The organism is Pseudomonadota bacterium (assembly GCA_008501635.1).
Taxonomy (GTDB): domain Bacteria; phylum Pseudomonadota; class Gammaproteobacteria; order QQUJ01; family QQUJ01; genus QQUJ01.
In genome coordinates, this window is record QQUJ01000022.1 from 1 (window position 1) to 115,343 (window position 115,343).

At 61.6% G+C, this 115,343-nt stretch carries 104 protein-coding genes, 3 tRNA genes and 1 pseudogene (1 of these 108 running past the window's edge); 49 read left to right on the forward strand and 59 right to left on the reverse strand.

All coding sequences use genetic code 11. The annotated features are described in order from the left end of the window. The 13 genes and pseudogenes from DWQ09_13880 to DWQ09_13940 all read right to left on the reverse strand — a co-directional run. A partial coding sequence (locus DWQ09_13880) for a transposase (GenBank protein ID KAA3627082.1) occupies window positions 1-338 on the reverse strand: 338 nt, incomplete at its 3' end. A gap of 81 nt (window positions 339-419) precedes the next feature. After that, window positions 420-3,584 (reverse strand): type I restriction endonuclease subunit R, encoded by a 3,165-nt coding sequence (locus DWQ09_13885; GenBank protein ID KAA3626961.1) that lies wholly within the window; start codon window positions 3,582-3,584, stop codon window positions 420-422. An 8-nt stretch (window positions 3,585-3,592) separates the two neighbouring features. Then, window positions 3,593-4,966, reverse strand: coding sequence for a restriction endonuclease subunit S (locus DWQ09_13890; GenBank protein ID KAA3626962.1), 1,374 nt, complete (start codon window positions 4,964-4,966; stop codon window positions 3,593-3,595). Window positions 4,967-4,988: 22 nt separating this feature from the next. Further along, a complete protein-coding gene (locus DWQ09_13895) occupies window positions 4,989-6,167 on the reverse strand; it encodes a Fic family protein (GenBank protein ID KAA3626963.1) in 1,179 nt (392 codons plus the stop codon). A gap of 117 nt (window positions 6,168-6,284) precedes the next feature. After that, window positions 6,285-8,249: an SAM-dependent DNA methyltransferase gene (locus tag DWQ09_13900; protein ID KAA3626964.1), complete on the reverse strand. Its 1,965-nt coding sequence runs from the start codon at window positions 8,247-8,249 to the stop codon at window positions 6,285-6,287. Between the two features lie 478 nt (window positions 8,250-8,727). After that, window positions 8,728-8,850: pseudogene (locus DWQ09_13905) on the reverse strand (restriction endonuclease subunit M). A 27-nt stretch (window positions 8,851-8,877) separates the two neighbouring features. After that, a complete protein-coding gene (locus DWQ09_13910; protein ID KAA3626965.1) occupies window positions 8,878-10,434 on the reverse strand; it encodes a cell filamentation protein Fic in 1,557 nt (518 codons plus the stop codon). Between the two features lie 177 nt (window positions 10,435-10,611). After that, window positions 10,612-11,355, reverse strand: coding sequence for a hypothetical protein (locus tag DWQ09_13915; protein ID KAA3626966.1), 744 nt, complete (start codon window positions 11,353-11,355; stop codon window positions 10,612-10,614). Between the two features lie 109 nt (window positions 11,356-11,464). Beyond that, window positions 11,465-11,662, reverse strand: a complete 198-nt coding sequence (locus DWQ09_13920) for an integrase (GenBank protein ID KAA3626967.1) — start codon at window positions 11,660-11,662, stop codon at window positions 11,465-11,467. A 353-nt stretch (window positions 11,663-12,015) separates the two neighbouring features. Beyond that, window positions 12,016-12,091 (reverse strand) — tRNA-Phe (locus DWQ09_13925). Window positions 12,092-12,185: 94 nt separating this feature from the next. Further along, a complete protein-coding gene (locus DWQ09_13930) occupies window positions 12,186-12,458 on the reverse strand; it encodes an oxidative damage protection protein (protein ID KAA3626968.1) in 273 nt (90 codons plus the stop codon). After that, window positions 12,415-13,524 (reverse strand): adenine DNA glycosylase, encoded by a 1,110-nt coding sequence (locus DWQ09_13935; GenBank protein ID KAA3626969.1) that lies wholly within the window; start codon window positions 13,522-13,524, stop codon window positions 12,415-12,417. Before DWQ09_13935 ends, DWQ09_13930 begins: the two co-directional genes overlap by 44 nt. Before the next feature lie 25 nt (window positions 13,525-13,549). Further along, a complete protein-coding gene (locus DWQ09_13940; protein ID KAA3626970.1) occupies window positions 13,550-15,685 on the reverse strand; it encodes an AsmA family protein in 2,136 nt (711 codons plus the stop codon). 288 nt (window positions 15,686-15,973) lie between these two features. On the opposite strand from DWQ09_13940, the gene DWQ09_13945 reads away from it, so the two are divergent. Both DWQ09_13945 and DWQ09_13950 read left to right on the forward strand, forming a co-directional pair. Further along, entirely contained in the window at window positions 15,974-16,633 is a 660-nt protein-coding gene (locus DWQ09_13945) for a DUF3047 domain-containing protein (protein KAA3626971.1), read from the forward strand. Further along, the gene (locus DWQ09_13950; GenBank protein ID KAA3626972.1) at window positions 16,605-17,246 is read left to right on the forward strand and encodes a host attachment protein; all 642 of its coding nucleotides are present in this window, start codon (window positions 16,605-16,607) and stop codon (window positions 17,244-17,246) included. Before DWQ09_13945 ends, DWQ09_13950 begins: the two co-directional genes overlap by 29 nt. Window positions 17,247-17,317: 71 nt before the next feature. Here the strand turns inward: DWQ09_13950 and DWQ09_13955 are convergent, their stop codons facing one another. From DWQ09_13955 to DWQ09_13965, 3 genes are all read right to left on the reverse strand, one after another. Then, a complete protein-coding gene (locus DWQ09_13955; GenBank protein KAA3626973.1) occupies window positions 17,318-18,097 on the reverse strand; it encodes a methyltransferase domain-containing protein in 780 nt (259 codons plus the stop codon). Then, window positions 18,094-18,453: a transcriptional regulator gene (locus tag DWQ09_13960; protein ID KAA3626974.1), complete on the reverse strand. Its 360-nt coding sequence runs from the start codon at window positions 18,451-18,453 to the stop codon at window positions 18,094-18,096. Before DWQ09_13960 ends, DWQ09_13955 begins: the two co-directional genes overlap by 4 nt. A gap of 75 nt (window positions 18,454-18,528) precedes the next feature. After that, window positions 18,529-18,602 (reverse strand) — tRNA-Gly (locus DWQ09_13965). A 326-nt stretch (window positions 18,603-18,928) separates the two neighbouring features. On the opposite strand from DWQ09_13965, the gene DWQ09_13970 reads away from it, so the two are divergent. The 9 genes from DWQ09_13970 to DWQ09_14010 all read left to right on the forward strand — a co-directional run bounded on the left by DWQ09_13970 (window position 18,929) and on the right by DWQ09_14010 (window position 32,446). Continuing rightward, on the forward strand, window positions 18,929-20,212 hold the full coding sequence (locus tag DWQ09_13970; protein KAA3626975.1) for a hypothetical protein: 1,284 nt from the start codon (window positions 18,929-18,931) through the stop codon (window positions 20,210-20,212). Window positions 20,213-20,360: 148 nt separating this feature from the next. After that, the gene (locus DWQ09_13975; GenBank protein KAA3626976.1) at window positions 20,361-20,642 is read left to right on the forward strand and encodes a hypothetical protein; all 282 of its coding nucleotides are present in this window, start codon (window positions 20,361-20,363) and stop codon (window positions 20,640-20,642) included. 72 nt (window positions 20,643-20,714) lie between these two features. Beyond that, on the forward strand, window positions 20,715-21,191 hold the full coding sequence (locus DWQ09_13980; protein ID KAA3626977.1) for a hypothetical protein: 477 nt from the start codon (window positions 20,715-20,717) through the stop codon (window positions 21,189-21,191). 29 nt (window positions 21,192-21,220) lie between these two features. Then, on the forward strand, window positions 21,221-22,150 hold the full coding sequence (locus tag DWQ09_13985) for a hypothetical protein (protein ID KAA3626978.1): 930 nt from the start codon (window positions 21,221-21,223) through the stop codon (window positions 22,148-22,150). Between the two features lie 136 nt (window positions 22,151-22,286). Continuing rightward, window positions 22,287-22,913 carry a hypothetical protein gene (locus tag DWQ09_13990; GenBank protein KAA3626979.1) on the forward strand — a complete coding sequence of 209 codons (627 nt, stop codon included), beginning with the start codon at window positions 22,287-22,289 and terminating at the stop codon, window positions 22,911-22,913. 117 nt (window positions 22,914-23,030) lie between these two features. After that, a complete protein-coding gene (locus tag DWQ09_13995) occupies window positions 23,031-29,132 on the forward strand; it encodes a hypothetical protein (protein ID KAA3626980.1) in 6,102 nt (2,033 codons plus the stop codon). Then, entirely contained in the window at window positions 29,132-31,078 is a 1,947-nt protein-coding gene (locus DWQ09_14000; protein ID KAA3626981.1) for a hypothetical protein, read from the forward strand. The genes DWQ09_13995 and DWQ09_14000 overlap by 1 nt, the downstream gene beginning before the upstream one ends. A gap of 58 nt (window positions 31,079-31,136) precedes the next feature. After that, window positions 31,137-31,706, forward strand: coding sequence for an RNA polymerase subunit sigma (locus tag DWQ09_14005; GenBank protein ID KAA3626982.1), 570 nt, complete (start codon window positions 31,137-31,139; stop codon window positions 31,704-31,706). A 2-nt stretch (window positions 31,707-31,708) separates the two neighbouring features. Further along, the gene (locus DWQ09_14010; protein KAA3626983.1) at window positions 31,709-32,446 is read left to right on the forward strand and encodes a DUF3379 family protein; all 738 of its coding nucleotides are present in this window, start codon (window positions 31,709-31,711) and stop codon (window positions 32,444-32,446) included. 148 nt (window positions 32,447-32,594) lie between these two features. Here the strand turns inward: DWQ09_14010 and DWQ09_14015 are convergent, their stop codons facing one another. From DWQ09_14015 to DWQ09_14030, 4 genes are all read right to left on the reverse strand, one after another. Beyond that, window positions 32,595-33,551, reverse strand: a complete 957-nt coding sequence (locus DWQ09_14015; protein ID KAA3626984.1) for an NAD(+) diphosphatase — start codon at window positions 33,549-33,551, stop codon at window positions 32,595-32,597. A gap of 61 nt (window positions 33,552-33,612) precedes the next feature. After that, on the reverse strand, window positions 33,613-34,047 hold the full coding sequence (locus DWQ09_14020; protein ID KAA3626985.1) for a nuclear transport factor 2 family protein: 435 nt from the start codon (window positions 34,045-34,047) through the stop codon (window positions 33,613-33,615). Between the two features lie 151 nt (window positions 34,048-34,198). Beyond that, window positions 34,199-35,446 (reverse strand): hypothetical protein, encoded by a 1,248-nt coding sequence (locus DWQ09_14025; GenBank protein KAA3626986.1) that lies wholly within the window; start codon window positions 35,444-35,446, stop codon window positions 34,199-34,201. A 156-nt stretch (window positions 35,447-35,602) separates the two neighbouring features. Beyond that, window positions 35,603-37,441, reverse strand: coding sequence for a long-chain fatty acid--CoA ligase (locus DWQ09_14030; protein KAA3626987.1), 1,839 nt, complete (start codon window positions 37,439-37,441; stop codon window positions 35,603-35,605). A 312-nt stretch (window positions 37,442-37,753) separates the two neighbouring features. On the opposite strand from DWQ09_14030, the gene DWQ09_14035 reads away from it, so the two are divergent. The 4 genes from DWQ09_14035 (at window position 37,754) to DWQ09_14050 (ending at window position 41,563) form a co-directional block, all read left to right on the forward strand. Beyond that, window positions 37,754-39,565 (forward strand): SulP family inorganic anion transporter, encoded by a 1,812-nt coding sequence (locus DWQ09_14035; protein KAA3626988.1) that lies wholly within the window; start codon window positions 37,754-37,756, stop codon window positions 39,563-39,565. Between the two features lie 87 nt (window positions 39,566-39,652). After that, window positions 39,653-39,853, forward strand: a complete 201-nt coding sequence (gene thiS / locus DWQ09_14040) for a sulfur carrier protein ThiS (GenBank protein KAA3626989.1) — start codon at window positions 39,653-39,655, stop codon at window positions 39,851-39,853. A gap of 64 nt (window positions 39,854-39,917) precedes the next feature. After that, complete coding sequence (locus DWQ09_14045) at window positions 39,918-40,712, forward strand: thiazole synthase (protein ID KAA3627083.1); 795 nt, start codon at window positions 39,918-39,920, stop codon at window positions 40,710-40,712. A 566-nt stretch (window positions 40,713-41,278) separates the two neighbouring features. After that, entirely contained in the window at window positions 41,279-41,563 is a 285-nt protein-coding gene (locus DWQ09_14050) for a hypothetical protein (GenBank protein ID KAA3626990.1), read from the forward strand. Window positions 41,564-42,259: 696 nt separating this feature from the next. On the opposite strand, the gene DWQ09_14055 is transcribed toward DWQ09_14050, so the two are convergent. After that, window positions 42,260-43,021: a hypothetical protein gene (locus DWQ09_14055; protein ID KAA3626991.1), complete on the reverse strand. Its 762-nt coding sequence runs from the start codon at window positions 43,019-43,021 to the stop codon at window positions 42,260-42,262. Between the two features lie 318 nt (window positions 43,022-43,339). Next, on the reverse strand, window positions 43,340-44,518 hold the full coding sequence (locus tag DWQ09_14060) for an acyl-CoA desaturase (GenBank protein ID KAA3626992.1): 1,179 nt from the start codon (window positions 44,516-44,518) through the stop codon (window positions 43,340-43,342). A gap of 196 nt (window positions 44,519-44,714) precedes the next feature. Here DWQ09_14060 and DWQ09_14065 point away from each other — a divergent pair, with 196 nt between their 5' ends. From DWQ09_14065 to DWQ09_14105, 9 genes are all read left to right on the forward strand, one after another. Continuing rightward, window positions 44,715-45,938, forward strand: a complete 1,224-nt coding sequence (locus DWQ09_14065; GenBank protein KAA3626993.1) for an HDOD domain-containing protein — start codon at window positions 44,715-44,717, stop codon at window positions 45,936-45,938. 208 nt (window positions 45,939-46,146) lie between these two features. After that, window positions 46,147-47,163, forward strand: a complete 1,017-nt coding sequence (locus DWQ09_14070) for an ABC transporter ATP-binding protein (GenBank protein ID KAA3626994.1) — start codon at window positions 46,147-46,149, stop codon at window positions 47,161-47,163. Then, on the forward strand, window positions 47,160-47,912 hold the full coding sequence (locus DWQ09_14075; protein KAA3626995.1) for an ABC transporter permease: 753 nt from the start codon (window positions 47,160-47,162) through the stop codon (window positions 47,910-47,912). The genes DWQ09_14070 and DWQ09_14075 overlap by 4 nt, the downstream gene beginning before the upstream one ends. 3 nt (window positions 47,913-47,915) lie before the next feature. Next, on the forward strand, window positions 47,916-49,283 hold the full coding sequence (locus DWQ09_14080; protein ID KAA3626996.1) for an ABC transporter: 1,368 nt from the start codon (window positions 47,916-47,918) through the stop codon (window positions 49,281-49,283). Between the two features lie 7 nt (window positions 49,284-49,290). Then, the gene (locus DWQ09_14085) at window positions 49,291-50,160 is read left to right on the forward strand and encodes a DUF4340 domain-containing protein (protein ID KAA3626997.1); all 870 of its coding nucleotides are present in this window, start codon (window positions 49,291-49,293) and stop codon (window positions 50,158-50,160) included. 30 nt (window positions 50,161-50,190) lie between these two features. Next, window positions 50,191-51,015, forward strand: a complete 825-nt coding sequence (locus DWQ09_14090) for a MipA/OmpV family protein (GenBank protein ID KAA3626998.1) — start codon at window positions 50,191-50,193, stop codon at window positions 51,013-51,015. A gap of 585 nt (window positions 51,016-51,600) precedes the next feature. Beyond that, complete coding sequence (locus tag DWQ09_14095) at window positions 51,601-52,416, forward strand: bifunctional DNA-formamidopyrimidine glycosylase/DNA-(apurinic or apyrimidinic site) lyase (GenBank protein ID KAA3626999.1); 816 nt, start codon at window positions 51,601-51,603, stop codon at window positions 52,414-52,416. A gap of 111 nt (window positions 52,417-52,527) precedes the next feature. After that, window positions 52,528-52,845, forward strand: coding sequence for a hypothetical protein (locus DWQ09_14100; protein KAA3627000.1), 318 nt, complete (start codon window positions 52,528-52,530; stop codon window positions 52,843-52,845). A gap of 222 nt (window positions 52,846-53,067) precedes the next feature. Beyond that, entirely contained in the window at window positions 53,068-53,841 is a 774-nt protein-coding gene (locus tag DWQ09_14105) for a DUF3365 domain-containing protein (GenBank protein ID KAA3627001.1), read from the forward strand. Between the two features lie 117 nt (window positions 53,842-53,958). On the opposite strand, the gene DWQ09_14110 is transcribed toward DWQ09_14105, so the two are convergent. Next, window positions 53,959-54,174, reverse strand: coding sequence for an acetyltransferase (locus tag DWQ09_14110; GenBank protein ID KAA3627002.1), 216 nt, complete (start codon window positions 54,172-54,174; stop codon window positions 53,959-53,961). A gap of 598 nt (window positions 54,175-54,772) precedes the next feature. On the opposite strand from DWQ09_14110, the gene DWQ09_14115 reads away from it, so the two are divergent. From DWQ09_14115 to DWQ09_14125, 3 genes are all read left to right on the forward strand, one after another. Next, window positions 54,773-56,527 carry an outer membrane protein assembly factor gene (locus DWQ09_14115; GenBank protein KAA3627003.1) on the forward strand — a complete coding sequence of 585 codons (1,755 nt, stop codon included), beginning with the start codon at window positions 54,773-54,775 and terminating at the stop codon, window positions 56,525-56,527. After that, entirely contained in the window at window positions 56,524-60,294 is a 3,771-nt protein-coding gene (locus tag DWQ09_14120) for a hypothetical protein (protein ID KAA3627004.1), read from the forward strand. Before DWQ09_14115 ends, DWQ09_14120 begins: the two co-directional genes overlap by 4 nt. Window positions 60,295-60,770: 476 nt before the next feature. Beyond that, entirely contained in the window at window positions 60,771-61,721 is a 951-nt protein-coding gene (locus DWQ09_14125) for a hypothetical protein (GenBank protein ID KAA3627005.1), read from the forward strand. A gap of 13 nt (window positions 61,722-61,734) precedes the next feature. Here the strand turns inward: DWQ09_14125 and DWQ09_14130 are convergent, their stop codons facing one another. Next, window positions 61,735-61,914 carry a hypothetical protein gene (locus tag DWQ09_14130; protein KAA3627006.1) on the reverse strand — a complete coding sequence of 60 codons (180 nt, stop codon included), beginning with the start codon at window positions 61,912-61,914 and terminating at the stop codon, window positions 61,735-61,737. 426 nt (window positions 61,915-62,340) lie between these two features. Next, a complete protein-coding gene (locus DWQ09_14135; GenBank protein KAA3627007.1) occupies window positions 62,341-62,625 on the reverse strand; it encodes a hypothetical protein in 285 nt (94 codons plus the stop codon). Window positions 62,626-62,822: 197 nt separating this feature from the next. Here DWQ09_14135 and DWQ09_14140 point away from each other — a divergent pair, with 197 nt between their 5' ends. Continuing rightward, a complete protein-coding gene (locus DWQ09_14140; protein ID KAA3627008.1) occupies window positions 62,823-63,473 on the forward strand; it encodes a hypothetical protein in 651 nt (216 codons plus the stop codon). Window positions 63,474-63,821: 348 nt separating this feature from the next. Beyond that, window positions 63,822-64,046 carry a hypothetical protein gene (locus DWQ09_14145; protein KAA3627009.1) on the forward strand — a complete coding sequence of 75 codons (225 nt, stop codon included), beginning with the start codon at window positions 63,822-63,824 and terminating at the stop codon, window positions 64,044-64,046. A gap of 16 nt (window positions 64,047-64,062) precedes the next feature. Here the strand turns inward: DWQ09_14145 and DWQ09_14150 are convergent, their stop codons facing one another. Further along, entirely contained in the window at window positions 64,063-64,302 is a 240-nt protein-coding gene (locus tag DWQ09_14150; protein ID KAA3627010.1) for a hypothetical protein, read from the reverse strand. Between the two features lie 3,914 nt (window positions 64,303-68,216). Between DWQ09_14150 and DWQ09_14155 the strand changes: the two genes are divergently transcribed. The 3 genes from DWQ09_14155 to DWQ09_14165 all read left to right on the forward strand — a co-directional run bounded on the left by DWQ09_14155 (window position 68,217) and on the right by DWQ09_14165 (window position 70,001). After that, window positions 68,217-68,423: a hypothetical protein gene (locus tag DWQ09_14155; protein KAA3627011.1), complete on the forward strand. Its 207-nt coding sequence runs from the start codon at window positions 68,217-68,219 to the stop codon at window positions 68,421-68,423. 454 nt (window positions 68,424-68,877) lie between these two features. Beyond that, window positions 68,878-69,657 (forward strand): hypothetical protein, encoded by a 780-nt coding sequence (locus DWQ09_14160; protein ID KAA3627012.1) that lies wholly within the window; start codon window positions 68,878-68,880, stop codon window positions 69,655-69,657. 62 nt (window positions 69,658-69,719) lie between these two features. Continuing rightward, the gene (locus DWQ09_14165; protein KAA3627013.1) at window positions 69,720-70,001 is read left to right on the forward strand and encodes a hypothetical protein; all 282 of its coding nucleotides are present in this window, start codon (window positions 69,720-69,722) and stop codon (window positions 69,999-70,001) included. Here the strand turns inward: DWQ09_14165 and DWQ09_14170 are convergent. Genes DWQ09_14170 through DWQ09_14180 form a run of 3 tightly spaced genes read right to left on the reverse strand, consistent with a single transcriptional unit; the run spans window position 69,927 to window position 73,476 of the window. Further along, complete coding sequence (locus DWQ09_14170; protein KAA3627014.1) at window positions 69,927-72,572, reverse strand: cation-translocating P-type ATPase; 2,646 nt, start codon at window positions 72,570-72,572, stop codon at window positions 69,927-69,929. The two genes, DWQ09_14165 and DWQ09_14170, sit on opposite strands and share 75 nt — an antisense overlap. After that, window positions 72,573-73,157, reverse strand: a complete 585-nt coding sequence (locus DWQ09_14175; GenBank protein ID KAA3627015.1) for a hypothetical protein — start codon at window positions 73,155-73,157, stop codon at window positions 72,573-72,575. A 46-nt stretch (window positions 73,158-73,203) separates the two neighbouring features. Beyond that, window positions 73,204-73,476: a hypothetical protein gene (locus DWQ09_14180; protein KAA3627016.1), complete on the reverse strand. Its 273-nt coding sequence runs from the start codon at window positions 73,474-73,476 to the stop codon at window positions 73,204-73,206. A 372-nt stretch (window positions 73,477-73,848) separates the two neighbouring features. Between DWQ09_14180 and DWQ09_14185 the strand changes: the two genes are divergently transcribed. Continuing rightward, entirely contained in the window at window positions 73,849-74,190 is a 342-nt protein-coding gene (locus tag DWQ09_14185; GenBank protein ID KAA3627017.1) for a hypothetical protein, read from the forward strand. Between the two features lie 110 nt (window positions 74,191-74,300). Here DWQ09_14185 and DWQ09_14190 read toward each other — a convergent pair whose 3' ends face one another. The 10 genes from DWQ09_14190 to DWQ09_14235 form a co-directional block, all read right to left on the reverse strand. Next, window positions 74,301-74,750, reverse strand: a complete 450-nt coding sequence (locus tag DWQ09_14190; protein ID KAA3627018.1) for a CBS domain-containing protein — start codon at window positions 74,748-74,750, stop codon at window positions 74,301-74,303. Window positions 74,751-74,832: 82 nt separating this feature from the next. Beyond that, window positions 74,833-75,348 carry an Hsp20/alpha crystallin family protein gene (locus DWQ09_14195; protein KAA3627019.1) on the reverse strand — a complete coding sequence of 172 codons (516 nt, stop codon included), beginning with the start codon at window positions 75,346-75,348 and terminating at the stop codon, window positions 74,833-74,835. Window positions 75,349-75,388: 40 nt separating this feature from the next. Then, window positions 75,389-75,643: a DUF2934 domain-containing protein gene (locus tag DWQ09_14200; GenBank protein ID KAA3627020.1), complete on the reverse strand. Its 255-nt coding sequence runs from the start codon at window positions 75,641-75,643 to the stop codon at window positions 75,389-75,391. A 22-nt stretch (window positions 75,644-75,665) separates the two neighbouring features. Beyond that, window positions 75,666-76,037 (reverse strand): PilZ domain-containing protein, encoded by a 372-nt coding sequence (locus DWQ09_14205; protein KAA3627021.1) that lies wholly within the window; start codon window positions 76,035-76,037, stop codon window positions 75,666-75,668. A 464-nt stretch (window positions 76,038-76,501) separates the two neighbouring features. Then, on the reverse strand, window positions 76,502-76,828 hold the full coding sequence (locus DWQ09_14210) for a hypothetical protein (protein ID KAA3627022.1): 327 nt from the start codon (window positions 76,826-76,828) through the stop codon (window positions 76,502-76,504). Between the two features lie 250 nt (window positions 76,829-77,078). Beyond that, window positions 77,079-77,459: a PilZ domain-containing protein gene (locus DWQ09_14215; protein ID KAA3627023.1), complete on the reverse strand. Its 381-nt coding sequence runs from the start codon at window positions 77,457-77,459 to the stop codon at window positions 77,079-77,081. A 108-nt stretch (window positions 77,460-77,567) separates the two neighbouring features. Then, window positions 77,568-78,077, reverse strand: coding sequence for a hypothetical protein (locus DWQ09_14220; GenBank protein KAA3627024.1), 510 nt, complete (start codon window positions 78,075-78,077; stop codon window positions 77,568-77,570). Window positions 78,078-78,286: 209 nt separating this feature from the next. Beyond that, window positions 78,287-78,910 (reverse strand): DNA-binding response regulator, encoded by a 624-nt coding sequence (locus DWQ09_14225; GenBank protein KAA3627025.1) that lies wholly within the window; start codon window positions 78,908-78,910, stop codon window positions 78,287-78,289. Beyond that, window positions 78,907-81,450 (reverse strand): PAS domain S-box protein, encoded by a 2,544-nt coding sequence (locus tag DWQ09_14230; GenBank protein ID KAA3627026.1) that lies wholly within the window; start codon window positions 81,448-81,450, stop codon window positions 78,907-78,909. The genes DWQ09_14225 and DWQ09_14230 overlap by 4 nt, the downstream gene beginning before the upstream one ends. Window positions 81,451-81,667: 217 nt before the next feature. After that, window positions 81,668-83,827 carry a PAS domain S-box protein gene (locus tag DWQ09_14235; protein KAA3627027.1) on the reverse strand — a complete coding sequence of 720 codons (2,160 nt, stop codon included), beginning with the start codon at window positions 83,825-83,827 and terminating at the stop codon, window positions 81,668-81,670. Window positions 83,828-83,883: 56 nt separating this feature from the next. On the opposite strand from DWQ09_14235, the gene DWQ09_14240 reads away from it, so the two are divergent. Further along, the gene (locus DWQ09_14240) at window positions 83,884-84,096 is read left to right on the forward strand and encodes a hypothetical protein (protein KAA3627028.1); all 213 of its coding nucleotides are present in this window, start codon (window positions 83,884-83,886) and stop codon (window positions 84,094-84,096) included. 101 nt (window positions 84,097-84,197) lie between these two features. On the opposite strand, the gene DWQ09_14245 is transcribed toward DWQ09_14240, so the two are convergent. From DWQ09_14245 to DWQ09_14265, 5 genes are all read right to left on the reverse strand, one after another. Next, window positions 84,198-84,908 (reverse strand): hypothetical protein, encoded by a 711-nt coding sequence (locus tag DWQ09_14245; GenBank protein ID KAA3627029.1) that lies wholly within the window; start codon window positions 84,906-84,908, stop codon window positions 84,198-84,200. Window positions 84,909-84,972: 64 nt separating this feature from the next. After that, on the reverse strand, window positions 84,973-85,455 hold the full coding sequence (locus DWQ09_14250; protein KAA3627030.1) for a hypothetical protein: 483 nt from the start codon (window positions 85,453-85,455) through the stop codon (window positions 84,973-84,975). 532 nt (window positions 85,456-85,987) lie between these two features. Continuing rightward, the gene (locus DWQ09_14255; protein ID KAA3627031.1) at window positions 85,988-86,581 is read right to left on the reverse strand and encodes a methyltransferase type 12; all 594 of its coding nucleotides are present in this window, start codon (window positions 86,579-86,581) and stop codon (window positions 85,988-85,990) included. 259 nt (window positions 86,582-86,840) lie between these two features. Further along, a complete protein-coding gene (locus DWQ09_14260; protein ID KAA3627032.1) occupies window positions 86,841-87,224 on the reverse strand; it encodes a RidA family protein in 384 nt (127 codons plus the stop codon). A 173-nt stretch (window positions 87,225-87,397) separates the two neighbouring features. Next, window positions 87,398-88,699 (reverse strand): D-amino acid dehydrogenase, encoded by a 1,302-nt coding sequence (locus DWQ09_14265; GenBank protein ID KAA3627033.1) that lies wholly within the window; start codon window positions 88,697-88,699, stop codon window positions 87,398-87,400. A gap of 133 nt (window positions 88,700-88,832) precedes the next feature. Here DWQ09_14265 and DWQ09_14270 point away from each other — a divergent pair, with 133 nt between their 5' ends. Both DWQ09_14270 and DWQ09_14275 read left to right on the forward strand, forming a co-directional pair. Continuing rightward, window positions 88,833-89,327, forward strand: coding sequence for a leucine-responsive transcriptional regulator Lrp (locus DWQ09_14270; protein ID KAA3627034.1), 495 nt, complete (start codon window positions 88,833-88,835; stop codon window positions 89,325-89,327). Window positions 89,328-89,449: 122 nt separating this feature from the next. Then, entirely contained in the window at window positions 89,450-90,376 is a 927-nt protein-coding gene (locus DWQ09_14275) for a hydrogen peroxide-inducible genes activator (protein ID KAA3627035.1), read from the forward strand. Between the two features lie 11 nt (window positions 90,377-90,387). Here DWQ09_14275 and DWQ09_14280 read toward each other — a convergent pair whose 3' ends face one another. The 8 genes from DWQ09_14280 to DWQ09_14315 all read right to left on the reverse strand — a co-directional run bounded on the left by DWQ09_14280 (window position 90,388) and on the right by DWQ09_14315 (window position 97,841). Next, window positions 90,388-91,182 carry a DUF2189 domain-containing protein gene (locus DWQ09_14280; protein KAA3627036.1) on the reverse strand — a complete coding sequence of 265 codons (795 nt, stop codon included), beginning with the start codon at window positions 91,180-91,182 and terminating at the stop codon, window positions 90,388-90,390. A gap of 105 nt (window positions 91,183-91,287) precedes the next feature. Then, a complete protein-coding gene (locus DWQ09_14285) occupies window positions 91,288-91,800 on the reverse strand; it encodes an OsmC family peroxiredoxin (GenBank protein ID KAA3627037.1) in 513 nt (170 codons plus the stop codon). A 96-nt stretch (window positions 91,801-91,896) separates the two neighbouring features. Then, window positions 91,897-93,576, reverse strand: a complete 1,680-nt coding sequence (ggt, locus tag DWQ09_14290; GenBank protein KAA3627038.1) for a gamma-glutamyltransferase — start codon at window positions 93,574-93,576, stop codon at window positions 91,897-91,899. Between the two features lie 88 nt (window positions 93,577-93,664). After that, on the reverse strand, window positions 93,665-93,913 hold the full coding sequence (locus DWQ09_14295; GenBank protein KAA3627039.1) for a ferredoxin: 249 nt from the start codon (window positions 93,911-93,913) through the stop codon (window positions 93,665-93,667). 51 nt (window positions 93,914-93,964) lie between these two features. After that, on the reverse strand, window positions 93,965-94,450 hold the full coding sequence (locus tag DWQ09_14300) for a pantetheine-phosphate adenylyltransferase (protein KAA3627040.1): 486 nt from the start codon (window positions 94,448-94,450) through the stop codon (window positions 93,965-93,967). A gap of 91 nt (window positions 94,451-94,541) precedes the next feature. Continuing rightward, window positions 94,542-95,096, reverse strand: a complete 555-nt coding sequence (gene rsmD / locus DWQ09_14305) for a 16S rRNA (guanine(966)-N(2))-methyltransferase RsmD (protein ID KAA3627041.1) — start codon at window positions 95,094-95,096, stop codon at window positions 94,542-94,544. A gap of 20 nt (window positions 95,097-95,116) precedes the next feature. Then, window positions 95,117-96,487 carry an insulinase family protein gene (locus tag DWQ09_14310; protein KAA3627042.1) on the reverse strand — a complete coding sequence of 457 codons (1,371 nt, stop codon included), beginning with the start codon at window positions 96,485-96,487 and terminating at the stop codon, window positions 95,117-95,119. Continuing rightward, entirely contained in the window at window positions 96,477-97,841 is a 1,365-nt protein-coding gene (locus DWQ09_14315; protein ID KAA3627043.1) for an insulinase family protein, read from the reverse strand. The genes DWQ09_14310 and DWQ09_14315 overlap by 11 nt, the downstream gene beginning before the upstream one ends. Before the next feature lie 111 nt (window positions 97,842-97,952). Between DWQ09_14315 and DWQ09_14320 the strand changes: the two genes are divergently transcribed. The 5 genes from DWQ09_14320 to DWQ09_14340 all read left to right on the forward strand — a co-directional run bounded on the left by DWQ09_14320 (window position 97,953) and on the right by DWQ09_14340 (window position 102,996). Continuing rightward, the gene (locus tag DWQ09_14320; GenBank protein ID KAA3627044.1) at window positions 97,953-98,969 is read left to right on the forward strand and encodes a signal recognition particle-docking protein FtsY; all 1,017 of its coding nucleotides are present in this window, start codon (window positions 97,953-97,955) and stop codon (window positions 98,967-98,969) included. Between the two features lie 12 nt (window positions 98,970-98,981). After that, complete coding sequence (gene ftsE, locus DWQ09_14325) at window positions 98,982-99,677, forward strand: cell division ATP-binding protein FtsE (protein KAA3627045.1); 696 nt, start codon at window positions 98,982-98,984, stop codon at window positions 99,675-99,677. Continuing rightward, complete coding sequence (locus DWQ09_14330) at window positions 99,670-100,686, forward strand: cell division protein FtsX (protein KAA3627046.1); 1,017 nt, start codon at window positions 99,670-99,672, stop codon at window positions 100,684-100,686. The genes ftsE and DWQ09_14330 overlap by 8 nt, the downstream gene beginning before the upstream one ends. Before the next feature lie 116 nt (window positions 100,687-100,802). Further along, window positions 100,803-101,660: an RNA polymerase sigma factor RpoH gene (rpoH, locus tag DWQ09_14335; GenBank protein KAA3627047.1), complete on the forward strand. Its 858-nt coding sequence runs from the start codon at window positions 100,803-100,805 to the stop codon at window positions 101,658-101,660. Window positions 101,661-101,760: 100 nt separating this feature from the next. Continuing rightward, window positions 101,761-102,996 (forward strand): multifunctional CCA addition/repair protein, encoded by a 1,236-nt coding sequence (locus tag DWQ09_14340; GenBank protein KAA3627084.1) that lies wholly within the window; start codon window positions 101,761-101,763, stop codon window positions 102,994-102,996. Here the strand turns inward: DWQ09_14340 and DWQ09_14345 are convergent. The 3 genes from DWQ09_14345 to DWQ09_14355 are packed head-to-tail and all read right to left on the reverse strand — an operon-like array spanning window position 102,950 to window position 105,290. Further along, the gene (locus DWQ09_14345; GenBank protein KAA3627048.1) at window positions 102,950-103,375 is read right to left on the reverse strand and encodes a VanZ family protein; all 426 of its coding nucleotides are present in this window, start codon (window positions 103,373-103,375) and stop codon (window positions 102,950-102,952) included. The two genes, DWQ09_14340 and DWQ09_14345, sit on opposite strands and share 47 nt — an antisense overlap. Continuing rightward, a complete protein-coding gene (locus DWQ09_14350) occupies window positions 103,372-104,166 on the reverse strand; it encodes an undecaprenyl-diphosphate phosphatase (GenBank protein ID KAA3627049.1) in 795 nt (264 codons plus the stop codon). The genes DWQ09_14345 and DWQ09_14350 overlap by 4 nt, the downstream gene beginning before the upstream one ends. A gap of 26 nt (window positions 104,167-104,192) precedes the next feature. After that, window positions 104,193-105,290, reverse strand: a complete 1,098-nt coding sequence (locus DWQ09_14355) for an SAM-dependent methyltransferase (GenBank protein ID KAA3627085.1) — start codon at window positions 105,288-105,290, stop codon at window positions 104,193-104,195. A 155-nt stretch (window positions 105,291-105,445) separates the two neighbouring features. Between DWQ09_14355 and DWQ09_14360 the strand changes: the two genes are divergently transcribed. Beyond that, window positions 105,446-106,201, forward strand: a complete 756-nt coding sequence (locus DWQ09_14360) for a pteridine reductase (GenBank protein ID KAA3627050.1) — start codon at window positions 105,446-105,448, stop codon at window positions 106,199-106,201. Window positions 106,202-106,296: 95 nt separating this feature from the next. On the opposite strand, the gene folK is transcribed toward DWQ09_14360, so the two are convergent. After that, window positions 106,297-106,818 (reverse strand): 2-amino-4-hydroxy-6-hydroxymethyldihydropteridine diphosphokinase, encoded by a 522-nt coding sequence (gene folK / locus DWQ09_14365; protein KAA3627051.1) that lies wholly within the window; start codon window positions 106,816-106,818, stop codon window positions 106,297-106,299. Next, window positions 106,818-107,171, reverse strand: coding sequence for a dihydroneopterin aldolase (gene folB, locus DWQ09_14370; protein ID KAA3627052.1), 354 nt, complete (start codon window positions 107,169-107,171; stop codon window positions 106,818-106,820). Before folB ends, folK begins: the two co-directional genes overlap by 1 nt. A 108-nt stretch (window positions 107,172-107,279) precedes the next feature. On the opposite strand from folB, the gene plsY reads away from it, so the two are divergent. Beyond that, window positions 107,280-107,903, forward strand: a complete 624-nt coding sequence (plsY, locus tag DWQ09_14375; protein ID KAA3627053.1) for a glycerol-3-phosphate 1-O-acyltransferase — start codon at window positions 107,280-107,282, stop codon at window positions 107,901-107,903. Here plsY and tsaD read toward each other — a convergent pair. After that, window positions 107,867-108,898 carry a tRNA (adenosine(37)-N6)-threonylcarbamoyltransferase complex transferase subunit TsaD gene (gene tsaD / locus DWQ09_14380; GenBank protein KAA3627054.1) on the reverse strand — a complete coding sequence of 344 codons (1,032 nt, stop codon included), beginning with the start codon at window positions 108,896-108,898 and terminating at the stop codon, window positions 107,867-107,869. The genes plsY and tsaD overlap by 37 nt on opposite strands. 114 nt (window positions 108,899-109,012) lie before the next feature. Between tsaD and DWQ09_14385 the strand changes: the two genes are divergently transcribed. The 5 genes from DWQ09_14385 (at window position 109,013) to DWQ09_14405 (ending at window position 113,723) form a co-directional block, all read left to right on the forward strand. After that, complete coding sequence (locus tag DWQ09_14385) at window positions 109,013-109,228, forward strand: 30S ribosomal protein S21 (protein ID KAA3627055.1); 216 nt, start codon at window positions 109,013-109,015, stop codon at window positions 109,226-109,228. Window positions 109,229-109,240: 12 nt separating this feature from the next. Next, on the forward strand, window positions 109,241-109,693 hold the full coding sequence (locus DWQ09_14390; GenBank protein KAA3627056.1) for a GatB/YqeY domain-containing protein: 453 nt from the start codon (window positions 109,241-109,243) through the stop codon (window positions 109,691-109,693). A gap of 107 nt (window positions 109,694-109,800) precedes the next feature. Further along, the gene (locus tag DWQ09_14395; GenBank protein ID KAA3627057.1) at window positions 109,801-111,624 is read left to right on the forward strand and encodes a DNA primase; all 1,824 of its coding nucleotides are present in this window, start codon (window positions 109,801-109,803) and stop codon (window positions 111,622-111,624) included. 109 nt (window positions 111,625-111,733) lie between these two features. Further along, window positions 111,734-113,608: an RNA polymerase sigma factor RpoD gene (locus tag DWQ09_14400; GenBank protein ID KAA3627058.1), complete on the forward strand. Its 1,875-nt coding sequence runs from the start codon at window positions 111,734-111,736 to the stop codon at window positions 113,606-113,608. Window positions 113,609-113,646: 38 nt separating this feature from the next. Further along, window positions 113,647-113,723: transfer RNA gene (locus DWQ09_14405), tRNA-Met, on the forward strand. A 96-nt stretch (window positions 113,724-113,819) separates the two neighbouring features. Here the strand turns inward: DWQ09_14405 and DWQ09_14410 are convergent. Beyond that, window positions 113,820-114,383: a hypothetical protein gene (locus DWQ09_14410; protein KAA3627059.1), complete on the reverse strand. Its 564-nt coding sequence runs from the start codon at window positions 114,381-114,383 to the stop codon at window positions 113,820-113,822. 176 nt (window positions 114,384-114,559) lie between these two features. On the opposite strand from DWQ09_14410, the gene DWQ09_14415 reads away from it, so the two are divergent. Next, a protein-coding gene (locus DWQ09_14415) for an efflux RND transporter periplasmic adaptor subunit (GenBank protein KAA3627060.1) crosses the window boundary here: on the forward strand, window positions 114,560-115,343 show its 5' portion. 344 nt of this gene lie beyond the right edge of the window; only the first 784 of its 1,128 coding nucleotides appear in the window; its start codon is at window positions 114,560-114,562; the stop codon falls past the right edge of the window.

Genomic DNA, 115,343 nt, shown 5'->3' on the forward strand with positions numbered 1-115,343 from the left:
TCCAGCAGATGACGAAAATTGAGAATCGTCGTCTCGTCGGGAACCGGCTCACGCCCAAGGTCAATGCCGGCGAAAAGACACATGGAGCGAGATTCATACAACGCTTCCTCGGCGCCTGGATCCGACAAGTTGAACCAGTGTTGGAGGAAGTAGATGCGCAACATCCGTTCCAGTTCAATGGGGGGGCGCCCGTTTCCCGCTTTGGGGTAGTGGGGTTCGATGAGCTCACAAAGCTGATCCCATGGAACCACAGCATCCATCTCCGAGAGAAACTTCTCTCGCCGGGTTGGTTTTCGAAATTGCTCAAATTCCCCCGCGGCAAATGTTTGCTGTTTCATCGTTTTCTACCGGTTCCAAATAATGCGTGTATTGTCGCAAACTTTGGGACTTAATCAGAGATGCCCTAAAAACGACATTTGCTAAATGATCGCGTCCAACGTACTTCTTTCCCGTAATATTACCTCCAACAACAAGCGGGCAAACTCTTTGGAAATAGTCGGATTCTGCAGCAACTGACTGGCGAGATCATTATGGTTGTGCAGGCTGTCCATCACTGCATCCTGCACGGCATCGGGATAGTCGCCGATCATGATCTGCTCGCGTGTGTTGTTATCCAGCTGTTGAACAACCTTGCCGTTCTCCAGCACCTTGTCCTTGATCGTGTTCATGTAGTTCAACCGATCCTTGTCGGTCAGTGCTTCGCCCGCGAAAAGCTCGTTGAGGCGTTCGATGATGCGCGACAGCGCCTCCTTCTGTGGATCGTGGGCCGTCCCCGATCCCAGGCCGTCTGCACCTTTTAGTCGATAATCTTCTTCGCCATCCTTCAAGTTCAGCTCATGTTCGGCGATCTTCTTCAATCGGTAGTGAGTGAGCTGCAGACTTGATATATCGATCTCTTCGTCCAGGCGCTCTTCACGCAGCAGGGGACGAAGGTGTCTGGCGTAGACTGACAGTTTCTCAAGATCGGGATCGTGGTAATCAATGATCTGGGACATGAACTCATAGAAGCGTACGAAAGTGCCCAGGTTCTTCTTGAATAGATCCAGCGCATCTTTATCTTCACCTAGTTGCTTAAGCTGCTTTCGTGCGTTAGCCAGTTGCACCTCGTCACCACGCTTTTCCGCCTCACGTTCTGCCCTGCGAACCTCCTTGAGATTAGCGACCATCGATTTGTATCGGTCTCGGTAGCGATCCACCGCGGGGCGGGTGTGGTAGCTGAGTTTGTCCTGGGTCTGCTTCGGGTCAAAGAACGCATCGGCGAATGCTCCTACCTCCTGCCAGGTGTAAATCCGCTCTGCATCGAGCTTGTCCTGAAGCTCGTAAACCAAGTTGGGGTCGGAGACGTTGGCCAATTCCGCAGTGCGATAGTACGGGCGGAAAGCATCCAAAATGTCATCCGGCAGGTTCACGAAATCGAGGACGAAGGGCTCGTCCTTGCCGGGATAGATGCGATTAAGCCGAGAGAGCGTCTGCACGCAGTCCACACCGTTCAGTTTCTTGTCCACGTACATGGCACAGAGCTTGGGCTGGTCGAAGCCGGTCTGGAACTTATTGGCAACGATCATCACCTGATACTCGTTGGTATCAAAGGCATCACGCAGGTCGCGGCCCTTGAGGCCGGGATTCATGTTGCGTTCGTTGAAGGCTTCCGGACCACTCTCCTTGTCCTCCACGTCGCCGGAGAACGCCACCAGGGCGTGCACATCATCGTAGCCTTTCCCGGCCACGTACTTGTCCAGGGCCAGCTTGTAACGCACGGCGGCCTTGCGGGAGTCGCTCACCACCATTGCCTTGGCCTGGTGATTCAGGAGGTGGCCGACATGCTTGCGGAAGTGCTCAATGATTACCGCTACCTTCTGCTCGATGTTGTAGGGATGCAGCTTCACCCAGCGGAAGATGCGGGTGGCGGCCTTGCCTTTGTCCACTTCATCGTCCGCGTCGCCCTGGGCCTGCTCCAGCTTGAAGGCCATGGAGTAAGTGGTAAACCGCTTCAGCACGTCGAGGATGAAACCTTCCTCGATGGCCTGTTGCATGGTGTAGACGTGGAAGGCGGCGGGCAGGTTGTCGTCCCCCGCTGGAAGCTCCGGATTAGACGGCCGGCCGAACAGTTCCAGGGTCTTGGCTTTTGGGGTGGCGGTGAAGGCCAGGTAGCTGATGTTGTCCGTATGGGCGCGGGCCGCCAGGGTGGCGTCCAGCACGTCCTCGCCGGTGATCTCGACCTCCTCGTCCAGATGCTCGGCCATCAGCACCTCGCGCACCTTGCGGGCGGTGGTGCCGCTCTGGGACGAGTGTGCCTCATCGGCGATCACGGCAAAACGGCGCTCCTTCAGGCTGGTCTGTTGCTGGATGGCCTCCAGCACGAAGGGGAAGGTCTGGATGGTGACGATGATGATGCGGGTGCTGTCCGCCAGGGCCTGGGCCAGTTGTGCGGATTTGCTGCCCTCGCCCTCCTCCCGCGAGATGCGACACACCACACCCTCGGCGTGCTCAAACTGGTAGATGGTCTCCTGCAACTGGTCGTCGAGCACGGTGCGGTCGGTGATGACGATCACCGAATCGAACACCCGCTCGTCCTGCGCGTTGTGCAGCGAAGCCAGCCGGTGCGCCGTCCAGGCGATGGAGTTGGACTTGCCGGAACCGGCGCTGTGCTGGATCAGATATTTATGCCCCGACCCCTCGGCACGCGCCGTGGCCACCAGCTGGGTCACCACATCCCATTGATGAAAGCGCGGGAAGATCATTGTCTCCTTGATGTACTTCCTGCCCTCGTAGGTCTCCTTTTCTTCCTTCTGCAGATGAATGAAGCGGCCGAGGATGTCCAGCCAGGCATCGCGGGTAAACACCTGTTTCCAGAGATAGTCGGTCGCATAGCCGTCCGGGTTGGGTGGGTTGCCGGCGCCACCCTCGTAGCCCTTGTTGAAGGGCAGGAAGAAGGTCTTGTCGCCTTCCAGCCGCGTGGTCATCCATACCTCTTCCAGGCCCACGGCGAAGTGCACCAGGGCGCGCTGCTTGAAGGTCAGCAGAGGTTCGGCTTTGCGCGTCTTGGGATCTTTGGGTGGGCGATCCTTGCGGTACTGCCGCTTGGCGTTTTCCACCGACTGCTTGAATTCGGATTTCAGTTCCAGCGTCGCCACCGGCACGCCATTGACGAACAGCACCAGGTCCAGGCGCGGGTTGTAACCCTCGCGGGCATGCGGCGAGTAGGAGGCCTCCTGCACCACCCGCAGGCGGTTGGCCGCGTAGCGCGCCAGCGTCTCGGGGTTGAGGCCGTGATCGGGCTTGAACTGGCAAAGCCGGATCTTGGCGCCGCGATCCTTGAATCCGTTGCGCAGCACATGCAGGGCGCCGTGCTTGTCCATCTGCTCGGCGGCCCGTTTGAGGATCATCTGATCCGTCTTGTCGTGATAGAACTTGGTGAGCTTCGCCACCGCCTCGGGCTGGGTCGCGTGGATGTAGGCCAGCAGGTCTTCGGGATACAAGGCCAGTTCGCGGTCGTAGTGCTCGGCCTTGCCTTCCAGCCAGGTATCCGCGGTCAATGAATCAACGATGGCCTGCTGAAAGACGAGTTCCTTGGCCTTGTCCACGCTTTCTCCTAGGCGCTGGCCGCTGCGGCGGTTTCTTCGGGTTCGGTGTTGGGCTTCTGCCAGCCGCGGACGTCGATCTTGCCGGTGACGGCGGAAGAAATTAGAGAAGCACGGTGTTCCCTAAGTAAGTCTATCTGCTGTTCACCTTTCTGAATTAATAGGCCAAATTTACCAAGCCGCTCCTCAATATGGTCACAAATCGCTGCTTGTTCCTTCAGAGGGGGAACAGGTAACGTTATTCTTGCCATATCCTCTGTGGGCAAAACACGTGTTCCATGTGCCGAGCTATCCATGAGTTCGAGAATGCGGCTCTTTATGCCTTTGAGTAGGTACAGTATGTATTTTCCGTCAACATGCTTCCCAGCAACCATTGCTTTCATATCCTGATTAACTGTCACTTCTACTTCTGTCAGTCCAACAGGTACGGAATGCAGAAGGATCATGCCACGAACGACAATCAATACCGCGCCGACTGGAATTTTCTTAGTTGATGATTCAATCACAGCGGCTTCAGTAATCTTGTCTTGGGCATTCGATATGAAATCGGACTTCATGTCCTTTGGTGACACCCATGGTATATCGCCACTCCAATATTCTTCTTTGTCTTTCGATGGTGTTCCACCGCCGAAGAATCTGACCAAATATCTTAGTTGCTTCACATTCCAATGCGCCGGCACCTCACCCAGCCACTCCACGCCGGAGTCCTTCATCGGCGCGTCGGGGTTGAGGCCCTTGGTGACGGCATGGGAGATCACCGCCTGCCGTTTTTCCTTGAGTAGCTCGATCAGCCGCTCTTGCTTTGCAATGAGCCGGTCGATTTTGGCGGTTTCGTGGTCGAGGAAGGCGGCGATTGACTGCTGCTCATCTAACGGTGGTGCTGCAATCTTGATGGACACAAGGTCAGAAGCGTTAATGGCAGGATAACTCACACCAACCGACCTAGAGACTACCTCATCAATGAAATAGCGGGCTCGCAGTGCGTAACCGGCGAAGCGCCTATATAACAGCGCAGGATTCGCCCGAATTACTGCAAACCCTGTTGAGGCGATCAGGTTTTTCGGGGGTTCAGAGACCCAGGCGATCGCCTCCAGATAGGTGCGCACTGTTGATACCAGTACATCTCCATCACGGACTATTCGCCTGGCCCGTGACGGGGCTACGCCAAAATTCATGGATGTAGTTTCACGGATGCCATCGGTCGCTGAAACGCTACTTATGTCGACGTACTCAATCGTAAAGTCAGGGTCCGTACCTTCCGGCAAAACCTCGTCGTTATAGCTAGAGAGTGTTTTTAGCGGCTTTGCAGACCAGTGACATGGTATCGCGCCGAGATTCAGCGCCCCCGAATCCTGATATTCCTGATAGGGCTGATACTTGCCCATCAGACAGTTTCCTTGGCCACAATCATCGCACCGGCTCCGGTGCCTCGGTTTCCTGATCGGAGAACAACTGGATATAGGGCGCATAGCGGAAGCGCCGATTGCGCGTCTGGCCGGTGATCTCCTCCAGCAGGCCCATATGCTCCAGGCGTTTGACGAGCTGATTGGCTGCCGCGAAGGTGGTACCGGTAACGCCCTCTACATCCTTGACGGAGACGATCGGCCGCTCGTACAGGGTCTCCAGCACGCGATGGCCGTTGCCGGCGGCATAGCCCAGCTTCTCGGTGATGGCGTTGCGATGCGCGTCGCGCATTTGCAGGATGCGGCGCGCCGTCTCTGTGGCCTGCTCGCTGACGGCAATGATGCCTTCGAGGAAGAAGAGCAGCCAATTCTCCCAGTCGCCGTGATCGCGAATCGCCTGCAGCCGGTCGTAATAGGTCTGCCGGTGGCGCTTGAAGTAATAGGACAAGTAGAGCACCGGCTTGTGCAGCACCTGACTGCTGCACAGCAGAAAGGCGATCAGCAATCGGCCGATACGACCGTTACCGTCCAGGAAGGGATGGATGGTTTCGAATTGCGCATGTGCCAGACCGATCTTCAGCAACACCGGAAGATGGTCTTCGGCATGCAGAAAACGTTCGAGGTCCGACAGGGCCTCGGGAACCGCATCCGGCGGTGGCGGAACGAATGAGGCGTCGTTGAGGCCGCTGCCCGCGGGGCCGATCCAGTTCTGGCTGGTGCGCAGCTCGCCAGGCGTCAGCCTGCCGCCCCGTACGCCACGCAGCAGGTGTTCATGGATTTCGCGGATCAGCCGGACTGAGACAGGCAGCTCTTCCAGGCGGCGCAGGCCATAGCGCATCGCTTCGATGTAGTTGAGCACCTCGCGCACGTCGCTCGGCCGATCACGATTGAAGATCTGCGCCTCGGCGGCAAGCACGTCCTGCAGCGAGCTTTGGGTGCCCTCGATCTGGCTGGACAGGACCGCCTCCTTGCGCACGTACATGAAGACGAACAGGTCTGGATTGGGCAGGGTCTGGACGGAGCCGTCGAGGCGGCCGAGCGCGACATCCGCCCGGGACAGGGCCGCCTGAATCGGACCCTCGATCTGCACGGGCGGGGATGGGGGCAGGGGCGCCGGGATAAAGGCGCGGTATCCGGTGGGTTGCCGGATATAGCGGCCGGCGCGGTTTTCCTGCCCGCTCATGCGATAGGCTCCCTTCCATACAAGGCAGACAAGCTACCCATATTATAGGAAGAGTTTAATATAGTGAACATTTCAACTCTTGTTATTGGCAGGCTTGTATAGCATGGGTGCCGGGCCCTAGGCATGGACTTCCTTGAGCAGATCCATGATTTCCCGGCTCACCTTGTCCAGGTCCGCATCGATCTCCTCCAGCGGACGCGGTGGCACGTATTTATAGAAATGCCGGTTGAAGGGGATCTCGTAGCCGACGATGCCCACCTGGCCGTCCTTGTCGTCCTTCTTGGCCTCGTCGATCCAGGCATTGGGGACGTGGGGCAGCACCTCGCGTTTGAAATACGCGTGGATATCCTCGCCCAGCGGGACGTTCTCATTGTCGCGCAGGTCGGGGTTGGGTTCGGCCTTACCTCTGGCCTTGCAGATCTCGGCCTGGTCGTCGTGCTCGCCCAGGTGCTTCTGCAGCAGCTTGAGGGCGGGCGCCGGTAAGGCTTCCCCGTTCATGTGCACCTTGAGCCACTTTTTGAAGGTGGTGCGTGACAGCACCTTGTCTTCCTCGAAGCGTGGCAGGGCGTCGAGGATGGCCTGCTGCAGGTTTCCATCCCGCCTGGCCCAGGCTTTGTCGGCCTGCAGGGCGGCGAGGCGCTCGGGGTCTTTGGGGTGGAAGGCGAGTTGCAGAGGGCGTTCGACGGTGATGCGGCGATAACCAAAGGCGGTGGTCGGGAAGAGCTTGCAGGTGCCGCTCTCTTCGAAGTTGCCGTACAGACGCACGATGGCGTCGATGTTGTCTTCGGTGAGGTATTTGCGCTTGGAACCGAGCGACTTGCGCATCTTGTCACCCAGATCGGTGGCGTTGATGAGCTGGACCTTGCCCTTGCGCTCGTCGGCCTTGCGGTTGGAGAGTATCCACACATAGGTGGCAATGCCGGTGTTGTAGAACATGTCCGTGGGCAGGGCGACGATGGCCTCCAGCAGGTCGTTCTCCAGAATGTAGCGCCGGATCTCGGATTCGCCGGAACCGGCACCGCCGGTGAAAAGGGGCGAGCCGTTGAGGATGATGCCGATGCGGGAGCCGCCTTCCTTCGGGTCGCGCATCTTGCTCATCAGGTGCATGAGGAACAGCAGCGAGCCGTCGGACACCCGCGGCAGGCCAGGGCCGAAGCGGCCGGCAAAGCCCTTGAGCTTGTGCTCGTCGGTGACCGTCTTCTGCACCTTCTTCCAGTCCACACCGAAGGGCGGGTTGGAGAGCATGAAGTCGAAGCGTTGGCCGGCGAGTTGGTCATCATCGAGGGTGTTGCCCTTTTTGATGTTCTGGATCTCGTGGCCCTTGATGAGCATGTCGCCCTTGCAGATGGCGTAGGACTCGGGGTTGAGTTCCTGGCCGAACACGGTGACGCGGGCCTGCTCGGAGATGGAATGGATGTACTCCTCACCCTCGGACAGGAAGCCGCCGGTGCCGGCGGTGGGATCGTAGACGGTGACGATCTTGCCGGGGCCGATGCTGCCCTGCTGATCGGTGAACAGCAGGGCGGTGGTCAGGTGGACAATGTCCCGCGGGGTGAAGTGCTCACCGGCGGTCTCGTTGGAGGATTCCGCGAAGCGCCGGATCAGCTCCTCGAACACCAGTCCCATGTGGTGGTTGTTCAGGGCCTTGGGGCTGAGGTCCATGCCGGCGAACTTCTGCATCACCATGTAGAGCAGGTTCGCCTCGTCCAGCTTTTCCAGGAAGTCGTGGAAACCGAAATGCTCGAAGATCTCCCGCGCATCCGGGCTGAAGCTGCGGATGTAGGTATCCAGGTTGTCGAGGACCTGGGTCTCGCCCAGGTTGGCCAGATCCATGGGGGAAGTATTGTAGTAGGGCAGCTGAGCGGCCTTCTTCAGGAAGGCATCGAGTGGCAGGTCCGAGTCCTTACGCTTCTCGTATTCCGCCAGCACCGCAGCCTTGGTAGGCGCCAGCACGCACTCCAGGCGACGCAGCAGCGTGAACGGCAGAATGATGCGGCCGTATTGGGACTGTTTGAAGTCGCCCCTAAGCAGGTCCGCGACGGACCAGATGAAAGCCGCAGTGCCAGAGAAACTCTCGACCATTACCCCCCCGATTTAATCGATTTATTGTTTATGAGCACAAGCTTAAATGTTTGAAAGAAAATATCCCCTCGGCACCAATACTACACAGTTTTCCATGCTCAGCGCTCCATGACACTAGTGACAAATGACTCGTCATTTGCATTGAAAAGCAACCGGATGCAACCAATTCATGGGGTTCGCATCAGTGCCATTCGTGCCATTCGGGTCAAAGCCCTTTTCGTTTGAGGGACAGACAAATTCGCCGGGAGCGAATTTCGGACCGCCACTGGCGGACCCCGAAAGGGTAATAAAGGGGACCGATTTATTTCTAGCAAATCGATCAAGACTGATCCTGTTGAACGCTGGTCCTCGTATACAGAGGAAGTAAAGCTTTGATTGCCTCTGGAAAAGGGGACGGAGGGAATAAAGTTTACCCAATTGAGTGAGTTGGTCACTTTTTATTCCCTCCGTCCCCTTTTTCCGTCCTTTTTCCTTATTGAAACACCAGGCCCATGACTGGCAGGAAATATTCATTACTCGCATAATTGGAGTTCGCGCGCAGGGTATCAGCCGCAGTCCACAGACGCTTTTCTATCGCCTCAATGTGTTCGAGCTGCGGCATAGTCCTTATGTTGTCCTTTCTCGTTACTTACCCTTTAGTTACCGTTTCGTCGAAACCGTCGAAGGCATCCTGAACAATGTTTTCCAATCCCTGAACTTCCTCGTCTGTCAGGGCGGAGAACTCCTTTTCGCGTTTCCTCTTCGAGAGTGCGCCATCATTCTGGCGTATAAACAGAATGAGGTTCTGCGCCAGTCGATCCGGCATCTCGATCATCTCCATGATTCTGGCCATGGCTTCATCGTGCCGACGGAGATAATCGATTTCTTTGGGTAGATCGTGCTCAACCGTACGCTGGACACAGGCGTAGAGAAATTCCGAAGCTTCTGTGCAATCAAAATATCGGTAAAGGTCGACGGTATCATTTAGCACTTCGACGTTTCGCTCGGCCGTGGGACGCCATTCAATGCAATCCATCAAGGGTGTTGAATGTGCCTGCAGCGTCCTGCGGTAATCATCAATCCGATCCAGCATGACAGAAGAAACGGGGAAGACCATACCAGGCGGCGTATACTTGCGTTCTGCCAGGACATGATGAATCAAACAACGGTGCACACGGCCGTTGCCGTCCTGGAATGGGTGAACGTAGATAAATCCAAAGGCAGTCGCCGCCGCCTGCAGGATGGGATCAAGCCCGTCATCCCGCATGCGGTTATTCGCGGCCAGCATACCTGCAGACAAGACTTCCAGATCCTGAGGACGGGCGCCTATAAATTCCGGCAATGGATCACCGAGGTGATCGCGCTCGCCGAGGAATACGCCATCAGGACGCAGTCCCGGAAAGATAAACCGTTTATCCTCGATCAGGACGCTGTGAAGACGAATGACCTCATCGAGCGTGAGTTCGTTTTTCCCGGCCTGCAGCACCGCCCGACCCCACCGTTCCAACCGGTTGCGAGGTGCACGCTCGCCTTCGATCTCGAAGCTCGCCCGACTGTCAGCCAGCAGCAGGAAACTGGCAGCTCGTGTGACAAGGTGCTGGCCGGTACGTCCGACGGTTTCCGCAGCACGTTCCGCCAGTCCCAGCGCGGCGAAAGCTTCAAGCTGCTCCGTTCGGCGTATGACGGGACACCAGTCACCGCTGCCGAGCAGGTTATCCCGAACCTTATGACGCCTGGAGAGTTTTGCCTTTCCCGTGAAATATGCTTTTGTATCCAGTGCATCGACGGCCGTGGCATTGGGCGCGTCATCCAAGTCCAGCGTCTGCCCGGTCAGCATTTCATAGAAGAACCAGGCGCGCCGCGTATGCGTGCCCGTTGGGGTGGAGCGGACGTAGTCTTCGAGGACGGCTTTGGGTACGGCCTCAAATGCACGCTTTAATATCAGCAGGTCGATATTTTCGTGGCGCAGTGCGAAGGTCAGTTGATCGGCCACATCGTCGCCGGGCTGGTAGCGCTTGTCGAAGACACGAAAACCACCTTCCTCTCGCTGACTGCCTCCGATATGTTTCTCCGAAACACAGCTTGGTTGCCGGACGGGCGCCTGGAGACCGAGTGCATGGACGAGCGCCGCCCAGCCGGCGAGTTGCGCCCCCTTGGGAACGATCTCGTCCTGGAAGCTGACTGGCGTTTCCAATTCAAGGCGCATGAGTCGAAAATCTATTGCTCTTATCGAAAATTATGTGAAATGTAGCAGTTGTATCGAAAAATAGATATCTCAATTATCGAAAAATATTCATTTCAATCGAAATACTTAATACATTTTGAATAAATATCGAAATTTGTATATTTTGACGCCGCGACCTGCCCTGGCTTTAAGCCTGGTTCAGATATCCACGACCAGATCCGGCCTGAAATCCGGGTTCAGGGCATCTGGTGCATAGCCGCGCGGGTTGCAAACCACCCGGCTTCCATAGATCTCGTAGTCATAGGACTCATGCATATGGCCGTGGACCCAGAGTGCTGGCCGGTCGCCGTCCATAAGATTCTCCAGGTTGCTGGCAAAGGCCGGGGTCAACAGGTCATTGGCATAGCGTGGATGCACCGACTGTGACGAGGGCGCATGGTGGGTGACAACCACCGTCCTGCCGTCGAAGGGCTCGGCAAGCATTACCGCCAACCAGTCCCGGCTTACCGTGTGCAGCCGGATGGCATCATCAGGCGTGAACTGCTGATCGCTGTTTCGAATGATCGAAAAATCGGTCATCCACTGCCGTGCGTGCTGCATGGCGAAGAACTTATCCGCCTCCCCGAACAGGGCAAAGTCCGTCCACAGGATGCTGCCCAGGAACCGCACACCATCAACTATGACCTGGTCATTGTCGAGCACATGGATGTGGTCCGGTGCTAGCGCCTTCAACTTATTAGTCAGGCTAATATCGTGATGGTAGAACTCATGGTTTCCCGGAACGTAGATCACCGGTCTGTCCGGGAATCTGGCTTCTGTCCAGTGCAGTCCTTCCATACCCACGCCGATATCGCCCGCCAGGACGACGACGTCGGCATCGGTTGGTGGCGGTGCGAAGCCTTCGAACTCGATGTGCAGGTCATTCAGAATATGAAGTCTCATGGGACAACCTTACACCGACAGATCCCGGGCGCACTTGGTTTTTTTGTGTCAATTAATTCGGGTTGAGTCTTCTCAATCGGCATGGTGCGGCTGGAATTCCAACAGAGACTCACCTGCCTAAGTAGGCGGTGGTCACAGCTTCTCGATCATGGCCGAGCTCTCGGCTGATGGTGAGCCGTGCCTGGCGGTCAGTCTCCCGTTGGTCCTGGGTTAGATCCTTGCTTGTTGATCCGCCGGCGGCCGGAGCCTTCCAGCCAGTCAGTTCCTCATAGCGGTCTTGGGCGCAGGCATGACGCAACCCATGCATGTGAGAGAGCCCGGATAACGTAAGACCAGACCAATAGGGTCAGACTCGATTGATCAAAGTACGGCGCGAACAATCTAACTGCCGACACCTCAATCAGCTGCTCGATTCCGGGCACTGAGGCAAGAAAAAGCCCACTGGTTCTAATCGAACTCAGCGGGCTTTTCATTCTGGTGCCCAGGGACAGACAAATTCGCCGGGAGCGAATTTCGGACCGCCGCAGGCGGGCCCCGAAGGGGTGAGCGCCAGGGAAGGCGCGAACAATCTAACTGCCGACACCCCAATCAGCCGTTCGATTCGGGCACCCACAAAAACAAAACCCACTGGTCCAGATGAACACAGTGGGCTTCTATTCTTGGTGCCCAGGGACAGAATCGAACTGCCGACACGGGGATTTTCAGTCCCCTGCTCTACCGACTGAGCTACCTGGGCGGATTTTGAAGTTGGGCGCCACCCGCTCTGGCGAGCGGAAAGCGCCGTATTAAACCGTTATACCCTGCCCCCGTCAAGGGAAGCACCGGCGCGATCACTGCCCCGGCTGGACGAATTCCGGCGGCGGCGTGGAACCCTCGCCGAAGAAGAACTTCTCCATCTCGGTCTGGAGAAACTCACGCGCTTTGGGGTCGATGCCCGACAGCCGGTATTCGTTGATCAGCATGGTCTGCTGACGCAACCATAACTGCCAGCCCTCTTTGGACACGTTCTCGTAGATTCGCTTGCCCAGCTCACCGGGGTAGGGGGGAAAATCGAGTCCCTCAGCCTCTCGTTCGAGCTTTACGCAGTTCACCATTCGCGCCATTCATCTCTCCTCGCGGTTGCACGGTAACCTGCTCCAGTAATCGCTGCACCGGCGCAGGGATGCCAAGCCTAACGGGTTTCGCGGGGTTAAACCAGACCTGAGCGGCACGGTCGGAAATGGAATCCGCACTTCCCACCAGATCCAGCACCAGGGGCGCAATGTCGAGGTGAAAATGGCTGAAAGTGTGGCGGAAACGCGGCAGCGTCATGGCGACCCGCGTCGCCAGGCCGAAGTGATCGCGGCACCAGTCCGTGACCTCTTCCCCCTCGGGACACTCGGGCAACGACCACAGCCCGCCCCAGACCCCGGTCGGCGGTCGCTTTTCCAATAACACCGCCCCCGCCGGATCACGGATCAGCAAAAACCGCGAGGCGCGCGCGGGGGAGCTGCGCCGCGGTTTTGCTCCCGGGTAATCCGCTTGACGTCCTGCCGCGAAGCCCTGACAACCCGCCATCAGCGGGCAGTCCCCGCAGGCGGGATGGGTGCGGGTGCACAGCGTGGCGCCGAGATCCATGATGGCCTGGGTGTAATCGGCGACGCGCGGCGCCGGGGTATGCCGTGCCGCGAGGTCCCAGAGCTGTTTGGCGACCGCCGTCTGCCCCGGCCACCCCGGCACGGCGTGATAGCGGGCCAGCACGCGCTTGGCGTTGCCATCGAGGATGGGGTGGGGCTGTCCGTGGGCCAGGGCCAGGATCGCCCCGGCCGTCGAGCGGCCGATGCCGGGCAGCTGGCAAAGCTCGTCGATGGCGGTGGGCAGTTCGCCCCCGTACCGGTCGACGGTCTGCTTTGCCGCCTGATGCAGATTGCGCGCCCGGGCGTAATACCCCAGCCCTGACCAGAGCCCCAGGATGTCGTCCAGCGGCGCAGCGGCCAGCGCACCCAGCGTGGGAAACGCCGCCATGAAGCGTTCGAAGTAGGGAATGACCGTGGCGACCTGGGTCTGCTGCAGCATGATCTCCGAGACCCATACCCGGTAGGCGCTGCGCTCGGTCTGCCACGGGAGATCCTTGCGGCCATGCCCGTCGTACCAGGCGAGGAGCCGGTGGGCGAAGTCGTCGTCGGTCATCGTCTGGTCACTGCGCTCCGTTCGCTCACCGTTTCAGCAGGTTCTTGAGCTTGTCTTCCAGCTTCTGCTTGGCCTCTTCCTTCTTTTCTTCCAGCTTTGCTTTCTGCTCCTGCTTGATCTGTTCCTCCTTGGCCTTGAGCTCCTGTTTCTTGGCATCGAGCTTGGCTTTGCTCTGCTCGCTCAGCACCTCATTGAGATCCACACGGAAACGCGGCTCGCTGAAAGTGCCGTGGATGCGCAGGGGGATGGTGAGCCCCTTCAGATCACTCAGCGCTTCGCCGCTCTGGCCCGCCAGTGTGCCGACCACGCCCACCTTCAATTGATAGTCCATGGTCTCCTTGGCGATGTCCGCGGTGCCGGCGCCCTGCACGCGCAGCAGCGGCGATCTGGCATCGAGATCGCGGTTGTCCACCACGCCGTTGTCGATCGTGAAACTGCCGCCCAGGGCGGAGAAATCGGTGGCGTTGGCTTCATCGCTCTTGGGCACCGGCTCGCCTTTCAGCTTGGCGCTCGCCTCGCGCAGCAGTTGCGCCACATTGATGCCTTTGACCATGCCGTCGGTAAACGTGAAAGCGGCTTTGCCGCTCAGGGTCTTGCGAATGGCATCGGGACCATTGCCCCGCGCCGTGAGCCTGGCCTCCAGGTTGGCGGTGCCGAGCAGTTTGTCGTCACCCATCAGATCCTTGAGCAGCGGGCCGACCTGCACCTTCTCCAGCTTTTCATTCAGCGCGTAGGCAGGTTCCGTGCCGGTGGCATCCAGTCCGATATCACCGCTGTAACTGCCGCCGTAGAGCCTGGCGCTCGCCGGGTGGATGCGAATCCTGCCGCCCTTGGCATTGACGGTGATCCTGACCTCCTCGGAGGTCAGGTTGGAGGCCGTCAGCTTGCCGATGCGGAAATTGCCCGCCACATTGAGCGCGCGCAGCAGCTCCATCGGCAGCTCGGCGGTTCCCACCGCGGCGCTGCCGGCCGTGGGTGGCGGGGTCTGGCTGGGCGGCGGCAGATAACGATCGAGGTTGATCGCATCCACCGTCAGATCAAAGCGCAGCGACTGTCTGGCGAAATCCTCCACCGCCAGTTTGCCGGTGAGCGCCGTGTCATCGAGCAGGATCTTGAGTTCGCTGAGTGCGGCGCTCTTGGTAGTGGCGCTGAACGCGGTGTCCACGGTCAACTTGCCCAGGACACCCTTGTCGGCGGTCTCGGGAACCGGCTGATCCAGCCGGGTCAACAGATTACGCGGACTGAACGGTTCCAGGCGCAGGCGCCCGCTGAATTGCGGCGCTGTGGTGATCGCGGTGCCCGCGATCTCGCCCAGCAGGTTCAGACCGAGAACCTCCAGCTCGAGTTTGCTCACCGTCATGCTGTCGGCGCCCAGATCGACCGCGATGTCGCTGGCGAGTTTCAGATCCAGTTCCGGCACGGGCAGTGCCGCGCCCTTAGCCTTCACGCCCAAACGCGTTCCAGCCAGGGTGATCTGTTGCAGGCTTGAGGCCAGCGTGATTTCCGATCGCAGGGTGATGGCGGCGCTGACAGGCGGCTGATTGGCTTGCAGGTTGAGGCTGAGTTCCATGTCGGTGGGTCGCCCCAGGGCGATGGGGCCGCTGCCGAGCGCCAGGTCGCGAATCTGGTAATGGGCGCCCGTCGTGGCGTCGCGGTAACTGAGTTGCGCATCGCTCACCTCCAGCCCGCCGATGGCGAGCGCGGCAAGCCCTGGCGCACTGGCCGCCGCGGCAGGTTTCTCGGCCGCTGCTGCCGATTCTCCTGCCAGATCCGCCCAATTGCTGCGCCCGCTCTTATCGACCTGCAGATCCAACCGCAGCCCCTGCAAGGTCAGCCTGTCCACCTCCAGCTCTTTGCGCAGCAGCGGCAACAGGCGCGCGCGCACCTGGGCGGCGGCCACTTCGGCGAAGGGCGCATCGCCAAATCCCGGCGCGTTGCCCAGCCTGATTCGACCCAGCTCCAAGCCCAGCCAGGGAAAGACCGACAGGCGCAGATCCCCCTCGATCGCCAGGCTGCGACCCGTATTCTCCTGCACCGCCGCTTCGATCTGACCGCGGTAATCGTTGGGGTCGACAAAGACCAGCAACGCCGCCAGGCCGACAGCCACGATCAGTACCAGGGCCAACAGCAGACCAATGATGAGTTTCAGGGCTTTTGCCACGGCGCGGTTCCTTTCCTTTGACTCACTGGGGTTTCAGCGCGATATGCACGGCGGCTCAGCAGCCTTGCAGATCTGTGTGCATCGTAGCAGGCGCGGTTTGCATGTCCTATCACTGAAGGGCTAACCCCCAATGGATAGCCCGTGAAAGCGGTAGAACATTTAGCGTTGCTACAACAACTTAGTCCGGGCTAGCGTCTCGTTCGCGGAGGAACCAGCCAAGACGATGCCAACCTTGCCCGGACGCACCACACAGCATCTGCTATACGTAAGCGTATGAGAGTTTCGCCTATGCGCCACCTTCCTGTTGTCTGGCGACGGTGGGTTGTGCCTTTGATTGTGCTCGCCTGGCTCAGCGCTCCAGCGCTCAGCAGCGTCATCCCTGTCGACGATTTTACCCGTGATCTCGCTGGCTGGAATCCCAAGGTGTTCGTCGGTCAGACCCACTACCGCAACGTGGAGTACCGCGGGCGCGCGGCGCTCCAGGCCGACAGCATGGGCAGCGCCTCGGGGCTGGTGCGCCCCATCGATATAGACCTGCGCAAGACTCCCTACCTCAACTGGTCGTGGGCTGTGCAGGAACGGCTGCAAGATGTCGATGAGCTGCGCAAGACGGGCGATGACTACCCGGCCCGGGTCTACGTCATCTATTCCGTCGGACCCTTCTTCTGGCAGACCCGCGCCATCAACTACGTCTGGTCCAGCAGTCAACCACCCGGCAGCGTCTGGCCCAATGCCTTCACCGCCAACTCGACCATGGTGGCCGTGCGCGGTCCCGGCGATACGCTGACCGAATGGCGCAGCGAAAAACGCAACGTGCTTGAGGATATCCGCCAACTGACGGGGGATTCGATATCCAACATAGAGGCGGTCGCGATCATGACCGATACCGACAACTCCGGGCAACAGGCCCGGGCCTGGTATGGAGGGCTATTTTTCTCAGCCGAGTAGCAAGTACGCGGAGCCCGGTAAACACGGGGCTCCATTGGCCAACAGGGTGGGTGATTCCGCAATCGCTTGCGAGGCGGATCAGCGGAGTTGCCGAAAACCACACTCCACGGGAGTCAACACCATGAGTGATTGTTTCGTAGTCGTCGCAGCAGGAAGTTGCGCTCGTTTCTTCACGTTGGAACCCGCCGACATCCCCGAAATAGAATCTGGCCCCAATCTCATCGAGCAACACCGACTGGAAAACAAGGAGTGGTCCGGCCACGGCAACGAAATCTGGAGAGAAAAAAAGAGCGGTCGAAACCGTGGCAGAGTCGGGGCCGGCGCTCGCGGCTATAACGATCACCGCGACCAACACCTCGAAGAAATCGAGCGGCGCTTCGCCCGCGACGTGGCCGAAGAGATGCAAAGGTTTACCAAGAAACATCACCCCAAGAAGATCATCCTGATTGCGCAGAAACACCTCCTCGGCAACCTGCGCAACACTATCTACACCAATGGCTCCGACGTGGAGGTGCACGAACTGGCCAAAGATTTCTGCAAGCTGGGATCCAACGAGGTGCACCAGCATCTGTCCAAAGTGAATCTGATACCGCCGCGCAAATCACCGGGCTGAACGGGGCCTCACGCACAAAAAAGGCGCGTCCTGACGACGCGCCTTTTTTCGGTGAGCGCAGCGGGTAGCGATTACGGTTTGATCGCTTCGATATCCGCCGATGCGATGTAATCCTCGATGCCGCGCTCACCCGCCATGTCGCGAATCACCGCCCGCGACGCCTCGCGCGGCTTTACCCGGATCGAGGAGAAGCCGACCTGCTGCAGCATCTGCTCCACATCGTTCACCAGCGCCGCCCCCGCCACGCAGCCGGTGTAGTGACTGACATCCGCACGGATCGCCTCGGGCAGCGGCTGCAGCGCGACGATATCCGAGATCGCCAGACGCCCGCCCGATTTCAGAACACGGTACGCCTCGCGAAACACCTGCTGCTTGTCGGTGGAGAGATTGATCACGCAATTGGAGAGAATGACATCCACCGTAGCGTCGGCCACGGGCAGATGCTCGATTTCACCCAGGCGGAACTCGACGTTGGAATAACCGCCCTTGAGTGCGTTGCTGCGCGCACGGCTCAACATCTCCGCCGTCATGTCGACGCCGATCACTCTACCGCTCTCGCCGACAGCGCGCGCCGCCAGAAAACAGTCGACACCGGCGCCGCTGCCCAGATCCAGAACCGTCTCGCCGCGCGACAGTGCCGCGATCGCCGTGGGGTTGCCGCAACCCAAACCCAGTTCCGCGCCTTCGGGTAGCGCCGCCAGTTCCTCGGCGCTGTAACCCAGTTTCCGGGAGTAGTCGTTGTCGCCCCCGCACGAAGCGGTGGTGGAACAGCAGCCACCCTCATTGCGGGCGATACCCGCATAGCGTTCTCGCACCTGGTTTCGAAGATTCACCGAATTTTCATTGTTCATGACCCGCTCTCCTTGCAGCCGACGCTGCCACAACATTGGTTGAAAAATTTCATCAGCATCTCCACCGCTTGTGGCGCGACACAACACTCCACCCGTTGCCCGCGACGGTTCATCTCCAGCAATCCCGCCCGATTGAGCTCCTTCAGATGATGCGACAGGGTGGAGGGCGCAATATCGACCATCTGCGCCAGATCGCCCACACAACGTCCCAGGGCCTCCGGGGACTCGACCGACCAGACCTTCCCGGGTGCGCAACAGGCCACGAGTTCCAGAAAGATCTTCAGGCGATGGGGATTGGAGAGCGCTTTGAGAATGCCGCTGATCTCGTCCAGCTCATTAGTACTATATTTCGACATATTTCGAATAATAGAACCATATTAGAAAAGGTCAAGCACAAAATATCGGGCGGATGACTACCGCCAGGGGAAGGGTGGAGCGGGTGATGGGAATCGAACCCACGTTAGCAGCTTGGGAAGCTGCAGTTCTACCATTGAACTACACCCGCATTGTGATGCACTACGACTCGACTGCCACCGTCGGCATGCGCCGCGCTCGCGTGGGGCGAGATTCTAAGCGCTGCCCTGCGCCGGTCGCAAGGCCACCAGCCCGCGACGCACCTCGATTCACCCCGGCTTCCGCCGCCGCCGAACACGATCCCCGCCCGAGGGACACAGGCGCACATGCCGGCCGCCGCCTGTCACTTGAACCTCCCCGCTTCTGACGGCGACCCAATCACCGACACGGGACCTGCAAAGAACATCCCGTGCGGGGATAGCCATCCCGCCAGCCCGCCCAGTGGGCTGCTTGAACCCGGCATCAGGAGATCGAGTAATGAAACGGAAGCTGATCAACACCCCCGCCCTGGCGGGCGCGGCACTGGTCGCACTGAGTTTGGGCACGCCCAACGTCCACGCCCAGGAGTTCCATGCCGCGCTCCGCGCATCACCCGCCGCGCACAACGGCCAATGCCCCGCGAAGATCACCTTCTCGGGTCGCATCAGGGCCGACCGCGCGGGACGCGTGCAGTACAGGTTCATCCGCAGCGATGGTGCCGTCGCACCGATTCAAACCCTCAACTTTGAGCGCCCCGGCAGTCAATCGATCAGCACCACCTGGACCCTGGGCGGGGATCGCCTGCCGGGCTACGACGGCTGGCAGGCCGTTGAGATCGTCTACCCCACCGCCATGGTCTCCGACCGTGCCGCCTTCAGCGTTCGCTGTGCGGATACTCCACGCACCACGGTCGGCAGCAAAGTGAAAGAGGTGGTCCGGATGACCGTGCCGCGCCGGAAACTCCCCGATCTGAAGGTCAAATTGAACGCTCCCCGCAGCGCCGAGCCTGGCGACACCATCGGTAATGCGATTACCGCCAGGGCTTTCAACGTGGGTGAGGCCGGCGCCGCCGGCACGGCCAGCGCCGGTTCCAACGGCTACATGATCGACGTCGTGCTCTCGAAAGACACGAACGTCGTCGACGGCTTCGCCGCCTACGCGCCCAACTACAGCGACGATGTGCTGCTACAGGGCGGACGTGTGAGCAACACGGTCGACCTCGCGCCAGGTGCCAGCCATGCCTACCCCAACCTGCAGGGCGGCAACGGCACCATTCCCGCGGACACATCGCCGGGCAGCTATTACGTGTGCGCCCGTATCGATCCGGGGAAAAAGACCGCCGAGTCGAACGAGAGCAACAACGTCGATTGCCAGCGCATCAAGATCGCAAAACAGGGCAAACCCGACCTGATGGTCCGCTCCTTTGGGCTGAAACGCTGGGGCAGCTGCGCGCCTAACAATGCCGTCATCACCTTTCAGGTGACGGTTGCCAATGTCGGTACGGTCGCGTCCCCCGCGGTGACCGATTACGCGCTGGTGCAAGTGATGGATCAGCACCGCAACTGGGGCAACGGGGTCATGTTGGGCGTCATCGCACCGGGCGCCACCCGGACAGTGGAAATTCCGGTCTATTATCTGCGGGAGGATCCAGCGCATATGACCGGTGCCGCCCCGCACCCGTTCATGGCGAAAGTCGATCCGGGCAACCGTGTTGACGAGAGCAACGAAGGGAACAATCAGTCGGCGACCATCAACGTCGGTGCGCCGGCAGGTTGTCGTTAAACGCCCACAAGGGATTGCGGGGTCCGCCCGCAATCCCAGCCGGGAGGGCATTGAGATGGAACACGTCACAGCAAGATCAGACGATCGACCGCTGCCACCGCGCAGTCCGGTTGCCACGCCACCCCCCCACGCCAATTGGGCACAGGTAATGATCGCCCTGGTTGCGCTCATCGGAGTCAATGCAACGCTGGCGGCACCGCCCTCCAAAACCCCTCCGCGCACGGTCCCGCAGCTGAACCAACCGCCTGCGATCCCCGAACGATCTGTTGCGCCACGAAGCCTGGCCATCGAGCGTGTCGATTTCATTGGCCGCGAGATCGATCAAGCGCGCAGCCTCGCGCTCAGCAATGTGAACTTCATCGGCGTCGAGACCGCGCCGCCGCGCAGTCTGGAAATCAGCAACATCGATTTTGTTGGAACACCTCGCTAGCAAGGGAGAAAAGAAATGTCCACTTCCCACGCCTTCCCGTTAATACTGGTTCTTGGATCAACAATCGCACTAATGGCCCAGAACGTTCTGGCGCATCCGCCCAGCGCGACGCGCGACCCCACGCTTTCGCACGTCCATATCTCGGGTCGCGTCGCCACCCCCGAGGGACTCCCCATCGCGGGGGCACAGCTGATCTGGGGTCATGGTGCGGTGCGCACGCCCGCCCCTGGTGGCCTGTTTCGGGAGGGTGCCTTTGGGACCCAGGAACTTGCACCTGCCTCCGATTCACCGTTTCGCGGAGTCTCGGATACCTGCTTTCATCGTGCACCGAGCTCGCGCTATATCCGCACCCGTGGTGATGGCACCTACGATCTGATTTTTACTTTCAAATCGGCATGCAACCACCATCTCGACACACTGCACGAGAATGACGTGTTCTTGTACGTCTACAAGGAGGGCTTCAGCTTCGAACGCGGTTCCGGGGGCTCGCGGCTGCGCATCGATCCTCCGCGCAAAGGTATTCCCGGCCCGTCGCTTCCCGGCCGCTAACGCGATGCCCCGTCTCAAGGAGAGACGCCATGAACCACTCCCTTCGTTTTGGCCTACTCAGATCGGTTTACTCTTTACTGTTTGGCGTCGCGCTGCTGCTTGCAGGCACGGCGTTGAGCTACCCCAAACCGGCGGTTGCCGACACCTGTTCCAAGCCCCTGTGCCGCTCCGGCGAGCGCTACCGCGCCGATAGCAATCCCCGGGCGACAACCGGTTGGTGCCACTCGAGTTCCGGCTTCCCGACATTTGCCAGGTCGCATCAGGAACGCAGCTGCGACACTGGCTGGACGTTGGATCGCACGCGGGGTGTGTGCGTCAAAGACAACTGCTGCCCAGAAAAACCCCTCTGTTCACGTGGTGAGCGTTACACGCGCAGCGGCACACGGGACGGCCGCACTTACGGCGCCTGCGAATCCCGATCCGGCACTTACATTTCCCATACGATTAACTACTGCGAATCCGGCTGGGAACTGAATACCCGCACCGGCATGTGCAAGAAACAAGGTTGCGCGGTCGCCATCACCGGCACCATCGTTGCCCCTGTTCCGGTTTTTGTGCCCCCCGTCAAAGGCGCCAAACCCGACCTGATCATCGAACGCTTCGCCCTCAAGGATTGGGGCAGCTGCAAACCGGGCAACGCGGTAATCCGCTTTGGAGTTACCGTAAAGAACATTGGCAGCGCCGCATCGCCCGCGATCGCCGGCAAGGCACTGGTCAAGGTGGAGGATACCCATTCCGCTTGGAGCAACGGAGTGACGGTGCCCGCCATCCCGCCCGGAGGCCGGCAGATCGTGGAGGTGCCGATTTACTATCTCAAATCGGATCCGCGCCACATGACCGATGCCGCACCCCACCCCTTCGTCGCCAATGCCGATCCTTTGCGATTGGTGGATGAACTGCGCGAAGACAACAATCGATCGAACATCATTAATGTCGGTGCGCCGAGGGCTTGCAAGTAACTGCAATATCGAGATTGTGGAACAGCCGCTGCGTAACGATCGATGGGGCCATTGAACCATGCGTGGGGAAATCGCGACTACTCGCTCGATCGCCAGCACAATAACTCGCGGGTGGAACCAAATACAGGAGTGCACCATGAAGAACGAACTCACCCTCAACCTCATTGGCAAACGCAACGGTTTCGAGCGCCGCGCGATAGCGGCAGTCATCCGTCTCTTCGCCATCGCCTTACTGACGGTGGCCGGCACCTTACCCGCCCATGCCTGGAAGTTCGAGTTCCTCTCGCCTCCTCAGGGCCTCACCCCTGTGCTTGCTCAGGGGGGCAAACTCGGCATGCAACTGATCGTGGACGAGCAGATACTCAAGATGATCAATCCAGACGGATCCAACAAAATCCTCTACGTCGACCTGGAGTGGATAGCCCCAGGTTCCAACCAACCGATGGCAATGTGCTTCCCAACGATTAACAAGCCATGCCTGCCCTCGTTCACACAAATGGTGGGCCCCTTTCCCGACAAAGCGTTCCGCTCGAATCGATTCTGGGCGGAGCGCTCGGCCTTCCCCACACCCGGCATCTGGGCACTCAGGGCGAAACTCAGGAACACTGACGTCGGCTACGCCGTACTGCATATCGATGTGCAGTCCTACCCCAAGGCACGTGATATACAGCCTGCAACCACCATCATGAAACCCGGGTTGGTCACACCACCGCCCGCGGGAAAGAGCAACGCCCGGGGAAGGCTCAACCTTCCGACCCGCTGAGCGAGGTCACTGCCAGCCTGGTTGATTGATTCCGCTATAGCGCTCGGGCGTAAAAAGCTTATAGTCTGTGGAACAATTGCACAGGGATGAATAACGAGAAAAGGCGAGGGAGCATAAATGTATTTACGTTCGCTGCGTAATCCCGTGAGCTCCGTCATCCGGCTGCTGATCGTCATATTCCTGCTGGGTGCTGGTGCTGCATACTCCCAGGGCCGCCTGGGCCTGCCCAGTGCCCCACGGGTCGATTCGATCATGCCCGATACGCTTAACCAGGGGCAGTCCGCCACGCTGCTGATACGCGGCCGCGGTCTGCACGCCGGGATGGGCGTCGATCTCGGTGAAGGGGTGACGGGCGGTACGCTGATCATGGTCAACGACACGACCGCCCGCGTGACGGTACGTGTCCATTCTGGCGCAGCACCAGGTCTCCGTACCCTGGCTTTGGTAATCGATGGCGTACCGCGCGCGCAGCGCGCGACGGTCACTATCGCCGGCGGCACAGCACACAGCGATTCCGCACCGGCGACACCCGCTGCGCCGGATGGGCCGATAGGCTTCGTCCAGGCCGCACCCGCCGGCTCCACCCCGGCCGCGCCTGATGGACCTCCGGGTTTTGTCCAGGCGGCACCCACTACCGCCGCGCCTGATTCTGCGACCTCTTCCGCCCTGCGTCTGCTGCGCATCACACCCAATCGCCTGCAGATCGGACAGAGTTACTCGCTCAACCTCGCCGGCCAGGGTTTCGCCCACGGCATGAGCGTCGACTTCGGCGACGGCATCGTGGTGCGTGGCGCCGTTCGGGTGACCAGTGCCAACACCGCCACCGCCCGGGTACAGGTCACCGGGGACGCCCTGCCGGGTTATCGCACCGTCACCGCCTCGATCACCGCGGCGGTTGGGACACCCGGCATCGTGGCGATTCCCGGCGGTACCGTGCAGGCCCAGGCGCCGCGTGCGCTGGAGATATTTGGCACCGCAGCCACGACCGCAACGCCGCCCCCCAGCGGCGGTTTCACGCCACCGGCAAAAGGTGGATTTGCACCGCCACCGCCCGGCGGCGGCTTCGCGCCACCCCCGGTCGTCCAGGCCACTCCCACACTACCGCCGGTTCCAAAGATTACCAAGATCACGCCGAGCAAAATGACGGCGGGAAAAAGCTACGCGGTAACGCTGGAAGGTCAGCACCTCAGCAACCAGCTGCTGCTTGATTTCGGCAACGGCATCCAAGTGCAGGGCCCACTGATCAGTGCAGGCAGCAACAAACTTCAGGCAACCGTGAAAGTGGACAAACAGGCCACGGCGGGCACCCGCAAGATAACTGCATCCGTAAAGAAAGGGAGCGCCGGTGTGCAGCAGCCGGCGCAGTTTGCCGTGCTCGCCGCAGCGACCAAGAAACCAAAACCGCAGCTGGTAAAACTCAAACTGCCCAAGCTCGATATCACCGATATCCTCAAGGGGCGCATCGACCTTCAGGCTCCCCAATGGCGCCAGCAGATCGGCTCGCAGGCGCCGATAAAGGACCCGATCACGGGTAAACCGCTCACCGAGCCAACCCCCATCTACAAGGCCGACGTGCCACTGCTGCACGACGAGGCCCTGTTCAGTTGGAAGGAGACCAATCCGGGCACCTCGGAGTGGTTCGAAATCCGCTTCTACGCCAAGGGCAAACTGGCCGCCAGACGACGCATCGAAGTCACGGAGCACAAGCTATTCGGCAAACCCATTCCGGTCCTGCCCACCTGGTTCCGGCCCGATGCCGCATTGCTCGCCGAACTGCTGAAACATGCGCCGCCAACCTCTACGGGACAGATGCAGCAAAGCGCGGGCGCGTTCCAACAAAATATCCCCGTGCAAGGCGTGAGCCCGGCTGGGGGCGCGATGCCCTCCGCGGCCGATCTGGTGAACACAGCCTTTACCAGCGCCACCCTGCATTGGGAGGTGGCGGGCTACCGCAGGTACCACGCCTCGGGCGTGGTGAAAACGGCGTTGGTGGACGAACCAATTCTGGTTGCCGCCGCCAAACAGGCGGCCCCTGCGACGCAGAGCGACGCGCAAACACCCAAACTGGGTCAAGGCTTCGTCGAAACCGAAGTGGCACTTTCGGAACGCTGGCCTCTGGCGACACCCAGTCCGCCCACCGGACTCGGCTGCGGCAGCGAACAGGGCTCGCTCAGCCTCACCAATCTGGACAAGGGCGCGAAGCAACAGGGCAGTTCCATTGTGGTGGAGGCCGGTGACGGTCACGTCGGTGACCGCTTCCGCCTCAAGGGCACCTTCAAGCTCAACAACAGTCCCTACGCCAGCCACCCCGAGACCCAGCAGACGAGCTTCAAAAATCCAGTCACCCAAAAGACTCAGGTCGTCGCCACCACCTGGCAGTTCGACAACCTCTTCGTCGATTGGGGCGACGGCACCGTAACTCCCCTGGCCATGACCCAGATCGGCAGCGCCGGCAGTTACGCGGCGGGCGATACGCTCTCGCTGGGCGAGGGCCACCAGCACAGCTATGCGGGCACCGGACCCTACACCATACGCGTCTATCAACTCTCGGCGAAGGACGTGCAGGGCGGCGGGCAAGTGGCTGCGGCACAGGCGATCGACAAGGATCTGAGCCTCTATGCCCAGGTCGCTGCGCTGACACCAGGGTCCCACACCGGCAAGGAGCAGATGAAGTGGTCCAAGGCGGTGGCGGATCGCGCCTTCATGACCTTCTGCCGCAACGTACGCATCGAACCGCGCACCGACCCGGCCAGCTACGGTCCGCTGCAGTTGGTGGAGATCGGCATCGACGGCTTCGCCGGGCAGCAGGAATCGGCCAAGGGCGCGACAAAAGTGGGCGCCCGGCAGAAACCCGCCGTGAACGCCGCCAAGCCGACGCTGTCCGCCGCACCCAGTGCGGGTAACATGCTGCAGGCGCAACCGAAACCTCAGCTCTCCTTCGGCGATCTACCCACCTTTTCCACCTGCAGCTCGGAACTGACGGCCGAGGCAGCGGTGCGCTACTCCGGACAGGGCAAGGCGCGGCTGCGCTGGCTGCTGGACGGCGTTGCCATCGGCGAGGACGAGCGGGTCTTCGGCCCCTCCCAGCCGCGCAGCCAGGAAGACCTCGCCAAGCTGGCGGGCAAGAAGAGCTGGTTTGATCTGACCCCCGTTGCGCCACCCAGGGTGGATGTGGAATCCGGACTCCCCTCGCCTCCCATAGGCCTGTCCACGCTGGGCAAACGCACGCTCCGGGTGGAGGCGGAGGTGATCCCCGAACCCAAGCGCAACAACCTCTATGACACGTTGACCGCCGCCTTTGGCGCCAACGGGCAACCGGCCAATGCCGGGCTGGCCAGAGCGCTCGCCGGCCAATTCAAAAACGCGCCGAAGATCGGTGTGCTGTCACCGCACAAGGTGCCACAACAAGGTGTCGGTGTGGTGAGCTATCTCAACGAACCGCTGCGGCAGTTGGCGCTGACGGCGGAGCCGATCCCAAAACCGATACAGGTAGCAGCGCTCTCGCTGCAGCCCGGTGTCGCCGCCACCCTGAGCGATGCCACCCTCCCGGCGGCGGGGAAACTGGGGCCAAAGAAAGAGCCACCCGGCTATGTGGTTTCGCAGCCGCTCGATTATCTGGTGGTCGGGGCGGACGCCAAGCAGGCCTGCACCTTCGAGTTCCCGGTGCCGGGCGGTTCGTTCACGGTGGCAGGACTGCAGGCGCCGGGGGGCCAACCCAAGGTCACCGAAAGCAACGGACGCTACTCCGGCTCAGGCATGCTACTGGTGAAACTGCCGAGCGGGGGCGATGCCGTCAAACAGTGGCCGGTGCCGATCACCTTCAAGGAGTGGAAACTGAAACCCGACGGCGTCACCGTCGAGACAGGTGAGTTCGCCATCACCAACACCGGTCTGACCGACCTGCCCCTGCCGGCGCTGAAGGCTTCGGTGGCGAAGCTCCAGGGCAAGGCGGGAGTCGGTGTCGATGCCTGGCTCAACGCGCGGCTCACCCACCCCGAACTGCTGGAGGCGCAAGCGGGCAAAGCGCCCGCCTGGCAGAACGTCAAGGGCACGCTCTCACCCGCGGGCGACTGGTACGCGGCGGCACTGCCGATGGCCGACACGCTGCTCTATCTCGGCGGCTACCGCATCGATCCCGACAAGGTCGCGCTGGATCTCAGCCTCACGGAGGGGAGCGGGACCGACAGCGCCTGCGCCAGTGGCGCGGGGGCGGCTTTCCTCGGCGTACACCTCGGTGAGCAGGCCACCCTGACCGCCTTCGACTTTGGCCTCAAGGGCACCCCCACCGCCAAGGTCAGCAACTGGGGCATCGATGCCAATGGCGTGTGCGGCACCGGTAATCTCGGTGCCTTCCAGACCGCGCTCGACAAAGGCAAGATCGCCTGGGACAACATCGCGGTGCAGGCCGGCGGCGGCAAGCTCAAGGCCACCTATAAAAATCTGCGTGTCACGGTGCCGTGGATCAACGCTGAACTGAAAGGCAGCGGCGATCCGGTCTTCAATGCCGGTCAGGGCGCGGGCACCGTCACTTTGGCGCTCACAGGCCAGGCGGCCCCGGTGACCAACGGTCCGATCACCCTGGAGGCGACCAACCTCGCCCTGACGCAAAAACCCGGCATCGGCTGGGCGGTGACCTCCGACACACGCTTCGATTTCGCCGGCGCCGACAAGACCTTCGCCAAGGATGTGTGGCTCACCGGGCTGCTGTTCGGTATGGACGGCAGGGCCTACCTTCCGAATGGTCCGCAGGGTGCAACGCTGACCAGCACCAGCGGCTTCATCGCCCAGGGACCGGTCACCCTCAAATCGGCCAAGGTGAGCGCACCCGCCAGCACCAGCGAACGGCTCCATTTCGATTTCGTGGCGGACCTGAAGCTCTCCAAGGCGCTGGAGGCGAAGGACATGCCGATCAGCTACCGCATCACGGAATCCAGCGCCGGCACCTACTCCGGCAGTGGCCCGGTGGTAGGCAAAGTGCCCATAACCTTCGCCTTCCCCAAGACCGACACCATCACCAAGGGCACCATCTTTCCCGAGTATATGGGCAGTGGTGCCAATACCTCCGCGGCCATCGATCCGCCCGCGCCGTTGAGTTGGGTCACCCCCGCCCACGCCGCCACCAAGCAGGTGATCTATCGCGGCACCACCAACATGGACTTTTTCAAGAGCGCGGCGCTGCCGGTGACGGGCGCCTTCGAGCTGGGCTACTTCGGCAGCAACGACTACTGGGCGGCGGTGCTGGTCTACAACATCCCGCCCCCGGGCATCACCATGGTGCCCAATCTGCTCAGTCTCTACGGGCTCGGCGGCGGGCTGGGCTACAACGTCGAACCCGGTTCGCTGAGCCACAACCTCGCCAACGTGATCCCCAAGGCCACCGGCAACAGCGTCTACGGCGCCAACGTCACCATGGGTTCGGCTTTCGACGCCGGCTTTGCCTATACGATGAAGGGCTACTTCAACGTCGATCCCAAGAACCCGGCCCTGAAGATGGACTTCGGCTTGTGGCTGCTGTCGAGCAATCACGGCGGCTCGGCACCCATCAACGGATCGTTGGGTTACGGCAGCGGTATCTTCCACGCCGAGATGGGCGGCGAGCAGAACTTCCTGGGCGGGTTCGGCCGCGTCAAGGCCAACCCCGGCGCCCTGCAGGCGCACTTCGAGGACAGCGGTGACTGGCACCTTTATGCCGGCACCGCGGCCAATCCGGTTCAGGGCGAGGTGGCCAAACTGATCAATGGCGGCGTGTGGTTGAATCTGGGCCGCGACGAAGGATTACGGGTCGGCGCCAAGGCCGACGCCCGTTTCCCGGACATCGACTGCAACAGCGGCACCTGCGCCAACGTCAGCGGCAAGGTGCAGGCCGACGTCACCATTACCCCCAAGCCCCAGGCCACCGCCAAGAACAAAGTCAACGTTGCGGCCAACGGCTGCCTCGGCGGCGGCTGCCTCTCGCTCAGCGTCGGCGCGGATATGACCGTTGCCGGTCCCTCACCCGAGTTGGGGTTCGGCTTCAGCCTCAACGGCTGCCCCATCGGCAAGCTCACAGTCAGTATGACGGTGCTTCCCGCTCCCAAACCGGGTATTTCCGGCAGCTTCTGCAGCTGGGGAGAGACCGGTGCAGCGATTGTGAAAGGTGCCGGGAACCTAATGAAGGGGATCGGCAGTGCCGCGGAAGGAGCCTGGAATGCCGTTAAATCCTGCTTTGGATTCTGTTGATGATGCGCGCTAAATGGCTGGTCTGTTTATTGGGGTTGATTATCGCCGGCGCGACGCAGGCGCAGACCTCCGCGTCGCAGGTCTACCTGGCCGCCGACGGCAAAGGCGGGCTGCAGATACTGTGGTGGGTGCCGCCCGAGCGCTGGCGCGACGGAGGCTTTCGCCTGGAAGACGACCGCGGGCGGGTACTCGTCGAGCGCCTCCATCCCGGGACCAATCGCAGCGCAACGCAACGGCTCACCCGGGAGGATCAAAACGAGATCGGGCGTCTGGCCCAGTCCGGCAACAAGCCGAACACCTCCATGGGCAGCGCGATCGCGCTCGGCATCCGCGCATTGGGCAACTGGGATTTTGCGCAGGCCCTGGGACTGGCGACCGAACTCAAGGGTCTCGAGCGCCGCGCGACGGGATTCTTCATACGCGGCCTCGATCACAACGGCAAACCCGACGGCAGCTACCTGGAGACCCATCCCATCGACCTGGCCAGGGCCACCCCGCTGCACACTCCGCCTGCGCAGCTGCGGGCTGAGAGCGATGCCCAAGGGGTGAGACTCTTCTGGCAGGGCCCCGAGCAGCATCTGTTGCCGGTACTCGCCTATCACATCGAACGCGAGAGCGAGGGCGACGCTGCCACACTGACCCCCCAGCCACTGATCCTTGGAACCGCCTGGCCCGCCGATCGATCGGCGTTTGCCGACACGGCACCCCCGGTCGAGACCGAGGTGCGTTACCAGGTGTACGCCATCGACGCGCTGGGACGGCGCAGTCAGGCGGCGAGCCTGAAGCTGTTCGTGCCGGATCACAGCGCACTCAATCCACCTGCCGGCATCACGGCCAGCGCCGCCAGGGAGGGGATCGAAATCCGCTGGCAGGCCAATGCCAGCCCCAACACCACCGGCTATGTCGTTGAACGCTCCCATCTTCTGGGCGGACCCTACGAGGTGCTGACACCCAGCGGCGTCCCCAGCGATCAGACCCGCTATCGCGATACGCCGCCCGCGCGGTCGGCCGCGCTCTACTATCGCGTCCGCGCCGTTAATCCGCGCGGCACCGTCGGCGAACCGGGGGCCGCCACATTGGCACGACAGCAGGCCGATGCACCGCCCGCCCCGAGCGGACTCAAGGCCGAGGCCGGCCACACCCGCGTGCGCCTCACCTGGGACCCGACGCCCGGCGCTTTCGGCTACCAGGTGGAACGCCGCGCGCAGGGCGGAGCCTGGCAGGCGCTGGGCAATCTGCTGATCCAGGAGCCACGGCTGGACGATCATCTCGGCCCCATGAATGGCCTGCGCCTGGAGTATCGGGTCAGCGCTGTCGCCTGGGGTGACGTGGTCGGTCCCGTCGGCAAACCGGTAGTGGTCGATACGCCCGACACCCAACCACCAGCAGCGCCCGCGATCACCGGCGCGGAAAGCGACGACGGCGCTGTGTTGCTGCACTTTCATCCCGCAGCACCCGCAGACCAGACCGCACAGATCCTGGTGCTGCGCGGCGGCCCCGACGATCCCGGCCTGGTGATCGGCGATCCGCTGCCCGGCGATGCCCGGGAATGGCGCGACACCTGGGTGCTGCCCGGCGAGACCTACTGGTACCGGCTGGTGGCCCTCGATACCGCCGGCAATCGCAGTGATCCGGGTGAGGCGGTGAGCCTGCGCGTCGGCGCGGCACTCGCCAAGGCACCGCCGCAACCCAAGGCCCGCTATGAGGCGCAACCCTTCGCGCGGGTGGTCATCGGTTTCACCGCCCCACCCGCCGATCACGAAGTGGTGCTGGAGGCCCGTTCCGCAGGCGCTGCCCGTTGGCGCCACGTAGCGGCAGCCGGCACCGGCAACGAGATGGTGGATGCCCACCCGCACCAGGGCAAAGCGGAGTACCGCCTCCGCTGGCGCAGCGCCCAGGGCACGCTCGGCCCGCCATCGCCCGTCGTGAGTGTGACTGTCCGCTGACTCACAGCACGGTCACCACCGCCAAGCTCCCGATTGGCCAAAGTGCCTGAGTTCTGTAATGATTTTGCCCACCCTCCGGTCTAATCGAGTGAAGGCAAAGATGACTCAGGCGGAAAAGGCGACCAAGGAACGCTACGAAAAGATGGTCCGCGAGCTGTCGGCAGACGTCTACCGCTACGCCTTCTGGCTCTGCAGGGACCGCAGCATGGCTGAAGAGCTGGCGCAGGAGACCTTCCTGCGTGCCTGGAAAGCCTTCGACAGCCTGCAGGAGCAAAGCTCCGCCAAGAGTTGGCTGTTTACCATCGTACGCCGCGAGAACGCCCGCCAGTACGAGCGCAAGCGATTGGACATGATCGACGACGTGGATTTCGGCGGCGTGGAAGGCGGCAGGGATTACGACACCAGCACCGAGGCGTTCGTGCTGCGCAGGGCCCTGGCGAAGTTGCCCGAGGATTACCGCGAACCCCTGATCCTGCAAGTGATCGGCGGGTTCACCAGCGAGGAGATCGCAGAACAGATGGGCTTGAAGCCCGGCGCGGTGATGACCCGGCTCTTCAGGGCACGACAGAAACTCCGGGCGATGTTGGAGGGAGACGAAGACACCAGCCCGGCCATGAGCGAGCAGTGACCATGAACAGCAACGATACTCGAAACGCCGAAGAGATCAGCGCCGCGGAACTGGCGCGGGAGATCGAACGCGATCCGCAGTTCGAAGCCTTTTTGCACGAAGCGGCCGACATCCCGGCACCGGAAGGTCTTGCCGACCGCATCATGGCGCGCCACGCCATCACGCTGCGCGACGAGGAAGAGGGCAGCAAAGTCGTGGCGATTGACAGCGTCCGCAAGGAACAAGCCCCGCAGACGCGCCCGCTGGTACCGCGTTGGATGGCCATGGCCGCCAGCGTTCTGCTGGTGGTGGGCCTGGTGGGTGTCAGCTACCTGGGCCGCGACCCTAGCACGGTGCTTGAACAGCGTATTGTCGTCGCCCTCAACGACACCCTGCCGATGTACGACGAGATGGTGGTCAACAACGAAATCGACCCCAATATCCAGCAGAATCTGCACGCCCTGATGCAGACCGTGGGCCTGAAGAAGGTTGGCGAGATGGGGCAGATCAATTACTGCGAAGCCAAGACCATCAACGGCTCGACTGCCGCTATTCTGGTGTTCCCGGGCAAGATGGGCGCGGTGACGGTGATCTATCTCATGGACAAGAAGGTCAAGGATCGTCGCAGCATCGACAGCCCGTCCATGGAAGGCATGATCTGGCCCGAATCCAAAGGCACTGTCGCCATCATCGGCCACAAGGGCGAGCCCATGATCAGCGATGTCGAACAGCGGGTGCGCAGCTCGATGCAGTGGTTTTGACGGCGTGTCTTGTGGATGGGCGGCTTCTGTCTAGACCGTCGTTGAAAACCGGCCTTGCTGTTCGCGGTTAAAACCGCTCCTACCATCCCTGCCGTTCGCCTGTAGGAGCGACTTCAGTCGCGGTCAACGTCAAGGCCGCAACCCGCACCTACTCCACCTCTGCCGCCCACGACTCGATGAGATAACGCGCAATGGAATCGGCGCGTGGGATGCTCTGCTTCGACTGCCCGTCCCACCACTCCCCGAACGCCCTGACCTCATCGACACTGAACCAGCGCGCTTCCTCCAGTTCATCTCCATCCACGCAAATCTCGGTGGTCACGGCGCGGGCGCGAAAACCCAGCATGATGGAAGCGGGAAAGGGCCAGGGTTGCGAACCCTGATAATGCACCTCGCTCACCTCGATACCCACCTCCTCAAGCACCTCGCGGGCCACCGCCTCCTCCAGACTTTCGCCGGGCTCGACGAAACCGGCCAGGGTCGAGTACATGCCCGCCGGCAGGCGGTTGTGCCGGCCCAACAGACAGCGTGGTTGCGTGCCGTCACCGGGACGATGTTCGACGAGCATGATCACCGCCGGATCGACGCGCGGAAAACTGCGCGTGGCGCAATCGGGATTGATGCAGCTGCGCGAATAGCCACCGTTACAGCTCTCGGTGGGACCGCCGCAGCGCGCGCAGAAACCATAGTGACGATGCCAGTAGAGCAGGCCCCGCGCGTAGGCCAGCAGCGCCGCGTGATCCGGCGCCAGCAGTGGACCGATCCTGCGCAGATCGATGAACTCACACTCGCCCGGCAAACCAGCCAGCTGCGCTTCGTCGTGCGGGGTGAGGTCGGCGGCAAATACCGGGCGCTCGCCTTCCAACCCCAGCAGTACCAACTCGGACGCCGCGCCGATCAGCCAGTCCGCCTCGTCGCGCGCTATCACGACCGGCTCGGTGGCAGCGGGCGGTTGCGCCGCGCGGATCAGAATGCGGTTGCGCCACAAAGGCAGGAACCGGGCTTCGGCATGATTGACGATGCTGCGCACCCAGTGTGGATCGGTGCGCAGCATCGCCGCCCGATCGAGCGGCATGCCGGTGTAGTGGATTGGGGTGTTGGCCATTGCTCTCTAGTCGTGCGCAGTGATACCGCCAGGGAGAAAACAACGGCGCACGCTGTTTACTCTATGTTCTAGAACCTTCAACGATGCTGTGCCACCACAGGCGCGTAGTCTTGCAAAGACCACTGTCGTCGAACTCCGCCACCAGTATTCCGTCGAGTATCAATCGCGGCAGGGGATCTCCCGGTTTACGCGCCAGCAGAGTGGTGCCCGTGGATTGCGCCCAGATCTGAAACAGCTCCTCGGAAGCCACCTGATAGGTCACGTGCCAATGGGCGATTCCACCCTTCGTGGTCGTGGCCAGAATTTCGTAATCGAGATGGATATCTTCCTGCAATTTGACGCGCTGCCAGTATTCGGCAATGGCGGCGTGCCCGCTCTGCGCGGCAAACGGCGTGTTGTGATAGACGCCATCGGCGGCAAACAACGCGCACAGCTGATGCTCGTCTCGCTGTTCCCACGCTGCCTTGTAGCCCGCCATGAACTGTTCGATATTCAATGCCTCTTCCTTTCACTCGGGGAACCGCAACTGGTACAACGCCAACCGGCGCCTGACCCGATTCTAAGGTACCTGAGGCAGAGAAGGAAAAGCCGCGTCCACGCCCCTGCGGTTCGCTGAGCGGCTCCGGAGCTATCCCGGGACCCGTGCATCAGCGGATCAACTGAGGAGCCGGCAACCGGGTGTTGCGCTGCTGCCTGGGTAGCGGCTTGTTGATTTGCACCGGAGCCAGCGAGAAGACCTCAATGCGGTTGCGCTCCGCATGCCGCGCACTCAGTTCCAAGCCGCGCGGCAGAGCGGGCATGTTGAAGACAAGCTCGTACTCGCCGATCTCGGCCGGCCGCGTGCGGGCCAGCAGCGGGGTGCGCGGTCCGCGCACCTTGACCGATCCCTGCAGCACGGCGATGGCGGTCCCGCGCTTGACGATGCGCCATTCCACCACCAGCGGCTGTGCACGGATTTGTCGCAACAACTCGGCATCGCTCACCACAAAGGTACCGCCAAAGAGGATGTCGCTGCCCAATTTGACGGGCGAGCGGGCAGGGGCGAAGTCGAAGGTCAGCTCTGTGCGTGCAACAGGTAGTCGAGGCTGCAGGTAATCGCCACCCACGCGCGCCTGGCCCGCGGTTCCGCAATCCCGGCGGAACTGTGCGTCGGGTCCGCGCGCCATGGTACGCAAGGATCGTCCGTCGGCAGCGTGGGTCATCAGGTCGACGCGATAGTGATAACCGGGAGAAAAACGGGCGCGGATGTTGGTGGGCAATTGGATGTCGATGCGGTTGTCGCTCCAACTGCGCACCACCTCGGTGTTCAGCACCAGGCCGTTATCGCGGGCACCCGGCGTATCCGGTCGCGTCACGATGGCCACCAGAAAGGCATTGCGTATGCGGGTGAAGTTACTGCCGCGGATGCTGAGCGGCTCCGTGGGGCAGATGTCGGCACGCGCATAGCCGCTGATAGTGGGGCGCGGCAACGCCACTTCCAGAGTGACACCGCCCAGCCAGTTGTCCGTGCTCAAGACTCCGGTACCGGAAGGTGCGGCGGTACGCACCGGGCGCAGGTGTATCCAATAGGTGCCGGCTGCGGTGATCTCGGCCGGTAGACGAAAGTCGATGCGCGTATCGGTCCAGCGCGTGATCTGCATCGGACCCAGTGTTCCGAGTACCACACCGAGGCGTTCGTAGCTGCCCCACTCGAGCCGGAACCGCCTCGGGTCGCTGCCGAAACCCCGGCCCACCAGGTACGCCGGTTGCCCCAGTATCGCCGGCTTTGGACCATAGTCGGTGAGTTGGGTCAGCGGTGCAGCTCCATACTCCCCACGTTGAGCGTGCGCTGCGCCTGTCCACACTGCAAAGAGGCCCACCAGCCCCAGAGTTCCGATGAGTTTGGAGATTTTCATTGTCCGGCTTCCTCTGTTGCTGCCATTGATGTCCCCTTAGTGAGTCGGACTCCGATCCTGGTCAGTTCAAAGGGTGGGCCATTGGTCCCGATATTTCATCATCAGTGAGAAAACGCCCGCACCAGGCGGGCGCTGCGGGCAGGAACGGATTTGCACTCAGGCCGCGTGCGCTTTGGCCGGACCCTTGGAGTAGATGGCTTCGATCTGGGGTGCGTAATGCTCGAAGATCGCCTTGCGTTTGGTCTTCAGTGTCGGGGTGAGCAGGCCGCTCTCCACGGTCCACGGCTCCAAAGTGAGTATGGCGCGCCGCACCTTGGCGTAACCGGGAAAATCCTTCAGACAATCGCCGATACGGTTGAGGACCAGGCGGTTGAGATCGGAATCCTGCAGCAGCCCCTCTTCGTTGGGATCGCGCCCTGCGGCGGTAACCAGCGCATCCCACCCCTCGCGGTTGAGCACGCAGATTGCGGTGAGATAGGGGCGTGCATCGCCCATCACCAGCACTTGTTCGAACAACGAGTCGAGACAGATGCTCGCCTCCAGATCACCGGGTGGCACGTTCTCGCCGTTGGAGAGCACCAGGATGTCCTTGATGCGGCCGGTGATGTAGACGAAGCCGTCCTTGAGGGTGGCCTGATCACCGGTGTGCAGCCAGCCGTCGGCGCCGATGACGGCCGCCGTTGCACCCTCCTGGTGCCAGTAGCCGAGCATGCAGCCTGGTGTTTTCACCTGCAGCTCGTTTTGATTGCCGATGCGTACCTCGATGCCCGGCAGGGGCAGACCGACGCTGGCCGGATCGTTCTTCTCACAGGTGTTGACGCTGATCACCGGACTGGTTTCGGTCAAGCCGTAGCCCTGCAGGATGTTGACGCCAAGCCCGATGAAGAGCCGCGCCACCGGCAGCGGCAGCGCCGCACCACCGCTCACGGTCAGCCGCAGCCGTCCACCGAGCTTGCTGGTGATCTTCTCGGCCACCAGTTGCCGCAGCAGCGGCCAGAGCAGCAAGGCGGGCGTCCAGCTCGCGCGCCCCTGCTCGACCTGGAAGCGCCGCCAACCCACCTTCACCGCCAGGTGGAAGAGTTTGCGCGCGATGGGCGGCTTCTTGCTCATCTGCTGCTCGATCTTGCCGTAGACGCGCTCGAAGATGCGCGGCACCGCAATCATCACGGTCGGCTTCACCGTGGCCAGGTCATCCGCCAGCTCCAGGATCGAGCGCGAGTAGGCCACCGTGGAGCCCGTCATGATCGGCAGGTAATAACCGGCAGTACGCTCCAAGGTGTGAGAGAGCGGCAGGAACGAAAGAAAAGTATCCTCTTTGTAGACATCGATGATGGTCAGCGCGGCCGCGGCCACCGAGAACATGTTGTTGTGGCTCAGCATCACGCCTTTGGGCTTGCCGGTAGTACCCGAGGTATAGACGATAGAGGCCAGCGCATGGGGATCACCCTTGTAGTCGGCCAGATCGCCAGCGCCGGGGGGCAGCCAGTCGGAGCTCCAGCGCTCCTTGTCGTGCAGTTTGGGACCCGCCTTGTCGCCTTCGCCGCGAATCACGATGCAACCGAGCTGCGCATTCCCCTTGTCGAGTGCCGGCGCCAGTTTGCGCCAGATACCGGCATCCTGAACCGCCAGCAACCGCGCTCCGGCGTCGCCCACGATATAGGCGACGCTGTCAGGGCGGTCATCGAGGTAGAGCGGCACCACCGCCAGCCCCAGGCCCAGCGCCGCCTGGTCGATGGCCACCCAGTCGACACAGTTGCGCATCAGTACCGCGATGCGATCGCCCTCCTTGAGGCCTTCATTGCGCAGCGCCTGCTGCCAGCGCGCCGCCTCGGCGGCCACCTGCTGCCAGGAGAATGCTTCCCACTCCTTGCGGGTGCGGTCGTATTGTCGATAGGCGATGGAATCCGGCGTGCGGCGCACCCGTTCACGAAACAGCTCGTAAAGGGTGCCGACCTGGGAGGGAGTAATAACGTCTTTTGTCCAGTGATCAGTCATGGCTGCGCCCACCTCGTCACGGGATCGGGATACCTTGGTTTTTTACCCGAATTGACCCTCATTCTAGTGCGATATTTCGCGAAATCGCAACGACCTCCAGGGGCCCGCGTCCAATCTATCCCATTTGGTATCGACCCGTGGCAGGCCGCGCTGTGATAGGATTACGGCCCTCTCGTACCGATGAACCGATATCCACGACGTCTGTTGTGCACCGCCCCAAGGCCGCCTGTTCGGCAGCTGCGAGCCGTGCCTGCCGCCTCCCCTGACCTGGTCTCGGCTCGAACCACACACTTCCCCGGATCCGTGCGCTAGATGTTCACCGCCGGACGCCAGATCAGCTGCCCGCTGTGGCTCTATCGGCTGTTGCCGATGCTGCGCTGGTGGCCGATGGTCACTCCCGACTCGGCGCGGCGCGATCTGACCGCGGGCCTCACCGGCGCCATCGTCGTACTGCCCCAGGGCGTCGCCTTCGCCACCATCGCCGGCATGCCGCCAGAGTACGGTCTCTACGCCGGCATGATTCCCGCCATCATCGCGGCGCTGTGGGGGTCATCGTGGCACCTGGTCTCGGGACCGACGACGGCGGCCTCCATCGTGCTCTTATCCTCGCTGTCGGTGCATGCCCAGCCGGGGACGGCGGAGTACGTGCAGCTCGCGCTGATGCTTACCTTCATGGTCGGTGTCATCGAGCTGGCGCTGGGACTTGCACGCATGGGGGCGCTGGTCAATTTCATCTCCCACTCCGTGGTGGTGGGCTTCACGGCGGGCGCCGCGCTGCTGATCGCCGCCAAGCAGATCAAGAACTTCACGGGCGACCCGCAGGCACAGGGCGAGCATGTCTACGACATCCTCTACCACTTCGGCCAGCATATCGATGAGATCAACATCTACGTCACGGCCGTGGGGTTGGTGACGCTGACCGCCGGTATCCTGTTCAAAAAATTCCTGCCGCGCTTTCCCTACATGATTGCCGCGCTGCTGATCGGCAGCCTCACCGCGGTAGTGCTGAATCTGTTCTTTGGCGGCCAGGCCGCCACACAGATCCAGACGGTAGGCGCGCTGCCCCGCTCGCTACCGCCGCTCTCGTCACCCGATTTCGACTTATCCGACATCAAAAAACTGGCGCCCACGGCACTGGCGGTAACGTTGTTCGCACTCACCGAGGCGGTCTCCATCGGGCGTTCGCTGGCGATGCGCAGCAATCAATCGCTGGATGGCAATCAGGAGTTCATCGGTCAGGGGCTGTCGAACATCTTCGGCAGCTTCTTCTCCGGCTACGTCGCCACCGGTTCGTTCAACCGCAGCGGCGTCAACTACCAGGCAGGTGCGCAGACGCCGCTCGCCGCGGTGTTCGCCGGTCTGCTGCTGATTGTGATCGTGCTGCTGGTAGCACCGCTGGTGGCCTATCTGCCCAATGCCGCCATGGCGGGTATTCTCTTTCTGGTGGCCTGGGGCTTGATCGATTTTCAGGCCATCAAACACATCCTCAAAGCCAGTCGTGAGGAGACGGTGATACTCGTCTCCACCTTCCTCGCGGTCATATTTCTGGAGCTGGAGTTCGCCATCTATCTGGGTGTTCTCATGTCCTTGGTGCTCTATCTCAACCGCACCTCCAAACCCAGGATCGTGGCCCGCACGCCCAACGCCAACGACCGCAAGCGCGCCTTCGTCACCGACAGCTCGCTGGCCGAGTGCCCCCAGCTGAAGATCATCCGCATCGACGGTTCTCTTTTCTTCGGCTCGGTCAGCCATGTCCAGGAGTGCCTGCGCCAGATCGAACGGGCCAGCGCCGACCAGAGGCACCTGCTGATCATCGCCACCGGCATCAATTTCATCGACCTGTCGGGGGCCGACCTGCTGGCACGCGAAGCCCGGCGCCGCAAGACACGCAAGGGCAGTCTCATCCTCAGCAATGTCAAACCCCAGGTGTACGAAGTGCTGCAGAAGAGCGGCGCCCTCGCCGAGATCGGCCCCGACAAGGTGTTCCTCAGCAAGGCCGATGCCCTGGCCACCGCTACCGCGGGTGTCGACTGGAGTGCGTGCCACCAATGCGACAAACGCATCTTCCTGGAGTGCGAGGCCAACGCGCAGGCGGGCGCGACCTCACAACCCACGACGACCTGACCGGGCCGCCCCGGCTGGGCATTGTGGTGTACAATCCCTTCCCTTCAAGTACCGTATAACCGTTAGGCGTTACCCCCGTATCCACCGATGAAGATCACCCTGAACGGCGAACCCCGCGAGGTAGCCGACCAGTCGACCGCGCAACAACTCATCGAGCTCCTCGGGCTTGCCGACAAGCGCCTGGCCATGGAGATCAATCGCGAGATCGTGCCGCGCAGCAGCTACGCGACGCATGCCCTCCAGGAGGGCGACACGATCGAAATCGTGCGTGCGATCGGCGGCGGGTGAGCCGCAACCGCTGGTCCCGCGAACGAACTCCTGCAACGCATTCAACCGAAGAGACACCGCAACCATGAGCCACACTGCAGAGGACAAACCCCTCGTCATCGCCGGCAAGACCTACACCTCCCGGCTGCTGGTCGGCTCCGGCAAGTACAAGGATCTCGAGGAGACCCGCCGCGCCACCGAAGCCAGCGGCGCCGAGATCATCACCGTCGCCATCCGCCGCACCAACATCGGTCAGGATCCCAACGAACCCAACCTGCTCGACGTGGTGCCGCCGAGCAAGTACACCATCCTGCCCAACACCGCCGGCTGCTACACCGCCGAGGATGCGGTACGCACCTGCCGCCTGGCGCGCGAACTGCTCAACGGCCACAAGCTGGTGAAACTCGAGGTGCTGGGCGACCAGAAGACGCTGTTTCCCGACATCACCGCCACCCTGGAAGCGGCCGAGATCCTGGTCAAAGAGGATTTCGACGTCATGGTCTACACCAGCGACGACCCGCTCATCGCCAAGCGTCTCGAAGAGATCGGCTGTTGCGCGGTGATGCCGCTCGCCGCCCCCATCGGCTCGGGGCTCGGTATCCGCAATCCCTACAACATCCTCACCATCGTTGAAAACGCCAATGTACCGATCCTGGTGGACGCCGGTGTCGGCACCGCATCGGATGCGGCGATTGCCATGGAGTTGGGATGCGATGGGGTGTTGATGAATACGGCGATTGCCGGGGCGAAAAATCCGGTGTTGATGGCGTCGGCGATGAAGAAGGCGATCGAGGCGGGGCGCGAGGCGTTTCTTGCCGGGCGGATTCCACGTAAGCGGTTTGCGAGTGCGTCTTCGCCGATTGATGGGACTTTCTTTTGATTGGTTGTGTGGCTGTGCCACAGTGAATTAAATCGGGGAGTCCGCCCCCGAAGTCGGACTACTTTTCTTTGCTTGTCCAAAGAAAAGTAGCCAAAAGAAATGACACCCAACGGCCGCGCCACTCTGCGAGTGGTTCCCTGCGTTGCTCGATCTGTGAGGGGTTTCATCGACAGCACTTCCTGTGCTGACGATGAAAGCTCGCCATCCCTGGCTCGCCCCTGACGGGCCTGATCCTCACAGCCCTCCGCTACTCGGCGCTGCCGACGGGGGGTAATTCAACACCAACATGCGGCGCAATGAGATTGCGCCCTACGCGGGCTGGCGGAGAGAATCCCGCGCAAGCGATTTGCGAGTACGTCTTCGCCAATTGATGGGACTTTCTTTTAGGTTTTTGTGTGGCTGCGCCACACAAAACAACTAAACAGCCTGCAACGAATACCTTTCAAAAAACCAACTCAGAGAGGAACATACTCCAATATTGGCAGGGACTGCTCTCTGACCCGGTTTTTCCATTAGAAGATACAGGTGGTGCCACTAAAGCAATGATCAGGAGGTCCAAGACAGGATTGGTTTTCGCCGGGCTGTATGTCATCGCCGCAACGGCGATGTTCTTTGTTGCTTTGACCTGCAGCAGCGACTGGATGTGTGATCTGATTGCGCTGCCTGCATTCGTTCCGGCGGGATACCTTTACTGGCTCCCGTTTTCCGGCCAATTCAACTACATACCGGATCCCGTGCGGCGTTGGGAGTTCATCATCCCGGCACTGATCACCAATGCAGCGCTGTACTATCTTGCCGGCTCTGCCGCGGAACTCCTTTTCAAACGTCTTTTCAATCGTTCCGCCAAATAATGGTCGCCGGCACCACACCTTCACTGGTTGGGTGAGAAGTTCAAACCCATCGGCAGCCCGCGTAGGGCGCACTTTCTTTCGTCCCTTTCTTTGGGCGAGCAAAGAAAGGGACCTGCGCTGCGGGCGCGGAACCCCGCTCTAAATAAACTGTGGCGCAGCCACACAAAACGACTAAACCACCTGCAGCGAATACCTTGCAAAAAACCAAGTCAGCTCGTAGGGCGCAATAACCGAAGGGCATTGCGCCGCAGGTTGGTGTAGAAGTTATTCCCCGTCGGCAGCGCCGAGTAGCGCAGGGCTGTGAGGTCAAGGCCCGCAGGGGCGAGCCAGGAAAGGCGAAGCTTTCATCGCCAGCACAGGAAGTGCTGTCGATGAAACCCCTCCCAGACCGAGCAACGCAGGGAACCGATCAAAGATCGGCGCGGCCGTTGGGTGTCCTTTCTTTTCGTAACTTTTCTTTGGACAAGCAAAGAAAAGTTACCCGGCCGCGGGGACGGACTCCCCGCATTCAGTCACTGTGGCGCAGCCACACAAAAACCCATCAAATCGCCTGCAGTCCGCATAGGGCGCAATAACTGAAGGGCATTGCACCGCGCATGTCGGTGTTGAAGTCACCCCCTTCGGCAGCGCCAAGTAGCGCAGGGCTGTGAGGTTAAGGCCCAAAGGGGCAAGCCGGGAAGAGCGAGTCTCACCACCTCACCCCCACTCCCTCGGCTCCTGCCGATAAAACAGCGCCAGCTGCCCGTAGACCGCCGGATAGGCGGCGCGGAGAACCCTCGGTATCTCGAAAAACACCTCACTGGCCACGGCGAAAAACTCCTCCGGCGCCGTGGCGGCATAGGGATCGAGTGTGGTGGGTTGCTGCGCCTCGACCCGCTCCACAAGATCTGCGTACGCCACGCTGAAAGCATCATGCCACACGGTATTGTTCATCCCCCGGTGCAACGGCGGATGACCGTTGGCGTCCCCGTTGAGCATGTCGAGCTTGTGGGCGATCTCGTGGATCACCAGGTTGTAGCCGTTGCCCTGACCGCTGGCGGCGACATCCGGCCACGACAACACGATGGGGCCCTGCTGCCACGATTCACCCTCCAGGGCACGGTGCTCACGGTGCATCACCCCTGCCTCGTCGATCCATTCGTGATCCTGCAGAAACACTTCGGGATAGAGCACGATCTCGTGCCAGTTGTCGTACCAGTCGAGATCCAGGCCAAGAACGGGCAGGGCGGCGAGCGCGGTGACGACGACACGCTGATGCCGGTCGGGCTCCAGGCCGTCGGCGCCGTGTACGGGTTTGCCGTGGAGCAGTAGCGTGGCGGTGTCACGCAGGCGTTCCTGACCGGCGCGCGGCAACCTCCGCAGCACCGGCAATGCGGCGAGCGCACCTGCCCACGCAGAGCCAGGGATGGGATGGCGGGCGAGAACCCGGCGGCGGCGCCAGGCGCGGAAGCTCCACATACGGCAAGATTCGCGGCGGAAGAAGAGCCGTCATTATCCGGTTTCAGCAGGCGAAAATGTAGGGCCGGCGCAGCCCGCGTAGGGCGTAATAACCGAAGGGCATTGCGCCGCATGGCGGTGTTAGGTTATCCCCCGTCAGCAGCGCCGAGTAGCGCAGCTTGGCTTGGATCAGGCCCGCAGGGAACCACTCGCAGAGTGGCGCGGCCGTTGGGTGCCCTTTCTTTTCGCCTCTTTTCTTTGGGCATGCAAAGAAAAGAGGTCCGGCTGCGGGGACGGACTCCCCGCACCTAATCACCATGGCGCAGCCACACAAAATAACTAAACCGCCTGCAACGAATACCCCTTCAACGACCGCGAAAACCGCTCCAACGCTTCGATCCCCGAGCGCTCCGCATTCGCACACCACTCCTGCAACGCCTTGAGCAGCGACTCGCCCTCGCCCGCTTCACGCTGCCAGATGCCGGCCAGCTTGACGCGGAACTCATGCACCACCCTTAAACGTTCGCTGAGCGACAGTGCCTGCTCCAGCTCCGCGGGCGGCTGATCGTTAAGACGCGCGCTGCTGGTTGTCAACCACTGCCGCGCCTGGCGTACCATTTTTCGCGCGGCACCCACCTGGCGTTTGAGTTCTTCGCGAAACACGGGGCGAATCACGCGCCGTGTGTAGTCGTGCATCACCCGAAAGCGGGTGCGCAGCAATGCGCTGGCGGCGGCGAGATCGAGGCGCTCCTTGCCGGCGATCACCACCGCGCGCGGTTCCACGTGACGCACGGTGGCAAGCCGCAGCGCGGCCAGGGCGCGGATGTATAACCAGCCGAGATCGAACTCCCAGGGGCGATGCGCGAGGCGCGCGGAAGTGGCGTAGGCATGATGGTTGTTGTGCAGCTCCTCGCCGCCGATCAGGAAACCCCAGGGGACGATGTTGCGCGAGGCGTCTTCGCAGTCGTGATTGCGGTAGCCGGACCAGTGCCCGATGCCGTTGATCACGCCGGCGGCGGTGACGGGTATCCAGGCCATCTGCACCGCCCACACCGTCAATCCCAGCACACCGAACAGCGCCAGATCGATCAACAGCATCAGCACGATGCCCAGCCAACCAAAGCGGCTGTAGAGATTGCGTTCGATCCAATCAGCGGGCGTGCCGCGCCCATAACGCTCCAGCGTCTCCTGGCAAAGGGTCTCCTTGCGGTAGAGCTCGGTGCCCTGCCAGAACACCTTGCGGATGCCGTAGATCTGCGGACTGTGCGGGTCTTCGGGACCATCGACCTTGGCGTGGTGTTTGCGGTGGATCGCCACCCATTCGCGGGTGATCATGCCGGTAGTGAGCCAGAGCCAGAAGCGGAAAAAATGGCTCACCGCAGGATGCAGATCGAGGGCGCGGTGCGACTGGTGACGGTGCAGAAAAATAGTGACGCTGGCGATGGTGACGTGGGTCAGGCCGAACGCGGCCGCCGCCACACCCAACCAGGAGAGGTTCAACAGACCTTCGTGTAGCATGAGGTTTCCTATGGGAGTCGCGCCGGGCTTGGCGCGCGAATCACCAGCATAAATGATGACAATTATCAATTCCAGGCATATCCGCAGCCTCCTGCGGAGCCCTGATGGGCCAGTGAGCGGCGTCTCCTTCCCTCCTGGCGCCGAGTCTGGTACTCATCGTCTCTGACCCACTGCGAGTCCGGAATTCGAGCCGACCATGAGCGACATCCTCATCGCCCGCCAGCCCATCTACGACCGCGATCTGCAGGTCGTGGGCTACGAAGTGCTCTACCGCAGCAAACGCGAGGACATCGCCGACATCATCGACGGCGACTCCGCAACTCTCCGTGTACTGGCCAACACCTTCCTCGAGATCGGCCTGGAGGATCTGCTCGGCAATCGCCCCGCCTTCATCAACTGCAGCCGCAACTTTCTGATCGACGAGAATCCACTGCACCTGCCGGTGGGCAAGGCGGTGCTGGAGGTGACGGAGAACATCGCACCTGATCCCGAGGTGCTGCAAGGCATCCGCAACCTCGCTTCGCGCGGCTATCAGATCGCCCTCGATGACTTCTGTCTGGAGCCGCAGAACCGCCCACTCCTCGAGGTCACCAACTACGTCAAGTTCGACGTGATAGGCGCCCACCGCGCCCGCATCCTGGAGGATGCGAAAGAGCTGCGGCAACTCGGCATCAAACTCATCGCCGAGAAAGTGGAATCCCAGGAGGATTTCGACCTTTGCAAAGAGATCGGCTTCGATCTGTTTCAGGGCTACTTTCTCTGCAAACCGCGCGTGATCCGCCGCGAGCATGCCCCCGCCAACGAACTGGCGGTGATGAAGCTGATGGCCGAACTGCAAAATCCCGACGCCGATGCGCGCGATATCGAACGCATCATCGCCACCGATGTCACCCTCAGTTACCGCCTGCTGCGCTACGTCAACTCCGCCTTTTTCGGACTGCGCAAAAAGATCGACTCCATCCAGCGCGCCATCGTGCTGCTCGGTTTTCGCAACATCCGCACCTGGGCCACGGTGATCGCCCTCTCCGGCATCGAAGGCAAACCGGGCGAACTGCTGCATATCTCACTGATGCGCGCGCGCTTTTGCGAACTGATCGCGGCGCAGACCGATAAAAAGCTGCAGGACGCCGCCTTTACCGTGGGGCTGTTCTCGGTCCTCGACGCACTGCTCGATCTGCCGATGCGCGAGGCCCTCGATCCTCTGCCGCTGGCCCCCGCCGTCGAGTCTGCTCTGATCGATCAAAGCGGACCGCTCGGCCAGATCCTGCAGTGCGTGCAGGCCTACCAGCGCGGCCACTGGGCAGGGGTCGACAACTTCCCCAGCCTCTCCGCGGCCCTCGGACAAGCCTACCTGTCGGCGCTGGCCTGGAGCGATCAGGCCGCCGCAGCGCTGAGCGCGCCCGCTTCCGAAACCGCATGAGCCAGGACGTTGCGATGGCGGAAACGCGCCCTATAATGCGCACCCAACGGCCACGCAACGACTCGTTGGCCAACCTACGCAAACGATTACTCGCCTGAATCACAATGGAACGCGATGCGCAGGAAGCCCGGGTGGTAGAGATCGTGCGAGCGAGACAATCCCGCTTCGAGGCCGTATTGGCGGCCGCTTGAGGCGCATAGTGAGCACTATGAAACGAAAACAAGCGCCCGAACGGACTGAAGCAGAGCAGGCGCAGCCGCGCGAGATTCCGCCACCCAGACTCCTCGTGCAACTCGATGGGCTGACCCGCGACTATGGCGGTCATCGCGCGGTGGACGATCTGAATCTGGTGATCGACAAGGGCGAGGTGCTGGGCCTGCTCGGCCCCAACGGCGCCGGCAAATCCACCACCCTGCAGATGATCAGCGGCAACCTCGCCCCCAGCGCGGGGCGGATCACCATCAACGGTGTCGATCTGCTGGAACAACCCAGGGCCGCCAAGGCGCACATCGGCTACCTGCCGGAAAACCCGCCCCTCTACCGCGAACTGACCGTCGACGAGTACCTCACCTACTGCGCCCGCCTGCATCGTATTCCGCGCGCCGAACTCGGTAGCGCGCTGGCGACCGCCAAGCGCCGCTGCGGACTGGAGGCGATGGCGGGCCGGCTGATCGGCAATCTCTCCAAGGGCTACCAGCAGCGCGTGGGGATCGCCCAGGCGATCATCCACACCCCGCCGGTGGTGATTCTCGATGAACCGACGGTGGGGCTCGACCCGATTCAGATTCGCGAGATTCGCGCCCTGATCCGCGAGCTGGGCGAGAGCCACAGCGTAATCCTCTCGACCCACATCCTGCCCGAGGTGCTGCAGGTGTGCAGCCGGGTGGAGATCATCCACCAGGGGCGACTGGTCTTTTCCGACACCATCGCCGGGCTTGAGGCCCGCACCACCGCCAGCACCACGCTGCTGGCGCTGCGCCACCCACCCGCGGCGCAGGAGCTGACGACCCTACCCGACATCATCAAGGCCGAAGCGCTGGGCGCGGGTCGTTTCCGCCTCCACCACACCGCGGAGGGCTTCGCCGCCGACGAGTTCATCGAACACGCCGTCGCCGCCGGCTGGGGCATCACGGAACTCACCCCCGAGCGCGTCAGCCTGGAGCAGATTTTCATCGAACTGACCGCGGGTGATTCGCCGGCCGATGACGCGGAGGCGGCGGCATGATCGCCACCATCGCCGGGCGCGAATTCAGGAGCCTGTTCCTCTCTCCACTGGCCTGGGCCATCCTCGGTGTGGTGCAGCTGATCCTCGGCTACCTCTTTCTCAGTCAGATCGAAACCTACCTGCTGATCCAGCCGCGTCTGGGCGGCATGGAAGGCGCGCCGGGCGTGACCGATCTGATCGTAGCGCCGGTGCTGGGCAACGCCGCCGTCGTGCTGCTGCTGGTGATCCCGCTGGTGACCATGCGCCTGGTGGCCGAGGAGCGGCGCAACCGCACCCTGAGCCTGCTCTTCACCGCGCCGGTGACCATGACCGACATCATCCTCGGAAAATACCTCGGCATCCTGCTGTTCCTGCTGGTGATGGTGGGGCTGATCGCCCTGATGCCGCTGGCGCTGCTGCTGGGCGGCAGCCTCGATGCGGGCAAGGTCGCGGCCGGGCTGTTGGGGCTGACCCTGCTGCTGGCCGGTTTCGCCGCCATCGGGCTGTTCATGTCGACGCTCACCGAACAGCCGGTGGTCGCCGCCATCAGCACCTTCGGCGCGCTGCTCGGCCTGTGGATCGTCGACTGGGCTGGGCGCAGCGGCGAGGCGGCCGACGCGCTGCTGCAGTACCTCTCGATACTGCGCCACTACGAGCCACTGCTGCGCGGCCTGGTGCGCAGCGAGGATCTCGCCTATTTCGCGCTGCTCATCACCGCGTTTTTGATCCTCAGCATCCGCCGCCTGGATGCCGACCGGGTGCAGGAGTAAGCGATGCAGACCGGTCGGAGCACGCGCCTGAAACTGCGCCTGGAGAGTTATCTCTTCATCGCTCTGCTGCTGGCGGCCGTGGGACTGCTGGGCTGGCTCAGCACCCGCCACGGTTTCGAGAGCGACTGGACCGCCAGCGGCCGCAACTCACTTTCAGACGCCAGCCGCCAGCTGCTTACCAGCCTCGACCAGCCGCTGCGCATCACCGCCTTTGCCCGCCCCGACGAGATGCTGCGCGGGCGTATCGAGGATTTGATCAATCGCTACCGGCGTGTCAAATCCGATCTGCAGTTGGAGATGGTCAACCCTGACACCGCCCCGCAGCGGGTGCGCGAGCTTGACGTCACGGTCGACGGCACGCTGCTGGTGGAATACCAGGGCCGCAGCGAAAAGGTGCTCGATCTCAACGAGCAGGCACTGACCAACGCGCTGCAGCGCCTGGCCCGCAGCGGTGAGCGCTGGGTGGTCTTTCTGCAAGGGCATGGCGAGCGCCGCCCCGACGGCAACGCCAACCATGATCTTGGACACTTCGCCCGCGAACTGGAACGCAAAGGCATCACGGTCCAGAGCCTCAACCTGGGCACTACGCCGGCGATTCCCCTCAACACGACGGTGCTGGTGATCGCCGGGCCACAGACCGACCTGCTGCCCGGCGAGGTGACGTTGATGCGCGGGTACCTGGAGAACGGCGGCAACCTGCTGTGGCTCGCCGATCCCGAACCGCTGCACGGGCTCGAACCCCTGGCCCAGCAGTTGGGTATCGGCTTCGTTCCTGGCGTGATCGTCGATGCCACCGCACGCCTGTTCGGCATCCAGAGTCCCGACATCGCCCTGGTGCCCCAGTACCCGGACCACGGCATCACCCGCGATTTCCAGCTGATGACACTGTTCCCGCGTGCCGCGGCCCTGTCGGTGGACGCTCCTGAAGGATGGGAGGCCGCGGCATTTCTCAATACCGCCCCCAGCACCTGGGCCGAGACCGGCGCGCTGGAGGGCGAGATCCGCCGCGACGCGGGCGAGCAGGCCGGTCCGCTCACCGTGGGCATCGCCCTCAACCGCGCGGTGGACAACACTGATCCGGCGACTGCGGATGCCGCCCGCGAGCAGCGCGTGGTGGTGATCGGCGATGGCGACTTCCTGGCCAACGCGTACCTGGGCAATGCGGGGAATCTGGATCTGGGCATGGCGATACTCAACTGGTTGAATCACGATGACGCCCTCATCGCCATCCCCGCCAAGACGTCGCCCGACGTCGATTTTGCGCTGGGCAGGGTGGCCTCGGCAGCCATCGGTTTTGGCTTTCTTCTGCTGCTGCCGCTGCTGCTCATCGGCAGTGGCGTCGTCATCTGGCTGCGGCGGCGGCGCCGCTAGGCAGGCGATGATGCGCAGGCAGGCGCTGCTCAACCTCCTCATGCTGTTGCTGGTGGGTGCGCTCACCGCGCTGGTGCTGTGGGGACCGGAGCCGGAAGCGCCCGTCGCAACCCCGTTGCTCACCGACCTCCAGGCGGACAGGGTACGGCGCATCGAGATCACCTTTGCCGAGCGCAGCCCGGTGGTTCTCCTGCGCGACGGGGAGCGCTGGTTCATCGATAACGCGCAGCGCTGGCCGGCCGACGCCGAGCGCGTCCAGCGCATCCTGGCGCTGACCGACGCGGTCAGCCACGCACGCTACCCTGTCGCCGAACTCGACACCGCCGAGGTGGGCCTGGCACCACCGCGGATCACCCTGCGGCTCGGTGATGCCGTGTTCGAGTTCGGTGGTCAGGAGCCGCTGAACCGTTACCGCTACCTGCGCCACGGCGATGCGGTGCATCTGGTGACCGACACGGTGATCCACCAGCTCAGTGATCGACCGGAGGATCTCGTCAGCCACCGCCTGCTGCCCGATGACGCCAAGGTGGTGGGCCTGACGCTGCCCGGTCTCTCCCTGCAGCAGGGCGATGGCGGCGCCTGGCGCAGCATCCCGACACAGCCCGGGCGTTCGCAGGACAGCTTCAACCGCTTCATCGAGGGTTGGCGCTACGCGCGTGCGCTGCACGTCACCCCCGCCTCCGGTGACCGGGGTGAATCGGGTGATGAGGTCATCGTCGAACTGGGCGAACCGGCGCAGACGGTGCGCTTCGCTCTAATCAACAACGACGATGACCTGGTGCTGGAACGACGCGACCTCGGCCTGCGCTACAACCTCGCTGCCGGCGCCCGCGAGCGCCTGCTGAAACTGCCGGCTGGCGGCGAGCCCACACAGTGATCTCGCTCCGTTGTCTGATAACTTAAGGGCATGCACCGCTTCCTCCTCCTCGTCTGCCTGCTCCCGGCTCTGACCCAAGCCGAACACCTGCCGCGCTGGGAGTTGGGCGCCGGCATCGCCGGGCTGCACCTGCCCGACTACCGCGGCTCCAACGAGAGCCGCGACTATCTCGCTCCTTTTCCCTACCTCGTCTACCGCGGTGAGCGTGTGCGCGTCAGCGAAGAGGGTATCCGCGGCCTGCTGTTCGAATCCGACAAAGTGGCGTTGGATCTGAGCCTGTCGGCGTCTATACCGGTGGACAGTGAAGATAATTCAGCGCGTCAGGGGATGCCCGACCTCGATCCCGCGTTCGAGATCGGACCCAATCTCAAGGTGCGTTTCGCGGAGAATTCCGAGTTGCGCAGTCACTGGGAACTCAACCTGCCACTGCGTGCTGTGGCAGCCACCGATTTCTCGCACGGCACGATGATCGGTTGGATCTTCAATCCTCATCTCGACTATGTGCGCCATTTTCCCATGGCGGGCGGGCGGCTGCGGCTGGTGGTCTCCTGGGGCCCGTTGTGGGCCAGTGAGAAATACCATGACTATTACTATGAGGTTGACGCCGCTTACGCCACGCCACAGCGGCCCGCTTTCGATGCCCGCGGCGGATACAGCGGCAACCGGCTGCTGATCACTGTCGGCAAGCGGCTCAACAGCAGCATGGTGCTGGGCGGATTTCTGCGCTATGACGATCTCCACGGCGCGGCATTCGAGGATAGCCCCTTGGTCAAACGCAACGAGTCGCTGATGGGCGGCATCGCGCTGACCTGGATCTTCGCGCGCTCGGCGGAAACCGTGGCGCATGAGAAGTAGGAAAACTTGTGCGGCTGCACCACGATCTTTTGAATGCGGGGATTCCGTCCCCGCGGCCAGGTAACTTTCTTGTGACGACAAGAAAGTTACCAAAGAAACGTTCCCAACGACCGCGCCGATCTTTGATCGGTTCCCTGCGTTGCTCGGTCTGTGAGGGGTTTCATCGACAGCACCTCCTGTGCTGACGATGAAAGCTTCGCCTTCCCTGGCTCACCCCTGCGGGCCTTAGCCCCACAGCCCTGCGCTACTCGGCACTGCCGACGGGAAGATATCCACCCCTCTCCCCTTCAGCGCAGCCGAGCACCGCAGCGAACCGCGGAATAGAGCGGGCGCTGCTGTTCGCAAAAGCGCACAGGGTGCCCGCTGAAAACGGGTTTCGATGCGGAGTGCCATTTCTTTTCGCCTTTTTTCTTTGGGCATGCAAAGACCAATTTGACAGGATCTAATTGGGAGAACCAGGGATGGTTCGAGTCAAAAGGGGTCCGGCTGCGGGGACGGAATCCCCGCACTAAATCAATCCGGCATAGCCGCACACCCTCGCTTCATGCAAGATAACCCCGCCACCCAAATCGAAACTCCACCACCGTGCCTGAACTACCCGAAGTCGAAACCACCCGTCGCGGCATCGAACCGCATCTTCTCGGGCGCACCGTGACCGCGGTTGTCGTGCATCAACCGCGACTGCGCCGGCGGGTACCGGCACGGCTGGGGAAAGAGCTGACGGGTCAACGCATCGACACGGTGGCAAGGCGCGGCAAATACCTGCTGATCGGAACCGAGGCCGGTACGCTGATTCTGCATCTCGGCATGTCGGGCAGTTTGCGCATCGTCGCCGGTGATGCACCGCTGCGTCCTCACGACCACCTGGAGTTCGCAGTCGACAACGGGCGCTGTCTGCGTTTGCACGATCCACGTCGTTTTGGCCTGGCGTTGTGGACCACCCGCGATCCCCTGCAGCATGTGCTGCTCAGCAAACTCGGTCCCGAGCCTCTGAGCGACGAGTTCTCCGGCGCGCATCTCTACGCGCATTCGCGCAACCGCCGCATCGCGGTCAAACCCTTCATCATGGACAGTCACATCGTCGTCGGCGTGGGAAACATCTACGCCAGTGAAGCGCTGTTTCGCGCCGGAATCGATCCCCGACGCGCGGCGGGACGCATCGCGCGTGCGCGGTATCAGCGTCTGGCCGCTGCGATTACGAGCACCCTCGACGACGCCTTGCGCCAGGGGGGAACGACGTTGCGTGACTATCTCAACAGCGATGGAGAACCCGGCTATTTTCGCCTGCATCTCAACGTCTATGAACGCGCAGCCCAGCCGTGCCGGGTGTGCCGGACACCCATCCGCCAACTGCGCCAGGGGCAGCGCTCAAGCTACTACTGCCCCAACTGCCAGCACTAGGTGCTGTTAGCAGGCCTTGATGCATTACGATTCGACTGGGCGTATGGTGAAGGCCCACGAGGAGCGAACCGATACGGCACCGGCGGTCTGAGTTGCCAAGATCACACAACCATGAACCGTCTACCCTCAACGACCTTCGACGCATGGCAAGCCTACAACGCCATGGCGACCACCAAGCAGCGTCATCTCGACTACCTGCAGAGGCTGGGAGCGCGCTACAGCAAATACGGCGAACCCACTGACGAAGAGTCTTCACTGCTCGCGCGATTGCTCGAAGAACACGATGCGCAGGTCAAAGCCTTTCTCGGCGCAATGAACGCACTGCGCGCGCGCGACGCGCAAGCTCACCACGAGCTGGTTTCCTATATCACCACGCTCAACGAACTTCTCACACCTGAAGAGAGTCCGAACAATCCGCAAGCGCACTGAGTCATCGACGTACAGCATTGTACTGCTCGCAACTGAGCGGCGATCCTGCGTGCCCAACTCCTCAAGACCGACCATGCAAATGCCACAGCTTGATACAACTTGTAACCGCGACTGAAGCAGTCGAGTTGCTAGTGTAGCCCCTGATCCCGGATCGATCGCTGCCAAGACAGCGCACACCAATAAAAGGACCCGGGTGTTTGTTCATCTCAGAGGAGGGGCGTTATGAATCCAATAATCAGGTACATCGGCATTGCCGCGATAGGCGTTGCAAGTTTCGGCGCAAGCATTGCCGCAGAAGTAGGCATTCCCGCCAAAGGGGGGCATCCCGAATATCTGTTCATCGACAAAGTACCGCGGGAACAAGGGCCGGCAACGGCGGCATTGATCGCCACGGCCCTGGCCAAAGGACGCATGATCATCTTCAGCCAGATGCCGAAACTCACCGATCCCAAGCTGGGAGAGAAAGGTTTTACCGCCGATTATTTTGGCAAGTCGTGGGTGGCCGCCCTGGAGCCGGAGCTGATCACTCTCACGTCCGAGCAGCAGCCGATCTTCGATAAGCTGGTCTGGGCGGGTCGCCAGAGCATCGACAACAATCAGGATCGGCTGAACATGAAAGGCGTGGGCTGGAAGCACTACCTGCCGGCCAAGTGGGCTCGCGAGGCGGGCTTGATGCTGAACTCGCGCACCGGCGTGGTGACACGCCAGCCCTCCATCAACTACCGCCACCCGAGCAATGCGCCCGATGCACGCGAGCGTGAGATCCTTACCCGCTTCACGCGCACGGACTACGACGGCAAGCCCTTTGGCGAGTACACCACCATGGGCAAGCAGTCCGTCTACCGCTACTACGATCCGGTGCGCCTGCTCGAACCCTGCCTTGCCTGCCACGGCACGCCCAAGGGTGAGCTGGACAAGCTGGGTTACGAAAAGGACGGGTTGGCGGCCGGCGATGTATTCGGCATGATCAGCGTGACGGTCGCGGTCGACAACTGAGCATAGTTAAGGTCCGCAGCGTAAAGTCCCAACGGTTGACCACTGGGTGGGGCCGCACGGTCCCGCCCATCTTCCCTGCACGCCGTAGTGTCGTGCAGGGGTGAGCACTTCCACGCGTCACCGGGTGCGATTGCGATAGCCCGCATCGAGCCAACAACGGGGCATCGACTCATCGGACGGAAACACCAGTACCGCTTTGTCGAACTCCTCGGCTTCCTGCAACTCCTCGCCGGCATGGAGGCGTCCGGGCAACGAGTCGCGGCAGGGATCGAACAGCATACTCAGACCGAGGACCTCAACCAGATTTCCACTGCGGGTGTCCTTCAGATACATGGGAATACTCCCCTCGTACCCTCTCAATTAAACCTATAGCACCTGCGCGCGCCACTAACCGGATTTCATTCGGAGCAGGACCACCCGGCATTGTGAGGATTCCGGGTTCACTATGCCTCCTGCGCTTCGGGTATCGACGGACTCGCACCCCCCTCACCGCTGGTGCTCCGCGCTACCTCAATCAGTACATAGAAAATCCCCCACTGGCAGGGCGCCGATTGGCGGTGGCTCAGCCGTCCCACACCTGGCGCAACGAATACGGCAGCGACCGTGCAGCTCACCACACGCACTCCCCGATAACCGGGTAGCTATCCTGGCGAAATGCGCTACATCCTCGAGATCGAGGGGCCGGAGGGTTTGCCCTATCGATGACAAGAGCATGGATCGGCTTCCCCAGTCTGAGCGCGCTCGGCGGGTACCCGCCGGGTTTTCGATAGCCCGCGACGTCCCGATGGATCAAAATACCGCACTCCCTGTCCAAGCTCCGGCGGTAAACTTCCGGGACCACGGTACCGACACCAAACGCCGGCGTGTAAACCAAGCCACATAGAGATCCCGACTGGATTTTCCCCCACCAGGCCTGCGAAACTGCTTGCACATGTTTTTCACAACCTCATGCAGCAACTTTTCATTCGCCAGATCACTCGTAGCAGGTACCACCCTGCTCACCACATCGGTTTTTGGCGCGACGCTGGAAATCGCTATCGAAGGATTGGATGGGCCGCTGCTCGACAACGCGCGCGCCTACCTAAGCATCGAACAGAACCGTGATCTACCGGATCTGACAGAGCTGCGGGTACGTTTGCTCCACGAGCGTGCCGCCGACGAAATTGCCCAGGCACTGCGCCCTTTTGGCCACTATCGTGCCAGCGTAACCTCTGAACTTGCCACTACCCCCGAGGGTTGGCGGGCAAGTTATCGCGTCGATCCAGGGCCGCCACTTCCGATTACCGAAGCGGATGTCCGCGTTTTAGGTCCGGGCGCCGACGATCCCGCTTTCACCGAAGAACTCAAGCAACTGCGTCTGGGTATCGGCAAACCACTGGTACACGCCGACTACGAGAGGACCAAGCAGCGTTTGCAGCGGTTGGCCGCCGAACGCGGCTACTTCGATGCGCGCTTCAGCGTTCACGAAATCACTATCGACCTGGAACGTTATCAGGCCGCGATCCGGCTGCACCTCGACGCGGGTGTGCGTTACCGCTTTGGCGCAACGCGCTTCGATCAGCAGGCGCTCGACGATCAGTTGCTGCAGAAGTATGTGCCCTACCGGCAGGGCGACCCCTTCGAAGGCAGCGACCTGCTCGATCTGCAAAGTGCGCTCCTTGACAGCGACTACTTCAAAGACGTACGCATCGTTCCCCGATCCGAACAGGCCGTCGAACAAAGCATTCCCGTCGATGTGGAACTCACGCCGGTCTCTCCACACCGCTACACCTTCGGTCTCGGCTACGGCACCGACACCGGTGCGCGCATTTCGGCCGGTTGGGAGTGGCGACGCATCAATCCCGAGGGACACCGCTTCAAGAGCGAGCTGGCGGTCTCGGAGATTCGCAACAGCCTGAGTGCCAACTACAGCATCCCGATCAAGAACCCGCGCACCGACCGGCTGGTCTTTACCGCTGAACACTCGGAGGAAGAGACCGACACCAGCTTCAGCCGCCTCACCACCCTGGGCGCCGCCATCGAACGCGCCAAGACCGCCTGGCGTCAAACCTGGTCCGTGAAGCTGCAGCGCGAGATTTCGGAGGTTGCCGGCGTACGCCAGGCCACCGATCTGATCCTGCCGGGCGTGGTGTGGCAGCGCGTCTGGGCCACCGACCGTCTCGATGTGCGCAATGGCCACCGGCTGCTGATCGACCTGCACGGCGGCAGCGAAGCGCTGGGCTCGGACATCTCGTTTCTGCAAACGCGCATCGCCGGCAAGCATATCTTCAGCCCCTGGGAAGCGGGGCGGCTCATCGGCCGCTGGGATCTGGGCCACACAGCGGGCGCCGACATTGGCGAACTCCCCGCCTCGCAGCGCTTTTTCGCCGGAGGCGACCAGAGCGTACGCGGCTACCGATACCAGTCGCTGGGCCCCACCGATGCCGGGGGCAACGTCATCGGCGGTATCAGCCTCGCGGTCGCCAGCATCGAGTACGAGCACCGGTTCAAGGGACGCTGGAGCGGCGCGCTCTTCTACGACATCGGTTATGCCTTCGATGATCCGGGCGAGCCGGTCTCCCGCGGCGCCGGCTTTGGTCTGCGCTGGCGTACCGCCATCGGCCTGCTGCGCGTGGATCTCGCCCAGGCGCTGGATCGCGACGGCAATCCCTGGCGCCTGCACCTGGTGATTGGACCCGACCTGTGAAACGCGCGCTGCTCAACATCCTGGCAGCGCTGCTGCTGGTTCTCACCAGCGCGACCGGGGGCGCGTTCTATCTGATCAACAGCCGTGACGGACTCGAGCACACGCTGCGGTTGGGTGCCACCCTGCTGCCGGGCACGTTGACGGTCGGCGGTGTGGAAGGTCGGCTGCGTGGTCCGCTGATCCTGGAGGCGCTGGAGTACCGCGATGCCCACCGGCAGATACGTCTCGACCGTCTGGAGCTGACATGGCAGCCGGAGGCCCTGCTCGCCCGCACCGTATACATCAATGCGCTGACCCTGCGCGGTTTGAGCATCGTGCAAACAGCCGACGCGCCAGCCGGCGAACCGATCAAACTCGATCTGCCCTTCGGGGTGATAGTCGAACAGCTGAAGGCCGAGCATCTGAGCTACCAGTCCGGTGACCGGCCTCCACAGCAGATCGAGCGCATCACGCTCAACGCGCGGCTCGATCAAACCAGATTCAACATTGCGGCTTTCGAGTTGTTAGCGCCGCAAGGCGAGCTGCGCGCCAGCGGTACACTGCAAGCCCGCGGCCGCTACCGGGTCGACCTCGACACGGCGTGGCGCTTGGCACTGCCCGGCCAACCCGAACTGCGCGGTGGCGGCAAGCTGCAGGGCACCCTGCGCCGCCTGACCTCCGTCCAATCCCTGCACGAACCGCTGGCGCTCACCGTGGAGGCGACGGTGGAAAACCTAGTGGGCAAAAACCCGGGCTGGTCGCTGCGTGCCTCCGCGCCCAGCCTCGATCTGCGACCGTGGATCGATGCACCCATCGATCCACTGCGGGACGTGGCGCTGCAACTGCAAGGCAGCACGAGTGCATTTCAGGGCGAGGCCAGCCTGGCCTACACCCTGCCCGAACTGGGCGCCGTACAACTGCGCACCGAACTCGCCGGCTCAGCACGCGAACTGGTATTGCGCAACCTGCAACTGACACCCGCCAGCAATACGCTGCGTGCACACCTCAACGCGCGCATTGATCTCACCACCGTACCACCCACCGCTGCGGTGACCGGTAACTGGGAGAACCTGCAGTGGCCACTGCAAGGCGTGCAACAGATTGCCAGTCCCAAGGGCACTTTTGAACTGACCGGTCATGCGCAAGACTATCGCGTCCAGGTGCAGGCACCACTGCAACTGCCCAACGCCGCATTGGGCGAGTGGCGGATCAGCGGGCATGGCGACCGCACCGAGTTGCGCCTGGAGCGTATCGCCGGCCGCGTGGCCAACGGCACGATCGAGGGCAGTGGCCGGCTGGCGTGGCAGAACACGCTTCGCTGGGAGGCCAACGTGACCGCCGCAGAACTCGATCCCGCGGTCTATGCTGCCGAGTGGCCGGGACAATTAGGCGCCACGGTGAAAGCGAGCGGCGCCGTGGACAACGGCAAGCCCACCGCGGCGATCGAGCTCACCACACTCAGCGGAACACTGCGCGGCTATCCCGCCCAGGCTACCGCGCAAGTGGAGATCACAGCGGAGGGCGTGCGGGTGCGCAAAGCGCAGCTGCAATCGGGCACGGCGCGCATAGCGCTCGACGGTCGCATCGCCGAGCAATTAGACCTTGCCTTTCAACTCGACGCCGCTGCCCTGCAGGAACTGCTGCCGGTCAGTGGCGGTCGGGTCAAGGCCAGTGGACGGCTGCGCGGCACGCCGGGTGCACCGCGTCTCGATGCCACACTGCAGCTTGCCGACCTGGCACTGGAGGCCACCACGCTGCGCAGCGCACAAGGCGAGATCAACGCCGATCTCGCCCCCGGTGGTGCGATCAAGGCACGCCTGGTGGCAGAGACCCTCGCGCTCGGCCATCAGACCCTCGACCAGATCACCCTCACGGCCGCCGGTCGCACCGAAAACCACGAACTGCAGCTCGCCGCCCAAGGCGCCCAGAGGGAGTTCGCAGCCACTTTGCGCGGCGGCTATCGCGATCAGCGCTGGCGTGGCGCACTGAGCCGGGGCAGCTGGCAGCAGACAACGCTCGGCGCCTGGGTGCTGACTCAACCAGCGGTGCTGGAGATCGGTGCCGCGGCCGCGCAACTCGCCGCCCACTGCTGGCGCCAGCAGATGACATCCGCCGCCACACCCCCGGGCTCAATGTGCCTGGGAGGCGACTGGGCGCGCGATGGTGCCTGGCAGATCAAAGGCAGCGCGGAACACCTGCCGCTATCCCTCCTGAATCCGCTGCTGCCGGATGGGGCATCGGTCACTGGGCCTCTCAGCGGTAAATTCCAGTTGCAACAGGCCGTGCAGGGCGCGGTCAACGGCAGTGCACAATTGAATCTCGATCCTGGATCGCTGCACCCAGGCCGTGGCGCGGCCGACGCCCAGACGCTCACGCATCAAGGTGGCGAGATCGAGCTCACCCTGGCCGCCGACCGGCTGGCGGGCCGGCTCGCGCTGAGCTTGGCAGCGGAGGGCACGCTGAGCGGGCGCGTGGCGCTGCAGCCCTTCGATCTGGGCCAGCCCACGGCAACGCAGACCGGGCTGAGCGGCGAACTGCAGCTGCGCCTCCCCGACCTCAATCTCTTTACGGCGCTGTTACCGCGCCTCGCCATCGGCCCCGGTTCGGTGGAAACCAAACTGGTGTTGAGCGGACGCATCGGCGCGCCCCAACTGCGCGGGAGCGCGTCGCTTCAGGCCGAGCAGATTGAAGTGGGCAGCGCCGGTATCACGCTCAAGGATCTGCACATCAGCGGGGAATCCGCTGACGGACGCCGTTGGAAGCTCGCAGGCAGCACTACCTCCGGCGGCGGTCAGCTTACGGTGGAGGGTGCCGCCGACCTCGATCCGGCACGCGGTTGGCCCCTCCGCCTGAAAATCCATGGTGAGCGCTTCGAGGCCGTCGATCTCAGCGACTACTGGGCCCTGGTCTCGCCCAATCTCACGCTGACGCTGGAGCAGCAGCGGCTTACCGTGGAGGGCGATCTGCGGGTACCCGAAGCGCAGATCCGCCCGCGTCGCGGCGGCAACGAGGCGGTGGCGGTATCGCGCGATGCGGTGATCATCGGGGCGGAGATCCCGGAATCGCGCTCGCCCCTGCAGGCGCTCTACGCCCGCATCAATCTCATCCTCGGCGACAAGGTGGAGTTCACCGGCTTCGGGTTGAGCAGCCGCATCACCGGGCAACTCGCGATCGAAGATGCCCCTGACAGCGTGGTCAAGGGTAACGGCGAGCTGCGCGTCGTGCAGGGTAAGTACAAGAGCTACGGGCAGAACCTGGAGGTGGAGGGCGGGCGGCTCACCTTCGCCGGTGGCCCCATCGACAATCCCGGCATCGACGCCCGCGCGGTGCGCCGCAGCGGCGACGTGACCGCAGGAATTCTGCTGCGCGGCACATTGCGCAACCCGCAGGTGACGCTTTTCTCCACCCCGTCCCTGCCGCAGGCCGACATCCTTTCCTATCTGGTGCTCGGGGTTCCGATCAACCAGGCCGATCAGCAATCGGGCGGCAGTTCACTACTCGCCACCGCAGCGGCGCTGGGTTATGTCGCCGACAGTCCGGTGGTGCGGCAGATTCGCCGTGGGCTGGGTATCGAAGAGCTGCGCATCGAATCCGACACTACACGCGAAAGTGTGGCGGTGGTGCTGGGGAGCTATCTCTCCCCGCGCCTCTATGTCAGTTACTCGGTAGGATTGACCGAAAGTGACTCGGCATTTCGCATCCGTTACAAGGTCGGCAGGAACTGGACGCTGGAGACCGAATCCGGCACCCAGAGCGGTGCGGATCTGCGCTACGTGATCGAGAAGTAGCGATCGTTTTTGAACAGCTGCTAAAAGACGAACTACCTGTTCACCACAAAGTACACAAAGTTCACGAAGTTGGGAAAATTCGGTTAGTGTCATTCGACAGTACATCACAGTGCAGCGGTAATTGGACACCAACCAGTCCAATCCGTTTTTTACTTTGTGTACGTCGTGTACTTTGCGGTGAAAAGCCGTCTCTTTTGCTGTCGCGGATTCAACTTGTAAGTGCCACTCTTTAACGTCATCGATTCAGAAAAATAATTCCGTCCCCACTATTCTGAAAAGACGAATTGCCTGTTCACCACAAAGTACACAAAGTTCATGAAGTTGGGGAAATCCGGTTAGTGTCATTCGACAGCACATCACAGTGCAGCCGTCACTGGACACCAACCAGTCCAATCCGTTTTTTTACTTTGTGTACTTCGTGTACTTTGTGGTGAAAAGCTGTCTCTTTTACTGTTGTTTGTTTACGGAAAACCCGAGTGACTGACAAACAGAGCTGGATGATCGTTGGGGCACTCCTGTTCGCTTTGGCGCTCACGGCGCGAGCAGATCACGCCTCGCAGAAAAAAACCGCCGGACCGAGCGACCGACCGCAGCTCACCCTGTTTCGCGATTTCCAGCGCAACGGTCAGCCCTGCCCCTTCTGCCCCGAGATGGCCACTATTCCTGCCGGTCAGTTCTTCATGGGCTCACTACCCGGCGAGGGACACAACGACGAGCAAGGTCCAGAGGGACGCCCGATCGCGGTCTACATCCCGCCTGGCCTGGCCTTCTCGGTGGGCGAAATCACCCGCGCAGAGTTTGCCGCCTACCAGTCCGCGCAGCCACGAAAATCAGGTTCAGAGCGCTGCAGCGGCTTGGTCAATGGCGAGTTCAATCTCCACGCCGGGGACGGTTGGCACAGTCCGGGTTTCGACCAGGGAGAGACACACCCGGTCGTTTGCGTAAGCTGGGAAACCGCCAGGGATTACACCGTCTGGCTCTCCACAATCACCGGCCAACACTATCGGTTGCCGAGCGAAGCGGAGTGGGAATACGCCGCGCTGGCGCACTCCTCCTATCGTTACTGGTGGGGCGATGCGATGCTGCCCGATCGCGTCAACTGCCGGCACGAGTGGTGCGACACCCGCTACCCCGCCACCGCCCCGTCGCGCTCGTTCCGCTCCAATCCCTTCGGATTGCACGACATGCTCGGCAACGTCTGGGAGTGGACCGCAGACTGCTACCTCGCACAGGCCTACCAGTCGCACACCGCCTATCCCGCACCGGTCTCGGGCGTCCAAGAGTGCAAACGCGTGATCCGCGGCGGCTCGTGGGCGGAGAACTACTGGAGCCTGCGCGGCACCAATCGCGAAGGGTGGAAACCCGACACGCCGCTCAACGACATCGGGTTTCGGGTGGTGCGTGTCGGGCAAAAATTACCGCTATAGTCAATTCGCACGGCTATCGGTGATATTTGTAGACCGTCCACCCATAAGCCGCGAGCAGCAACGACGAAAGCAGCACCGAAACGTAGGTGATCAACAACAGAATCACATAGGCAGCATCATTCGCTGATGTTTCATGCTCTTCCAGCCCTACCATTATTCTGAAAACCACATGCTCGAGATTGAGCGCGATCAACGGCAGGGACAGGGGACCAGGACAGATTCATTTTCTGCCAAGGGTATGCCGGCAACACGATACGCCCCCTCCTTGGCATCGGTTGACTCCTTGTCAATTGTTAGAGCTTGGCCAATTAACGTCATCGATTCAGGAAAATAATTCTGCCCCATTATTCTGCGCGCACTTTTAAACAGCGGCTAAAAGACGAACTGCCCATTTACCACGAAGTACACTAAGTTCACGAAGTTGTGAAAAATCCGGTTAGTGTCGTTCGACAGCACATCACTGTGCAGCGGTAATTGGACACCAACCAGTCCATTCCGCTTTTTACTTTGTGTACTTCGTGTACTTTGTGGTGAAAAGTTGTCTCTTCAACTGTCGTGGATTCAACTTGCAAGTGCAACCCTCTAACGTCATCGATTCAGGAAAATAATTCCGTCCCCATTATTCGGAAAAGACGAACTGCCCATTTACCACGAAGTACACTGAGTTCACGAAGTTGTGAAAAATCCGCTTAGTGTCATTCGACAGCACATCACAGTGCAGCGGTAATCGGACACCAACCAGCCCAATCCGTTTTTTTACTTTGTGTACTTCGTGTACTTTGTGGTGAAAAGCCGTCTCTTTTTCGGATAGAGGGCAAGCTGCGGTAGCATCGTAGCTTTCTCGTGCGGAGTCGAGGGCGGACCCATAATGCCGTATCCACAACAAAAGCCAAGACAGCCACATTTCATCCTCTCCGGTTTAGTGAGAACCGATTGTATTTGCGTTAGTTTCTTTGGAGCGAATTATGGCTGTCCGTGTATAGGTATTTGAGATGCTGCTTGTCATGAAACCAAATAAAGCATTTAATCCAATCCACATAAGTTTGCTCGGCGCGAATGGTATAGTGCTTGAATGGAACAGTACACCCGGATGAATCGACGATGAAGTTGATCGACACACTCCAAGACGAACACGAGCGGATCGATCAGGTGCTCGGAGCCTTTCGTGCGTACGTCGGCGGACTCGTCGACGGGACTGCGGACCCGAGTGACGGCAGACGGTTCGTCGCATTCTTCACCGAGTTTGCCGGCCATTTCCATCACGATCGCGAAGAGCGAGTGCTCTTCGATGCGCTCATGACGGAGGCGGAACTACCGGGCGACCGCGGACCAGTATCCGCCCTCACGCACGAGCACGCCCAGATGGAGGAGTGGCTGAGCGAGATGGCTCCGTTTCTCGAACAGAGGCCGCAGTCCGAGGACGATCGTGTTCGGCTTCGGACCCTCGCAACACGCTACTCGCACACGCTCTGGCGTCATATCGACGCGGAGAACTCCGTCCTGTACCCGGAGGGCGCGGAGCGGCTTCGCCGGTGCGGCATTCGCGAGTTGTCGGATCGGCCGATGAACGAGGCAGAGGCGGCCGCGCTTGAGGATACCGCGGCCCTGCTGGTCCGTTATCCGCCGGTAGAGGACGATGCGCTCACGCGCGGTGACGGTTGTTCCATGTGCCGAGCCTACGGTGAGACCTGCGACGGACTCGAGGCCGAGTGGTGGACCGAGATTGAGTGGGAAGAGTTTTACATCAGGTGACACAAGCGACTGAAACTTCTGGTACACCATGAAGGCCAAGCCCATCTTCGACACTTCAAGGAAGACGCAGGCACCTCAAACCGCCGCGATGGTGCCCTTAGTCTCGGTGCGCAGCCAATAGTCCTCGCCCTGCACCTCACCCGGCGACGGACAAAATTACCGGGTCGAGGCTGGCGACGGCTGGCGCGAGAACGGGCCGACGGATCCGGGCTACTATGCCAACGTCAACGGCGAGGACCGTCTGCTCGTGCCCGAGCGATCGGAGTAAACTAACGATCCGATTGAAGCAATCCGCTTCATTATTCGAAGTGGGATGGCCAAGGCACGGGAACGAACATTGAGAAGCGCATGCGAAAGCTCCTCGTTACCGAATTCAACAGCCTCGATGGCCCCATGCAAGCTCCTCACAATCAACAGTACTTCCGCGAGAACCTCAAGCTTGGCCCAGAGGGAGAGACCGGCCCGGCCAATGACCTGCGTCGCAGGTACCACGGAGCGCATCGGTGGCAACATTATGGGCAAGCGAATGTTCTAAGCCAGCAAGCACGGCCGGCCAGAGAAGGCTCCGTTTGACACACCGGTATACGATCTAGTCCATGAGAAACGCGAACCCCGGGTGCACCCGGGTGGAACGACCTTTTATTTCATCAATGACGGGCCGGGGCGTGCCCTTGAGTTGACTCAGGAGTCGCGCGCAGGAAGAATCAACGCCCTTTTGCTCAGATCCATCGGTAATTCGCCAGCCATTGCCCGCCGCCTCGCCATCTTCGCGCAGGATATCACCCACACCGTCAGCATCTGCCAGTGTAAGCTCTACATTCAGCCCCACGCTTGCCCTTAAGGCCGAACCGATCCCCCACCGCACAGTTTATACGTAGTCAATGGGCATTGAAGCCGAGTCTTCAACAGGAGACCGGGACAAATTAATTTTCTGCCCAGGGAATACCGGTAGCACGATACGCCCCCTCCCTGGTAACGGTTGACTCCTTGTCAGTTGTTAGGTCTTGGCCAATCAACATCATCGATTCAGGGAAACAATTCTGCCCCATTATTCTGCGCGCACTTTTAAACAGCGGCTAAAAGACGAACTGCCTGTTCACCACGAAGCACACAAAGGTCACGAAGCTGGGAAAATCCGGTTAGTGTCGTTCGACGGCACATCACTGTGCAGCGGTAATTGGACACCAACCAGTCCATTCCGCTTTTTACTTTGTGTACTTCGTGTACTTTGTGGTGAAAAGTTGTCTCTTCAACTGTCGTGGATTCTACTTGCAAGTGCAACCCTCTAACGTCTTCGATTCAGGAAAATAATTCCGTCCCTATTATTCGGAAAAGACGAACTGCCCATTTACCACGAAGTACACTAAGTTCACGAAGTTGTGAAAAATCCGGTTGGTGTCATTCGACAGCACATCACAGTGCAGCGGTAATCGGACACCAACCAGCCCAATCCGTTTTTTTACTTTGTGTACTTCGTGTACTTTGTGGTGAAAAGTTGTCTCTTCAACTGTCGTGGATTCAACTTGCAAGTGCAACCCTCTAACGTCATCGATTCAGGAAAATAATTCCGTCCCCATTATTCGGAAAAGACGAACTGCCCATTTACCACGAAGTACACTAAGTTCACGAAGTTGTGAAAAATCCGCTTAGTGTCATTCGACAGCACATCACAGTGCAGCGGTAATCGGACACCAACCAGCCCAATCCGTTTTTTTACTTTGTGTACTTCGTGTACTTTGTGGTGACAAACCGTCTCTTCCACTGTCGTGGATTCAACTTGTAAGTGCAACTCTCTAACGTCATCGATTCAGAAAAATAATTCCGTCCCCATATTTTCAGAGCTTTGTTGATAAATAATCTTTATGATTACAAAAATAATTGAACCGATGGATTGTTTCGCTCGACTCACAAAAACATAAACACATGGGGAGATGGTAATGGCTGCATCTGATCTGATTCGACTGAAAAGCAGTAAAACCATAAATAGGCGGCGCTTGTTAAGTCCGCCAACACCCGTTACCGGATTGGTTCGTTTTTTTCCCGAAATCAAGACGAGTGTTTTGCCATGCTTAGCGCTGGTTTGTGCAGCTCTTTCGCCGACATCTTCACTTGCGTGGACAAGTAGTGGGCATGCACAAGATCTGTCATTCGACGGGGTTGCGCCCGATTCCTTAACTGTAATCAGTCAAAATCACGAATACACGGAGCTGTTAAATGGCGGTGCAGTACGAATCATGGCTAATTTTGGCGTTGCAGCGAATGGGGATGGCGTTCCTCTTGATCACGTTTCTCTTAATTTCAGAGTAATGTCGAGTTCCCGCGATAGAGCCGCTCTTGAGTACCCCCTCGAATGGTCAAAGCGGTATAGCGGATTGAATCAGGACCGAGATCGCGACTCAGCAGCTATAAATATTCCGAGAGATGTCATAGCGCAATTCGCCATCAGAGAATGTAATAAAGAAAAAGAGAGGATGCTGAGCGATGGTAATCGTGCCGTTGATATTTTTGCGAGAGACCGTAGATTGCCACTTATCATTTCTTTGACGGGTGAATGGGGCCACCGGCAGTTCCGGGGCGACAGCGTAGAGGGGCATTCATTTCCTCCAGTAGAAGCATTACGAGCTATGGAGATTGTCTGCGCTGCTGATACTGATTTCTATGTGAAACGGGCAACCCTTCAGACCAGCCCGGTTACGCGTGCTGACGGAACCTGTGAAATTGCAGCGCAGGTGGGGATCAGTACGACTCGCCCAAATGAGCGGCTATCTTACAGGCTGGAGAATCACCTGGGACGCAAGAGTACGGTCTATCGTGTCGTAACTGATCGCAATGGGGATGCAATAGGAAACCACAAGTTCAAGGTGGAGAACAAGGCGGGGCTTGAGACCGGGCGTTTACATGTTGTTGGATTCGAGCCCAAATATTTTATTTCCAATGTTGTACATTACTCAATAAATTGCCCTATTGGACATGGCTTGAAATCCAAAGACGTTGGCGTTACGCCTCCACGAGATATTCCAGGAATTGAAAAGCCGAAGACGGTTGGCACTACACCGTCGTCGGATGTTCCACAAAGCGAAAAGTCGAATGTTCCTGGCATCAAACCCCCCCCGGGAATTCCACTAAATCATCTGCTCAAAAAATAGTACCGGGGCAAACCGGGCGCCTATAGTAAGGCTTCATGATTTATTTTATGAAGGGTGTTACAGGTGGCTGACTTCATTGGTTGGATGCGGTTCATCCAGGGAACCTCTGATCAAGTCGTGTTCAGTGATTCTGTTGCCCAGAAGCGACGATTTCGGTGTTGGAAAGCTGGACAATAGCGGGTTATTAGCTGCACTTTCTGCCTTGAGCTCACCGCCTCTGAACAACACTCGCATCTAAACAGACTTAATCGGAGGTTCCCTAATAAGCAATCCCATGCCGCACCTTGCTGATTTGCCGTAACGTGCCGGGCAAAACATATCGCGGTAGCTGCGTGCGATCCAGACGATCCCTGCAGCGACACGAGACGGCCCAAGGTCAGTTGGGAGGCTGCAAAAAAACGATGGCCCCGTGTGAACCTTTTAGATGCGGGTAGCGACTTAAGAATAACACTTTGCCTGCGTTGGTTCGATCAGGCGGCATTCACGGAGAGACGTAGCAACATGCAAATTTTCAAGCTTACGGCAACGGCTGCAGCAGTGTTGGTACTGTGTTCCTATAGCCTTTCTAGTTGGGGTGCAGACAGTGCCACCGCCATCAGCTCCAAAAAAAGAGCTAATAGTGTAGCGCTGCAGCCGCAGGTGAGTAGTGATCAGCCGAACAAGCAACTGACCGGGCAATCGATACCCCCAAGCAAAGCACCAACTGGCACCCATCCCGCAATTAGCGAGGGCCTGCAAACGCTACCCCCGGTGCCAGCAGCGCCAATCAAGCAACCGCCAGCCTCAGTTCGGACGCTTCCAGAGATCCAGCAAGGCGCGCCGTCGCAAGGAATTAGGACTCGCCCTTCCGCAGTACCGCCCAAAGGCGCACCGACCAATTCGGCTCGCAACCCCGGTTCACAAGCGCCAGGAAATCCTCGCATTGCTACGCCAGGAGGCTTTCAGTCGCCGATTTCTGTCGGTACGTCACCCACCTCCCCAAACCCAGGTCGTGATCAGAATAACAATGCCTCCGGCCGATCAGACATGCGTCCCGGAGCGACGGATGTACCGGCAGCTCCTGCGTCACAGCAAAATGGCGGCACTGACAACACTGCAAGGGGGGGCGGATTTGCTCAACCTTCCCGAGCCCATGATGGTACGCACACATACACCTTGAGCAACGGCCAACAAGTTCCTGCCACTTCACCCGATGGATCACCGGCTACGATTCACCGAGACGGTAGCGTGAGTTATAACGACGGTACTTCTGTTTCAGCGAATGGCGATGGTGAAACGGTCACAACGACACCGGACGGTAGTCAACATACCAGTACACCGCGGACGGTCGGGACAGGATTTGCCACACCTGCGACTACGGTTGAAGGGGAAAGCGTTTATGTCCTTTCGAATGGTGAGCATGTTGCTGCGGGTGACGGTGTGCGTGTTAACCGCGATGGCAGCCTAACCGGTAGCGATGGTACGCATATCTTTGTGGATCCGACAACCAATGAAACGGTCGTGCTAAATCCAGACGGCACTGAAAGATCAAGAGAGAGACGGCCATCAGAGCGTCAGAGTACGGAATCAGGTGGCAGTCAATCCGGTAGCACTGAAAATGATGACAACGACGATGATGATGAAGATAACGAAGATGGTAAAGGCGATGATGGGGACGCTGGTGATGATGGTGAAAATAGCGAAGATGGGGAAAGCGAAGATGATGCAGATGATGAAGGTAGTAGCGACGCAGCAAAATCGGGTGTTGGACTATCCGATGCAGGTAGCCAACCTGAAAGCAAGACAGCTGCAGATGACTTTGTAGCAAAAAAGAAAGGCGAAAAAAGGGAGCCTGAAGATACAACACCGCAAACTTGTGACGAAAATGGTTCTGCACCACCCCGGACTGCAGGCGAACCTCAGCCTGGCGAGAATGGAAATTGTGTACCGGCGGGGCTATTGTCTCCAGAAGCGGACGAGGAAGAAGAGCAACCGGACGATAATGGATTTTCCACACCAAGTATTGACGATCTTCGTCGATCAAGTAATAGAGGCGGAGTGAATATCGACGCGACTGGAGTGGAAGATAATATGCGAGGAGAGGGACCATCCTTTGAGGAGAAGCTTGAAGATATTGGCAATACCGTAAACCCCGGGAGATAGCGACGAATTATTTAGGGGGCCTCGGATTGAGTTGTGCTCAGAGGTTCCCCAACTGCCCAAACGGTCGAGCATTCGCAGAGACATTGTCCTGTATGCTCGGTGAGGAGTGACGATAAATGAACGGACAACAGTCGAAAAAACAGGTACTGATCACCGCATGTTTTGGCGCCGTGCTCTATCTCTACGGGGTGGGCGATCTCGCCGCAGCGGGGCGCGGATCGACGGCGATTCCGCCCTCTCTGCAACAGGCCGACCGATTGCAGCGGCAACTTTCGGACCACAAAACATTAACCGCCACCCAGATCAATCGCGTAAACATGGCGCTTACAAGTGACCAACAACAGGAACTCAACCAAATCGGCAAACTGTTGGCGAAAGACCCCAATTCCAGGCTTGCCCAGAAGAGATGGCAATCATTGATTCACAGCATGGCGACAGCAAAGCCAGCGCTTGATGTCAATGCGTTAGTGCAGTGGGTGATGCAGGAAAGCTACCTACAAGCCTCCTCCAGTCTGCGATCGCATGCCGACAAAGTGAAATTCTTCAACGAACAAAAAGATCGAATCAGGGATGAAATCAATCGAGCTCGGGCGCACACGACCGGGCATTCAAGGAGAGGCGGCAACTCCCTGTCAAGTGCTTTCGCGCCAGATGACCGCTTGTATAAAAACAGGCTGATTCCCGCACGAAGACCGATCGTGGAGAAGTCAATCCTGACGACCTACATTAGCGGGTTGGAAGCGAAGCTGGTCTCCACATCGAACGACGGGCAACTCGCCAACGTGGAGCTACAGAACGCGCTACAGAAGCAGCAGCAATTATTGCAAACACTGTCCCACATCTCGAAGAGATTGCACGACACAGCGATGGCCATAATCCGCAAGATTGGTGGATAGCTTGCATCGAGGCTCGCAAAGATAAATCAAAGGGAACAAATTTATTTTCTACCGCCGGGGTAATGCGATGCTGCCCGGGCGCGTCAACTGCCGGCACGAGTGGTGCGACATCCGCCACCGCGCCGTCGCGCTCGTTCCGCTCCAATCCCTTCGGACTGCACGACATGCTCGGCAATGTCTGGGAACGAGCCGCACACTGCTATGCAGCCGCTGTCCGTCAGTGCGATCACTTGAACACGCTCCGCAGAGGGTGGCGCCGGGCGGATCCGTCAGCCCGTCGCGGCGTACAGCCAACCCCGTTTGAACAGCCATTTTTCCAGTTCCACGGCCACCAGCACCAATGAAGCCAAGCCAAAGCAGACCATCAGTTCGAGTGCCGACAGCGGCTGGGTCTTGAAGATGACGTTCAGCGCCGGGACGTAGATCACCGCCAGCTGCAGCCCCACCGTCAGCAGCACCGCGCCGAGCAGCGCCGGATTGCTGAACAGACCGACGGTGAGCAGCGAGTCGCGCTCGGAGCGAATGGCAAGCACGTGGAACAGCTGCGCGAGGGTAAGTACGGTAAACACCACCGTCTGCCAGTGACCCGCATCGCCACGGTAGGCCCAGGACTGTCCGATCAGCGACAGCGCGCCGATCAGCAGACCCACCCAGACCATGTGCTGCCACATGCCGTGGGCGAAGATGCTCTCATCGGGCGGGCGTGGCGGACGGCGCATCAGGTTGCGCTCGGCGGGTTCCATGGAGAGCGCGAGGCCGGGCAGACCGTCAGTCACCAGATTGATCCACAGAATGTGGATCGGCAGCAGCGGGATGGGCAGCCCGAGAAACGGCGCCAGCAGCAGCGTCCAGATCTCGCCGGAGTTGCTGGTCATGGTGTATTTGATGAACTTGCGGATGTTGTCGAAGATGCGTCGCCCGTCGCGCACGGCGGCGACGATGGTGGCAAAGTTATCATCGAGCAGCACCATGTCCGCCGCCTCGCGCGCCACATCGGTTCCCGTCTGCCCCATGGCGACGCCGATCCCGGCGCGCTTCAAGGCCGGCGCATCGTTGACCCCGTCACCGGTCATGGCGACGAACTGCCCCTGCGACTGCAGCGCGGTGACGATGCGGATCTTCTGCTCCGGCGTGACCCGTGCATAGACTCTGATGTCGCGCACCTGCGCCGCGAAGGCCGGGTCGGACAGTTCACCCAGTTCCGGGCCGGTCAGCACCTGATCGCCCTCCTCGGCGATACCGAGCCGTACCGCGATCGCCCACGCCGTTCCCGGATGATCACCGGTGATCATCACCGGGGTGATCCCCGCCGATTTACAGTCCGCCACCGCCGCGGGCGCCTCGTCGCGCGGCAGGTCGATGAGTGCCACGAGACCCAGCAGGATCAGCTCCGACTCCAAAGCCGCCGCGTTGATCTCAACGGGCAGAGCGGGTAGTTCACGATAGGCGATGGCCAGGACGCGATAACCCTCACTGGCGAGCGCTTCAGCTTCGCTCAGATACAGCGCCCGATCCAGGGGCTGTGCACCGTCGTTGGTGAGCAGCGCCTGGCAGCAGGGCAGTACGGCTTCCGGAGCCCCTTTGACGAAGACGACGAAATGATCCCCTTCCGGATGGACGGTGGTCATGCACTTGCGCTCGGCGTCGAAGGGCAGTTCCCCCGCGCGCGGCAGATCCGCCGTCAGTGCCGCCTTATCGAACCCCGCCTCGCGCGCGGCGAGGTACAGCGCCACCTCGGTGGGATCGCCCAGCGGCGCGGCTTGCGCGTCGTCGGCGCTCACATCGTTGTTCAGCGCCAGCGCCTGACCCAGCCGCCGGGCCAGCGCATCGTCCCGCCCCCCCAGGGCCGCGACCGGATGCCTTGCGCCGTGCAGGAACAGCGTCTCCAGGGTCATGCGGTTCTGCGTCAGAGTGCCGGTCTTGTCGCTACAGATGTAGGTCACCGATCCCAGGGTCTCCACCGCCGGCAGGCGCCGCACCAGGGCGTTGCGCCGGCCGAGTTTGCGCGCGCCGAGCGCCAGGGAGACGGTCACCACCGCCGGGAGCGCTTCGGGGATGGCGGCGACAGCCAGACTGATGGCGGTGAGGAACATGAGCAGCATGGGCTGACCCTGCAACAGCCCGACGCTGAAGATGAGGGCGCAGATCGCCAGTATCGCCAGTGAGAGGTGACGACCGAAGCGGGTCAGGCGCTTTTGCAAAGGCGTCCTGGCCGGACGTTCTGCGCGCAACAGCTCGGCGATGCGTCCCAACTCGGTGGCCATGCCGGTGGCCACCACCACGCCGGCCCCACGGCCGCGGGTCACCTGGGTGCCTTTGTAGGCCATGTTGATGCGGTCGCCAAGGGGCAGATCGGGTTCGCTCAGGACCGCGCTGCCCTTTTCCACGGTCTGCGATTCGCCGGTCAGTGCCGACTCGTCGGTCTGCAGCTCGACCGCCTCGATCAGACGCAGGTCGGCGGGCACCACGCTGCCCGCCTCCAGCAGCACCCGATCGCCGGGGACCAACTCCATCGCCGGGCAGGTGATCGTCGCGCCATCCCGGACCACCTGGGCCTCGGGCGCGGCCATCAACCGCAGCGCGGCCACCGCACGCTCGGCGCGGTACTCCTGCACCGCACCGATGATCGCGTTGAGAATCACGATGACGATGATGGCAATGGTGTCCTGGATTTCGCCGATGAAACCCGAGATCACGGCCGCCGCCACCAGTACCAGGATCATGAAATCGGTGAACTGACCGAACAGAATGCCCAGCAGCGTGCGCGGCGCGGCCTCGGCGATGGCGTTGGGCCCGTGGGCTGCCAACCGTTCCACCGCCTCTGCCTGGCTGAGGCCGCTGCGGCTATCACTGCCCAGTTCAGCGACCGCGGCTGCAGGGGTCTGCAGGTGCCAGCGCGTAGCCGTCTCCGCCATTCAATCACCCACCAGCCAGATGATCGCTACCGTGACCACCGCGATCAGCACTGCCTTGATCCCGCTCCACAACCACGACGAATCACTGACGCGTCCAAGGAAGACACCAAGGCCGAACATTGCGATGAAAGCCAGTCCGATTGCAGCCACGACAGGATCCGGCCACGGCCGAATATCGGCCAGAGCCAGCCAGAACGGCACGGTGATGGCAAGCGAAATCAGGAATGGCGCCGCGCCGTTCACCAGCGCCACCAGCAGCGGGACGATGCGCGCCGCTCTGCCGTGCGCCGAGGATGTCAGATCCCTGACCATGGCCTCCTCCAACTCCCGCAGCCAGAGCTGACGCTCGGCGGATTCGCTGATGTAGGCGCTGGTGAGACCGCTCATCCCGAGGGCGATGGCCGCGCCGAGGCAGGCGCTCAGCGCCACGGAGGCTTCGACGCCGCCACCGACATAGAATCCCATGTTGAGGCCAAGCATGGTGAGCGCCCCGTCAAAGCCGTTGACCACGAAGTAGCGGCGCACGATGCCGTGCGAGCGGGTGATATGCAGCAGGAACAGGAGTTGTTGGATGGGATTCGCCATGCATCGGATCCGCGCCGCGCGGTCACGCGACGGTCATGGTCAAGCGCTATTGAGCGGCACCCGGTGCGCTCGCCACCTCCACCTCGTCGATACTGTGCAGCGAGGCCCCCATGCGCCCGATGACCTCCTGAAGGCTGTCGAAATCGATGTTTCCCGCCTCCACCACCACCTTCAGGGTTTGGGTTTTCTCATCCATCTCCTGCACGGTGAGTTTGACGCGGTAGTCCGGTCCGATCTCGGCGATGTGCCGGCAGAACTCCAACGCATTGGGATGGTGAGGCTTCAACACATCCAGCACCACACGATTGACATGAATCATTAACCAGCTCCCCTCGCTAGAAATATCCGCGAGCCCTATCGTCGGTGTTGCACCCGGCTGCGGAATCGAACCCTTCCGCGCCGCCGCCCGACGATAGCGCCCGTGTTGTCACGCCCTTCTCAAAGCGCTTGCGTATCACCGTACACTAACATCTATCTGCGTCGGGATCGTCTAACACACGTTGGAAACCACCCGGGAAATACCTCACATGGGCATACCCTGCGAACCGCTCTGTTGGAATCGGTGCCACGGACTGTGTTGGCGACTTGCCGAACGAATTCGATCCAGCGGCTACGATCCCGACATCATTGTCGCCATCGGGCGCGGCGGCTGGGTGCCAGGCCGCATCCCCTCGCCGATGCGCCTGGCCTGATGGATCTGACCAGTTTCAGGATCGAGCACTACCACGGCCCGCATAAGCAGTCCGCAGCGGTGGTCAAATATCCGCTGGCGGCGGACCTCGGGGGCCGACGGGTGTTGCTGGTGGATGATGTCAGCGACAGCGGCGCCACCTTCGAAGTCGCGCTCGACCACCTGCGCACCCCTGGCACGGTCACAGCCATCCGCACTGCCGCCGTCCATCACAAGATCCAGTCGCGTTTCACGCCCGATTTCCACGTCGCCGGAATCCTGAAATGGCGTTGGCTGACTTATCCGTGGGCGCTACTGGAGGACCTGACGACTTTCGTGGGCGAAATGCGGCCGGTTCCGTAGGAAGGTGCGGCGATCGCCCGACGCTTGGACGAAGAACACGGCATCCGGCTGACCGATCGTCTGCTCCGCGATCTCTTTGCTGCGCTCGAAACTCCGTCTGCCGGTCTTCCTCAGGGCCGCCGCTCACGCTCGCGCCGCTGTTCCAGCCGGATCAGCGCGGCAAGCCCGGAGATCTGCTCGGCCACGAGTTCGATCATATCGTCCACGCTGAGGATACCTTGCAGCGCGCCCGCCACGTCGACCACCGGAATCCGGCGCACGCCTTTGGTGTGCATGCGCGGGATCGCCTCGAGCAGCTCTTCATCTTCACGCACCGTCAGCAGATCGAGGCTCATGATGTCGCCTACCGTGAGCCGATCCGGATCGACCGACGCGGCCATCACCCCCACCACCAGATCGCGGTCGGTCACTATCCCCACGGGTACGCGATCACCCTGCCGCTCCTCAACCACCACGATGTCGCCGACATGGGCGTCGCGCATCAACCGCGCAGCATCGCGCACGGATTCGCCCTTCTCCATGACCACGACATCTCGATTACACAGCTCTCCCGCGCTCATAGATCACCACACCTTTTGCATCGCTATGAAAAAAAAAAGCCGGCGGGCGCCGGCTGAATCTTGCTGACGGAACGTTGGCACCCTACTCGACTTTGACCGTATGCCGTCTGGTCGTCTCAAGCTTGGGCAGATGCAACTCCAGCAATCCGTCCACAAGGGAGGCCTTTACCTTGGTTCCATCGATCGAGGCAGGCAGTGGCACGGTGCGCGAAAAAGAACCTTGCACCCGCTCGCAACGGTAATAATCCTCTTTCTCTTCCTTCGATTCGTGGTTCACCTTGCCCCTGATGGTCACCGATCCGTCCGTCACGGATACCTCCAGGTCCTTCTTTTCAACGCCGGGCAACTCCGCACGCAGCACGATCTCCTTGTCCCGATCGATGAGATCCACGCAGGGGGCACGCTCACCGAAGGGCAATGCCACATCGCGCCGCAGCGGCGCGTGCCAACGAAAGGGATGCGCGAGACCCGAAGGTAGCCACGATTCCATCGCGCGCTCCATGTCGTTGAACAAACTCCATAGGTGCAGGGGTGCCGCCGGCTGCAATTCGCCTTCCCCCCCGGTGGCGGCTAAATTTTTCTTGGCTCCCTTTACCATTTGTGTCGCCTCCTGAATTGACGTGGCCCTGTTAAGGGGTTCAGTCGCTACTCGACAAAAACTGTGTGTCGATCGCGCTTTCAGCGGCCAGCCAGTCGGCCTCCTCGAGACCCGGCGCAAATCCCCGCGTCTCGGCCCGGTAGTAGGCCGCTTCGGCTATCATCGAGCGCCGGGTTTCGGAGTCGATCGGCACCACCGGATCACGCGATCGCGAAGTGCGGCTGCGAACGGTTTTCCCGGTCGCCTTTTTCTTGGTCTGCCTCGAAGTGACTTTCGTGGGTGTCGCCTGCGTCATGGCTGCTGACTCCTGCTTGTCGTTATAGATCGATACAGACAGCGAACCCCGCTGTCCACGGAAATCCCCGCGGGTGCAATGATTCCGCTGCACCCACGCGCGCCCGGGGGTGATAGCGCCACCACTCCACCGCCTCGTTGCCCGCCAACATCAGTCCCGCGCCCGCCGCATCGCGATGCACGACCAGCGCCGGAAGCTCGTGCAAACGCTCCTCGCCGCGGCGAGTCGGTTTCACTACGACGGCAACGTAGGCGTGAGTCCTTAGCACGCGGGGCGTCTCGACGTACAATCCACCTTCGCTCATGTTGCGCATCACTGCGGGTATCCACTGTCCACTGACCCGCAGCAATACGGGTAGGCGGGTGTCGGTTCTAACGCTGCATCGATGATCCATCGGTTTCCCTCTCTCATATCAACGTTATGGTCTGGTTATCGAGATCGTGAGGTGCCACCAGCCCTCGGCCTGATCCGCCGAAATTTCACCGGAAGAGAGCGGAAGAGTCCGTCGCTGCGAGCCTGTCCGTGGTCATCTTCACGGGGCTTGCGCGATCCGGGTAACAGGGTGGGCACCCTCCTCCAACAGCGTGCGCCCCTTGTTGCCCGGCCCAGGCGAGCGCTTTCCGAGCAACGCCGTTGCGATCGGTTCGAAACGGTGGTGTGCGGGTAAAGCACGGGAACGATCAACGCTAACAAACATGCTAGGAGGGGTGTGGATGGCGGTAAATACGTGCGAGCACGTATGACGCTGTCGTCGATACCCGCGACCCGGGCGGTCACCCTCTACAGACGGTGCACTCCGAGTCGGTCAGCGGCCTCGAAAACGAATCGGAGTCGATTCCGTCCTCAAGGCAGAACAACTCACCCCAGAGTAGTAAATTCGAGCGTGGGTTTCGCCTGGCACAACGCGGCCACTATGTGCCCAGCCCCTTCGGGGAGCATCACCCCGATACCCTGGTCATCGCGGTGAACCACCAGCGCGGCCGTCTGGTAGAGGCATTTTTCGGGGTTATCACCGGCCATCAGGCTGACCAGCGCGCAGGATGCAACCTGAAGGGGGTGCGCCGTTTCCACATACAGACCCCGGTGGCTGATATTGCGAATGGCGCCCTGTGTTTCGCCGCCCCCGAACTGCCCGAAGACCACCGGCGCTTGCAGTAAGTCACGTTTTCCCCAGCGCGCATCCATCACACCCGTCTCCTCGACTCGATGAAAGAACCGTTTGGTTGCCGCGTTGAGCTCAGCGGTAAACCGCCATCCCGTGCTTTCCAATCAGCTTGCCGCATGCCCGACGGCACCGGAATGACCCAGAGGCGACCCAACCACGCCTCCTGACGCAACCTTCACGTCTGCCTGCCGCGCAACGCGCCGCGGCGGGCACCCATCTCGTCGACGATGATACCGAGTCCCAGCGTGTCGCCGGCCAGGGCACTCACGGCTAACTCTCGGAGCCGAACCACCGTGTTTGCGCTTTAGCGTCGGTGGCAGCCACGGCGTGCCGCGGTGCAACTGCGGAGTGGGGCATCAGCGCCTTTATGGCCGGCAGGGTTGATCTATCCACGACCGACAACATCAGCCCCATGCCCTGGTGACTGTTGTGAATCACCGAACAGGGAAACTCCTGGATCCAGTGTTTCCCCTCGTCACCCAACACGATCCGCACCACAACATCGGTGTAGGGCAAAGAGTTGCGTCGGGTCTCGACGTACATGCCGCCGACGCTGATATCCCGCATCTGACCGGATAGCCAGCCACCTGCGCCGCTCTTCACGAGCACCGGCGCATCGGTTTTCCAGCGCTCACACCATCTCTGTTCCATCGTAGGCTCCTTTTCGCCCGTACCGCATCTCTGCCGGATCGAGTGGCGAAGACTATCGCGCCGATCGGCAATCTTCGCCGCAGAATCGACAGGCTCCCATGGCGCGCCTCAGGCGCTTATCGTGCCGGCCAGCGGCTGCATCCCGAGGCCTTCGATGGCCTCCTCCAGCACCTCCGCACGTTTTCCGTCGCTTTCACTGAAGCGGCGATAAAGCTGATGCAACTGGGGAACGCGTTCAAGCGCGGCACAACGGTTGTGAAAACGGCCGGCGCAGCGCTCGAACCGCACGGCCCTGCCCATCAGCGCAGTCGCATCGTTCGGGCTGAGGACGAAGAAGTGGTCGATTGCGGGATAGCGGGCGCGCCGCCGGCAGGGACCACTGACGATACGCAGGGCACCAAACATCGCCTGGGCCAACGACCCGAGCTCCCGGCGCTGCTGCTCACGCTCCAGCACCAACATGTCCAGCAAATGGCTGATTCCGAGATCGAAGGGCCGGAGCCGGTTGGCTGATTCCCGGTAAAAGCGGGCCAGACGCAGTTCGGCGCCGATCGCCAGCCCCACCGTTTTCTGGGGTAGGTACAGCGCTGGCCCATCGCTGTTTGTGCTGCCGTCCATATTCATCTCTCCCTGGATACAGCGGGCGGGCGCCGCAGCGCAAAGTACTACCGTGGGGAGGATGCGGATGCGCGCTGTCGCACTGTTGACGGCGAACGCCCCTCCCTCGGGCTATGGAGAGAGCATAAGGGCGCGGATAGGGTGCGATAAATACGTGTCATAACCTATGCCACTGGGCGCTGCGGGCCGGGAAGTGGCAGTGCGTACGCTCAGGCCTCCGCTCCGCACAGGCCGAAGCGCACCGCCAGGGCCGTCAGTTCCTGCGGGCTGTTGACCGCCATCTTCTCCATCACCCGCGCCCGCTGGATATCGACCGTGCGGTGACTGGTGCCGAGGATGCGCCCGATCTCCTTGTTCGACTTGCCCGCGACGACCAGCGCCATCACCTCCCGCTCGCGCGGGGTGAGGTGCGCCAGGCGCTCCAGCACCCGGCGGCGCTCCACCTGCCCGGCGTGCAACCGCTCGGCCCTTGCCAGCGCCTCGTGGATGCGTTGCAGCAACTGCTCCTTGCGGAAGGGTTTTTCCAGAAAATCCAGCGCACCGCTGCGCATCGCGGAGACCGAGGTCGGTACATCGGCGTGGCCGGAGATGAAGATGATGGGCAACGCGACACCGCGTTCGGCGAGCCGCTTCTGCAGCTCCAGGCCGCTCATCCCCGGCATGCGCACATCGAGCAACAGGCAGGCGGGGCGATCGTCCTGATAGGCATCCAGAAACGCTTCCGCGCTGGCGTAGTCCTCCACCGCCCAACCGGCCACTTCGAGAATCAGGCTGAGCGACTCGCGCACGGCGCGATCATCGTCGACGATAAAGACCACCGACGTTTCGCTCATGGGCCGATCGGCACCGCTTCGTTGGGCGTCAGCGGCAGCACGACGCTCAATCTCGCACCTTCCTCACCGCCGGACCTGGCGCGCAGCCGGCCACCGTGGGCTTCGACGACGGACCGGCAGACGGCCAGGTTGATCCCGGCGCCCCGGTGACGGCCGGACCCCCAGAGATCGAACAGCTCCGCATCCGCGACCGCCAAGAGACCCGGGCCGGTGTCCTGCACCGTCACCTCGGCCCACCCCTGATGGTGCGCCGTGTCGACCGTGACCTCCCGCCGCGGACTGGCGCTGCGTTGCATCGCCTCGAGGCTGTTGTACAACAGCGCGCTCAGCACCTGCTCGATCTGGTGCCGGTCTACCGTGACGCGGATCGCCGGCCTCGCCTCCGGGTAGTGGATACGCGTCCCGCTGCGCTCGGCCGCGGGGCTTACCTGCGCGATGGCGTACGTGATCATCGTGTCCAGGACCTCCGTCGTCCGCTCCCCTGCCCCCGCGCCAACCGCATCGCGCAGGCGGCGTGCAACCGCACTGGCACGCTGCGCCTCGTCGCAAGCCTGTTGCAGCACCTTCGGGAGCCGCTCGGAGGCGACGCCCTCCGCGGCGCTTGTCATCAACCGGGCGGCCTCGCAATAGTTGGTGAGGGCTGTCAGGGGCTGATTGAGTTCGTGGGCGAGGCTGGTGGCGATCTCCGCAACCAGCGCGTGCTGCTCGGCCAGCGCCTGGTCGGCCCGCCCGCGCAGTTCCGCCTCCTGCGCCTCGCGCCGGGCGGTGACATCGACGAAGGTCCCGAGAATCCGGCGCGCCGACCCGTCGGCTTCGCGCTCGAGCACTGAGTCGTGGGACAGCAGCCAGATCCAACGCCCGTCCGATCGGCGCAAGCGATATTCGATCTCCCGGGCATCGGCATCGCCGGTATTGGCGAGGGCCTCGCGGTGTCGAACAATGCGCGCGACGTCGTCGGGATGAAACAGGGCTAGGAACCGCTCGGCGGTCAGACTGTTGAGATCCTGCAGCGTGTAACCGGTCAGCGTGGTGTATTGGCTGTTGATGAACTCGAACCGATGGGCCTTCAGGTCATAGAGGCACAGGCCGTTCAAGGATCCCTCCAGCACCTTGTCCTTGAAGGCCTCGCTGGCGCGCAGCTCGGCGGCGGCAGTCTCGGCATCGCGCCGCGCCGAATCGAGCCGTTGGTAAAGGTCGATGTTGCCCAGCCCGACCGCGGCGGCCTCCGCCACGGCCTGAGCCAACGCCAGCTCCTCGCTGCTGGCCCGATGTCTGGCCGACCAGTAGCTGCCGATAGCGCCGCGCGGCTCGCCGTGGCCGATCGGCACCATGGCGAGGCTGCGCACGAAGGTCGCACGGTAGTGCTCATGGGGTAGGCGCGGGTCGGCATAGACATCCTCGATGACGACCGGAGGCTCGTGGGGCATGCCCCACCCGGCGCTGTACGACTCAAGCGGGACGCGTTGCCCCTTCCACAGCGGACCGACGGCGTCCTCGTCGACGTAGTTGCACTCGGCGCCTTGGCGCAGGACGAAGGTCACGCCGTCGGCGCCGGTCAGCTCGCGGGTGGCACGGCATACGATCGTGGTCAGTTCGCGCAGGCTGCGCACGGCGCCGATCCGCTCGACGACCCTTGCCAGCTGCCGCAGCCGGTCGATGGCGCGGCGCTTGCCATCGACCGCTATCCCCAGCAGCAGGGTCGTCATACCCACCGTGGTCGCGAAGGTCCACAGCAACAGCTGGCGCTCCGTTGTTCTGAACAAGGCGAACGGCCCATGGCCGTTGGCGGTGGCGATCCCGGCGATCAGCACGGTGAGCGCGACGGCGAGCGCACTCCACCGCAAGGGCAGCCGCAAGGCGATCCATACCAGCAGCGGAACCGGCGCGAAGCCTAGCGGCAAGCCCATGTCCTCGCCCAGGGTCAGCAGCCCGAAACCGATCGCGGTGGCGAGCGCCAGCAACACCAGGGAGGCGATTGTCTCGCCGGCAGGATGCGGCAGCCGCCAGGCGCTACCGTCGCCCACCCAGAGCAGCACCAGGGGGGCCATCAGCAACACGCCGCTGGCATTGCCGAGCCAGCCGAACAATCCGACGGAGAGGGCATCCAGTGAATCCGCTCCCGCGAACAGAACCCCGAAGGCGACAATGCCCGCACCCACCAGTCCGGCGACGACGCCACCATGAAAGGTGAGGGCGAGCGCGTGGTTCACGTGCCGCAGCTGTGCGTTGAAGCGCGCGCTGCGGCTTAACAGCCACGCACCTGCGAGCGCCATGAGGGTGCCACTCAGAATCGCCGCAACGATCTCTCCTCCCGAATGCCCGGCTTCCCAGGTCACCAGCGCGCTGCCCAGCGCAACGCCTGGCCACAGACCGATACCGAAACGCAACAACACCGCGAGCGCCACGCCCGCGGGTGGCCAGATTGCTCCTGCTGCATGCCCGGGTTCGAGGGCGTCGATAGCCAGCCCGACTTGTCCGGCCAGGAAGTAACCGAGGCCGAGCGCGGCAATGCCGAATGGATAGCTCAACGCTTTGGGCATGGCGTCAAGAGCACGGTGGCGTACGGTGATGTGACTTTATTCGGTCTGACCGGCATAGGTTTCACCCATGGTGACAGCTGAAGGTACGATCGAAACCCGAAGCGGCGCAATTCGCATAAGTACCTATACAGCTGCGATCCGTAAATGGTTACACCGCTCACCCCAGCAGGTTGCTTCGAGCCCGACACGAGCTCGCTTTCACCGATCGGCCCGATCGTTACCGAATCGGCGCCCTGTTGCCGTTCAACGGCAAATCGAAACTCAGGGTCGTGCCCTCGCCCGGCACCGACGCCACCGTCAGACGCCCGCCGTGGGCCTCGATGATGGAACGGCTGATGGCGAGCCCCATGCCTATACCGTGCTCTTTGGTGCTAAAGAAGGGCTCGAAGATCTGCGGTAATGATTCCGCGGCAATCCCCGGACCAGTGTCCACGAACTCCGCCCGTACCTTGCCCCCCGGCTGGCGCAGGGTGCGTATGGTCAAGATCCGCCGGGCCGGGGGGTTTTCCCGCATCGCCTCCAGCGCGTTGTGCACGATGTTGAGAATGACCTGTTCGATCTGCACGTCATCAACGGCCACGGGGGGCAGCTCAGCGCTCAATTCGTAGCACAGGCGCAAGCCGGCCCGATCGATGTCGCTGGTGAGGAACTGCAGCACCTCCTCGATCAGGAAATTGATACTGGTACGTTTGCGCTGGGGCGGCTCCCGGCGCACAAAGCTGCGGATGCGGCGAATGATCTCCCCGGCGCGGTTGGCCTGACCGGCGATATCCCGCAAGGCCCCGCGCAGGGTTGGCGCATCGGCAGCACCGGCCGCGGTCATCTCCAGGCACGCTTCGGCGTAGTTCGAGATCGCCATCAGCGGCTGGTTCACCTCGTGCGCCAGGCTGGTCGCCATCTCGCCCAGGGTGGTGAGACGCGCCACGTGGGCCAGTTCGTTCTGGCGGCGGCGCGCCTCTTCGCGGGCCAACCGCTCCCGGGTCATATCCTGGTCCTGCACCACGATTTCGACGATGTCGCCGCCCATGCGGATCGGGTGGATGTGCAGGCGCGCCCACCACTTGCGCCCGACGGCGCCGAACCGTGCGTCAGCGTCGTATTCGAATTCGGGAGTCGTCACCGCCTCGCCGCCAAATCCTCTGCGCAGGGTGGGCAGGATGCCCAAGGCTTGCAGCTGCAGATCTTCGAGGATGTTGTAGTTTCGCAGCTGTTCGACAGTGACACCCCAGCGGGACAGACAAGCGGGATTCGCCTCCTTGAACGTACCGTCCGGTGCATACAGGACAGTGCTCACCGGCGACTGCTCGAGCAGCGCACGAAAGCGCTGCTCCGAGACGCGCAGCGCCCGCTCCGCCGCCAGACGCTGGGTGATGTCGACCATGGCGACCACGATGCGCCCGAGGGTGTGCCCGTGATCGGGTGCGACATGGACGTGCATGATCACATCGCGCACCGCGCCGTCACAACAGCGCAGCGAGGTTTCGATGACGAACTGAGACCCTCCCCGCCACAGCAGTCCAAAGGCCTTGGCCAGTGCGCGCCAGGAGCGGGCGGTCAGCAGGGCGGCGATACCCTGCAGAAGATGATCCTTGCGCGGCATCGCCACCAGCTCCAGCGCCGCCTGGTTGACATCGACGATGCGCATGCGGCGGATGCATTGGTGGATGATCGGTCGATCGCGACGCGGAACATCGCCCAGGCTCATCGACTGCGGTTCCGGCAATCCGGCGAGCAAATCGCGAACCGCAAAGAGATCGACTTCCCAGAGCGGCAGCGGCGAATCATCGAACAGGCTGCGATAACGCCTCTCGCTCCCCCGCAGCGCCTGCTCGGCGTTATGACTGGTGGTGATATCGATCAGCGCGATGCGAAACCGGGGGGGCGCCTCCTCTCCGTTCTCGATCGTGGTTCCCTTCAACCGCAGGTGGCGATTGGGAGACGCCCGGGTGACCAGCTGCAGCCCGCTGACGGTGAGCCGCCCGGCACCCCCCAGTGCACGCAGGAAATCGAAGAAACGCTTGATATCCGGGCTCCGCAACCAGCCTGTCAATGGCAGGCCGATGAGGTTGGCGCGCGGCTGGTCGAGCATGCTTGCCGCGGTAAGGTTGATCTCGTCGATGCGGCCCCGCTGGTCTACGATCAGGTATCCGACCGGCGCGAAATCGTAGAGATCGGCGTAGCGGACGCGCGCCTCCTCGAGCAGCTGCTGCGATTCGCGCAGCTCGCGGTTCTGCATCTCCAGTTCGACCTGATGGACCCGAAGCTCCTCGGCGAGTTGCGCGGCCCGCCCCTGGTCCTCAGCCTGCTGCGAGTGGCGTTGCAGCTGCTGCAGTTCCTCGATCAGCGCCTCGCGGGACAGCTTTGAGTAATCCGTCATGATTCCCCCGTGAATCCGCGTTACCCCGACGCCGTCATTCGTGGCGGCCTTCGCGGATGCTGCGCGCTCTCCCTTCGGTCAGCGTCGCTGAACGAGGGGCGGGGGGCCTTTTCTTCGGAGCAGTACGCTTCGCGGCAACAGACTTTTTCCTGGCGGGTGGCTTTTTGACGGTGCTCTTGTCGGTCTTCATTATGGCCATGACGTGCGCAGTCGCTTTTCCGGTGGGCCGGATCAGAATAACGCCTATTGAGCTGCGACACATCGGATAAACCGCAAGATCCTGCCGCGCGATGCCCTGTCCGGCATGGCCAGGAGCGCTCACTTCGCGGACTGCAATGTTGTTGCTGGTACGCAACGAGTGCCATCGCAGTCAGTCCGCGCTGTGCTTGCTACGCGCCCTTCTGTGGCACCTGTAGACCATCCACCCATAGGCCGCGAGCAGCACCGGCGAGAGCATCACCGAAACATAGGTGATCAGCAGCAGGATCACGTAGGCGGCATCATTCGCTGATTTTTCATGTTCCTCCAGCCCCGCCATTAGTCTGAAAACCACATGTTCGAGATTGAGCGCGGTCAGCGCGCTGACGATCAGGGTGAGCGGCAGAAAGCAGGCGACGAAAATCGTGAATCCCGACAGCTTTGCAGACCGTTTGAGGTAGAGATAAAGCAGCACCACGCGCCATGCGGCCACCACGGCCAGGAACCACACATTGATGGTTTGAGCCGTTTCCAACGTGAAGACACGCTCCACGGGAATGGCGTAGAGCAGGGCCGGAGGCGAGGTCAGCGTCACGAACAGCAACACGCCTCGGTACGACCAGTTCTGCGGTTTCAGCGGATGGATGATCCCCCACAGAACCAGTGCCAGAAAGAAGACATAGACCACCGATCCCAAACCGAGGGTTTGCCATAGATCGGCGCGCGGATTGTCCCAATAACGCCCTACCCCGCAGAGCCAGGTAACCAGCAATCCGAAGGCCAGGTAGTGATTGAACAATGATGGATCGGGCTGGAACGGGCGAAAGCTCAGGAGCCGAAACTCGTCGGAGAGAATCTTATTCAGTACGGCAGATTGGGACATCGCCAACGCTCTCGATTCCATAAATATGGGTGTGCTACGCCCACTCTACGAATGACCCGTTTGACTATGCAAACGCTATTGCCACCCAATCTCCGACATAGTGGGTGGCGACAATGACGACAACGGCAATCAGCAGGTGCTCACCCACCACCGGGAGCGCGGACTCGCCGCGATGACGGGCCAGGCGCCAGGAGAGCACGGTCAGCAGCAGCAACCCCCACACCACAGCGACGACGATGGCGGTACTCAGTTCGAACAGAAAGATCGGCACCAGAAAGGTCAGCGCCACCGCCATCTTAGTGATCAAGGTGGCAATGGTGGCTTCCCAGATGGCCAGCGTGTTACGCGTCGCTCTGGACTCCTCGGCGACGTGGATGCCCAGCGCATCGGAACAGGCATCGGCAATGGCGATGGTGATGACGCCGCCGGCGACCGCCAACGTGGAGTGCGTACCCGAGTGCAGACCCACCATCAGGCCCAGCGTGGTGATCACACCGGAGGTAAGTCCGAAGCTCAGTCCAGTAATCCACGATTGCTTCAGGTCCATCGCAACAGCTCGATTTTCACTCAACAGGTAGGGTGGATCCTGGGGTAACGGTAAATCCTCCTTGCCTATGCACGCTACCCCGCAAACCCTGTTGCCGGTCTCTACCGTGAGGGCAAAAAGACGAAACCACTCCTCTTCCTAGCTTCTCGACTCGGGTTCCAAACTTCGTTCTACCTCCTCCATCCATGGAATCGTCCCCAATGGAGAAGGGACTCGGTTGCAGGATGCTATCTGGCGCCCCGCTTATTGGCACGTGATTCCGTTGAGCGGGAAAAGAACACTTCAGTGCCTTCGGCTATTGCGCGACCTTCCCCTTCGCTGCGTTCGCGGTAGAACTTACCGGACGACGGGAGGAGGCGGTAATGCATGAACCGGCAGTGCACTTGCAGGATGGGCGCAGCCCAAGCTACCGATCGGTTCACGAGCAAGACCGCGAAGTCGGAATCGACGAGTCCGGGGAGTTGGCAACCTGACCCGGCAGTGATCCGCGGCAAGCCGCGCCACGGGTGGAGATCGATACCGAACGGCCCTGCTACGCGCCCATCTTCTGCCAGTGGAAGACACGCATGGGAGGAATATTGAGGAACTCCGTCACCATCTCTCCCGGGCCCAGGAGCGGCCGACACAACCGGGCGACCTGCGGACTCACCTGATACGCCACAAAACGACCATGGGGAGCGAGCGAGGCCGCGACGGCCTCGAGTATTCGGGAACCGATGCCCGGATCCATGGTGGAGAAGGGGATACCGGAGACGATGGCATCCGGTGCACCCAGATCATAGCGCGCCATGATCTGCTTCAGGTCGCACGCACTGCCCAAGTGCGCAATCAGGCGCTCATCCTCGACACGACTTATTAGTGAGTGGAAATGCGGGTTGATCTCGATGGTGAGCAGTCTGGCATGGCGCGGCATCGCTTTCAGCAAAGCACGGGTGGTCCCTCCCGTGCCGGGACCCAGTTCGACTATCACGTTGGCAGAAGCGATCCTCGCCGCCGCGACGACGCGCCGTTCGAGAAAACGTGAACTGGGAATGATCGAGCCGATCTGCAGGGGGTGTTTGAGGAATTGCCGGATAAAAACGAAATGGCCGTTCAACAGGCGGGCAATGGGCTGTGTGTCTGGCATCGGGCAGTTTCCGAGGTATTGTTGCTTTTAGGATCGATCCCAAAACCACTCAACTACAAAACAAAAATCTTCCCCACAAAAACTCAGATCATCGAAGCCCATTCAATCACAATACTTCAAGGGTAAACAACCAGCACCACAGTCAGGCGGCGGAACCGCTCGATCTCCCCGGGAGGCGATCAAAGTTCACCGTTGCAGGAACGCCGCACACTGCGACCCGTCCCTTTTCCCGTTCTGGCGGCACGCGCACAACTTCGGGTCAGAGCACCATCACCCCTTCGACTTCCACGTCCACACCTTTCGGTAGTTCCTTCACACCCACCGCCGCACGCGCCGGATAAGGTTCCTGGAAGTAGCGCATCATCACTTCGTTGACGGCGCCGAAGTTGGTGAGATCAGTGAGGTAGATGTTGAGTTTGACGAAATCGGCCAGAGTGCCACCCGCGGCGGCGGCGACTGCGGCTAGATTGTCGAATACGCGCACCGCCTGCGCCTCGAAGCTGTCCATGACCAATTCCATGGTGGCGGGGTCGAGGGGGATCTGACCGGAGCAGTAGACCGTGTTGCCTGCCCTGACCGCTTGCGAGTAAGGACCGATGGCGGCGGGGGCCTTATCGGTCTGAATGATTGTTTTTTCTGTCATGGGGCGTCGCTCTCCGCTGGGTGAGTTGATGCAAACACCAATAAGACCGCAACTCTCGCAGAGACGCAAAGAGTGCAAAGAAATTCACAAATGATTGACGTGGCGCTCTATGCGGCTTGGCGAGAGACAAGCTTCGTTCAGCCTAGCTGAAAAAAGTCGACAAGAGCGAACCGTCAGACCGCCGGTGCCTGATGACCGTTTGCCGGCAGCGGCGTTGGCTTGCGCTGGTAGCGCTCGATACCCAACCCCTCGGCATGGATCTCCGGGGTGCGGCCCGAGATGATGTCCGCCAGCAGGCGGCCGGAGCCGCAGGACATGGTCCAGCCCAGGGTGCCGTGCCCGGTATTGAGATAGAGATTGGCAATGCGGGTGGCGCCCACCAGCGGCGTGCCGTCCGGGGTCATGGGCCGCAGCCCGCACCAGAACTCGCCCTGCGCCACGTCGCCGCCGGTGGGGAAGAGATCGCGCACTACGTGATCGACCGTCTTGCGGCGTGATTCGCGCAGAGTGGTATCGTAGCCGCCCAGTTCCGCGGTGCCCGCGGCTCTGATGCGATCGCCGAGGCGGGTGACGGCCACCTTGTGGCTCTCGTCCATGACCGTGGAGACCGGGGCGCCGGCGGCGTCGCTGATGGGCACCGTGATCGAGTAGCCCTTCACCGGATAGACCGGGATGGTGATGCCCAGCGGCTTGAGGAGTAGCGGCGAGTAGCTGCCCAGCGCCATCACGTAGCTGTCGGCCTGCAGTCGGCCGGCGGCGGTGTGCACGCCGGTGACGCGGCCGCCTTCGGCTTCGAGCCCGTGGATCGCGGTGTCGTAGCGGAACACCACGCCCAACTCGGCGGCGAGTGCCGCCAGGCTCTGGGTGAACTGGAAGCAGTCGCCCGTCTCGTCGTTGGGCAGGCGCAGGCCGCCGGCGATCTTTTCGCGCACCAGGCCGAGGGCGGGCTCGGCGGCCACGCAACCGGCAGGATCCAGCAATTCGTAGGGCACGCCGCACTCTTCCAGAATAGCAATGTCCTGGGCGGCATCGTCGACCTGTTTCCGGGTGCGAAACAGTTGCAATGTGCCCTGGGTACGCTCGTCGTAACGGATGCCGGTCTCGGCGCGCAGGGCGCCAAAGCATTCGCGGCTGTAGCTGGCCAGGCGCAGCATGCGGCCTTTGTTGATGGCATAGGCGCTGCTGGTGCAGTTGCGCAGCATCCGCGCCACCCACAGCCACTGCCTGGGATCGGCTCTGGGACGGATCACCAGCGGGGAGTGTTTGCTGAGCAGCCACTTGATGGCCTTCACCGGGATGCCGGGTGCCGCCCAGGGTGCGGAGTAGCCGGGGGAGATCTGCCCGGCATTGGCGAAGCTGGTCTCCAACGCCGCGGCCGGCTGACGATCCACCACCTCCACTTCGTGCCCCTGGCGGGCCAGGTAATAAGCCGTGGTGACACCGATGACGCCGCTACCCAGAACAATGACTTTCATACCGCACTCCTCCAGCACTCAGCTGACCTCAAAAGAGATTCCGCTATATTAGTGAAGTAACATCGGATTTGTTTTGCATTTATTGCTACATCCCGGAAAATATTCCGGCGTTTTAGCAATCGGACAGCAAATCATGAGAAAACAGCGAAAAGGGGCAACACCGCGCGAGCTCGACCGTATCGATCGCAACATTCTGCGCAGCCTGCAGAAAAACGGTCGGGTCTCGTTTGTCGAGCTGGGCGAGAGCGTCGGCCTCAGCACCTCCCCGTGCCTGGAACGGGTACGGCGTCTGGAACAGGCCGGCTATATCACCGGCTACACCGCCATCCTCGATCCCAAGCTGCTCGACGCCGGTCTGCTGGTCTACGTCGAGATCAGTCTGGAATACACCACGCCGGACATCTTCGAGCAGTTCAGCGACGCGGTGAAGTTCATCCCTCAGGTACTGGAGTGTCACCTGGTGTCGGGCGAGTTCGACTTCCTGCTCAAGGTGCGCATCGCCGACATGGCCGCCTACCGCGAGTTGCTGGGCGAGATCCTCCACCGCCTGCCCGGCGTGCGCGATTCCAAGAGCTATGTGGTGATGGAGGAGGTGAAGGAGTCGCTCAGTCTGGATATTCCCGACTGAGCACTCCGCGCCCGATGCAGCCCAGCATCGGGTGCCAAGCCGAAAGGCTCTCCGCAAAAGATGTTTGAATTGCATTGATTCGGGGTGCCTAATAGCCGTTGTCTATAGCATCGACCGTTGTCATGAACCTCAATGAACTTCGTTACATCGTCGCCGTCGCGCGGGAGCGCCACTTTGGCCGCGCCGCCGAGGCCTGCTTCGTCAGTCAGCCGACCATGAGCGTGGCGGTGAAAAAACTCGAAGAGGAGCTGGGTGTGCTGCTTTTCGAACGCAGCAAGAGCGAAGTGTCCATCACCCCCATTGGCCGGGAGGTGGTCGAGCACGCGCAACGGGTGCTGGAAGAGGTGGAGGGGCTGCGCGCGGCCGCCACGCAGCACCAGGATCCGCTTCAGGGTTTACTGCACCTGGGCGTGATCTACACCATCGGCCCCTATCTGCTGCCGCATCTGTTGCCGGAGCTGCACGACAGTGCACCAAAAATGCCGCTGCATATCGTCGAGGACTACACGGCGAACCTGCGCCAGCGGCTGAAACTGGGCGAACTGGATGCCATCATCATAGCGCTGCCCTTCGACGAACCGGGCGTGGTGACGCTACCGCTCTACGAAGAGCCGTTCGTCGCCGTACTGCCCACCGCCCACCCGTTGACCCAGCGCAAGCAGGTACGCCTCAGTGAACTGGCCGACGAACAGCTGTTGCTGCTGGGGGCAGGCCACTGCTTTCGCGATCAGGTGATCGAGGCATGCCCCACCTGCGAACAACCGCAGAGCCGTGGCGCCTCGATACAGCACCGGGTGGAAGGCACTTCGCTGGAGACGCTGCGGCACATGGTAGCTTCGGGTATGGGGGTAACCGTTTTACCCAGTACCGCGGCTGGAGCCGATCGGTACGCCGAACGGCTGCTCGCAATTCGGCGCCTTTATGATCCGACACCCAAACGGACGGTGGCGCTCGCGTGGCGTGTGACGTACCCGCGCCCCGGGGCGATCGAAGCCCTGCGCCAGGCGATCCTACGCTCACCGCTGAGCGGGGTGAACCTATTGAAATAGAACCAACGCACTCAAGTGAACTCCGCACTATCGCGATAGGCAGCCACACTGGCATAGGCCAACACCGGAAATACCACCACGAAGGCCGGCAGAAACAGGAGGATCGACCCAATGATCGCCGCCGTCAGCAAGCAGCCCCACACCACCATGACACCAAGATTGGCAAACACCGCGCGCACACTGCGCCCGACGGCGACGGTGAGCGGAATCCGTTGAAAATAGAGCAGCGGCAGCGAAAACGCGCAGATCGCGAAGACGATCAGCGCCAGCAGTGAACCTATCAGCGTACAGAAGACGAAGTAGACCCAAAGATCGCTGCGCAGCGCCGGGTCGGCGAGCAGATCCCAGCCGAGATAGACCGGTTCGCGGCCGAAGTAGAGGCCGTAGATAATCGCCGCATCGGTCAACCAGACCACCAACAGAAACGCCGACAGCAGCCCCAGCACCCACAACCCAGGCGGGCTGCGGCGAAACCCCTGCCACAGCGCCGTGCCGCTGGCCGCTTCACCGCGATCTATACGTCGTGCCAGCTCGAAGTAACCGCACAACAGCGCCGGCCCTACCAGCATGAAGCCGCCGGCCCACGGGTAGACCAGGGGCGTCATGCCCGCGCCGACCAGCAGTACGAGTCCGGCGAGACCGATCAGCGCGAAGACGGCGGCAAAGGCTGAACTGATCAGCGCCGATGCACGATAGGTGCTCCACCCGTAACGCAGCCATTGACTGAGGTGCTTATGATCGATCCCGGCAACCGGGGATCGGGCATGCGAAGGCGCCGCAGTACCTCGCGAAGCGCTGGATCCCATGACTCCCCTCCCCTGTCCCAGACCGGTCAACTCTACGCCTCACGCGGCACCACGGCCAAAACCGACAGGGCTGGAAAATCGTGGAGCGCCACCGATTATTGCAGACTACGATGGCAGGACGCGATGAGTCACCCCGATGGCAACGGGTGCTGCAAGCGTCTGGTAGACCACGCAGTACCGCTCGGTAAGTCGCAGCAGCGTTGCCAGCTGCTCATCGGTCGCGTCGGTATCGAGATCGAAATAGAGCCGGATTTGTTGAAAACCGACCGGCGCCTCCTTCGAGACGCCCAGGGTGCCGCGAAAGTCGAGGTCACCTTCTGCGCGAACTGTCGCATCACGCAGGGGAATCTCAAGACCGGTGGCCACGGCTCCCAGCGTGACCCCGGCGCAGGCCACCAGCGCTTCGAGCAGCATGTCGCCCGAGCATACGCTGAGTCCGTCACCACCCGTGGCGGGGTGCAGACCTGCAGCGACCAGCGCCTTGCCGGTATCGACCTTGCAGCTGACGCCTTCGCCGAGTCTTCCCTGCGCTCGAAGCGTGATCAGCGCCGCATCCGGTTGCTGCCGGTAATGCTTTTTCAGGGGTGCCTGCAGGGAGCGCAGCTCTTCGGATTTCATCGCTCGGTCTCCTCGAAGATGGCGGCCAGGCGCTGTCCGCCTCATGTTACCGATCAGGATAGACAGCTAAGCGCTTGGGCGCTCGCGCGCCGCCGCTCATCGCACCTCGGCAGCGCCCATGCCGCGCGGATCACTGGCCGCCTCGACCTCGCCGCTGCGCCGATCCCACACCACCGCCTGCATATTGCCCCAGGGGCGTTCCTTCACCTCGAGACGGTGACCCAGCAGCTGTAACGCCTGGCGTTCGGCCGCGCTCAACGCATCCGGCTCCAACTGCACCACATCGGGCAGGTACTGGTGATGCAAACGTGGCCGCGTGACGATCTCCTCTGCCCGCTCTCCTTCGGCAAACGCCAACACACCCTGCAACACCATGGTGATGATGCGACTGCCTCCCGGGGTGCCGAGGATGGCGACGCGGCCGTCACCTTCGACAAAGGCGGGTGTCATGCTGGAGAGCATGCGCTTGCCCGGCGCGATGGCGTTGGCCTCGGCGCCCACGAGTCCGTAGACGTTGGGAATTCCGGGCTTGGCGGAGAAGTCGTCCATCTCGTCGTTGAGCAGAACGCCGGTTCCCGGCGGCACGAAGCCCGAGCCGAAGGGGTAGTTGACGCTCAATGTGGCGGCGACCCGATTGCCCTCGCGATCGATAATCGAGAAGTGCGTGGTATGGGGCCCCTCCGCTTGCGGAATCACCCCAGGCAGCCCAGTGCTTGGGGTAGCGCGGTCAGGCACGACAGTGGCAGCCATTTCGCGTGCGTAGCCCGCACTGAGCAGGCGCCGCAGCGGCATGGTCACGAAATCGGGATCGCCGAGATAGAGCGCGCGATCGCGGTAGGCGCGGCGCATCGTCTCAATCAGGCGATGCCGGGTTATCGTCGAATCCAGGGGGGCCCGGGCAAACTGTGCCAGCTGGTTGAGGATCGACACCAGCACCACGCCACCCGAAGAGGGCGGGGCGGCCGCGGTGATGCGCAGGCCACGATAGGCGCCACGGATCGGTTCGCGCTCTACGAGGCGGTAGTCGGCGAGATCCTCCTGCGTCCAGATGCCGCCCGCAGCCCGGGTGCCCGCTACCAGACGCTGCGCCAGATCACCGCTGTAGAATCCTGCCGCACCGCGTTCGGCCACCGTAACGAGGGTCTGCGCCAACTCCGGCTGGCGCAACGGATAACCCGCTGCAGGCACTTCATCATCCACCAGAAACTGGCGCGCCGCCGCGGGCGATGCGCGCAGCGGTTGCAGCCGGAACTCGGCGAGGCGCCGATAATGTTCGTCGATGGGAAAGCCTTCGCGGGCCAGTCGTATGGCCGGCTGCAGGCTCGCCGCCAAAGGCAGGCGACCGTAGTGCCGCGCCAGATGATCGAGCGCAGCAGGCACCCCTGGAATACCCGCTGCGAGCGGGCCATCCACCGAGAGACCCGGGATCACATTGCCGCGATCATCGAGGTAGAGATCGCGATGCGCGGCCAGCGGGGCGCGCTCGCGCCCATCGAGCATAGTCTCGTACCCGTCATGCGATCGGTGCAGCAGCCAGAATCCGCCGCCGCCGATGCCGGAGCTGTACGGTTCGACCACCGCCAGCGCTGCGGTTACCGCAACGGCGGCATCGAAGGCGTTACCGCCCTGATCGAGAACCGCAAAACCGGCCTCGGTGGCCAGCGGATGTGCCGTGGCGATTGCCGCGCCGGCCGGGTGCGCTGTGGAATCCGGGGGTGGTAGGCCGCACGCCGAACAGATCAGCAGCAGGGCAAGGGTAATCGTCACCTTGGGCATACCACTTAGCCTAGCGGTTGTTGGCGGTTCAGGCGCAAAAAAAAACGGCCCCGAGAGGCCGTTTTTGGAACAATGGGTAATACTAGGCCTAGCCGGCCTGCAGTTTTTCAAACTTGGCCTGCAGTTCTTCCTTGGTTTCCTCGTAATCCGGATTGAGTGGAATGCAATCGACGGGGCAGACCTCGCGGCACTGCGGTTCGTCAAAATGACCCACGCACTCGGTGCAGAGATTGGGATCGATCACGTAGATCTCATCGCCCTGGGAGATCGCCCCATTGGGGCACTCGGGCTCACACACATCACAATTGATGCACTCATCGGTAATCATTAAAGCCATATGTCGACTCCCGGGCTTTCGACCCTTTACGGTTTTCGGTAGACCTACGAATCAGCGGATTTTATCACGCAATGCGGCAATGACAACCGGGTGAACGAAAGGGGAAACATCGCCGCCGAGCATGGCCACTTCGCGCACCAATGTGGAAGAGATAAAGGCGTATTGCTCCGCCGGTGTCAGGAACATTGTCTCCACTTCAGGGGCCAGACGCCGATTCATACCGGCGAGCTGAAACTCGTACTCGAAATCGGAAACCGCCCGCAGTCCGCGCAAGATGACCTCGGCGCCCACCTGTTCGACAAACTCCACCAGCAGATTGTCAAACCCGCGCACCTCGATGTTGCCGATGCCGCTCAGCACCTGTTGCGCCAGCGAAACCCGCTCCGCCAGATCAAAGGTGGGTTTCTTGGTGGGATTGGCCGCCACCGCGACCACGACCTTGTCGAAAAGACGCGTAGCCCGTGTCACCAGGTCGATATGACCATTGGTGATCGGATCGAATGTCCCGGGGTATACGACGGTGATGTGACGAGTCAAGGCGGCTCCCCTTCGTGGTCCTGCTGGGCTGACGGGCGCCTACTATCTCACAAATGGTGCAGTGCGCAAAATACGGCGGTGCACCCGCCCGTTAACCTGCCTCTACGAGATGATAGCCGACCTGCGCGGCGCGCTTGCTGCGATGGTAACGCCAACCGATGGGCAACTCCGGCGGTTTCTCGCGCGCATCGTGCTCGATGTAGACCCAGCCACCCGTTTTCACCCATGCCCCCTCATGCAGTAGCGCGAGTGTGGCGGGGAGCAGCTGGGCGGCATAGGGCGGATCGAGAAAGACGATATCGCAGGGCTCTGCAGTATCGCGTAGAAACGCCAGCACCTCTGATTGCGCGATCTCGACGTTGGCCGCGTTGAGCCGCACGGCCTCCTGGCGCAGCAGCTCCGTCACTGCCCGTTCCCGATCGACCAGCATCACGTGCCCGGCGCCCCGGGAGGCCGCCTCGAAACCGAGCGCACCGGCGCCGGCAAAAAGATCAAGGCACCGCGCGCCGGGCAGCGTCGGCGCCAGCCAGTTGAAGAGCGTCTCGCGGACCCGGTCCGGCGTCGGCCGCAACCCTGGCAGATCGGGGATCGGCAGGCGCCGTCCGCGCCACTCGCCGGCAATGATCCGATAGTTGCCCGGCGGCATTCGCGAACTTGCTCGACGGCTCACTGTGTTGCTGCGTCTTTGGCTTGTGCTGTCGCCGATCCGCCAACGACGACGGTGATCATCCTGCGCGGATCGATGCGCCGGCGGAAAGCTTCGTGAACCGTTTCGCGTTCCAGCGCATCGATGCGCGCCGGAAAACGTTCCAGATAATCGAGAGGCAGCCCGTAGAAACCGATCATACCCAGATAGCCGACGATCTTGCGGTTGTTGTCGATGTTGAGTGGAAAACCGCCCGTGATGTTGCGTTTGACCGCCTCCAACTCGGCAGCGGTCGGGCCGTTGGCGTGGTAGAGGGCAAGCGTTTCACGCACCACCCGCAGCGCCTCGTCCACCTGGTCGTTGCGTGTCTGCAGACCCATCTGAAACGGGCCGTACTGCGCCAGGGGCGCAAAGTAGCTATAGACGCTGTAGGCGAGACCGCGCTGTTCACGGATCGAGGCATTGAGCCGCGATACCAGTCCGCCACCACCCAGCACCTGATTGGCCACATAGAGTGCAAAGTAATCCGGATCACCGCGGCGCATGCCGATCTGCCCCATGATGATGTGCGATTGCTGCGACGGGTGCTCGATCCGGATGACCTTTGCTGCGGTGAGCTCCGGTACCGGCGGCAGCGCCGGAGCGCGCTCGCCCTGCGGCAGCCGGCCAACCACCTGTTCCGCGATCGCCGCGGCCTGCTCGCGACTTACCGCGCCGACGATCGAGATCTGCGCGTTACGCGCCACATAGTAGCGCCGATGAAAACGCACCAGATCGTCGCGGTTCAACGCTGCCACCGTGGTTTCGTCCCCCTCGGGTTGCGCGGCATAGGGATGTGTACCGTAGAGCGCCTTGAAAAACGCCTTGCTGGCGATAGCGCCCGGCGATTCGCGCTCGGACTGCAACCCCACCAGCAGTCGGTTGCGCTCGCGCTCCAGATCCGCCGCCGCGAAACGCGGTTCACGCACTATCATCGCCACCAGCTCCAACGCCGGTTCAAGCACCTCGGGATCGCTGAGAGTGCGCAGTGAAACGGTGGAAGATTCGCGGTCGGCATCGTTGCCGAAGGAGACGCCGAGGGCAGCGAACCGCTCGGCGATGGCATCCGCATCCAGCTCCCCCGCGCCCTCGGCAAGCAGCGCATTGGTCATCACCGCGACACCACCCTGCTCGCCGTCACGCACGCTCCCGGCATCAAAGGTGACGCGCAGATCCACCATGGGTATCTCCGGCGCGGCCACAAAGTAGACACGCGCCCCGTTGGCGGTTTGCCAATGCTCGATGGGCGGGCTGGCCGCCACCGGCCACGCGATGCCCGCCGTGCCGACCACAACCACCCCGAACAGCCAGGCACGCAGGCGACGCTCCGTACCGCTTCGTCTAGCCACCATGACGCCCTCCCGCGACGGGTGAGGGCGGTGTTCCCGCCGCCATGGATTGCGGTTCCAGCACGGCAACCGTCAACGCATCTTCCACCAGGTATTTCTCGGCAACGGCCTGCACCTGCTCGGCCGTCACCGCCTGGATGCGCGCGACGTACTCATCGAGCACTTCGTGGCCCAGTCCGATGGTCTCGGTCGTTCCGATCTGCATCGCTTGATAAAAGAGCGAATCGCGCTGGTAGACCGCACTCGCGACCACCGCGGTCTTGACCCGCTTCAGTTCATCCGCGGTCGCAGGTTCTGTGCGTATCCGTTCGATCTCGGCCCGCAACGCGCGTTCAACCGCCGCCACCTCGTGGCCATTGCCCGGTACCGCGCTGAACGTGAACAGGCCCGGCAGGCGCGAGTAGAGGCTGTAACCCGCCCCGGCACTGGTGGCGATCTGCTGGCCGCGCACCAGATTGCGCGCCAGTCGCGCGCTGGCCCCGCCATCGAGCACACCGGCCAATACCTCCAGGGCATAGGGCTCCCAGGGTGCATCGGCGGTTGCTATGTTGGGCGTCTTGTAGCCCATCACCAGCACCGGCAACTGCGCCGGCGCCTTGACGGTTATCCGCCTCAGACCGCGCTGCACGGGTTCACGGCGTGGCTTGAGGTCCTCGATCCTGGCCGCCGGGAGCGGCCCGAAATGGGTGCGCGCCAGGGCCAGCACGCGTTGCGGATCCACATCCCCCACCACGACCAGAGTGGCGTTGTTGGGCGCGTACCAGCGACGATACCAGGCTTGCAGATCCTCTATCGCGAGGTTTTTCAGGTCATCCATCCAGCCGATGATGGGATTGCGATTGGGGCTGACCTGAAAGGCCGCGGCGTTGAACTGTTCAAAGGTCAGCGCCTGGGGGTCGTCCTCGGTGCGCAGGCGCCGCTCCTCCATCACCACCTGCACCTCCTTGGCGAACTCGGCGGTGGGCAATTGCAGATTGCGCATGCGATCCGCCTCCAGCTCCAGAGCAATGGGCAGGCGGTCCTTGTGCAACTGCTGAAAGTACGCGGTGTAATCGCGGGCGGTGAAGGCATTCTCGCGGCCCCCGTTCTCGGCGATGATGCGCGAGAACTCGCCGGCCGGGTGACGAGCGGTACCCTTGAACATCATGTGCTCCAGCACGTGCGATACGCCGGTGATGCCATTGTGCTCGTAAGTGGAACCCACCTTGTACCAGATCTGGCTCACCACCACCGGCGCGCGGTGATCCTCTTTGACGATCACTTTCATTCCATTGCTGAGTTCGAACTCGTTCACCCTGGCCTGCACCGGGAGTGAGAAAACGACCAGCAAGAGCGTTATTACTAAGGGTCTTGGCATCGAGACTATGTCCTGTGATGGAGCGATGTGGAAAAAAATCGGGGATGGTAGGATACCCCATCCCGAAGATGGGCCCGCTGGCCCGACTGCCACACTAAGACCGGATCATTCATGTTTGGTTTCAAGCGCAACAAATCCGATCAATCAGCGCACGAGCACGTTCCGCCGCCTGCCACGGAGAACGCCGCCGACGCCACACCCACCCGGGAGGGGTTGCTCACCCGCCTGAAGCGCGGCCTTGGCAAGACTCGCGCCGGTCTCGCCGAAGGGCTGATCGGCGTGGTGCGCGGGCGCAAGGCCATCGACGCCGACCTGCTCGAAGAGATCGAAACCCTGCTGCTGACCGCCGATCTTGGTGTCGAAGCCACCCAGGCGATCATCACCGACCTTACCGCGCGCGTCTCCCGCAAGGAACTGACCGACGCGGCGACCCTGCTCGAAGCGCTGCGGGCAGAGATGCGATCCCTCCTGGAGCCGTGCGCGATACCCTTGCGGCTCGCCGACTCCCCAACGACTTTCGTTATCCTGATGGTCGGTGTCAATGGCGCCGGCAAGACCACAACCATCGGCAAACTGGCGCGCAACTTTCTCGCCCAGGGCAAGAGCGTGATGCTGGCCGCCGGTGACACTTTCCGCGCGGCGGCGGTTGAGCAACTGCAGGTGTGGGGAGCGCGCAACGGAGTGCCCGTGGTAGCGCAGCACAGCGGCGCCGATTCGGCCGCAGTGATTTTCGATGCGCTGCAGTCCGCACGTGCGCGCGGCATCGACGTGCTGATCGCCGACACCGCCGGACGCCTGCACAACAAGGCGAATCTGATGGAGGAGTTGAAGAAGATCCGCCGCGTCATGGGCAAGATCGACGCCGCCGCCCCCCACGAGGTGATGCTGGTCCTCGACGCCGGCACCGGGCAGAACGCGCTCAGCCAGGCGCGCGAGTTTCACAATGCCGTCGGCGTCACCGGTATCACCCTGACCAAGCTCGATGGCACCGCCAAAGGCGGCGTGATCTTCGCGATCGCCAAGGCGATGGGGCTGCCAATCCGTTACATCGGCGTCGGCGAACAGGCCGAGGATTTGCGCGAGTTCGACGCCACAGCGTTTGTCGATGCCCTGTTCGACTCGGATTGATGCGCGGCACCCATGATCCAGTTTGACAATGTCAGCAAGCGTTACGCCGGAGGCGGCAGCGATGCGCTCTCGCACATCTCGTTTCATCTTGAGAAGGGTGAGATGGCGTTTCTGACCGGTCATTCGGGGGCCGGCAAGAGCTCGCTGCTCAAGCTGATCTCAATGATCGAGCGCACCACGCGCGGACAGATCCTTTTCGACGGCGAAAATGTCACCAAGGTGCGCCACGGCCGGATCCCCTACCTGCGGCGCAAGATCGGCATCATCTTCCAGAATCATCAGTTGCTCTACGATCGCACGGTGTTCGACAACGTCGCCCTGCCGCTGGTGATTGCGGGCATGCGCCACCAGGAGATCAGCCGCCGCGTACGTGCCGCGCTGGACAAGGTGGGCCTGCTCGGCAAGGAGGGCATGGAGCCGATTCGCCTCTCGGGCGGTGAACAGCAACGTGTCGGCATCGCCCGTGCGGTGGTCAACAAACCACCCCTGCTGCTGGCCGACGAACCGACCGGCAACCTGGATCCCGAGCTGGCGCGCGAAATCATGAATCTGTTTCAGAGTTTCAACGATGTAGGAGTAACTGTTTTGATCGCCAGTCACGCCCTCGATCTGATCCGCGCGTACGGCAAACGCACCTTCGTGCTCAAACAGGGACGATTGATCGCCGGCGGTTCGCGCCCCCATGCCTACACCCAAAGCCATGCGTAGCCGCACCCGCTCAGCCATCGATCGCGCCCGCCCACGCACCAGGACCGAAGCCAAGCGCCATGCCGCCTCGGGCAGACCATCGATCACGACGCGTTTTCAAGCGTATTGGATCAACCACCTGCAAACCCTGCTCGCCAGCCTCGGCAGGCTATGGCGCACCCCCTTTGCCAGTCTCATGACCGCGGCGGTGATCGGCATCGCCCTGGCGCTTCCCGCGGGCATGCACCTGTTGCTCGACAATGCCCAGCGCCTCAGCGCCAACTGGGACGGCTCGGCGCGGATCTCGGTATTTCTCAAGGATTCGGTGGGCGACAGCCAGGCGCGCACCCTCGCCGACAAGCTGCGCAGCCGCCAGGAGGTAGCCGACACGGAGTTCATTTCACGCAACGCCGCGCTGGAGGAGTTTCGCACCCTTTCCGGCTTTGGCGACGCGTTGAAGGCGCTGGACAAAAACCCGCTCCCTGCCGTGCTCGTGATCCGCCCCTCCATGGCCGCCAGCGACCCCGCACGCATCGAGCAACTGGTCAGTGAGTTACAGACCCTGCCGGAGGTGGATTTCGCACAGCTCGACATGCAGTGGGTACGGCGCCTCCACGCCATCATGGAGATTGCCCAGCGCGGCGTATTTGTCCTTGGCGGTCTGCTGGCCCTTGCGGTGCTGTTGATCGTCGGCAATACCATCCGGCTCGACATCTTCAACCGCCGCCAGGAGATCGAGGTGATCAAGATGGTGGGCGGCACCGACGCCTTCATTCGCCGCCCCTTTCTCTACGGCGGCATGTGGTACGGACTGCTGGGTGGCGTGATCGCCTGGCTGATGGTGGGCGTCTCCTGGTGGTTGTTGCAGAATCCGGTGCGCGGGCTCGCCAGTCTCTATCACAGCGGTTTCGGGCTGGAAATGCTGGGCGTTGGCAGCAGTCTGCTCCTCTTTGCCCTGGCGGGGCTGCTGGGTTGGCTCGGCTCCTGGCTGGCGGTCGGGCGACATCTACGGGCCATCGAACCCGCCTAAACCATTAACCACGTATTATCAGTGGGTTATCCGCGATTCAGGAACTTTCCCCACGATTAGCACTCTCACGCAACGAGTGCTAAGATAGACACCAGTTTCTAGGGAGGAATTCATCCGTGAGTAACGCTATCGCAACCCTGCGCCTGCCCGTTCCGGTCGGCAGCATCGATGCCTATATTCAGTCCGTCAACACCTTCCCCATGCTCAGCGAGGAGGAGGAGAAACGGTTGGCGCGGCAACTGCGCGACCATGAGGACCTGGATGCCGCATGGCAGATGGTAACCTCCCATCTGCGCTTTGTGGTGCGTATCGCCCGCGGGTATATGGGTTACGGGCTACCGCTACCGGACCTGATCCAGGAGGGCAACATTGGCCTGATGAAGGCGGTCAAGCGCTTCGACCCCGAGCAGGGGGTGCGGCTGGTCTCATTTGCCGTCCACTGGGTACGCGCCGAAATTCACGAATTCGTTCTGCGCAACTGGCGCATCGTCAAAGTGGCCACTACCAAGGCCCAGCGCAAACTGTTCTTCAACCTGCGCAAATCCAAGAAACGCCTCGGCTGGATGAACCAGGACGAGGTCAACGCCGTGGCGCAGGACCTGGGCGTAAAGCCCGAGACGGTGCTGGAGATGGAACGCAGGCTCAGCAGCCACGATGTGGCCTTCGACATGCCGCTGAACGCCGATGACGATGACTCGGCGAGTTTCGCTCCCGCCGGCTACCTGGCGGACCGCAGCGCCGATCCTGCCGCGGTGATCGAACGTGAGGACTGGGAGCAAACCAGCCACAACCGCCTCGCCACCGCTTTGGAGGGCCTCAACGCGCGCAGCCGCGACATCGTCGCACGCCGCTGGCTGCATGACGACAAGGTCACACTCCAGGAATTGGCGAGCGAGTACGGCGTTTCGGTGGAGCGCATTCGCCAGATCGAACAGCAGGCCATGAAAAAGCTCCGCGGTGTCATGGACGCCTGAACAAGCGAGTTCCATGGATCGAGAAGCCCGCCCCGACGGCGGGCTTTTTCGTTTCCGCCATGATCATCATCGGCTGTCGATTTCGGCTACCATCCGCACCATGAACACCTATCTGGTCGGCGGCGCGGTGCGCGATGAACTCCTGGGGCTTCCCGTGCGGGAGCGGGACTGGGTGGTCGTCGGCGCCACCGTCGAGGCGATGAAGTCACAGGGTTATCGCCAGGTGGGTGCCGATTTTCCGGTCTTTCTTCATCCCGAGACCCACGAGGAGTACGCGCTCGCCCGTACCGAGCGCAAGAGCGCGCCCGGATACCACGGATTCATGGTACACGCCGACCCCGGCGTCACCCTTGAGGAAGATCTGCTGCGCCGCGATCTGACCATCAACGCCATGGCACGCGACAGCGACCAGCGCCTGATCGATCCCTACGGCGGGGCTCGAGACCTGAAAAAACGTCTGCTGCGCCATGTGTCACCCGCCTTCAGCGAGGACCCTGTGCGCATCCTGCGGGTGGCGCGGTTCGCGGCGCGTTTTGCGCCACTGGGGTTTACGGTAGCCCCCGAAACCATGGCGTTGATGCGTGTCATGGTCGCCAGCGGTGAAGTCGACGCCCTGGTGGCAGAGCGGGTGTGGAACGAGCTGACCCGTGCTCTGATGGAGGCACAGCCGGTGCGCTTCTTCGAAACCTTGCGCGAATGTGGCGCCCTGGCGCGCCTGCTGCCCGAAATCGACCGTCTGTTCGGCGTCCCGCAGCGGGCCGATCACCACCCCGAGATCGATTGCGGCATTCATTCACTCATGGTCCTGGAGCAGGCGACAAAACTCAGCACTTCGGCCGAGGTGCGTTTCGCCGCGCTCACCCATGACCTGGGCAAAGCCGACACGCCAGCCGATATTCTGCCCAACCATCACGGTCACGAGCGGCGCAGCATCCGGCGTTTGCGCGAACTCTGCGACCGCTTCAAGGCGCCGCGGGCATTTCGTGAGCTCGCCGAGTTGGGTGCGCGCTTCCATAGTCACTGCCACCGCCTGGGGGAGCTGCGTCCCGCGACCATCCTCGATACCCTGGAAAAACTCGACGCCTTTCGCCGCCCCGAACGTTTCGCGCAGTTTCTTCTCGTCTGTGAAGCCGACAGTCGCGGTCGCAAGGGCTTCGAGGATCGGCCCTACCCGCAGGCCCAATGGTTTCACCAGGCGCACGCCGCTGCGGCAGCGGTGGATCCACGCCCGATGGTGGCCATAGGCCTGCAGGGAAAAGCCGTTGCGCAGGCGCTGCGTCGCGAACGGCTCAGCGCGATTCGGGTGATTCGCCGGGAGTGGGCGCCAACCCCATAACGCGCCGTTCGAACCAGGCCAGTAGCTGATCACCCCCTCTGCGCAACACGATCCACGCAAGCAGTACGCCGAAGGTGTTGGCGAACATATCGGCCACCTCAAAGGCGCGTTGTCCGCTCAAGCCCTGTGCGAACTCCAGCACCACACCCATCAGGACAAACGAGAAGGCGTAGCCGAGGCGCATCATGGGGCGTTGATAGAGCTGGCCGAACCAGCCCATCAAAACGGCGTAGGCAAGTGCGTGTTGCAACTTGTCGGAGACATTGATGACCGGGATGGAAACCGGATCCGGGATCAACGAGAGCCAGATCACCAGGGCAATCTGCAGGCAACCGATTGCCAACCAGATTGGCCGCCGTTGCAGTTTGAGTTCATTCACAGAAATATCATCAACAGCACCGCACCAAGCACCAGACGGTAGATGACAAACGGCGCCATGCCCACCCGTTGCAGCAGCGCGATAAAAAGCCGAATACAGAGATAGGCGCTCAGCGCGGAGATCACCACCCCGAGAGCCAGCGCCCCCCACTCTACCGTTTCGCTGGAACGGACCAGTTTCATGGTCTCCAGACCGCCGGCCAGCACAATGACGGGTATCGAGAGCAGAAACGAGAAGCGCGCCGCCCCGACCCGATCGAGACCCATGAACAGCGCGGCAGTGATGGTGATACCCGAGCGGGAAGTGCCGGGTATCAGCGCAATGGCCTGCGCCACCCCGACGACCAACACGTCACGCCAGGTGAGGGTATGTTCGTCGCGTTCGCGCCGCCCGACCCGATCCGACCACCACAACAGGAGCCCGAAGCCGAGGGTGGTGACTGCGATGACCAACGGCGAACGCAGATGCAACTCAATCAGATCGTTGAAGGCAAGACCGGCGACTCCCACCGGAATGGTGCCGAGCAACACCGCCCACGCCAGGCGACTGTCGGGGCTGTGCCGCCCGCGCAGCGAACCGAACCAGTCACGACCCATGGGCGTCAGTTCGTGGCGGAAGTACCAGACCACCGCCGAGAGCGTTCCCACATGCACCGCCACGTCAAAGGCGAGCCCCTGATCCTCCCAGCCGGCGATTTTCGGCAGCAGAATGAGGTGCGCCGAACTGGAAATGGGCAGAAATTCGGTCAATCCCTGCACCAGCGCCAACAGCCCGAGCCTGAACCATTCCATGTATCGCTACGCCCCTTATGTTCGCGTCAGAGTTTGTGCCGCAGATCATTCAGCGCAAAACCGGCGAGCGGTTGCGCGCCCAGATTACGCGTAAGCCCTATCACCTTGAACAGCTCTCCCATCTCTGAGGGCAGCAGCAGTTTCTTGATGCCCTGAGCCAAGATAAACCGCTCCTCCATCCCCAGATCGGGCGCATCAAGCAGGGCGTTGATTCCCGCTCCGAGCAAAAAATAGGTCTGCGTGGTGTAACCCGCCACCGTCAGCCCCGCGCCGTGCGCAGCCTCTGCCACGGCGGTGAAATCGACATGCGCCGTAATATCCTGCAGGCCCGCCAGGATCAGCGGATCGGGGTGGGCGCGGTGGCGATAGTGGCACATCAGGGTGCCGTCGTTTCGATCGGGGTGGTAATACTCGTGACGCGGAAAGCCATAGTCGATGAGCAGGAGAAGACCGGTATCCAGGGTCGCGGCCAGGGTGGCGATCCAGGGTGACAGCGCCAGGCAGATCTCTGATTCATAGCCTCGCGGCCATTGCGCCCTCAGACACTCGGGCAACGCCTCGATCGCTGCCTGCAGGGAGGGACTCAACTCAGTATCCTGCCATGCGAAGGAATGGCCTTGCTGACGAACATGCCGTGCTTTCAAACCCTCGGCGGTGACGCGAAACCGCTCGACCGGCAGCGCATCCATTACCTCGTTGCCGACGATAACACCTCGAAAACCGGCCTCCGGCAGAGTGTCCAGCCACTCGACGCGTTCCACGAGATGCGGCAGATCGCGTTCGATCGTCTCGTGCTGGCGCTGGCGTAATTCGCCGCTCAGTTCGAGGATGCGATAGCGCTGTGGCAACGCCTCGAGCCGCTCCAACTCGGCAAGGCTGTCGGCTGCCATGCGCCCGCTGCCAGCGCCGATCTCCAGTACCTCGCCACCGTCCAGTTCATCGAGCACCGCGCGATACTGATGCGCCAGGGTGCGGGAGAAAAGCGGCGAGATCTCCGGTGCGGTGACAAAATCCCCAGCCGCGCCAAACTTGCGGCTGCCCGCGCTGTAGTACCCCAGCCCCGGCGCATAGAGACTAAGCTCCATAAACCGCGCAAAAGGGATCGCGCCGCCAGCACTCCTCATTGCGTTGCGCAGCTGCTCCACCACACGCGCCGAGTGCTGCGCGGCATCCTTGTCAGGGGGCGGTAGATTATTGGGCGGGTTCTTCACGGTGACGGGTCGCGACAAGCGGGGATTGTGTATTAGAGTGGCAGCAATTCGAGGCAGGGAGGTTCGCAGTGGACGACTCGACAGTCAAGCTCAACGGCCGTGTTGCCCTGATCACCGGCGCGGCACACCGCATTGGTGCCGCCATCGCGCGCCGCCTGCACGATTGCGAGATGAATCTGGTGCTGCACTACCGCAGCTCACACACCGAAGCGGCGGCATTGCGCGAAGAACTTCTGGCACGGCGCGCGGAGTCGGTGCACCTCATCCAAGCCGATCTGCTCGACACCGGGTCGCTTGGCGCTATTGTCGAGGAGGCCCGTGGCGCGTGGAACCGGCTCGATGCCCTGGTCAACAACGCCTCAAGTTTCTATCCGACGCCGGTCGGGCAGGTGACGCTGGAGCAGTGGGAGGATCTGCTGGGCACCAACCTGCGTGCCCCCTTCTTTCTTTCGCAGGCTGCGGCGCGCTGGCTGCGCGGTGAAGGAGGCGTGATCGTCAATATTGTCGATATCCACGCCGACCGCCCGTTGAAGGAACATCCCACCTACAGTATCGCCAAGGCGGGATTGGTCATGCTGACCAAGGCGCTGGCGCGGGAGCTGGGTCCTACCATCCGCGTCAATGCCGTGGCGCCGGGTGTCATCCTCTGGCCGGAGCGGGGCACCAGCGAAGAGGAGCGCCGCAAGATCATCAGCTCCACGCTGTTGCAACGCCAGGGAACGCCGGACGATATTGCACGTGCGGTACTGTTCCTGATCCGTGACGCCGACTACATGAGTGGTCAGGTACTGACAGTGGATGGCGGCCGTACGATTGTCCTGTAGGCCGGTTATTGCGGCGGGCCACCCGACCCTGTCCGCAAGATGCGCCTCGCGGCACGAACTTTTTCCCGCTGACCGGCCGCCCTGCGCAGCCGTTATCATCGCTCCGCCTGCACCAATCCGGCGTGAGCCCCCCAATCGACTGTTACCGGGTGCAGTGTTTGCGTGGGATCATTGAATTCGCGCCACAGTTCACGGTAACTGCGGTGCAGCGACGGGTGTACCTCGGCACCTGCCAGATCGGCCAACGGGCGCAACACAAACGCGTAGCGGAGAATCTCTTCGCGGGGCACCTGCAAGCCTGGGCGCTGCAGCACACAGTCGCCAAACAGCAGCAGATCGATATCCAGAGTGCGCGGCGCAAAACGCTCTTCGCCACGCACGCGACCATGCGCCTCTTCGATGCGTGACAGCACGGCATCCACCGCCTCGATGCTTTGTGCGGTAACAAAGGCAGCGACGAGATTGAGGAAAGGCTCGCCATCGAAGCCCACCGCCTTGCTCTCGTAGACAGGGGACAGCGCCAGCTCGCCAAATTCCAGGCGCAGGTCGTCCAACCCTCCGCGCAGGTGGCGCTCGCGATCGACATTACTGCCCAGGCTGACATAGACGCGCCGCATCAGCGCTGGCCGCGTTCGATGATCACACCGACGTCCCTGGAACCGCGCACTGCACCGGGTTTGTGCAACGTCACCCGTACCCAGCTCACGCCGAACTCTGCGCGAAGGATCGTTGCAATGTGTTCGGCCAGGGTCTCGATCAGTTGAAAGCGACTCTCACTGACAAAAGCCTGCAGACGCTTGGCGACGGCTTTGTAGTCGAGTGTGTCGGCGATATTGTCACTCGCTGCGGCCCGCGCGGTGTCCCAGGCCATCTCCAGATCGACGCTGACCGTCTGCGGCGTGGTGCGCTCCCAGTCGTAGATGCCAATGATGGTTTCAACGCGCAGATCGTGCAGAAAGATGGTATCCATGATCTATCGTAAGGTGGCGGTGACAGCGGAAAACTATAGCCGCTCATCCGCGGCAGACCAAACCCTGCACCTTGACCTGATCACCCGGAGGAAGTCCAATAGCGAGCCATGATCGCCGCCGCCCTCATTGTCTTCGGCTATTTGTTGGGCTCCATCTCGAGCGCCATCATCGCCTGCCGTCTAATGGGTCTGCCGGACCCGCGCACCGAGGGTTCGCGCAATCCCGGCGCCACCAACGTGCTGCGCTTCGGCGGCAAGAAGGCGGGTGCGGTCAGCCTCGCCGGTGACATGCTCAAAGGCGTCATCCCGGTGGTGGTCGCTCATCTCGTGGGTGTCGAACCACTGATCGTCGGGCTCACCGCGCTGGCGGCGTTTCTTGGCCACCTCTACCCCGTCTTCTTCGGCTTCAAAGGCGGCAAAGGGGTTGCCACCATGCTGGGTGCACTGCTCGGCATCCACTTCTGGGTGGGCCTGGCCACCTGCGGTGTCTGGCTATTCATGGCCTTCGTCGTGAAGGTCTCGTCTGCCGCGGCCCTGGTTGCCACGGCCAGCGCGCCGTTTTGGATGTGGTGGCTGACAGGCTCTGCGGAGTGGGTAGTGGTCACCGCGGCGATGACGGTAATGCTCTACTGGCGGCATCGCAGCAACATCCGGAACCTGATAGAAGGCACGGAGGGCAAGATTCAAGGCCCCGATCAGGAACCTCCCGCTGACTCAGGGGGTACAAGCTGATCCAGCGTCCAGCGTGGATCGGCGGAAAACCAGAGCGGTTCACGCTGTCCGGCCTGCAGACGAAGACATCCCGCGTAGGCGATCATCGCCCCGTTGTCGGTACAAAACTCCAGGCGCGGGAATGCAACCCGCGCGTTCTCCGCCTGCGCCATCCCCACCAGCCCCTTTCGCAACGCCTGATTGGCACCCACGCCACCGGCAACGATCAGGGTGCTCATGCCGGTCTCGCGTAACGCTCGACGACACTTGATCACCAGGGTTTCGACCACCGCATCCTGAAAGGCCCGGGCTATATCGGCCCTGGTCTGGGGATCATCACCGGAGCTCTGGATGGTGTTCAACGCAAAGGTTTTGAGCCCGCTAAAGCTGAATTCGAGCCCAGGTCGATTGATCATCGGGCGCGGGAAGGTGAAGCGCTGCGGATCACCCTGCTCTGCCAGTCGCGCCAGCGCCGGACCGCCCGGGTACCCCAGGCCCAAGAGCTTGGCCGTCTTATCGAAAGCCTCGCCAACGGCATCGTCAAGCGTATCGCCCAGTACCCGATAGCGCCCGACCCCGAGAACCTCTACCAGTTGGGAGTGTCCACCGGAAACTAGTAGCGCAATAAAGGGAAACCGGGGCGGGTTCTCCTCCAACATTGGCGCGAGCAGGTGTCCTTCCATGTGATGAACCCCGACTGCGGGGACTCCACAGGCCCACGCGAGACTGCGCCCGATGGCACCCCCTACCAGTAAGGCGCCGACCAGACCCGGTCCCGCGGTATAGGCCACTCCGGCTATCTGTTCGGTCCGGCAACCTGCCGCGGCCAGAACCTGCCTCAACAAGGGCAATGTCTTGCGCACATGATCACGGCTGGCCAGCTCCGGGACCACCCCGCCATACTCGGCGTGCAGGGACACCTGGCTGTGCAATGCGTGAGCCAGAAGCCCCCGCTTCGAGTCATAGAGTGCGACACCCGTCTCGTCGCAGGAGGTTTCGATTCCGAGAACTAACATTGGGCAGGCAAAATGGGTCGCATCTTTACAGTAGGTGGCTGAGGACAGTAGAATTCACGGTTCTTTGCACCCTGGCGGGTGCGTTGGCACCAATGGAAAAAGGTAATCATACGTATGCCGAGTGTTCGCGTAAAAGAGAACGAACCCTTCGATGTCGCCCTGCGCCGCTTCAAGCGCGCCTGTGAAAAGGCCGGTACCCTCACGGAAGTGCGTCGTCGCGAGTTCTACGAAAAGCCCACTGAGATCCGCAAGCGCAAAGCCGCCGCCGCGGTGAAACGCCACCAGAAGAAGCTGTTCAAGGAAGTGGCCCGCCGCGAGCGTCTTTACTAGCCTCCCGCACCCATGAGCGAAGCGCTCAAACAGCGCGTTCAATCCGATATGAAGACCGCCCTCAAGGCCGGAGACAAGCGCCGGCTGGGGGTGATCCGCCTATTGATGGCGGCGATCAAACAACGCGAGGTTGACGAACGTATCGAGCTCGACGATGCCGACGTGCTGGCGGTGATCGATAAGATGGTCAAACAACGCCGCGACTCGATCACTCAGTACCAGGATGCCGGCCGCCAGGAACTCGCCGACCAGGAGCAGTACGAGATCGAGGTACTTGGCGAGTACCTGCCAGAGGCCCTGGGCGAGGCGGAGATCGCGGCCCTCATCGAGACCGCCATTGCCCAATCCGGCGCTCTATCGATGCGCGACATGGGTAAGGTAATGGGGATTCTGAAACCTCAACTGCAAGGCCGGGCTGATGTCGGTGCCGTCAGCGCCGAGGTTAAAAAGCGACTGGCTGGCTAACCGTATTCGCAGCCCCAACTGTAAGAAACCGCCGCTTGACAGGCGGTTTTTTGTCTCCGGCACTCCCGGCGTTTCAGCGCCCGCTCGCATACCGTACCATTGCCGCTATGGCCGGCCTGATCCCCAAATCGTTTATCCATGACCTGCTCCAGCGCGTCGATATCGTCGACGTGATCGACGCGCGCGTGCCCCTGAAAAAGGCCGGCCGCGATCACAAGGCCTGCTGCCCCTTCCACCAGGAAAAGACCGCGTCGTTCACCGTCAGTGCCGAGAAACAGTTCTACCATTGCTTCGGCTGCGGAGCGCACGGCAACGCACTGGATTTCCTGATGGAATTCGACCGCCTGGGCTTCGTCGAGGCCGTGGAGGATCTGGCGCAAAGCGTCAATCTACCGGTACCCCGCGAAGAATCGGCTGCCATCCCACCTCCTCCCGAAAAGGGCCTCTATGAATTGCTCGATCAGGCCGCGGCCTACTACCGTCGCGCGCTGCGCGAGCACCCGGCCGCACCGGAAGCCGTTTCCTACCTCAAGGGGCGCGGGTTGACGGGCGATATTGCCGCCCGCTTCGAGATGGGTTTTGCGCCACCGGGTTGGGACAACCTCATTCGCCAGCTGGGAACCGGCGCGACAGCGCGGGAGGCTCTGCTGAAGCTCGGCTTGGTAGTGCGCAACGACCAGGGCCGAGAGTATGACCGCTTCCGCAACCGTGCCATGTTCCCGATTCGCGACCGCCGTGGTCGCATCGTGGGTTTCGGTGGGCGGGCACTGGATGACGATGGCCCCAAGTACATGAACTCACCGGAAAGCCCCGTATTTCACAAAGGCCGCGAGCTCTACGGGCTTTATGAAGCGCTGCAGCACAAGGGGCGGCCCGAGCACCTGTTGGTGGTCGAGGGGTATATGGATGTGGTGGCGCTGACGCAGCACGGCATCGACGGTGCGGTCGGCACCCTTGGCACTGCAACCACTCGCGAGCACCTAGAGGCGCTATACCGATGCACCAGTCACCTGGTCTTTTGTTTCGACGGTGATCGCGCCGGTCGCCAAGCGGCTTGGCGGGCATTGGAGAACACCCTGCCTACGCTGCGTGATGGCCGCCAGGCCCATTTTCTATTCCTTCCGGAGGGTGAAGACCCCGATAGCCTGGTGCGAAACGAGGGACAGACTGCCTTTCGCAAGCGATTGAGCGAGGCACTTGCGCTCTCAGAGTTCCTGTTTCGCACCCTGCAAGAGCAAACCAACGTCGCCACCCTTGATGGTCGCGCCCGTTTTGTGGATCTCGCGCGCCCGCTGCTCAATACCGTACCCGGGGGAGCCCTGCATCAATTGCTGATCAATCAAACGGCACAAATCGCCGGTCTGCGGCCGGAACAACTGACAAAACTTCTCGACAACCCAACCTCGTCCGTCAAGCAGCCGGATTCATCCCACCGCAAGGGCTCGTCGACACCTTCAGCGGTAAGGTCCGCGATTAGCGCCCTGTTGCATCGTCCCAGCCTGGGCGAGCGTGTGGTTAACCCTCCAAGCTGGCAAGAATTGCAGTTGCCAGGCGTGAAATTGCTCGCCGATCTGCTTGAATTAACCAAAGTTCAACCACATATAACAACAGGCGGCATCCTGGAGCATTGGCGGGGCAGTGAAGAGGGGAAGCATCTCGCCAAACTGGCGAGCAGCGAGCCTCACCTCGACAATAGCGGGCTCGAAAAGGAGTTCCTCGATGCATTGGAACGCTTGAACGAACTTGTACGCCGAGAGTCCGATATCTCGACACGAGCCTTTAGTCCATCGGAACTTAGCGATTCGCAAAAGCATGGCTTACGACGGCAATTTCGTGTGCGGGCGCTCAAGGACAAACTGAAGGCAAGATCGATTTCCGATGAAGAATTTGAGGAACTGCATAAACTGCTGGCCGAAGAAGCCGATAGTTAGTCAACCTGAATCCGCCAGATCATCCCGTGCTAGACCGGATACCGGTATTTTTGGTATTCTGGCAAATTCGTTTCGTTCACCGTAATCGTACGCCCGGCATAAAGACCGCATGGACCGAGAACAGCAGCAATCAAGACTCAAGTTACTGATCGCTAAAGGAAAAGAGCAAGGCTTCTTAACCTATAGCGAGGTTAACGACCATTTGCCCGAAGACATCGTCGATCCCGAGCAGATCGAGGATATCGTCAACATGATCAATGACATGGGAATCACGGTGCACGAACAGGCGCCGGATATGGATACCCTGGTTCTCTCCGACGGCAATGTCAGTAGCGACGATGATGACACCGAGGAGGCGGTCGCCACCCTGGCTTCTGTCGACAGCGATTTCGGTCGCACCACCGACCCCGTGCGCATGTATATGCGCGAGATGGGATCCGTCGAACTGCTGACTCGCGCTGGCGAGATCAAGATCGCCAAGCGCATCGACGATGGGCTGCGCCAAGTCCGGCTTGCCCTGGCGGATTTCCCGGGCACTATCTCGGAATTGCTGGCGCGCTTTGATCTGGTCCAAGCGGGAGAAGGCCGTCTCAACGATCTTGTCACCGGTTTTGTCGACCCTGCCGAACTCGACGACGACGCCCCCGTTATCCCCGCCAACGGCAACAACGGCGGCACCCAGGCTGAAGAGGCGACTCCCAGCGCTGAGGATTCCGACTCCGCTGATGATGATGACGATGACGCTTCAACATCAGAGCCAGAGGATACGGGTCCCGATCCGGAGGAGATGAAAGCACGGCTGACCGAACTTGCAGTCCTGCACGATAAGTTCATTGCAACCATCCCGAAAGGCGACTCCGGCAAACCGAAAGGGCTCAAGCTGCGCGCCGAGATGGCCGAGTGTTTCATGGAGTTCAAGCATGCCTCCCCGTTCATGGACGAGTTGGTATCGCTGATGCGCGACGTGGTCGAAAGCATCCGCAGTCAGGAACGAGTCATCATGGAACTCTGCGTCAAACAGTCTGGTATGCCGCGCAAGGAGTTCATCACCAGCTTCCCGGATAACGAGACCGATACCAAGTGGGTCGATCGTCAGATCAAAAAGAACGGAAAATACGCCAGCGCTTTGGAAGGACATCGCGACGATGTGATCCGTGCGCAAAACAGGCTGATCGCCATCGAAAAGGCGGTTGGCGTGCAAATCAGCGAGATCAAGGAGATCAATCGCCGTATGTCAATCGGCGAGGCTAAAGCGCGTCGCGCCAAAAAGGAGATGGTCGAAGCCAACCTTCGCTTGGTGATCTCCATCGCCAAGAAATACACCAACCGCGGATTGCAGTTCCTGGATCTTATTCAGGAGGGAAACATCGGCCTGATGAAGGCGGTGGACAAGTTCGAATATCGCCGCGGCTACAAGTTTTCAACCTACGCCACCTGGTGGATACGCCAGGCGATCACCCGCTCTATTGCCGATCAGGCGCGCACCATTCGCATCCCGGTACACATGATCGAGACTATCAACAAGCTCAATCGCATCTCGCGCCAGATGCTGCAGGAGATGGGCCGTGAGCCCACGCCTGAAGAACTCTCCGAACGCATGGAGATGCCTGAGGACAAGGTGCGCAAGGTGCTGAAAATCGCCAAAGAACCGATCTCCATGGAAACACCGATCGGTGATGACGAGGACTCGCATCTGGGCGATTTTATCGAGGACTCCACGGTCCTCTCACCCATAGACGCCGCGACCACCGAGGGGCTGCGCGAGGCGACTCGCTCGGTGTTGGGCAGCCTCACCCCGCGCGAGGCGAAGGTGCTGCGCATGCGTTTCGGCATCGACATGAATACCGACCACACACTGGAAGAGGTGGGCAAACAGTTCGACGTTACCCGCGAACGCATTCGCCAGATCGAAGCCAAGGCGCTGCGCAAACTGCGCCATCCGGCGCGTTCGGAGCAGCTGCGCAGTTTCCTCGATCTGGAATAGGATCGACCCATCCCAGGTTGTCAGCGATTTACAGCGCAGGGCCTGTAGCTCAGTTGGTTAGAGCAGGGGACTCATAATCCCTTGGTCCCAGGTTCGAGTCCTGGCGGGCCCACCATACCCCCTCGCTCCGGTTTGGCGCGGAATGCCGTTACAGACTGCAACGCCAACTCCGACGATGCACCGCCTGATATTGCCCGCTAGCGCGTTCGGTTCAGAAAATCAGTTTGAGCCCGACGTACATACCCTTTTCCACATCGACGTCGCTGCGACGGTCCAGCTCCACCTCGATGGCCCGATAGCCGACGAATACGTGTGCATTGCGGGTCAGTTCGTATTCACCCTGCACTGACCAGTCACTGTAACCCTCGCTGTCAAGAAACGCGGTTATTTCGGGGGCGAAATAGCCCTGTGCCGTAATGGCGAAGCGATTGGCCTCGGGGAAGATGTAGCGAATCCGCGCACCCAGGCCGATGGCCAGCAGATCCTCACCACCGGCATCACCCACGACCAGACTGACACCGGCTCCCGCGTGCAAGCCCGAACCGGCCGCGGCGGCATCACCGAACACGGAGAGCTGGGCCCCTCCCAACCAATCGTTATCATCGTTATAGGTGATGCTGAAGGCAAGGTCGGCGTTGTTCAAACCCAAGCCCGTATAGGTGGTTTGGAACTCGAAGCGAGCTGCGTCATTGCTCAGAGCCACGCCGAGGGAGTTCGCCTGGGCAACCGCCGGTCCAATCAGCATTCCAGCTACACACACCGCTCGTAAAATCATTGATCGAGAGTCCTTCTATAAGGAAGAATATTCTGACGACCACCACTGTCGCCGACGTAAGCTTTGGCATATTGTACTTTAGCGCTGCGACGACTTCAGGACGGTGGCCGTTTTTAATTACTCAAAACCCACCTCAGAACATTGCGATCTTCACCAACCCGGAGTGATCTCCCTTCATGGCTATAGCCCAAACTGCGCTTCGATACTGCCTAGGCATCGCTATCTGCCTGGGCGCGGGCGCAACATTGTCCGCTTGCTCCCCTCCCGCGGAAAACGGCAAAACCACCGCCAAGTCAGTGCGGCCGCCGCATCTCGTCGCTACAGCGCCGGTACTGCGTGGCGCAGGGCGCTACACCACGGTGCGCACAGGCACGCTGCGGGCGCGACGCACGGTACGCATCTTCAACCAGGAGGAGGGCCGTATTACCCAGGTCACTTCCTTCGAGGGTGATACAGTGCCTGTCGGCGCCCCCCTGATCCTGATGGACGACGCGTTGCTCAGGGCTCAGCTCGATAAGGCCGCCGCCACCCGGCGTCAAGCCGAGCAGGAGATTCGTCGCTTGCGGGAACTGGAACGGCGCAATCTGGCAACCGACGAGGGACTGACGCGCGCCAGCACAACGCTGGAGGTCGCGCAGGCCGAGGAGGTCCTGCTGCGCACGCGCATCGGCTATACGCGCATACTGGCCCCCTTCGAAGGCGTCGTCACCGAGCGCCTGGTCGAACCTGGCGACGTCGTACCGCGCTACAGTCATCTCGCTACTCTGAGCGACCCTTCATCCCTGGTCACCGACGTCCCGGTATCTGAGCTGCTGATCCCGTATCTCAAGGAGGGTGATGCGGTTGAGGTACGCATCGATGCCCTCGCAGATGTCGGTAATTCCGGGCGCATTCAACGTATCTACCCCAACATCGACCCCAAGACCCGCACCGGTACGGTAGAAATCGCCCTGGACCCGG

Coding starts and splice junctions, on each gene's coding strand:
- DWQ09_14060 (KAA3626992.1), bottom strand. CDS start 44,518: ATGCTACACGAAGGTCTGTTGAACCTCTCCTGGTTGGGTGTGGCGGCG.
- DWQ09_14400 (KAA3627058.1), top strand. CDS start 111,734: ATGGACCGAGAACAGCAGCAATCAAGACTCAAGTTACTGATCGCTAAA.
- DWQ09_14205 (KAA3627021.1), bottom strand. CDS start 76,037: ATGGATCATCGATGCAGCGTTAGAACCGACACCCGCCTACCCGTATTG.
- DWQ09_14385 (KAA3627055.1), top strand. CDS start 109,013: ATGCCGAGTGTTCGCGTAAAAGAGAACGAACCCTTCGATGTCGCCCTG.
- DWQ09_14340 (KAA3627084.1), top strand. CDS start 101,761: ATGAACACCTATCTGGTCGGCGGCGCGGTGCGCGATGAACTCCTGGGG.
- DWQ09_13960 (KAA3626974.1), bottom strand. CDS start 18,453: ATGTCGAAATATAGTACTAATGAGCTGGACGAGATCAGCGGCATTCTC.
- DWQ09_14075 (KAA3626995.1), top strand. CDS start 47,160: ATGATCGCCACCATCGCCGGGCGCGAATTCAGGAGCCTGTTCCTCTCT.
- DWQ09_14155 (KAA3627011.1), top strand. CDS start 68,217: ATGATGACAACGACGATGATGATGAAGATAACGAAGATGGTAAAGGCG.
- DWQ09_14180 (KAA3627016.1), bottom strand. CDS start 73,476: ATGATTCATGTCAATCGTGTGGTGCTGGATGTGTTGAAGCCTCACCAT.
- DWQ09_14035 (KAA3626988.1), top strand. CDS start 37,754: ATGTTCACCGCCGGACGCCAGATCAGCTGCCCGCTGTGGCTCTATCGG.
- DWQ09_14285 (KAA3627037.1), bottom strand. CDS start 91,800: ATGAAATCCGAAGAGCTGCGCTCCCTGCAGGCACCCCTGAAAAAGCAT.
- DWQ09_14295 (KAA3627039.1), bottom strand. CDS start 93,913: ATGGCTTTAATGATTACCGATGAGTGCATCAATTGTGATGTGTGTGAG.
- DWQ09_14200 (KAA3627020.1), bottom strand. CDS start 75,643: ATGACGCAGGCGACACCCACGAAAGTCACTTCGAGGCAGACCAAGAAA.
- DWQ09_13985 (KAA3626978.1), top strand. CDS start 21,221: ATGAACCACTCCCTTCGTTTTGGCCTACTCAGATCGGTTTACTCTTTA.
- DWQ09_14235 (KAA3627027.1), bottom strand. CDS start 83,827: ATGACGGATTACTCAAAGCTGTCCCGCGAGGCGCTGATCGAGGAACTG.
- tsaD (KAA3627054.1), bottom strand. CDS start 108,898: ATGTTAGTTCTCGGAATCGAAACCTCCTGCGACGAGACGGGTGTCGCA.
- DWQ09_14275 (KAA3627035.1), top strand. CDS start 89,450: ATGAACCTCAATGAACTTCGTTACATCGTCGCCGTCGCGCGGGAGCGC.
- DWQ09_14410 (KAA3627059.1), bottom strand. CDS start 114,383: ATGATTTTACGAGCGGTGTGTGTAGCTGGAATGCTGATTGGACCGGCG.
- DWQ09_14210 (KAA3627022.1), bottom strand. CDS start 76,828: ATGGATGCGCGCTGGGGAAAACGTGACTTACTGCAAGCGCCGGTGGTC.
- DWQ09_14090 (KAA3626998.1), top strand. CDS start 50,191: ATGCACCGCTTCCTCCTCCTCGTCTGCCTGCTCCCGGCTCTGACCCAA.
- plsY (KAA3627053.1), top strand. CDS start 107,280: ATGATCGCCGCCGCCCTCATTGTCTTCGGCTATTTGTTGGGCTCCATC.
- DWQ09_14215 (KAA3627023.1), bottom strand. CDS start 77,459: ATGGAACAGAGATGGTGTGAGCGCTGGAAAACCGATGCGCCGGTGCTC.
- DWQ09_14270 (KAA3627034.1), top strand. CDS start 88,833: ATGAGAAAACAGCGAAAAGGGGCAACACCGCGCGAGCTCGACCGTATC.
- DWQ09_14190 (KAA3627018.1), bottom strand. CDS start 74,750: ATGAGCGCGGGAGAGCTGTGTAATCGAGATGTCGTGGTCATGGAGAAG.
- DWQ09_13920 (KAA3626967.1), bottom strand. CDS start 11,662: ATGCATGGGTTGCGTCATGCCTGCGCCCAAGACCGCTATGAGGAACTG.
- DWQ09_14170 (KAA3627014.1), bottom strand. CDS start 72,572: ATGGCGGAGACGGCTACGCGCTGGCACCTGCAGACCCCTGCAGCCGCG.
- DWQ09_14165 (KAA3627013.1), top strand. CDS start 69,720: ATGCGATGCTGCCCGGGCGCGTCAACTGCCGGCACGAGTGGTGCGACA.
- DWQ09_14315 (KAA3627043.1), bottom strand. CDS start 97,841: ATGCCAAGACCCTTAGTAATAACGCTCTTGCTGGTCGTTTTCTCACTC.
- DWQ09_14115 (KAA3627003.1), top strand. CDS start 54,773: ATGTTTTTCACAACCTCATGCAGCAACTTTTCATTCGCCAGATCACTC.
- DWQ09_14030 (KAA3626987.1), bottom strand. CDS start 37,441: ATGACTGATCACTGGACAAAAGACGTTATTACTCCCTCCCAGGTCGGC.
- DWQ09_13895 (KAA3626963.1), bottom strand. CDS start 6,167: ATGAGCGGGCAGGAAAACCGCGCCGGCCGCTATATCCGGCAACCCACC.
- DWQ09_14255 (KAA3627031.1), bottom strand. CDS start 86,581: ATGCCAGACACACAGCCCATTGCCCGCCTGTTGAACGGCCATTTCGTT.
- DWQ09_14225 (KAA3627025.1), bottom strand. CDS start 78,910: ATGAGCGAAACGTCGGTGGTCTTTATCGTCGACGATGATCGCGCCGTG.
- DWQ09_14240 (KAA3627028.1), top strand. CDS start 83,884: ATGCTGCGCGCTCTCCCTTCGGTCAGCGTCGCTGAACGAGGGGCGGGG.
- DWQ09_13975 (KAA3626976.1), top strand. CDS start 20,361: ATGATCGCCCTGGTTGCGCTCATCGGAGTCAATGCAACGCTGGCGGCA.
- DWQ09_14055 (KAA3626991.1), bottom strand. CDS start 43,021: ATGTGGAGCTTCCGCGCCTGGCGCCGCCGCCGGGTTCTCGCCCGCCAT.
- folK (KAA3627051.1), bottom strand. CDS start 106,818: ATGCGGCGCGTCTATGTCAGCCTGGGCAGTAATGTCGATCGCGAGCGC.
- DWQ09_14280 (KAA3627036.1), bottom strand. CDS start 91,182: ATGGGATCCAGCGCTTCGCGAGGTACTGCGGCGCCTTCGCATGCCCGA.
- DWQ09_14145 (KAA3627009.1), top strand. CDS start 63,822: ATGCGAAAGCTCCTCGTTACCGAATTCAACAGCCTCGATGGCCCCATG.
- DWQ09_14135 (KAA3627007.1), bottom strand. CDS start 62,625: ATGTGGCTGTCTTGGCTTTTGTTGTGGATACGGCATTATGGGTCCGCC.
- DWQ09_13910 (KAA3626965.1), bottom strand. CDS start 10,434: ATGCGCCTTGAATTGGAAACGCCAGTCAGCTTCCAGGACGAGATCGTT.
- DWQ09_14220 (KAA3627024.1), bottom strand. CDS start 78,077: ATGGACGGCAGCACAAACAGCGATGGGCCAGCGCTGTACCTACCCCAG.
- DWQ09_14140 (KAA3627008.1), top strand. CDS start 62,823: ATGAAGTTGATCGACACACTCCAAGACGAACACGAGCGGATCGATCAG.
- DWQ09_14185 (KAA3627017.1), top strand. CDS start 73,849: ATGGATCTGACCAGTTTCAGGATCGAGCACTACCACGGCCCGCATAAG.
- DWQ09_14110 (KAA3627002.1), bottom strand. CDS start 54,174: ATGTATCTGAAGGACACCCGCAGTGGAAATCTGGTTGAGGTCCTCGGT.
- DWQ09_14350 (KAA3627049.1), bottom strand. CDS start 104,166: ATGGAATGGTTCAGGCTCGGGCTGTTGGCGCTGGTGCAGGGATTGACC.
- rsmD (KAA3627041.1), bottom strand. CDS start 95,096: ATGCCGCCGGGCAACTATCGGATCATTGCCGGCGAGTGGCGCGGACGG.
- DWQ09_13935 (KAA3626969.1), bottom strand. CDS start 13,524: ATGACCGACGACGACTTCGCCCACCGGCTCCTCGCCTGGTACGACGGG.
- DWQ09_14330 (KAA3627046.1), top strand. CDS start 99,670: ATGCGTAGCCGCACCCGCTCAGCCATCGATCGCGCCCGCCCACGCACC.
- DWQ09_14025 (KAA3626986.1), bottom strand. CDS start 35,446: ATGAAAATCTCCAAACTCATCGGAACTCTGGGGCTGGTGGGCCTCTTT.
- DWQ09_14080 (KAA3626996.1), top strand. CDS start 47,916: ATGCAGACCGGTCGGAGCACGCGCCTGAAACTGCGCCTGGAGAGTTAT.
- DWQ09_14390 (KAA3627056.1), top strand. CDS start 109,241: ATGAGCGAAGCGCTCAAACAGCGCGTTCAATCCGATATGAAGACCGCC.
- DWQ09_14005 (KAA3626982.1), top strand. CDS start 31,137: ATGATTTTGCCCACCCTCCGGTCTAATCGAGTGAAGGCAAAGATGACT.
- DWQ09_14015 (KAA3626984.1), bottom strand. CDS start 33,551: ATGGCCAACACCCCAATCCACTACACCGGCATGCCGCTCGATCGGGCG.
- DWQ09_13990 (KAA3626979.1), top strand. CDS start 22,287: ATGAAGAACGAACTCACCCTCAACCTCATTGGCAAACGCAACGGTTTC.
- DWQ09_14230 (KAA3627026.1), bottom strand. CDS start 81,450: ATGCCCAAAGCGTTGAGCTATCCATTCGGCATTGCCGCGCTCGGCCTC.
- folB (KAA3627052.1), bottom strand. CDS start 107,171: ATGGATACCATCTTTCTGCACGATCTGCGCGTTGAAACCATCATTGGC.
- DWQ09_13950 (KAA3626972.1), top strand. CDS start 16,605: ATGGAGGGCTATTTTTCTCAGCCGAGTAGCAAGTACGCGGAGCCCGGT.
- ggt (KAA3627038.1), bottom strand. CDS start 93,576: ATGCCCAAGGTGACGATTACCCTTGCCCTGCTGCTGATCTGTTCGGCG.
- DWQ09_13995 (KAA3626980.1), top strand. CDS start 23,031: ATGTATTTACGTTCGCTGCGTAATCCCGTGAGCTCCGTCATCCGGCTG.
- DWQ09_13930 (KAA3626968.1), bottom strand. CDS start 12,458: ATGGCGCGAATGGTGAACTGCGTAAAGCTCGAACGAGAGGCTGAGGGA.
- DWQ09_14100 (KAA3627000.1), top strand. CDS start 52,528: ATGAACCGTCTACCCTCAACGACCTTCGACGCATGGCAAGCCTACAAC.
- DWQ09_14000 (KAA3626981.1), top strand. CDS start 29,132: ATGATGCGCGCTAAATGGCTGGTCTGTTTATTGGGGTTGATTATCGCC.
- DWQ09_14355 (KAA3627085.1), bottom strand. CDS start 105,290: ATGAGGAGTGCTGGCGGCGCGATCCCTTTTGCGCGGTTTATGGAGCTT.
- DWQ09_14265 (KAA3627033.1), bottom strand. CDS start 88,699: ATGAAAGTCATTGTTCTGGGTAGCGGCGTCATCGGTGTCACCACGGCT.
- DWQ09_13970 (KAA3626975.1), top strand. CDS start 18,929: ATGAAACGGAAGCTGATCAACACCCCCGCCCTGGCGGGCGCGGCACTG.
- DWQ09_14065 (KAA3626993.1), top strand. CDS start 44,715: ATGAGCGACATCCTCATCGCCCGCCAGCCCATCTACGACCGCGATCTG.
- ftsE (KAA3627045.1), top strand. CDS start 98,982: ATGATCCAGTTTGACAATGTCAGCAAGCGTTACGCCGGAGGCGGCAGC.
- DWQ09_14010 (KAA3626983.1), top strand. CDS start 31,709: ATGAACAGCAACGATACTCGAAACGCCGAAGAGATCAGCGCCGCGGAA.
- thiS (KAA3626989.1), top strand. CDS start 39,653: ATGAAGATCACCCTGAACGGCGAACCCCGCGAGGTAGCCGACCAGTCG.
- DWQ09_13900 (KAA3626964.1), bottom strand. CDS start 8,249: ATGGTCGAGAGTTTCTCTGGCACTGCGGCTTTCATCTGGTCCGTCGCG.
- DWQ09_13945 (KAA3626971.1), top strand. CDS start 15,974: ATGCGCCACCTTCCTGTTGTCTGGCGACGGTGGGTTGTGCCTTTGATT.
- DWQ09_14045 (KAA3627083.1), top strand. CDS start 39,918: ATGAGCCACACTGCAGAGGACAAACCCCTCGTCATCGCCGGCAAGACC.
- DWQ09_13915 (KAA3626966.1), bottom strand. CDS start 11,355: ATGAGACTTCATATTCTGAATGACCTGCACATCGAGTTCGAAGGCTTC.
- DWQ09_14320 (KAA3627044.1), top strand. CDS start 97,953: ATGTTTGGTTTCAAGCGCAACAAATCCGATCAATCAGCGCACGAGCAC.
- DWQ09_14175 (KAA3627015.1), bottom strand. CDS start 73,157: ATGGCGAATCCCATCCAACAACTCCTGTTCCTGCTGCATATCACCCGC.
- DWQ09_13980 (KAA3626977.1), top strand. CDS start 20,715: ATGGCCCAGAACGTTCTGGCGCATCCGCCCAGCGCGACGCGCGACCCC.
- DWQ09_14310 (KAA3627042.1), bottom strand. CDS start 96,487: ATGGTGGCTAGACGAAGCGGTACGGAGCGTCGCCTGCGTGCCTGGCTG.
- DWQ09_14085 (KAA3626997.1), top strand. CDS start 49,291: ATGATGCGCAGGCAGGCGCTGCTCAACCTCCTCATGCTGTTGCTGGTG.
- DWQ09_13955 (KAA3626973.1), bottom strand. CDS start 18,097: ATGAACAATGAAAATTCGGTGAATCTTCGAAACCAGGTGCGAGAACGC.
- DWQ09_14250 (KAA3627030.1), bottom strand. CDS start 85,455: ATGGACCTGAAGCAATCGTGGATTACTGGACTGAGCTTCGGACTTACC.
- DWQ09_14160 (KAA3627012.1), top strand. CDS start 68,878: ATGAACGGACAACAGTCGAAAAAACAGGTACTGATCACCGCATGTTTT.
- DWQ09_14260 (KAA3627032.1), bottom strand. CDS start 87,224: ATGACAGAAAAAACAATCATTCAGACCGATAAGGCCCCCGCCGCCATC.
- DWQ09_14105 (KAA3627001.1), top strand. CDS start 53,068: ATGAATCCAATAATCAGGTACATCGGCATTGCCGCGATAGGCGTTGCA.
- DWQ09_14195 (KAA3627019.1), bottom strand. CDS start 75,348: ATGGTAAAGGGAGCCAAGAAAAATTTAGCCGCCACCGGGGGGGAAGGC.
- DWQ09_14245 (KAA3627029.1), bottom strand. CDS start 84,908: ATGTCCCAATCTGCCGTACTGAATAAGATTCTCTCCGACGAGTTTCGG.
- DWQ09_13890 (KAA3626962.1), bottom strand. CDS start 4,966: ATGGGCAAGTATCAGCCCTATCAGGAATATCAGGATTCGGGGGCGCTG.
- DWQ09_14395 (KAA3627057.1), top strand. CDS start 109,801: ATGGCCGGCCTGATCCCCAAATCGTTTATCCATGACCTGCTCCAGCGC.
- DWQ09_14070 (KAA3626994.1), top strand. CDS start 46,147: ATGAAACGAAAACAAGCGCCCGAACGGACTGAAGCAGAGCAGGCGCAG.